The organism is Planomonospora corallina, from assembly GCF_042650625.1.
Taxonomy (GTDB): domain Bacteria; phylum Actinomycetota; class Actinomycetes; order Streptosporangiales; family Streptosporangiaceae; genus Planomonospora_B; species Planomonospora_B corallina.
In genome coordinates this window covers 908,629-1,010,975 of sequence record NZ_JBHSBM010000017.1, presented here as the reverse complement: position 1 = coordinate 1,010,975, position 102,347 = coordinate 908,629, and the positions used below count along the sequence as shown (strand labels likewise).

Below are 102,347 nucleotides of genomic sequence, written 5' to 3'. Positions count from 1 at the left end.
CGGCGGCGGTCAGGCCGCCGCGGGCTCGGCGACCTTCGCCGGGGTGAGGGCGATCGCCAGGACCTCCCGCACGTCGCTCACCGGGTGGATGGTGAGCTCGTCGCGGACGGCCTCGGGGACGTCGTCCAGGTCGGGCTCGTTGCGGGCCGGGATCAGCACCGTGGTGACGCCCGCCCGGTGGGCGGCCAGCAGCTTCTGCTTGACCCCGCCGATCGGCAGCACCCGGCCGGTGAGGGAGACCTCGCCGGTCATGGCCACGTCGGCGCGGACCTGGCGGCCCGAGAGCAGCGAGGCCAGGGCGGTGATCATGGTGATGCCCGCGGAGGGGCCGTCCTTGGGGACCGCGCCGGCCGGGAAGTGGATGTGCACCGAGCGGTCCTTGAGCGAGGAGACGGGCAGCTCCAGCTCCGCGCCGCGCGAGCGCAGGTAGGAGAGCGCGATCTGGGCCGACTCCTTCATCACGTCGCCGAGCTGGCCGGTCAGGGTCAGTCCGGTGCCGCCGGTCTCCGGGTCGGCCAGGGACGCCTCCACGTACAGCACGTCGCCTCCCGCGCCGGTGACCGCCAGGCCGGTGGCCACGCCCGGCACCGCCGTACGCTGGCTGGACTCCGGCAGCGAGGACTCCGGCACGTGGCGCGGCCGGCCGAGGTAGGCGACCAGGTCGTCCGCCGTCACCGCCACCGGCGGCTCCGTCTCACCGAGCGCCGCCTTCGCGGCGATCTTGCGCAGGATCCGGGCGATCGAGCGGTCCAGGGAGCGGACCCCGGCCTCCCGGGTGTACTCGCCCGCGATGCGGCGCAGCGCGTCGTCGCCGACCGTGACGTCCTCGGCGGTCAGCCCGGCCTTCTCCAGCTGGCGCACCAGCAGGTGGTCGCGGGCGATGGCGACCTTCTCGTCCTCGGTGTAGCCGTCGAGCGTGACGACCTCCATGCGGTCCAGCAGCGGGCCGGGGATCGCCTCCAGCACGTTGGCGGTCGCCAGGAAGAGCACGTCGGACAGGTCGAGCTCGACCTCCAGGTAGTGGTCGCGGAAGGTGTGGTTCTGCGCGGGGTCGAGCACCTCCAGCAGCGCGGCGGTCGGGTCGCCCCGGTAGTCGGCGCCGACCTTGTCGATCTCGTCGAGGAGCACGACGGGGTTCATCGAGCCCGCCTCGCGGATCGCCCGGACGATCCGGCCGGGCATCGCGCCGACGTAGGTGCGGCGGTGGCCCCGGATCTCGGCCTCGTCGCGCACGCCGCCGAGGGCGACGCGGACGAACTTCCGGCCCATCGCGCGGGCGACCGACTCGCCGAGGGAGGTCTTGCCGACCCCGGGAGGGCCTGCGAGGGCGAGCACGGCGCCGCTGCGCCGGCCGCCGACCACGCCGAGCCCCTTGGCCGCGCGGCGGCCCCGGACGGCGAGGTGCTCGATGATGCGGTCCTTGACGTCGTCGAGGCCGGTGTGGTCGGCGTCGAGGACCTCGCGGGCCGCGGCGATGTCGTAGGAGTCCTCGGTCCGGGTGTTCCACGGGATGTCGAGGACGGTGTCGAGCCAGGTGCGGATCCAGCCGGTCTCGGGAGACTGGTCGGAGGTCCGCTCCAGCTTGGCGACCTCCTTGAGCGCGGCCTCACGCACCTTCTCCGGCAGGTCGGCGGCCTCGACCCGGGCGCGGTAGTCCTCCTCCTCGGTCTCCGCGGAGTCCCCGTTGAGCTCGGCCAGTTCCTTGCGGACCGCGGCGAGCTGCTGGCGGAGCAGGAACTCGCGCTGCTGCTTCTCCATGCCCTCCTGGACGTCCTTGCGGATCGTCTCGGCCACGTCGAGCTCGGCCAGGTGCTCGCGGGACCACTCGATCAGCATCGCGAGCCGCTCGGCCGGGTCGGCGGTCTCGAGGATCTCGACCTTGCGCGCGGTGGTGAGCCAGGGCGCGTAGCCGGAGTTGTCGGCGAGGACCGACGGGTCGTCCATCTGGCTGAGCGCGTCGACCACCTGCCAGGCGCCCCGCTTCTGCAGGATCGTGGTGGCCAGCGCCTTGTACTCCTTGGCGAGCTCCTCGGCGCGCTCACCCGCCTCGACCGGCTCGATCCTGCCGGCCCGCACCCACAGCGCCGCGCCGGGGCCGGTGGTGCCGGCGCCCACGCGGATCCGGTCGACGCCGCGCACGACGGCCACGGGCTCGCCGCCGGGCAGCCTGCCCACCTGCTCCACGACCGCCCGGACGCCGACGGCGCCGTAGCGCCCGTCGATCCGCGGGACGAGCAGGACCTCGGGCGCGTCCTCGTCGAGGGCCCGGGCCGCGTCGATCGCGGCCCTGACCTCGTTCGCCGAGAGGTTCAGGGGGACCACCATGCCCGGCAGCACGACCTCGTCGTCGAGCGGAAGGACCGGGAGGTTCAAGCTCTCACTCATCTGCACTCCATGGGGTTGAGTTATACCGACTCAATTAACAGGAGCCTTCGAATGTTCCCGGACTTGAGCCTTTTCGCTGTGAGCGATCGTAATTCTGTAATCGTCCCTCTGGAGAGGGACGCGGCGGACCGTACTCCGGGGTGATGCGGGCTGATGATCAACGTCCCTAGACTGTCCGGATGACCTCCCCGCCCACCCCGCGGGACCGGGCCCGCGCCCCGCTGGCCCGGCTGGTGCGCGCGCTCGCCGGCGCGTTGTGGAGCGGCAGGGCCGGCCCGCCGCACCCCCGGTCCCGGTGGCTGGCCCCCCGGGTGCCGGGCTTCCTGGGTCTGCTCCCCTTCCGCACGATCGACCTGGTCCTGCTGGCCGACCTCGTGCTCGCCTTCATCCTGTTCAGCGCCGTGCAGTCGATACTGTGGAGCGACACGGCGCACCTGCCGGAGCCGCTGGGCTGGGGGGAGATCCAGTTCGCCGCCGCCTGCTCCGCGCTCCCGCTGGCGCTGCGCGACCGCCGGCCCCTGGCGGCCTGGCGGCTCGCGGCGGTGCTGACCCCCGCGGGTGTCCTGACCCGCCTGCAGGCCGTGGACACGCCCTACTCCGCCGACACCGTGATCTCGTACCTGCTGGTGGTCTACGCGGTCGCGGTCCGCTGCGAGCGGCACGTCACCATCGGCGTGTGGCTCGTCTCCGCCGCCGGTGTGTGGTTCGTCGAGGCGCAGACCGACCAGACCGGCGTGACCGCCGTCGGCATGGGCCTGGTGACCGCGACCGTCCTGCTCGGCTACAACGTCCGGGCCAGGCGCACGGCGGTCAGGCGCCTGGCCGAGGAGGAACGGCGCAGCGAGCGGGCACTGGCCGGGCAGGCCGTACTGGAGGAGCGGACCAGGATCGCCCGGGAGCTGCACGACATCGTGGCCCACCACATGTCGGTGATCGCCATCCAGGCGGAGGCCGTACCGCTGAAGGCGCGCGGGGACGCGCGGCTGCTGGAGGAGGGGCTGGTGGAGATCCGCGCGCTCTCCCTGACCGCCATGAACGAGATGCGGCGGGTGCTGGGCGTGCTGCGGGACGCCGAGGGGACGCGGGACACCGCGCCGCAGCCGGGGCTGGAGCGGCTGGAGGAGCTGATCGGCACCGCGCGCTCGGCCGGGCTCACCGTGAAACCCAAGCTCCTCGGCGACCTGACCGGGCTGCCCGAGGCGGTGAGCCTGTCGGCCTACCGGATCGTGCAGGAGTCACTGAGCAACGCCATGCGGCACGCGCCCGGCTCGGCCGTCACGGTGGAGATCACCCGATCCGGCGACGACCTGTGCCTCCACGTGGCGAACGGCGCCGGGAAGAAGCCCGCCGGACCCGGTTCCGATCCCGTTTCCGGACCCGGTCACGGTCACGGCCCCCGCCCCGCTTCCGGTCTCCGGCCCGGTCCCGCTTCCGCTTCCGCTTCCGCTTCCGCTTCCGGGAAGGCTCCCGCGCACGGGGGGCACGGCCTGATCGGGATGCGGGAGCGGGCGGCGATGCTCGGCGGGCGGCTCTGGGCCGGGCCGGTGGGGAACGGGTTCGCGGTCACCGCCATACTCCCGATCACACAGGACGAGCCGGCGGCCACGGCCTGACGGCCTCAACCCCCCAATGGAGGCGATCGGTGACGATCCGGGTGCTCATCGCGGACGACCAGGGCATGGTGCGGACGGGCTTCACCGTCTTCCTCGGCGCCCAGCCGGACATCGAGGTCGTCGGAGAGGCCGCCGACGGCCGCGAGGCCGTGGCGCGGACCGCGGAGCTCCGGCCCGACGTCGTGCTGATGGACGTGCGGATGCCCGTCATGGACGGCCTGGCGGCGACGCGGGAGATCCTCTCCCCCGGCGGACCCGGCGGGCACGCCCCGAAGATCCTCATCCTGACCACCTTCGACCTCGACGACTACGTCTACGAGGCGCTGCGGGCCGGAGCCAGCGGCTTCCTGCTCAAGGACGCCTCCGCCACGCAGTTGGCCGAGGCCGTCCGGGTGGTCGCGGCCGGGGAGGCGCTGCTGGCGCCGTCGGTGACCCGGCGGCTCATCACGGAGTTCGCCCGCGTCGGGCCGAACCGCCCGCGCGCCCGGCCGGACGGCATCACCGAGCGGGAGACCGAGGTGCTCGCCCTCATCGCCCGCGGCCTGTCCAACCAGGAGATCGCCGCCGAGCTCGTGCTCTCGGAGCAGACGGTCAAGACGCACGTGGGCCGGATCCTGGCCAAGCTCGGCCTGCGCGACCGCGCGCAGGCGATCGTGTACGCCTACGAGACCGGGGTGGTCCGCCCCGGCGAGTGACCCGCCCGCAGAGCCCCGCGTCCGGCACCCGGCGCTCCACCCGTCCCCGGCGCTCCACCCGTCCCCGGCGCTCCACCCGTCCCCGGCGCTCCACCCGTCCCCGGCGCTCCACCCGTCCCCGGCGTCGCGGACGGGCTCCGTTCTCCCGCGCACCCGGCACCGCCAGGGGAGGCCTCCGCTCCCGCGGCGCGCCCGTCACCGCCGTCCCCCTCCGGAGGGACCCTGAGGTGGCCTCCCCGAGGTGACGCGGGCGACAGATCACGATCCATAGCGTCCTGTCCTGTTCCCCCTGGACAGGAGGCCCGCATGTTCCGCTCCATGCTCGCCGTGAGCACCGTCGCCGCGCTCACCTACGTGATCGCGCCGCCGCCCGAGGGCGACCGGATCATCAAGGTCTACGGCGACCTGCGTACGGCCGAGCACGTGGCGGTGATCGTCCCCGGCGCCGACACCACCGCCGCCACCTTCGACGGCGGGCGGGCCAAGGCGCACAGCACGCCGGGAGGCGGGGCCCGGGCGCTGCTGGCGCAGGCGCGGAAGCTGGACTCCGGGGCGAAGCTGGCGGTGGTGGCCTGGCTCGGCTACGACAGCCCGGCGACCGTCAGCCTGCACGTGGCCACCCACACCGCCGCCGAGCGCGGCGCCCGGGCGCTGCGCCGCTACGTCGGCGAGACGCTCCGCGGCAGGCGGGTCACCCTGCTCTGCCACAGCTACGGATCGGTGGTGTGCGCCAAGGCCGTGCCCGGGGGGCAGGTGACCGACATGGCGGCGGTGGGCAGCCCCGGCCTCGGCGTGTCCTCGGCCGCAGAGCTGGGCGGCGCCGGCGCTGCACGGCACCCCGCGGGGGACGGTCCGGGCGCTGGCGCTCCCGGCGCTCGCGCCGCTCTGGTTCCTGGCCGTCTTCGCCGCGCTGACCGCCGCCACTCCCCTGCTGGCGCGGGCGCGCCCCGGCCTCGTGGCCGCCTCGGCGGTCGCGGTGGTGCCCGTCGTGGACGCGGTCAGGTTCGCACCCGGCGGTCCGGCCTGGCTGGGCTGGGTGAACCTCGCGGCCGGGTGGCTGGTGCCGTACGCGCTGGGGGTGGGCCGGGCGGGCGGCATGCTCGCCTCGCGGCGGGCCGCGGCGGCGCTGCTGGCCGGCGGCGCGGCCGGGGCGGTGGTCCTGGTGGCCGCCTTCGGGTATCCGGCGAGCATGGTCGGGGTGACGGGGGCCAGGGTCTCGAACCTCAGCCCGCCCACGCTCGCCGCCGTCTGCTTCGGTCTCGCCCAGGTGGGGCTGGCCCTGCTGGTGCGCGGGCCGCTGGAGCGGCTGATGCGCCGGCCCCTCCTGTTGGGCGGTGGTGGCGCTGGTCAACCTCGCGGCGATGACCGTCTTCCTCTGGCACCAGACCGTGCTGGCCGCGGCCGCCCTGGCCGCCCTCCGCTCCGGGCCGGTGCCCGGGTTGCTCACCCCGCCGATGGACGCGGCTTGGATGGCGCAGCGCCTGGCCTGGCTCCCGGTCCTCGCCGCGCTGCTGCTCCTGGTCCGGCTCGCCGGATCCGTACGACGGACCGCTCCCGGGACAGCGGCCCCCACCGAAGCTCCCACAGCGGCCCTCACTGTGGTCCCCCCGGCGGCCCTCACTGTGGTCCCCCGGCGGAAGGGCCGGTGAACGGAGCGGCGGGAGGACCGGCGGAAAGCTGCGGGACCGCCCCGGCCCCGCAGCGCCCGTTCTTTGATGACAAGGTGTCGTCATCACCTTGACGTGCCGCCGGATCGTTTGTGACACTCCGTCATGAAAATACTCTCAGACACGGAGTGATCATGAGCGAGGCGCCGTTCTCCGAAGTGCTCAGGAACGCCACCTGGGCCGACCATTCCTCCGCCGAGGACGACGCCTACCTCAAGGCCCTGATGGCGGGCCGGCTCAGCCGCGAGGCCTACGGCGAGCTGGTGGCCCAGCACTACTTCGCCTACACCGCGCTCGACGGCGTCGCGCGCGCGCTCGCCGGCGACCCGGTCGCCGGCCCGTTCGTCGTCCCCGAGCTCTACCGCGAGGAGGCGCTCGTCCGCGACCTGGAGACGGTCTACGGCCCCGGCTGGGCCGACCGGATCACGCCCTCCGCGCCGACCCGGACCCTCGTCGCCCGGATCGAGCAGGCCGCCGGCTGGCCTGGCGGCTACGTCGCCCACCACTACACCCGCTACCTGGGCGACCTGTCCGGCGGGCAGTTCATCCGGATGGAGCTGGAGAAGATCTACGGCTACGGACCCGGCGGCGGCGTCGACTTCTACCGCTTCGACCGGATCGGCAGCCTGCCCCGGTTCAAGAACGCCTACCGCGCCCGGCTGGACGCCCTGCCCGTGGACGACGCCGAGAAGCAGCGCATCATCCGGGAGGCCAAGCTCGCCTACCAGCTCAACACCGAGGTCCTGACCGACCTCGGCCGGGTGGCGCGGGCCGAGCTCGCGGCCTGACCGCACGGCCTGACCGCGCGCCCCGGCCACCGGCCCGGCCGTGTGCCACCATGGGTCCATGCCCCGCATCTCGGCCGCGACGATCGGCGAGCACCGCGCCCAGACTCGGGACCGCATCCTCCGGGCGGTCTCACGGCTCTCCCGCGACCAGGGCATCGACGCCATCTCGATGACCGACGTGGCGGGCGAGGCGGGGATCACCCGGACCGTCCTGTACAACTACTTCCCCGACAAGGCCGCGCTGCTGCTGGCCTTCACCGAGCGGGTGACGCACTACTTCATCGAGGCCTACGAGCGGGAGCTGCCCGGGGACGCCTCCCCCGCCGAGCGGCTGCGGGTCTTCGTCCGGCTCCAGCTCGACGGGCTGCTCGCTCACCCCCATCCCGGGCCCGCCGACCTGTCGGCGGCCCTGGGCCCCGACGCCTACCAGCGCCTGGCCGAGCACGTCGCGCCGATGCAGCGCATCCTGACCGGCATCATCGACAGCGGCGTGGCCTCCGGCGACTTCCGGGCTCCGGACGTGACCGCCACCGCCAGGCTCATCCTCGCCGTCATCGGCGCCGAGCGGCTCCCGCTGCTCGGCGGCGCGGTGACGGTGGAGGAGGCCGAGGAGCTCGTCTCCGGGTTCGTGCTCCGGGCGCTGGATGCCCGGCCGGACACGAATCCAGCGGATCGCCCGAATAATTCGGATTCGCAATAGACGCCTGAAATGTGTTTCGCGCGCCGGTGACGCGAGAAATACGGCGGCGACCGTTGAACAATCATCGCCATCCTTTGAGCAATCGTGGCGTTCGCTCACTGAAACGGGACCTCCGATACGGAATGCTTGTTCGCGGTCACCGGCGGCCGGTCGGACGCGGCCTTCCGCTGTGGCCTGCAGTTCCCCATTCCGTTCCCATGGAGGAAGAACACCATGATCCGTCGTATTCTCGCCGGTGCGGCCATCGCAGGTCTCGCGGGCGTCGGCGCCCTCGCCCTGGTCGGCACCGCCTCCGCGGGCGACTACGGCCGCGACTACGGCCACGCCCCGTCCTTCACCTACGTCAACAGCGGAAACCACAACGAGGTCCTGAACGACCTGCTGGACGTCGCGCTCCTCGGCATCATCGAGAACTGACCTCCGCAGAGGCGATGACGCGCCCGGCCGCCCGGCCGGCGCCGCCGCCCGGAGATGATTCACTCTGGATATTCCTGCTATCGGAAACAATCACGATGTGAATCGTCCGGAAACCGGGACTCCGCCTTCCTGCTGAGGCACCGCCCCTGTCCAGGGGAGACTTCTGGAAGTCGCTCGGCATGAGACGGCTCCACGGCCACGGCCGTGGAGCCGTTTTTCTTTTCCGTGCCCCGATTGTTCCACCACCCTCCCCGGCGGATTCTTCCGGTGCGGACCCGGTCTCCGGCCGGTTTGTGATTACCGGGTGGGCGGAGGAGGTAAAACGACGGCGACCGCCAAAAAAGCATCACCGGGCCTTGGTCTGACACGGTGGGAATTCACCCGGAACGGCGTCCTCGATGAAGCGATGCTTGTTCACGGCGCCGGACGGCCGGCCGGATGTGACCGGCCGTCCGGAGTCGCCGACCATCTCCGTTCCATTTCCATGGAGGAAGAACCTATGATCCGTCGCATTCTCGCCGGTGCGGTCGTCGCGGGCGTCGCGACCCTGGCCACCGCCGGACCGGCCCTGGCCGGTGACCGTGGCTACGGCGGCTACGGCGACTTCACCTACATCGACAAGAGCAACCACAACGAGGTCCTGAACGACCTCCTCGACCTCGCCATCCTCGGCATCATCGACAACTGATCCGGGAGGCGGCGCACCCTGCCTCTCACGGCACGCGCCGCCGAAGGCCATCCGTCCCGGTCGTTCCCACCGGCCGGAAACGACCGGGACGCCCATCGCTGAAAACGAGGGGCCACCCTCCGGCGGAGACGCCATCCCTCTTCGGGGAAACTTCTGTAGAACGCTGGTGAAAGCGGTTCCGCGGCCCTCTCCAGGGCCGCGGAACCGCTTTTCCTTTTCATCGCCTCTCACCGTCCTCACCGCCTCCTCACCGTCTTCTGCCGCTTCTCGCCCCCGGTCGGCCGCCCCACCCGAACGGGCAGGGCCGAAGCGTTCTCATGTCGTGAGACCGGGTGGCCGAAGACCCTCTGCGGCGGTGCGTCGGCGTCAGCGTAGGAGGCATCCCGGCCCGCGAACGGTTACGGGCCCGGAGATCCCGTGATCGATGCCCGGAGGCGATCAGCTCGCGACGGTGACCACGATCTTGCCGATCTGGGCGTTCGACTCCAGGTAGTGGTGGGCCTCGACGATGTCGCCCAGGTCGAAGGTACGGTCCACCACGGGCCGGAAGGCGCCCGAGCGCAGCCCGGAGGTCACGAAGGCGACCGCCCGGCGCAGCCGTTCGGGCCGCCTGGCCGTCTCCAGCATCGTGTACGTGCGCATGTTCAGCGCAGGCATGCCGAGCTCGAATCCCGGGTAAGGAGTCGCCTCGCCGCTCAGTGCGCCGTACAGCATCAGCATGCCGTCCTCGGCGACCACCTTGGCCAGGTCTCGCACGCCGGGTCCGGCGACGGCGTCGAAGACGTACTCCGCGCCCCGCCCGCCGGTCGCCGTGAGCACCCGCTCGACCACGTCCTCCGACTCGCTGACGATCACTTCTGCGGCGCCCTCCTTCAGCAGCGCCTCCTTCTTGGCTGCGGTGCGGGTGACCGCGATCGGCGTGGCGCCGATCCGTTCGGCGACGTGGATGGCGGCCAGGCCGACACTGCTGGAGGCCGCGTTCAGCACGACCGTGTCCCCGGGGCGCATTCCGCCGACCTCCACGAGCCCGCCGTAGGCCGTGATGTACGGCATCCACACCGCCGCGCCCTCGACCGCGCCGAGTCCTCCGGGGCGCCGTGCCAGTGCCGCCGCGGGCACGATCGCCCGCTCGGCGTAGACGCCGTAGTCGTTCTGCGAGAACGCCGGCACGGTGCTGATCGCATCCCCGGGCCGGAACCCGGCCACGCCCTCGCCCACCGCCTCGACCACACCGGCCGCCTCCGTGCCCAGCCGGGCCGGGAACCGCCTGACCGGCTCGATGTAGTGCCCGGTGCGGAACAGCACCTCGGCCCGGTTCAGGCCGATCGCGTCCACCCGGATCCGCACCTCGCCCGGGCCCGGCTCGCCGACTTCGACGTCCTCCAGCCGCATCACCTCGGGCCCGCCGAGTTCGTGGAACAGCACCGCCCTGGTCATCGCCTCGTCCTCCGCGCCTCGGTGAATGATGATCCACTCAAGCATGAAAGTACGATGACGGTCAAACTTCGATGGCTATCGTACTATGGGGTCATGGAGGCCGACCGCATCCCCCGCCACCCCGACGTACGGACGATCACGCTGCAGCGGGTCCTCGAGGCCATCGTCGATCCGGTACGGCGGAGCATCATCACGCAGTTGTGCGACGCCTCCGGTGACATCGCCTGCGGCGGATTCGACCTGCCCGTGAGCAAGTCCACGGCCACCCACCACTTCCGGACCCTGCGCGAGGCAGGTCTCATCCGGCAGTACTACGCCGGCACCTCACGGATGAACGCCCTGAGACGCGAGGAGATCGACGAGGTCTTCCCCGGCCTCCTCGACGCCGTCGTCGCAGCCGACCGCGGACCCTCGCGAAACGGCGGATCCCCCTGAAGCCACGGGGCGTCGCCCGTGCGGCCGCCTCCCGCCGGACGGCAGGCGAGAGCGGACCGGCGGGACCGCACAGGCAACGGTGTGCCCCTGATCGGGGAGACACCCGTGGCGGGTGCCCTGGCCCTGCGGGGCACGGAGCGGGGGTGCTTGCGCGCCCGGCCCCCACCTCGGTAGCGTTGCGCTTCCTGATCGACCGTCTTGAGGAGGTGAGACCCATCAACGCCAGTTCAGGCAGGGTGCTCCCGCCTCACGGTCCCACGGCCCGTCCGGCCTAGGAAGGCCGCGGAGAGCACCCCGGACACCCCGGAAGGCTCTCTCGTGACTTCTCCGCTCCCCGTCTCCCCCTCCGCCGTCGTCGCCAGGCTCCGGGCCGCAGGCTGCGTCTTCGCCGAGGACGAGGCGGATCTGATCATCTCCACGGCGCGCACCGCCGCCGACCTCGCCGCCATGGTGGACCGGCGGGCCGCCGGCCTGCCCCTGGAGCACGTCCTCGGCTGGGCCGAGTTCTGCGGCCTGCGGGTGGCCGTGGAGCCCGGGGTCTTCGTGCCCCGCCGCCGCACCGAGTTCCTCGCCCGCCAGGCCGCGGCCCTCGCCCTGCGGGCCGCCGGCGCCGCGCCCGGTCTCCCCGGTCCCGTTTCTGCACTCGCCGGCGCCGCTCCCGGGCTCCCCGGCCCCGCTCCGGGCTCCCCTCGCGGGGCCTCCCCCCGGCCGCCGGCCGTCGTCGTCGACCTGTGCTGCGGCTCGGGGGCGGTGGGCGCCGCGCTGGCCGCCGCCCTGGACCGGGCGGAGTCCCAGCTCCCGGAGCGGGCCGGGCCCCGGGACCGGACCGGCTTCCCCGCGTCCGGCGCCTCCCCGGCACGGATCGAGCTGCACGCGGTCGACATCGACCCCGCCGCGGTACGGTGCGCCCGCCGCAACCTCGCCGCGGCCGGAGGCCTGGTGTACGAGGGCGATCTCTACGCGCCGCTCCCCGCCGCGCTGCGGGGACGCGTCGGCCTGCTGGTCGCCAGCACGCCGTACGTGCCCAGCGAGGAGATCGGGCTGCTGCCCGCGGAGGCCCGCGTGCACGAGCCGCGGCTGGCGCTCGACGGCGGCGCCGACGGCCTCGACGTCGTGCGCCGGGTGGCCGCCGAGGCACCGGGCTGGCTGGCGCCGGGCGGCTCCCTGCTGGTCGAGACGGGCAGGCACCAGGCGGAGCGGGCCGCCGGAATCCTCGCCCGGAGCGGCCTCGTCCCGGAGGTGGCCGTCTCCGACGAGCTGGACGCCACCGTCGTCATCGGCACCGCAGCGCCGTCCGGCCCGGGCCTCCCCCGGCCCTGAGGCCGCTCGCGGGACGGGCCTCGGCACCGCACGGGTCACCGCCCCGGGACGCCGCCGCACGCCCACGCGGCCCGTCCCGGGGGCACCCCGGCCGGTGTTGACAATGATGATCTTCAAGTTGATGGTGAACGTACAGGTTCCGGCGAGAGGCGGGCTGGTGCGGACGTCCCGGTGGATCATGTCGGTGCTTCTCCTGCTGGGCGGCCTGGCCGCCGCACCGCCCGCGGCGGCGGCGGCGACACCACCGATCTCCTGGCGGCCGTGCCCGCAGGACCAGGCGGTCGAGTGCGGGTCGCTGAGCGTGCCGGTGGGCTGGGCGGATCCCCACGGGCCGCGGATCGAGATCGCGGTGGCCCGGCGGAAGGCGGCGGATCCGGCCCGCCGCGTCGGCTCGCTGGTGTTCAACCTCGGCGGTCCGGGCATCAGCGGCGTGCGGGCGACCCTCGACGCCGCGGAGATCTTCTCCGCCGATCTGCTGGAGCGCTTCGACCTCGTCGGTTTCGACCCTCGCGGTGTCCCCGGCAGCACACCGGTGCTCTGCCCGGCGGGTGTCTCCAACATGCCGGACAACCCGGCCACCGCCGAGGAGTACGACCGGATGCGGGCCCGGCTCAACGCCTACGACAAGGAGTGCCGCCGGCTCTCCGGACCGGTGTTCGACCACGCCGACACCCTGAGCGCGGCCCGGGACGTCGACGCCCTCCGCGCCGCCCTGGGCGAGCGGACGATCTCCCTGTACACCCTGTCGTACGGCACACTCCTCGGCCAGCAGTACGCCGAGCTCTTCCCCCACCGGCTGCGCGCGCTGGTGCTGGAGGGGAACCTGGACCACTCCCTCCGCCGCCCCGCGGACTTCCTGACGGCCAGGGCCCGCACGTCGGAGAGGGCGCTGCGGATGTTCGCGGACTGGTGCCGCGGACCGGGCTCCGGCTGCGCCCTCGGCGGGCAGGACCCGGCCGAGGTGCTCGACGGGCTGATGGCGAGGGCCGAGCGCGGCGAGCTCCCCGACCCGGACTTCCCCGGCTTCCCCATGACACCGGAGTGGCTGGCGGGCAGGGTCGAGTTCCACGTGGCGGACCAGTCGCTCTGGCCCCGGTCCGACGACTACCTCATCACCCTGCGGGACCAGGCCGCGCCGCGCGCAGGACGGGAGGCGTCGCCTTCCGAGCCCCCCGAGGCCTGGGAGGACCCGTACGCCGCGATCTTCTGCGCGGACTTCCGCTGGCCGGTCCGCGACTTCGGCGAGCTGGCACGGCTCCGCGAGGCCGTGCGGAAGGCGGCCCCCACCGTGCGGTGGACCTTCACCGGCTGGAGGGACGTCGCGGGCTGCCAGGGACGCGACATCGCCACCCGCAACCCGCAGCGGCCCTACCGCTTCCGGCACGACACTCCGCCGGTCCTGCTGGTCAACAGCCGCCACGACGTCGCCACGCCCTACGAGTTCGCGGCGGCGGTGTCCCGGCGGATCCACCGGAGCGTGCTGCTCGCCTACGAGGGCGTCGGCCACTGGACCTACCACGCCAGCCCCTGCGCCCGCGGCACGATCGACCGCTATCTGCTGACCCTGGCCCTGCCCCGGCCCGGCGCGAGCTGCCCCGCCATGCCGGTCACGCCCGCGGCCGCCTCCCCGGTCCCCGCGACCGGGTGACGTAACCTGGACCTCTCCCCCTTTCTCGAGCGCGAAGGGGATGTGCATGACCGAGGTGCAGGGCTCCCTGCGGTGCGGGACGTGCGGGGAGACGAACCTGAGGATCCTGCGTTTCACGCCCGCCGACGCGGACGCTCCGGGCGGGGGCGCCCCGCCGCACGTCTACTACCACTGCTTCGACTGCGGGAGCGAGGGTGAGACCCCCGTGGAGGCGGGCTGGACCCCGCCACCGGACACACCCCAGGGACCTCCGCTGGGCTGACGGCCTCTCCTGCGCGGGCTCCGGGACTCCGGAGCCCGGCCTCCCGGCCGGGCCCGCCGGGTCCGCACCCCACCGGCCGGGTGATCCCGGGGCCTCTCCGCGCGGGCGCCGCCACCGCCCGCTCAGATCAGAAGACGAACTTCTGGCTCCGCACGCTGTTGTCGAAGTTGGACAGCAGCAGCTCCGGCTCGCCCACCGTCCGGATGTCCGGCAGCCGGTCGAACAGCTCGCGGAACATCGTCCGGATCTCCTGGCGGGCGAGGTTCGCGCCCAGGCAGAAGTGCGGGCCCGGGCCGCCGAAGCCGACGTGCCCCTTGGCGTCGCGGGTGATGTCGAACCGGTCGGCGTCGGGGAAGACCGTCTCGTCCCGGTTGGCCGAGCCGTAGAAGAGCACCACCTTGTCGCCGGGCTTCAGGTGCAGGCCGCGCAGGTCGTAGTCCTCGGTGACGGTGCGGCGGAACTGCATGATGGGCGAGACGTAGCGGACCATCTCCTCGATCGCGCCGCCGATGCGCCCGTCGAAGTCCTCGCACAGCAGTCGCCGCTGCTCGGGGTTGTCGGTGAGCAGCTTGATGCCGTGCGCCATGGTGTTGCGGGCGGTCTCGTTGCCGGCGACGAGCAGCAGCGCGAAGAACGAGCCGAGCTCGCGATCGGTCAGCTTCTCCCCGTCCACGTTGGCGGTGACGAGCGCCGAGACCAGGTCGCCGCGGGGCTCCTTCGCCCGCTCCCGGCCCAGGTCGATCACCATCCGCTGCAGGGCGAGCAGGGCGAGCATGTTGCTCGCCGCCATCTGCACGGTCCGGCCCAGGCTGGGCCGGACGCCGGTGTAGGCGGTGGAGATGTCCACGTGCCGGTGGACCCGCTCGCGCAGCTCGTCCGGGACGCCCATCATGTCGCAGATGACGTGGATCGGCAGCCGGGCGGCCACCTGCGTGACGAAGTCGCCGCCGGGCCCCGCCGCCACCACGTCGTCGACGATCCGGGCGCAGGCCTTCTCGATGTCGCCCTGGAGGTTGGAGAGCATCTTCGGGCTGAACGCGCGCGAGACGATCCGGCGCAACCGGGCGTGGCGGGGGTCGTCCATGTTGACCATGGACTCGCCGAACACGTGCTTGACCCAGCCCGGCGGCTCGGGGCTGCTGGCGGCGGGCTCGCTGGAGAAGACCTTGGGGTTGCGGCTGGCCTCCACCACGTCGGCGTGCCGGACCAGGGCGTAGAAGCCCTTGCCGGAGCGGAGCAGCGGCACCCGTTTCTCGGTGAAGAACACCGGTCGGTCCAGCTCCCTCAGCCTCGCGAACGCCTCGTGCCGCTCCTTGGGAGGACGGCGCCAGAACTCCAGATCAGCCAGGTCGATGTCCATCCGCTCATAGTGGCACGCGCTCTACCGGTACCGGCCGCATATCGTTCACGTGGCGGTCGGGCGGCTGTGCGAATCGGTGGAGAACATCCCGGTTATGAGAGCAATGCTCCTCACCGCCACCGCCACCGCCACCGCCGCTGTGGCCTCCGCCGTGCTCACCCCCGCCGTACTCACCGCCGGCCCGCCCTCCGCCTCCGTCCCGGCCTCCGCCTCCGGCGCTCCCGGCACCGTGCCCGCCTCCATGCGTGCTCCCGTGCGGGCGTCTGCGCGGGCCTGCTCCGGCACGCCCTCTGACTTCGACGGCGACGGCCGTGCCGACCTCGCGGTGGCCGCGCCGTACGCGGCGGTGGGCGGGCGCCCGAGGGCGGGCTCGGTCACCGTCCTGTACGGCCTGCGCACCGAGCGGCTGCTCACCCAGGACGATCCCGGCGTGCCCGGCGAGGCCGAGACCGGGGACGCGTTCGGGTCGGCGCTGGCGGCCGGGGACTTCGACGGCGACCGCTGCGCGGACCTGGCCGTGGGCGTCTCGGAGGAGGACCGGCCGGGGCCGGGCGCGGACGGGCGCGGGGTGGTGCAGATCTTCCACGGCTCGCCCGGCGGTCTGCGCCCCGGCGAGGTGATCGACGCCCGGGACGTGGGGCGGCGGCGCGGACCCGACCGGTTCGGCGCGGCGCTGACCGCCGGGGACCTGGACGGGGACGGCGACGACGAGCTGGTGGTCGGGATCCCCGGGCTGGGCGGGGGCGCGGTCGGGGTGTACGGGCTCGGCGGGCGCGGGCCGTACGCGCTCACCCAGCGCAGCGGCTGGGTCGGCCAGGAGGAGGAGACGACCGACCAGTTCGGCGCGGTGCTCACCGCCGGCGACTTCGACGGCGACGGCCGGGACGAGATCGCGGCCGGCGCGCCCGGTGACACGGTCACCCGCAAGGGGCAGGGCTCGGTCACCGTGCTGGACGTCCGGCGGCGCAGGGCGCTGCGGCTCACCCAGGACAGTCCGGGGATCACCGGACGCGCCGAGGCCTGGGACGGTTTCGGCGCCGCGCTGGCGACCGGGGACTTCAACGCCGACGGCCGCGACGACCTGGCGGTCGGGGCGCCGGGCGAGGGACTGACGGACGGCCAGCGGGCGATGGACTACGGGGACGGAACCGTGGTCACGGTCCACGGCTCGCCCCGCGGGCTGCGGGGCGCGGCCGCGGAGGCCTGGTCGCAGCGGGGGCTGAAGGGCACGCCGCGCTACTTCGACCGGTTCGGCGCGGCGCTGGCCGCCGGGGACCTCAACGGGGACGGCGACGACGAGCTGGTGGTCGGGATCCCGGGCGAGAACGCCGTCCAGGTGCTCGCCGGGACCCGCTCCGGCGGCCTGACGAAGCGGAACGACCTGCTCATCAGGGGAGGCGCTGCGGGAGACGTCAAGGAAGACGTCAAGGAAGACGTCGAGGAAGACGCCGCGGGGACCACTGGAGGGGACACCGAGGAGGCCGCCGAGGGAGCCATTGAGGGGAGCGCTGAGGGGAGCGCTGAGGGGAGCGCTGAGGGAAGCGCTGAAGGTGCCGCCGGAGGGAACGGGGGCGGCTTCGGCTCGGCGCTGGCCGTCCTGCCCGGACGGCGCCTGGTGGTGGCCGCGCCGGGCGCGGACAGGCTCGTGCTGCTGCGCGGGAGCGTGCGCGAGGGAGCCTACCCGGGTGTGCGCCCGGCGACGGCGCGGACTCTCACCGCCGGCGCCGGGCTCTCGCTGTTCGGTTACGCGCTCACCGGGCGCTCGGGGTGAGACGCACCGGCGCGGAGCCCTCCGGGCCTTGCCCGGGCAGGCCCGGCCGGCGGCGGCTCGGCACCGGTCCGCGCCTCAGCGGGGGTCGAGCGACCTCGCGCCGGCCGGGACGGTGAAGCGGGCGCCGCTGCGCGCGGGGGCGCCGCGGCGGCTGATGTACTCCAGGACGCGGAAGTCGGCCTGGAGCTCCTGACCGGTGAGCCGGCAGACGAGGTAGCCGCGCCGCTGGTCGATGTAGGCGATGTGCGGGTTCTCCGCGACCAGTTCGGCGGTCCGGTTCTCGTCCCGGTAGCCGTCGCCGTCGCTGGAGACCGAGGAGGTGACCAGCTCCACCGCCACCCGTTCGGCGTCCGGGTCGTCGAAGTCGAGCGTGAGATCGGCCGCGTGGTGCATGTGCGCGTCGCCGGTCAGCACGACCGGGTTGGCCGCGCCGGAGTCGCGCAGGCCGGTCAGCAGGCGGGCGCGCTCGGCGGCGTAGCCGTCCCAGGAGTCCAGGTTGACCTCGCTGCCGGGGCCCGCCCGGTGGTCGCGCTGCGCCATGAGGACCTGCTGGCCGATGAAGTCCCAGCGGGCGGTCGAGGCGGCGAGGCCGTCGAGCAGCCAGCGCCGCTGGCCGGGGCCGAGCAGGGTGCGCTCCGGCGCGAGGCGGTCGTCGCAGCCCGCGCGGAGGCCGTCCTCGCACGCCTGGTCGTCGCGGAACTGCCGGGTGTCGAGCAGGTGGAAGCGGGCCAGCGGCCCCCAGTCCAGGCGCCGGTGCAGGCGCATCGACGCGCCGCCGGGCACGCTCGCGCGCCGCAGCGGCATGTTCTCGTAGTAGGCGGCGAAGGCGGCGGCGCGGCGCCGCGCGAACGCCGGGGCGCCGGTGCTGGAGACGCCGGCGGCCCAGTTGTTCTCGATCTCGTGGTCGTCGAAGGCGACCAGCCAGGGCGCGGCCGCGTGCGCGGCCCGCAGGTCGGGGTCGCTCTTGTACTGCGCGTGCCGGAGCCGGTAGTCGGCCAGGGTCTCGCACGTGCCGGGCGTGTGCTTCCGCACGCCGCCGCCTCCGGCCGCGGTGTAGCCCTGCGGGCCGTACTCGTACATGTAGTCGCCGAGGTGGACGACGAGCTCGGGCTCGGCCTCGGCGAGCCTGCGGTAGGCGGTGTAGTAGCCGTGCTCGTAGTGCGCGCAGGCGGCGACGGCGAAGGTGAGCGCGGCCGCCGGGGAGTCCGCGGAGGGGGCGGTCCGGCTGCGGCCGGCCTCCGACAGGTGACGGCCGGCGCGGAAGCGGTAGAAGTACTCCCGGCCGGGGTCCAGGCCCTCGAGCTCGACGTGCACGCTGTGGGCCCGTTCCCACCGCGCGGTCGCGGAGCCGGAGCGCACGACCCGGGTGAACCGCTCGTCGTCCGCGACCTGCCAGCGCACGTCCACGTCCCGGCGCGGCATGCCGCCGCGGCCGTCGGGGGCGAGCGGGTCGGGGGCGAGGCGGGTCCACAGCACGAACCCGTCGTGCGCCGGGTCGCCGGAGGCGACCCCCAGGGTGAACGGGTCGGCCACCGCGCCGCGGGAGCGCGCCCGGGCGGCCGGGGCGGATACGGCGCCGGCGAGCAGCAGCCCGCCGGCACCCGCGGCCGCAGTGGACATGACGGTGGACATGACGGTGGACATGAACGCTCTGCGTGACGGCTTCGGCTCCACGCCTCCAGTGCAACCGCCCCGCCTGACCCCGCCGTGGCCGGCGCGTCAAGGCCGCGTCACGGCAGAGTGAACAGCCGCCGCACGGCGGTTCCCGCCGCCGCGTGGGAGCAGGCCACCCGGCCCGCCACCGGGCCGGAGCACTCCGCCCGGTCCGCCGCCGGGCGGGGGCGGGGCGGGTCAGGTGAGGTACGGCCTCAGCTGCTCGCCCAGGGCGCCGCAGCCCAGGTACTTCTCCACGGTGTGGAAGTCGAGCCGGTCGAGGTCCACCAGGCGTTCGTGGTCGACCCCGGTGAAGCAGGACGCCAGGCCCGGCGGGATGGCCGCGATGTCGTGCCGGTCGGCGATGTTGACCCAGCGCCGCACCTGGGGCGGGCGGGCGCCGCGGCCGTTCACCGGGGCCGGCAGCAGGTGGTCGAAGACCACGTTCCGCATGCCGAGAGGGCTGCCGAGGGTGACCAGCAGCTCCACCTCCAGCTCCGGGCAGGCCCAGAGCGTCTCGTAGGCCACCACGCTGCCGAGGGAGTGCGCGATCACCACCCGGGGGCGGTGGCGCCGGATCACCTCGGCCACGGCCTCCCGCGCCCCGGCTCTGGCCTCGCCCCCGGCGGCGAGGTAGGCCGCCACCTCGGGGGCGAAGAGCGCGGCGAAACGGGCGGTCTGCTCCGGCAGGCGCTCCAGCAGCCGGCCCGCGAGCCAGTGCAGCGCGCCGGTCAGCCCCTCCCCCACCGCGTCGAGCTGGGTCGTCCAGTCGACGAGGACCCGCTGCGTCCCGGCGTCCATGCGCTCCACCGCGCGGGCCCCGCCGCCGTCCCCGCCGTCGTCCTTGGTCTCGCCGAGCAGGTGCGCGTAGTAGGCGATCTCGGTGATATAGCGCTGCCCGGTGTGCGGCGCGCCGCCGGACAGGCCGTGGTGCAGGTAGCGGTCCCACTTCGCGCGCATCGCGGCCTGCGCTCCGGCCACCGAGTTCCCCGCCTCGCGGTAGTACCGGTACTTCCCGATTCCGTGCACGCCCACGATCGCGCCCATGCGCCCCTCGCCTCCCCCACCGGTGACATGTACGGCATGCCGAACGTCACTGTGGCGGAAGGAGCCGGACGCCACAAGCCCGCGGTTCTCCGCTTTGCCCGATACAACAGGGCGAACGGGGCATAAATCGGTTGATCTGCGGGTACGCCGTCCCGTTACCCTGGGACGCGCCCCCTCCCGAAGGATCGAAGGAGTCGTCCGCCATGCCCGGCCCGCTGCGGATCAGCGGCTCGATCTCCATCCCGGAGACCGAGCTCAGCTGGCGTTTCTCCCGTTCCTCGGGACCCGGCGGCCAGGGGGTCAACACCACCGACAGCCGCGCCGAGCTCAGCTTCGACCTGGCCGCCACCGAGGCGCTCCCCGAGCCGCTGAGGGCCCGCGCGCTGGAGCGGCTGGCCTCCCGGCTGACCGGCGGCGTCCTCACCATCGCCGCCTCGGAGTTCCGGTCCCAGCTGCGCAACCGCGAGGCGGCCGAGATACGCCTGGCGCAGCTGCTGCGCGAGGCCCTCGCCCCGCCCCCGAAGAAGCGCCGCCCCACCAAGCCGAGCAGGGGTGCCGTCGAGCGCCGCATCACCGCCAAGAAGCACCGCTCCGACCTCAAGCGGCTCCGCCGCGAGATCTGAGCCCCGCCCGGTGCGCCGCGTGCCCGGGCGCCCGGGTCCGCGCCGCCCCGGTGGAGCCCGGACCGCGCCGATGCGGGACAATCCGAGGATGCCGCCCGTACCCAGCGTCCGCGCCCTCCTCCTCGACGGCGACCGGATCGTGCTGTTCCGGCGCACCGTACCCGGCAGGGAGCTGTACTGGAGCGCCCCCGGCGGCCACGTCGAGCCCGGGGACGGCTGTCTGGAGGACACCCTCCACCGCGAGCTCCTGGAGGAGCTCGGGGCCACCGTCTCGGCCGTCACCCCGCTCACCACGCTGCGCTGCCCCCACGCCGAGGGCGTCAAGCTCCAGCACGTGTACGGCTGCCGCCTGGTGTCCATGGACCCCGCCCTGCGCTGCGGCCCGGAGTTCACCGAGCCCGGCCGCGGCGTCTACGAGGTGGTGCGGCTCCCCCTCGACCCCGACCAGATCGCCGCCATCAACCTCGTCCCCGCGGAGCTGGGCGCCTATCTCACCGACGCCGTCACCCGGCTGCCCGACCTGATCAGCTGACCGGGTCCCCTCCGCCCCCCCGCGGGCCCGCGGAGCCGCCCGAGGGCGGGACGGGCAGGGTGATGCGCACGGTGGTGCCCTTGCCCAGCTCGCTGTCGATGCGGATGCTGCCGCCGTGCAGCTGGACGATCTTGTCGACGACGGGCAGGCCCATCCCGGTCCCGCCGATGCCGCGCTCCTCGGCCTGCGGGGTCCGGTAGAAGTCGTCGAAGACCTTCTCCGTGTCCTGGGGCGGGATGCCGATGCCGGTGTCGCGGACCCAGATGCGGCGGGCGGGGTCGGCGCTCACGGCGACCTCGATCGCGCCGCCGTCCGGCGTGAACTTCATCGCGTTGTTCAGCAGGTGGCCCAGGGCGTGCTGGAGCCGCCGGGGGTCGGCCCAGGCCGTCACCCCCTCCGGGGCGTGCAGCCGCAGCGTGTGCTTCCTGCGCCGGGCCTCGGCGGCGGCGTCGTCGACCGCGCGGCGGACGAGCGCGGTCAGGTCGACCAGCTCGGGGGTGAAGACGGCGGTGCGGGCGTTGAGGCTGGCCACCAGGAGCAGCTCGTCGATCAGGCCCAGGATGTGGTTGCTGTTGCGCTCGATCACCCGCAGGAAGCGCTGCTGGGTGGCGGAGTCCAGGCCGCCCTCCCGGAGCACCTGCAGATAGCCGCGGATCGAGGTCAGCGGGGTGCGCAGCTCGTGGTTGACGGTGCTCAGGAAGTGCGACTTCAGCTCCTGCACCTCCTGCAGGCCGTGGATGACCCGGTCGGCCCCGCGGGCGTAGTGGTACATCCCCAGCAGCGCGACGGCGCTGCCGGCCAGGCTGCGCAGGGCCTCGCGCTGCCCGTCGGAGAGCTCGCGCGGCCGGTGGTCCATCACGCAGACCACGCCCAGGGTGTGGCCCCTGCCGTCGATCATCGGCACGCCCGCGTAGAAGCGCACCCCCGGCTCCCCGGTCACCACGGGATCCTCCCGGAAGCGCTCGTCGGCGGAGGCGTCGGGGACCTCCAGCAGCGCGCGCCCCTGGACGGTGCAGGGGAAGAACGACAGCGCCCGCTCGTCCAGGGTCAGCGCCCCGTCGCCGGCGCGCCCGGTGAGCCGCCGCTCGCCGACCCCCATCAGGCCGACCAGCCCGATCGGGGCCTCGCAGATCCGCGCCGCCGACTCGGCGAGGGCCGAGAAGTCCGGCTCCGCGAGCGTGCCGCCCGCCCCCAGGTCCTCCGCCTCCGCGCGGACGCCGCCCGGTCCCATCTCCTCCGCCCGCGCGCGGACGCCGCCCAGCGCCTCCTGCCGCTCCGGACTCTGCGGCTCCTCCGCCCAGGCGCGGGTGTCGCCCGGCGCCCTGCCGCGCTCGGGTCTGCGCGGCTCCTCCTGGCGGTCCGGCCCTCGCGGGCGCTCCGCCCGGCCGGAGGGCTCCCGCGCTCCCGGCGTCACGGCCCCGCTCCATGCGCGCACGCCGCTCCGGGGGCGGGCACGGGCGGGCGGGCCGTCCCGGCCCGGGGCGGGATTCCGGTACGCGGACGGGCGCGGCCGGCTCCGCCGTACCGGATGGTCATGCCTCCTCACCCGCTCCGGGCACCCGCAGGGCGATCAGGGCGAGGTCGTCCACCCGGCCGGGCGGCGGCACCCGCTCCAGGATCCGGTCGCAGAACTCCTCCACGGGCCGGCGTGCCAGGGCGGCGGCGTGGCGGCGGAGCCGTTCCAGCGCGGCGTCCAGGTCGTCTCCGGGGGCGTGGACGAGGCCGTTGGTGTACAGCAGCACGGTGCTGTGCTCCGGGAGCGGCTCGACCGCGTCGTGGCGGTCCCCGATGTCGTGCCACTCCACCCCGAGCATCAGGTTCTGCCCCGCCTCGAGATAGTGGGCGTCGCCGTCCTCGGTGACCAGCAGCGGCGGCGGGTTCCCGGCGCTGGCCCAGTGCAGCTGCCACGGCCCCTCCGGGGGCCCCTCGATCCGGGCCAGGACCATGGTGGCCAGCACGGGGTCGCCGACGGCGAGCAGCGCGTGCTCCAGCCGGTCGGTGATCAGGCTGGGCGGCTCCACCCGGTCCCAGGCCACCGAGCGCAGCATGTTGCGGATCTGGGCCATTCCGGCGGCGGCCTTCAGGTCGTGGCCGAGCACGTCGCCGACGACGAGCGCGGTGACGCCGTCGGCCAGGATCAGGGCGTCGTACCAGTCGCCGCCGACCTCGGAGCCCTCCGGGGCGGGCCGGTAGCGGGCCGCCAGCCGGAGCCGGCCTCCCTCCGGGAGCGGGGAGAGCAGGTGGCGCTGCATGGTCTCGGCGATCTCGCGCCGCTGGCCGGCCAGGCGGAGGCCGTCCACCGCCAGGCCGGCGCGCCGCCCGAGGTCGTCGATCAGCGCCAGCTCCGCGGCGTCGAAGGGGCGGGCCGGGTCGGTGCGCGCCACGGTGAGGGCGCCCAGCACCCGGCGGGCGGTGCGCAGCGGCGTGATGATCACCGATGTGGCGCCGAAGACGGAGAACAGCTCGCTCTGCGCCCGGGCCAGCGGCGCGTCGGCGGGGGCCGCGAGGTCGTCGGGGCCGAGCAGCAGGGCCTCGCCGCCCCGCAGGACCCGCGCCAGCGGCGCGCCGGAGTCCTCGGTGACCGGCGGGAGCGGCCCCTCCCAGACGGGGTCGCCCGCGTGCCCCTCCGGAGGGACCACCAGGGCCCGGCGGACGTCGTCGAGCCCGGAGCACAGGTCCACCACCGCCCACTCGGCCAGCCTCGGCACGATCAGCCGCCCCAGCCGGCGCAGCGCCTCGTCCGCCTCCGGGACCTGGGCCAGTACGGCGCCGGCCTCGCCCACCACCGCCAGCCGTCCGGTGAGCCGCTCCAGCGCGGCCAGCTGGTCGGCCTGACGCCCGGCGGCGGCCAGGCGCTCGGAGGCGTCCGTGAAGAGCACCGCGGCGGCGCGGAGCCGCCCGTTCTGCCGGACCGGCGAGGCCATCCAGGAGACCGGGAGCAGGCCGCCGTTGCCGCGCAGGAAGGCGGGGCACTCGCCGTGGGCGGTGTGGCCGCGCTCGAACGCCTGCCAGATCCGGCACGCCGAGCGGGGGATCACTCCGCCGTCGGCCGCGCGGTGCAGCAGGTCGTGGGCGTCGGCGCCGAGCAGCGCCTCCACCGGACGGTCCAGCAGTTCGGCGGCGCGGGGGTTGACCGCGCTGATGCGCCCGGCGGAGTCGGTGAGGTAGAGCCCCGCGCCCAGGTCGGTGAAGACCGCCTGCAGCAGCGCGGCGCCGGGGAGCGCCCCTGGCGGTGCCGCGCCGGGCGCCGCCTCGGAGAACGGCCCGCCGCCACCTGCGGCCTCGTCCACGGGGCAGGCCTTCTCGGTCATCGCCGTCGCACCCCTCTGCGTGTCGCCGCGGGCGGAAGGGCCCCGCCGGCTCGCCGCCGGGGCGGCCGGTCCCGTGCCGGCCGCGGTCACCGGACGGCGTGCCGCCTCCGGTCCGGCGGCCGCCCCCGATCCTCCGGCCCGTCCTTCCGGGCCGTCGCCTTCGCGGAACTCAGGGCCATCATCACCGGCAGAGGGGGGTGCCTCACCCGGGTGGACCGGATTTGGGGCAGTTCGTGACCGCCCCTGACCGGGCCGTGACCTCCCCACCCGGCGCCGCGGAGCGGCGGGGCGGTCACTGGACGGTGCGCCAGGACTGCTCCTCGACCAGTTCCCGGCTCCGCCAGCCGTACATGGTGCGGACCATCCGGTGGCGGTACCAGCCGCCGCCCCGGACGAGCCCGGTGGCGTCGGCGGCGAGCATCTCCCTGGAGGGGGCGAGGGTGTCGGTGAAGGGGGCCGCGACCACGGCCTCGTCGCCCTCGAAGCGGATGGTCGCCGTCCCGATCACGTGGTGGCGTCCGGGCCACTGCGACAGCACCTCGGCCAGCCAGGCGCGGGCCTCGTCCCGGGTGCCCCTGATCCCGCCGGCCGCCGTGTAGTCGATCACCGCGTCCGCGGTGAAGACCAGGTCCAGGCGCTGCCAGTCTCCGGTGTCGACGGCGCGGGCGTAGCGGGCGAGCAGGTCACCGATCTCCAGCCGGTCCGCGACCTCTTGTTGCCTCATGCCCCTTATCCAACCAAACGCTTGCTATAGGCGCGAGGGTCTCCCGCCGCCCGCCCGTTCCCCGGATCCGGCGAGCGCACGGCACCGGCCCGGCCGGGCGCCTCCCGCCGGCCCGGGCGGACTCGCCCGGACCGGCGGCGGGTTCACCGGCCCCGCTCCTTTACATCGTAGATTCATTCAGTGGCCCGGGACGCTGTGGTTCACTTTGCGGGTGAGCGAGAGCGACGACCTGACCGGCGCGCTGGGCCGGATCGCCGCCCGGTACGGCGACGCGCCGCCCGTGGTGCTGCCCACCCGCCCCGACGTGACGGTCGTGCGGGCGGGCTCCGTGGTGGTCAAGGCGCACGTCCCCGAGGTGGGGCGGCAGGAGCTGGAGGCCCGGATGCGGGCCGTGGCCGGCCCGGCGCTCCGCGGGATCCTGCTCGAGCCGGTGACCGGGCAGGTCATGACCGCCGGAGACCGGCTGGTCACCGTCTGGCCGGCCGGGGAGCCGGTGGACCCCGACGATCCGGACGCGGCGCCCTGGGAGGAGGGGGCTCGGCTGCTGGCCAGGCTGCACGCCGTACCGGCGGAGGCGCTCCCGGCGCTGCCGCCCGCGGGCGGGCCCGCGCGGGTCGGCAGGACGGTCGCCCGGCTGGACGGCGGCTCGGCGGCCGAGCGGGTCGTGCGCCGCGCCTTCGAATGCCTGCCCGGCCTGCCGCCCCGGCCCCCGGCCCCCTCCGGTGCGGGCTCCCCCGCGAACGCCTCTCCCGGGTCTCTCGCGGGCGCCTCTCCGGAGGCCTCAGGGGCGCCCTCCGGGGCGGCGCCCCCGCGGGACGCCCCTCCCCCGGCGCCCGTGACCGGGCCGTGCTCGCTGGCGCACGGCGACTGGCACCTGGGGCAGATGGTCCGGCTCCGCGGCGAGTGGATCCTCATCGACGCCGACGACCTGGGCGTCGGCGATCCGGCGTGGGACCTGGCCCGGCCTGCGGCCTGGTTCGCGGCCGGGCTGCTGGACCCGGTGGTCTGGCACCGCTTCCTGGCGGCCTACCGCGCCGCGGGCGGGTGTGCCGTGGGAGCCGCCGGCGACCCGTGGGAGCGGCTGGACCTCCCCGCGCAGGCGATGACCGTGCAGCTGGCGGCCGCGGCGGTGGCGGCGGCGAAGCGGGAGGGGCGGGCGCTGGACGAGGTGGAGCAGGTGCTGGTCGACTCCTGCCAGAGGATTGTCCAGTTCCGGAACGCCTGCCATATTGTGGCAACGCAGTAGGTTGTCGGTAACGACGACCCGATGCCGAAGCAAGGAGACCGACCACATGCAGTGTCCGAAGTGTCGGGGCAACATGCGCACGTACGAGCGCAATGGTGTCCACATCGACCAGTGCGACGGTTGTCGCGGGATCTTCCTGGACTACGGCGAGCTCGAGACGCTGACCCGCATGGAGAGCCAGTGGGCCCAGCAGCACTCCGCTCCGCCGCCCCCGCCGCCCCCGCCGCCCGCTCACGGCGCGCCCGGCTGGGGAGCCCCCGCCCCGCACTACGGCGGCCACTACGGCCACCACCGCCGCAGCTGGGTCGGCATGCTCTTCTCCACCTGATCGGCGGCCTGCCGCCTCAAGGGGGGAGCCGACCACGAGACCCACGAGACCGCGGTCCCGCACGGGGACCGCGGTCTTCGCGTCTCCGGCGGCGGACCCGCGCGCCCGGGACCGGAGCCCGGCCCGGGGCGGGCGCCCCGCCGCCGGACCGGAACGGCTCCGGCGGACCGGCCCGGGCCCGGCGCCTCAGCCGGGGAACTTGTCCGGGTCGACCGGCTTGGAGCGGACGTTCCCGCCCTTGACCGCGTGCAGGGTGAGCGTCCAGTTGTCCCAGCGGATGTAGCCCCCGGAGCGGGTGGTCCTGAAGCGCACGCTCTTGCCGAACTCGGTGAAGGCGCACGAGCGGCTGAAGGCCCGGGCGCCGGAGTCCCAGTCGCTGCCCGTGGTGTAGAAGATCCTGTACTTGCCGTCGCGGATGCCGGGGACGGTGGCCCTGGACTTCTTGCGCACGTAGAAGACGACGGCCTTCTTCTTGCCGCGCACCAGGAAGACGACGGCGTCGCTCGTGCCGCCGTTGTGCACCTTCACCGAGCCCCGCCCGGTCCGGCTCTCGGACTGGATGATCCTCCCGTTGCCCAGGCGGCGGGTCTTCTGCTTGGCCGCCTTCACCGAGACGACGTCGGCCGGGTAGCCGGCCAGCCCCGCGGCGGCCTCCTTCATGTCGGGCAGGTCACCGGAACGGTCCAGCCTGGTCAGCACGGCCGGGCCCGTGCACACCTCCTGGGCCCGCACGTCCTGGCCGGCGCCGTCGAAGGCGGCGCCGAACATGCGCAGCGCGTCGAGGTAGGTCGAGTGCTGGAGCGTCACCTCGGCCGGGGGCGTCAGCGCCTCCAGCCGGGCCACGGCCTGGCGCACCGCGGACGCGGTCCGGTCGACGCGCTTGCCGAGGCCCTTGTAGCCGTCGGCGTCGGCCAGCTTGCGCAGCGCATCCCGGACCGGGCCGCGCGCCTGCTGCAGCTCGGCCCGGTACTGCTCGGCCGTCAGGCCCGCCGGAGCGGGCGTGGCGTCCGCCGCGCCGCCGGGCGTGCCGGAGCCTCCGCCCATCGCGCCCACCACCCCGCTCGCGGTGGCCTGGCCGCCGGTGGGCCGGGTGGCGGGGACGGCGGTGCAGGCGGTGAGGGTGAGGGCGGCGGCCGTGGCGAGCGCGGCGCCGGACAACAGGCGGGGGGCAGCCGGGGAGATCCTCATCTGCCCCACTATCGCCCGATCGATCTACCTCCGTCAAACCTCCACTCCGGCCGGCGGCCCGGCCTGCTCCGACAGCCTCCCCTCCCGGTCGAGGACCAGCCACCGGGTGATGCCGAGCGTGCGGAGGAACGGCAGGTCGTGGCTGACCACGACCAGCGCCCCCCGGTAGGCCTCCAGCGCCCGGCCGAGCTGCCGGACGCTGGACAGGTCCAGGTTGTTGGTGGGCTCGTCCAGCAGCAGGAGCCGCGGCGGCGGCTCGGCGGAGAGCAGCGCCGCGAGCACGGCGCGGAACCGCTCCCCTCCGGAGAGCGTCCCGGCGGGCCGGTCGGCCCGCGCGCCGCGCAGCAGGAACCGGGCCAGCCGGGCCCGGATCGCGTTCGGCGTCGCCGAGGGCGCGAACCGGCGGACGTTCTCCACCACGCTGAGCGCGTCGTCGAGCACGTCCAGCCGCTGCGGCAGGTACCGCACGCCGGGCACGCCCAGCGTGACGGAGCCCTCCTCCGGCTCCAGCTCGCCGACGAGCGTGCGCAGGAGCGTGGTCTTGCCCGATCCGTTGGGGCCGAGCAGCGCGATGCGCTCCGGGCCGCGCACGGCCAGCTCCTCCACCGCGCCCCCGCTCGCGGTCCGCAGGCCGGTGGCGGTCAGCACGGTCTTGCCCGCGGGCACGGCCGTCTCCGGCAGCTCGATGCGGATCACCGGGTCGTCCCGGACCGCCGCGGCGGCCTCGCCGAGCCGCTCGCGCGCCTCGGCGAGCCTGCCGGCGTGCAGGTTGCGGTGCTTGCCCGCCGCGACCTGCGCCTGGCGCTTCCGCTCGTTCATGATGATCTTCGGCTCGCGTTTCTGCTCGTTCATCTTGTCGCCGTAGCGGACCCGGCGGGCCAGTTTGACCTGGGCCTCCTCCCACTCGCGTTTCTGCCTGCGCACATCGGCCTCGGCCACGCGGACCATGCGCTCGGCCGCCTCCTGCTCGGCGGCGAGCATCTCCTCGTAGGCCGTCAGGTTGCCGCCGTACAGGCGGACCGCGCCGCCGCCGAGGTCGGCCACGGTGTCCACCAGCTCCAGCAGGGCCCGGTCGTGGCTGACCACCACGAGCACGCCGCCGTACGACTCCACCGCGGCGTACAGTCTGCGCCGCGCGTCCAGGTCGAGGTTGTTGGTGGGCTCGTCCAGCAGCAGCACGTCGGGGCGGCGCAGCAGCAGGGCGGCCAGGGCGGTCAGCACGGCCTCCCCGCCGGAGAGCGTCGCCGTCGGCCGGTCGAGGCCGACGTGACCCAGGCCGAGCCGGTCGAGCTCGGCGCGGGCGCGCTCCTCGACGTCCCAGTCGTCGCCGATCGCGGCGAAGTGCTCCGCCAGCTCGTGCTCGGCGGCCTCCCCCCGCTCCAGGGCCAGCAACGCCCGCCGTTTGGCGGTGATGCCGAGCAGGTCGGAGACGCTGCGGGCGGCGTCCAGCAGGAGGTTCTGCGGCAGGTAGCCGACCTCGCCGGTGACGCCGACCGACCCGGACGCCGGGACGAGCTCGCCGGCGACGAGCCTGAGCAGGGTGGATTTGCCCGAGCCGTTGACGCCGATCAGCCCGGTACGGCCGGCGGGGAGGGCGGCGTCGAGCCCGTCGAGCACGACCGTGCCGTCCGGCCAGGCGAACGAGAGACGGTCGCAGACGATGGAGGATGACGTGGGGAATGACATGGGGCGGCTCCCGGTGAGGTGTCGTGGTCTTCTTCGCTGACACGGGAGACACCGCGGGCGCGCACGCCCCGCAGGGGGGAACCCAGGAAAGAAGCCGCCGCCGGAGACGGGGAGCATTCCGCTGAGGTCGAAGCGCGCCGGGCCGGTGAACGGCTCTCGCAAGCGCGGTGTCCGAAACCTCAGAACTCCACCGGACTCCCCCAGGGACGACGACAGGACGCCATCGACGGTACGTCGGCGCTCCGGACGCGTCAATTCTTTTTTCCGCCCGTCTTCTCCGCCCGCCCGGCGCGCCGGTGTCCGCCCGGCGCGCGTCCACCCGGCATGCACGCGTCCGCCCGGCGCGCGTCCGCCCGGCGGGTCAATCGACGGGGCGCAGGACCAGCAGCGAGCGGGGGCGCTTGGTGAAGCGCACCTCGCCCGCGGCGGTGAACACCTCCCCGTCGCAGGCGATGCGCAGACGGCCGGAGGGCGAGGAGATCCGCAGGGTGTCGGCCTGCCACTGCCGGTAGTGGCGGGAGAGCTTGAACCGGCCGGTCAGGACGCTGATCAGGGCGCGCACCCGGGGCAGCCGGTCGGCCGCGGTCAGGATCCGCACGTCCAGCAGGCCGTCCTCCAGCCGCTCGCGGCGGGTGGGCGCGGCGCCGCGCACCTCGTAGCGGCAGTTGCCCACGAACACCAGCCAGGCGCGGCGCGGCACGCCGTCCACGACGAGGTCGACGGGGCGCGCGTCATCTCGCCCGAGCACCTCGGCCATCGCCCACAGCAGCGCGGGCCACTTGCCGATCCGGCCCCGCCGCCGCTCCCGTCCGGCCAGCACCTCCGGGTAGACGCCCAGGCTCGCGGAGTCGACGAAGGTCCGCCCGGCGGCCTCGCCGACGTCGACGCTCACCAGGTCGCCGGAGCGGTAGGCGGCGACGGCCTCGTCAGCGGTCAGCACGCCCAGCGCGCGGGCGAAGTCACCGGGCGGGCCGGAGGGCACGACCAGCAGCGGGGTGGCGGTCCGCGCCACCTGCCCGGCGGCCCTGCTCACCAGTGCGTCGTCTCCGGCCACGGCGAGCACCTTGGCCCGCGAGGCGGCCTGGCGCACCACCTCGCCGAGGTCGTCGCCGGGGCCCGGCTCGCGGATCTCCGCCCGGGGCAGCGCGGCGCGCAGCACGTCCGCCGTCCTCGTCCCCGCCTCCGCGGCACCCGCCCCTCTCCCCGGGCCCGCCCCCTCGTCGACCACGGCGACCACGCCCTCGCCCTCCGGGTCGAGCGGGACGGGAGGGGCGGTGACGGCGGCCCGGGCCCGGCCCGCCTCGGCGGCCTCCGGCCACAGGCGCAGGGTGATCGCTCCGGCGGCCACGCCGACCGCCGCCCCGGCCAGCACGTCCCCCGGGTAGTGCACGCCGGTGTAGACGCGGGAGAAGCACACCCCCGCCGCGAGCAGCCCGACGGGCACGGCGACGGCCCGGGGCGCCTCCATGGCCACGGCGGCGGCGAACGCGGCGGCCGAGGCGGAGTGCCCGGAGGGGAACGACGCCGAGAGCGGCATCTTGACCAGCCGCGCCAGCGGGAGCCCTTCGGCGGACGGCCGGGACCGGCGGAACGCCTGCTTGCCCACCAGGTTGACCAGGGGGCTGGCCAGGCTGACCGCGAGCAGCCCCCGGGTGGCGGCCCGGCGCAGCGGCCGCCGCCCGCTGACCGCGAGCGCGCCGGCGATCCCCGCCCAGAGCAGGGAGTTGTCCGCCGCGCGCGACAGCGCGGGGACCACACGCTCGAGACCGGGCAGCCGCGCGCCCGCCACGGCGGCGAACAACCGCCGGTCCATCCTGCCCAGCCGCTCCGCCAGCCGCATCCGTCCACGTCCTTTCGAATGACGAGCAAATGAACAGGAACGTAATTCTGTCGACCATCCCCCTATCCCCCGCGCACCCCTTTTATTCACCGCAGATAATCCCCAAAAAAGGGGCTTTTCCTGAAATGAGGTGTGATGAAGCGGCCGATCGGCATCGCTCTGGCAGTGCTGCTCGCCGCCGTGGTCGCGGTGGCCGTCCACCTCGGCGACGGCGGCGGCGGGCCCGTCGTGGTGCGGGGGGTCATCGGCTCCGAGAAGGAGCCCTTCTTCAACGATCCCCGGGTGCGCGCGGCGTTCGAGGAGCACGGGCTGCGGGTGGAGGTGGAGACCGCCGGTTCCCGGCAGATCGCCACCGGATTCGAGCTGGACGGCTACGCCTTCGCGTTCCCCTCCAGCCTCCCCGCGGCGGACAGGATCGCCAGGGACCGGAAGGTCACCCGGGTCTTCTCCCCCTTCCATTCGCCCATGGCGGTGGCCACCTTCGAGCCGATCGTCCGCGTCCTGGCCGGCGCCGGGCTGGTGCGCGACTCCGGCCAGGGCCACCAGATCTTCGACGTCGCCGCCTATCTCGACCTGGTCGCCGAGGGCGCCCGCTGGGACCGCCTGCCCGGCAACACCGCCTACCCGGCGCGCAAGCGGGTGCTGCTGACCACCACCGACGTGCGGACCTCCAACTCCGCCGCCATGTACCTGGCGATGACCAGCTACGTCGCGGGCGGCAACGACGTCGTCGACTCCGCCGCGCAGGTGCCCGGGCTGGCCGAGAAGCTGGCGCCGCTCTTCCTCGACCAGGGGTATTCACAGGCCTCCAGCGAGGCGCCGTTCCAGGACTACCTGGTCATGGGATCCGGCAAGACGCCGATGGTCGTGATCTACGAGGCGCAGTACCTGTCCCGGCTGTTCTCCGGCGACGGGTCGATCACCTCCGACATGCGGCTGCTCTACCCGGCACCGACCGTGCTCAGCAAGCACACGCTGGTGCCGCTCACCGCGCAGGGGGAGCGGGTCGGGCGGCTGCTGACCGAGGATCCCGGGCTGCGCGCCCTCGCCGCGCGGCACGGGTTCCGCACCGCCGACCCCGGGGCCTTCACCGACCTGGCCGCCCGCCACCGGGCGCCGGTCGCGCGGAACCTGGTGGACGTGGTCGAGCCGCCCGCCTACGAGCACCTGGACCAGCTCATCACCGGCATCGAGCGGCTCTACGCCGGCGGTGCCGCCCCCCGGACCGAAGGAGGGTCCTGAAACCGTGACAGACAGCACCGGCGGCACCGCGGGCACGGCCGGGGACGGCCTGACGCCCACCCCGCCCGCGACCGCGGGCGGTCTCACGCTCACTCCCCCCGCGGCCGCGGGCGGCCCGACGCTCACGCCGCCCGCCCCGGTGGGGGCCGTACCGGCGCAGCAGGCCGCGACCATGCTGCCGCTTCCCGAGGAGCGCCGGGCCGAGCTGACCGCCAGGGCACGGGACTTCGCGGCGGAGCTGGCCGCGCTGGACCCCCGGGTGCCGGACTTCACCCGCAGGGTGAACGACATCTCCTCGATGGGCGACGGCGAGATCCGCTCCGCCTCCCAGGTGGCCGGGCGCATGCTCAAGCGCCCGGTGGCGGCCCTGTCGGCCGCCGAGGGCGAGGGCGCGGACGCCCAGGGGCGGGTGGCGGGGCGGCTGGTGGAGCTGCGCCGCACCGTGGTGGACCTCGACCCGAAGCAGGCGGCGAGCGGGCCGCGCAGACTGCTGGGCCTGATCCCCTTCGGTGACCGGCTCCGCGACTACTTCGCCAGGTACTCCTCCGCGCAGAAGCACCTCGACGACATCGTCCGGGCGCTGAAGTCCGGCCAGGACGAGCTGCTCAAGGACAACGCCGCGATCGAGGGCGAGAAGGCGAACCTGTGGGAGGCGATGACCCGGCTGCAGGAGTACGCGGTGCTGGCCTCCGCGCTCGACGCCACCCTGGAGGAGCACCTGCTCCAGCTGGAGGCGACCGACCCGGAGCGGGCGACCGCGCTCCGCTCGGACGCGCTGTTCGCCGTACGGCAGAAGCACCAGGACATCCTCACCCAGCTGGCCGTCTCCGTGCAGGGCTATCTGGCCCTGGACCTGGTCCGCAAGAACAACCAGGAGCTCATCAAGGGCGTGGACCGGGCGACCACCACGACGATCGCCGCGCTGCGCACCGCGGTGGTCGTGGCGCAGGCCCTGGCGAACCAGAAACTGGTGCTGGACCAGATCACCGCGCTCAACTCCGTGACCGGCGACCTGATCCTGGCCACCGGCGAGATGCTCCGCACCCAGGCGGGCGCGATCCAGAACCAGGCCGCCGCCGCCACCGTGGACATGGACACGCTCCGCAGGGCGTTCGACGACGTCTACGCCACCATGGACATGATCGACGCCTTCCGCGCGCAGGCCGTGCGGAACATGGCCGTCACCGTGGAGAGCCTGACCACCGAACTGGAGCACGCCAGGACCTACGTCGAGCGGGCGGCCGTGCGGGCGGAGGCGGACCGGTGAGCGCGGTGCGCGGCGGCGCGCAGGGAGTCTGGAGGGCGCTGCGGCGGGCGGCCGCCGCGGCGGTGGCGGCGGCGCTGTCGCTCGGCGCGGCGGCGTGCGGCTCCGGCGCCGAGCACCAGGACGGGCCCGACGTGCTGCGCATCCTGGCCGGCAGCGAGGTGGCGGACATGGAGCCGCTGCTGGAGCGGTCCGGGGTGAAGGTCAGGTTCACCTACACCGGCACCCTGGACGGGGCCGAGCAGGTGGCGTCCGGCGGCGCCGACGGCCGCTACGACGCCGTCTGGTTCTCCTCCAACCGCTACCTGTCGCTGATCGACGGCGCGCGGGCCCGGCTGTCCACCGAGACCCGGACCATGGTCTCCCCGGTGCTGCTCGGCCTGCGCACCGCCAAGGCCGCCGAACTCGGCTGGGCGGACGGCAGGGCCACCTGGGAGGAGATCGCCACCGCCGCCGCCGGCGGGCGCTTCACCTTCGGCATGACCAACCCGGCCTCGTCCAACTCGGGCTTCTCCGCGCTGGTCGGCGTGGCCGCCGGGCTCTCGGGCGCCGACGGGGCGCTGACCGCCGAGCAGGTCGCCTCGGTGACGCCCCGGCTGAAGGAGTTCTTCACCGCCCAGAGGCTCACCTCGGGCTCCTCCGGCTGGCTGGCCGAGGCCTACGCGCGAGGCGGCGGGGTGGACGGCCTCGTCAACTACGAGTCGGTGCTGCTGGGCATGACGGGCCTGACCCTCGTCCGCCCGTCCGACGGCGTGGTCACCGCGGACTACCCGCTGACCCTGCTGGCCTCGGCCCCGGCGGAGAAGAAGGAGCTGTACGGCAGGCTGGCCGCCTGGCTGCGCACGCCGGGCACGCAGCGGGAGATCATGGCCGTCACCCACCGGCGGCCGGCCGTGCCCGAGGTGCAGCCCGGCCCGGAGTTCGGCGCGGAGCCCCTGCTGGAGCTGCCGTTCCCCAACCGCCGCGCCACCGCCGACGGGCTGATCACCGCCTACCTCGACGAGCTGCGGGTCCCGGCGCACGCGTTCTTCGTGCTGGACACCTCCGGCTCGATGGAGGGCGGGCGGATCGACGCCCTCCGCGAGGCCCTGGTCACGCTGACCGGTGCCGACCGCTCGGCCTCCGGGACGTTCTCCCGGTTCCGCAGCCGCGAGACCGTGACCATGATCCCGTTCAGCGGGGAGGTGGGCGCCGAGCGCACCTTCGTCCTGCCGGAGAGCGGCCCGGAACCGGTGCTCGCGCAGATCAGGCAGTACGCCGAGGACCTGCGGGCGCGCGGCGGCACCGCGATCTACAACGGGCTGCGGGCCGCCTACGCGCAGAGCACCGCGGGCGACGCCGGCCACTACGTCTCTGTCGTGCTGATGACCGACGGGGAGAACACCGACGGCACCTCCTTCGAGGACTTCGAGTCCCTGTACCGGATGATCCCGCAGGGACGGCGGCCGCGGACCTTCGTGGTGCTGTTCGGCGAGAGCGACGTGGCGGAGATGAAGCGCGTCGCGGAGCTGACCGGAGGCGCCGTCTTCGACGCCCGCGACGGCTCCCTCGCCGAGGTCTTCAAGGAGATCCGTGGCTACCAGTGACCGGCACCGCCGCGGACCGGGCCGCACCGGCGCCGGCGGCAGGGTGCTGGGCTATCTCGGTTCCACCCGGAACATCACCGGCTGCGTGCTCGCCCTGACCGGCCTGGCCGCGCACTTCCTCGGGCTGGCGGGCACGCTCTGGCCGCTGGTGGTCGCCGGCCTGTACGGCGCCGGCGCGCTGCTGGCCCCGCCCGAGCCGGCCCGCGCGGCCGTCTCCCTCGCCGGGGCCGGACCCGGCGCGCTCCGCACCGAACTGGACGCGCTGCGGCGCCGGGTGGCCGGGTCCGGCCTTCCGGCCGACGTGGCGGCCAGGGTGGAGGGCCTGACCGGACTGCTGGAGGGGATGCTGGGGCGGGCGGAGGCGCTGGCCGCCTCCCCCGACCACCTGCACGTCGTCTCCCAGACGATCCGCGACTACCTCCCGGCGAGCCTGGACGCCTACGCCGCCCTGCCCCGCTCCTACGCGATGGAGCGCCGGGACGGCGACGGGCGCAGCCCGCACGAGGAGCTCCTGGACCAGCTCGACCTGCTGGACGGCGGGCTCCGCGAGATCGCGCGGGCCGTGCACCGGGGCGACGAACAGGCCCTGCGCGACCAGGGCCGCTTCCTGCGCGACCGGTTCGGCCGCTCGGAGCTGGATCTCTAACTCCGGCCCGCGCGGCACGGCCTCCGCCCTCCCCCCGCGGGCGCGGCGTCCCTCCCCCGGGCGGGGCAGGGGTTTGCCTCCCCGCTGCGGGGATAGGTGCCGTCCTCGTCCGAGAGAACACGACGACCGAGGAGGGACGACCGTGGGCACCGAAGACAAGATCTCCAACAAGGCCGAGGAACTCAAGGGCCGGGCCAAGGAGAACGTGGGCTACGCCACCGGCGACGAGGAGCTGCGCGCCGAGGGCCGGGCCGACCAGGCCGAGGGCAACATCAAGCAGGCGGGCGAGAAGGTCAAGGACGCCGGGAAGAAGATCAAGGACGCTTTCACGCGCTGACGGACCGGCGTTCGCCTGACGGCACGGCGGGGGCCTGCGGGCCCCCGCCGTTCCCGTGCGCCCCCGCCCGCCACCAGGCGACGATCCACGCCGCCTCCACGGCCGCGTCGAGCAGGTAGACCGGCCGGATGCGCCGGCGCGCCACGTAGACCACGTCGATCACCGCCAGGGTCGCCGCGGTCGCGACGCCCACCCGCCGCGCGTGCACGCGCCCCTCGGCCGTCGCGGCGCCCCGCAACTGCGACCAGCCGATCCCGGCCAGCAGCCCGCCCACCGTGCGGACCAGCCAGTCGTCCTCCTTGGGGCCGGAGACCTTCTCGAAGCTCGGCAGGTGGACCAGCGGCCACACCCCCGACAGCACGTTGAAGGCGCCGTGCCACAGCGCCAGCCGGGCCGCGCCGGACCTCTTTCCCGAACCTTCTCCCATGCGTGGCCGGTGCCCGGGGTCCCAGCGGGCAAACACCCGCCATGCAGGGGCGGCACCCGGTCCGGGTTTCGCCACCGGCACGCGGGTAGCCCAGCGGTACACCGAAGGGAGAACGACATGACCGAGCGCCAGACGGTGCCCGAGATGATGAAGGAGAACGACGTCGTCGACCTGCTCATCCGGCAGCACGCGATGATCAGGGACATGTTCGACGAGGTCGAGAAGGCCACCGCCAGCGAGCGGGAGGAGGCCTTCCGGCGCCTGGTCCGGATGCTGGCCGTGCACGAGACGGCCGAGGAGGAGATCGTGCACCCGTACGCCCGGCGCAAGCTGGAGGGCGGGGACGCGGTGGTCGACGACCGTCTGGCCGAGGAGCACGAGGCCAAGAAACTCCTGATGGCCATGGACAAGGCCGGAGTCGAGGACTCCCGGTTCATGACGAACCTGGCGGTGCTGCGGGCCTCCGTGATGGCCCACGCGCGCAGCGAGGAGCGCTACGAGTTCACCCAGCTGCGCGCCCGCACCAGCGAGACCGAGCGGCGCGCCATGGCCGCCGGGCTGAAGGCCGCCGAGGCGATGGCCCCCACCCACCCCCACCCGGGTGTCGAGTCGGCGACCAAGAACATCCTGGTGGGCACGCCGGTGGCGATGATGGACCGGATCCGCGACGTGATCCGCAACGCGATGAAGGAGGACTGAGCGCGCCGCCTCACCGCGGCCGCCGGTGTGCCTCCCGCGGGAAGCGTACGGCCCGCACCCCGGCGAGGGGTGCGGGCCGTACGCCGTACCGGGCCGGAGACCGGTCCCGGACGGCGGGCCGCGTCAGCGGATCTGGCGGAGGCTGGCCACCGGGTGGTCGCCCTCCATCTGGTGGCGGTACTCCCGGCCGGACTTGGCGCGGTTCTCGTCGATGACGAGCTCGCTCGGCGGCTTCTCCCCGTTGTGCACGGCCGCCTGCAGCTTCTCGAACCGCTCGTGCATGTCCTGCACGTAGCCGGTGCCGATGGTGGTGTAGTCGATCTGCGTGGCCAGCAGCTCGCGCAGGTAGGCCTTGTTCGGCTCGAAGGTCACCGGGGCCGGCAGGTGCGGGGCCAGGACCTCCTCCGGCTCGCGGCCGTCGTGCCGCTTGAACAGCTCGGCGGCCAGGCGCAGGTGCTCCAGCTCCATGTTGAGGTGGAGCTCCCAGATCGCCTTCACCTTCGGGTCGGACTCGGTCTCCATGAACGAGTGGTACAGGTAGCACTCGTTGTACTCGTGGTTGAGCAGCATCTCCCACCACGTCTCCCCCGGGTCGACCAGCGACTCGTAGTGGGTGACGTGCTCCTCCTCGATCATCCCGATCTCCTGGTAGAGCTGGCGGGCGATCGGCTCCATGTACGTCGGGCCGACGTTCATGTAGAAGTTCATGGTCTGCTGCTCGGCCGCCATGATCGTCAGCGCGTGCATCTTGGAGATCGGCTCGACCGTGCTCCGGTCGTACGGCTCGCGCACGTTGTCGATCGGGTGCCGGTGGTGCAGGTAGGTCGGCCGGCCCGGCATGACCTCGGTCAGCCCGTCGACGATCCTCTCGGCCTTGCGGTGCTCGATCATCTCGAACAGGTTGGCGTACCGGTACAGGTGGTCGAAGTCCTCCAGCACGCCGAACTGGTAGGCCTGCTTGAGGTAGGGGTCCGGCTCCATCCGCGCGACCCACGCCGTCAGGTCCACCGCGACCTGCTCGTAGGCGAGCGTGGTCTCCAGCACCGAGGCCAGGCCTGGCAGCAGCCAGTTGACGGCCTTCTGCTGCTGCGCCTCGATGTAGCGGACCTCGGCCAGCTGGTGCTTGACCGCCATGTCGGGGCAGTGCCGGGCCATGTGGTGGCTGAAGAAGACCGCCTCGGTCTCGATGCCGTTCATCGTGATGATCCGGCACCGGGTGTAGGGGTCGGAGTGGTCGGGGTCGATCGGCATGACGTTCAGCTCACGCCAGTTGCGCAGCTGCCGGTCCAGCGGGATCCCCCGCTCCTGCAACGGATTGAAGGTCATTCGCCTCTCCTCGTTCGGTGGCTGTAGGCGTGGATCGGCTGCCCTACCCTCTGGTCTCGCGGAGCAACCCGGCCTCATCCGCCACCTTCCCCGGCCCGTCCCTCCTCCCTGCTCGGCGCGGGGAAAATCATCGTCAACCGGCGGGCCCGGCCCGGATCCCGAGGCGCGCGACCGGACGCCGCCCGCGCTCCGCGGGACCCGGCCCGGCTCGCTCCTCGCCGGTCCCGCCGGGCCCCGGGTCACTCCTCGTCGGTCCCCCCGGGCGCCGGGTCGCTCAGGTCGTGGCCGCGGGCGGTCAGCTCGGCCTGGATCGCGTCGCAGACCGTCTCCACCACCGTGACCCGGGCCAGCCGCTTGTCGTCGGCGGCGACGACGTGCCAGGGCGCGGCGGGGTGGTCGGTGCGCTCCAGCATCTCCTCGACCGCGATCTCGTACTGCGCCCGCTTGTCCCGGTTGCGCCAGTCCTCGGCGGTGAGCTTCCAGGCGCGCAGCGGGTCGTCCGCCCGGGACTGGAAGCGGCGCAGCTGCTCCTCCTCCGAGACGTGCATCCAGAACTTGACGATGATCATGCCCTCGGCGGCGAGGGTCCGCTCGAACTCCACGATCTCGCCGTAGGCGCGGGACCACTGCTCCTCCGTGGCGAAGCCCTCCACCCGCTCCACCAGCACCCGCCCGTACCAGGAGCGGTCGAGCACCGCCATGCCGCCCCAGCCCGGCAGGACCTTCCAGAAGCGCCACAGGAAATGGTGCCTGTGCTCGTCGGGGGTCGGGGCGGAGAACTGGGCGACCCGGACGTGCCGGGGGTCGAGCGGCCGGACGAGGCGCTTGATCGCACCGCCCTTGCCGGAGGCGTCCCAGCCCTCGAACACCACGCAGAGCGGAGGGCCGACGCGCTTGTCGCCGATCTGCCCGCCCAGCATGAGGCGGAGCCGGAGCAGCCGGTACAGCCCGGCCTCGAGCCGTTCGGCCGCCTCCTTCTTCGGCAGCCTGCGGGACAGGTCGATCTCAGCCAGTCGGTTCATTCGTTCGTCTCCAACCCGGGGGTCCCGGCCCTCGGGCCGGGTGCTCACACCGACCAGCCTCGCACGGATCACCGCACGGTGATCCGGAAGGTCGCCTCGCCGGAGTAGCGGCGGCTCTGCTCGTCGGCGGGGACGCGGCCGACCGGGCAGCGCCAGCAGTTGGAGATCGTGACCGAGGCCGTGCCGGGGCGCTTGGCATTGAACACGTAGTAGCGGGTGCCGCCCCCGCCGGTGGTGCCGGGCTCGCCCCCGTGCTCGTACTCGTCGCCGATGTACGACAGCAGCGCCACGTCGGGCAGCTCCTCCAGCTTCCAGCTGTCACCGACGGAGGCGTTCTCGGCCACCGCGAGGGAGAACCGCTCGCCGGGGGCGACCTCGACGGGGACCGTGGCGCCGACCCGCCCCTCGGCGACCTTCCCGTAGTCGCCGACGGCCCTGCCGCCGCCGCAGCCCCCGACCAGTGTCACCAGCACCGTCAGCACCGCGGCGGCGGCCGTCGTTCGAAACGTCACGCGGGCCAGGGTACCGAGCCGGACCGTGCCCGGCCCGGCGCGGTACGCCTCCCGGCCCCGCCGGGCTCAGCTCAGCCTGCTCCGGTACACCTCGCGGGCCCGCCCGTACAGGGCCAGGTGGTCGTCGAGCTGCCCGGGGGCGTCGAACCTGCCCTCCCGGCGGACCATCGCCTCCAGGCGGTCGAGCCACTCCAGGCACCAGCGGACGTCTTCGGGGCGGGCCACGGAGCGGCCGCCCGAGTCGAGATGGACGGGGCTGGTGTGCGCGTGCACCCCGGTGGGGTGGAAGCTGCGCTCGTGCGGCCCGCCGGAGGCGACCGCGACCACGTAGGTCGGCCCGTCCACGACCAGCTCGGCCGTGACCTCCAGGACGGGGGCGGCCCCGCCGCCGGTCGTGACGGCCGCCGCCACGCCCGGTCCGGCGGTGGCCGCGCCGTCGGCGGCGCCCGCGGCGACGACCCCGCCGGCGGTGCGGATCTCCAGCCGCTCCACCTCCGGCCCGACGGCCCTGGCCGTCACCGTCACCCGGGCACCGGGCGGCAGGTCCAGCGTGTCACCGGGTCCGTGCCCGTCGACCGACAGCTCCAGCCAGGGGCCGGTGGTGGCGAAGGTGCGGCCCCGCCGGATCGCCTCGGCGAACGACGCCGCCGACAGCGGCCCGTCCAGCCGCGCGTAGACCCGCTCCCAGCCGGGCGGGCTGGACTGGTTGCCGCGGCGGGCGAAGGAGAGCATGGAGTCGGTCCCGGCGGTGACCGCGAGCCGGTTCCCCGCCCCGATCAGGCGCCGGTAGACCAGGGCGGCCCCCAGGACCGACGAGTGGTTGAGCACGTCGAGGCTGTCGACCAGGCCGAGCGCCGCGTCCGCGACGATCTCCCGGGCCGAGCAGTTGCGCCGCCGGAGCAGGGCCGCCTCGGGACCGTCGTCCTCGCCGATCGGCGCGTGGAACGGATGGCTGTAGCCGGTGACCGCGCCCAGGCCGCGCAGCTCCTCGCAGGCGGCGATGTTGGGCGGCCAGTCGGCCGTGCCGAGGAAGCCCGTGTGGAAGCGGGAGGGCGGCGCGGCGGGGGCGAAGGCGTAGAAGTGACCGAGCAGGTCGTTGCGGTACTCGACGCCGATCCGCGCCAGGTGGGTCGCGTCCGACCAGGGCAGGTCCTCGCCCGCCCAGTGCTCCAGCGCCTCGGCGTCGTAGACCCGCGCCGAGGAGACGTTCCCGGCGACCAGGTTGAGCACGTGCAGGTCCTCGCCGTGCTGCATGGCCGCGGCCAGGGCGGGGGTGCCGACCATGTCCCCGGCCCAGTTGAGGTGGACGTGCATGTCCCCGCCGTACCAGCCGCGGGCCGCGGCGTCGTAGAGCCGCTCCGGGACCAGCTCGACCAGCGTCTCCTGTCCCGGCACGGGCGTGACGGCCGCCTCGGCCGTGCCGTACTCCATGCCGCGGCCCACCCGCACGGTGAGCGGCTCGGCCGGGACGTCCAGGAGCAGGTCGTCGCCGTGGAAGTAGGGCCGCACGTGGGCGTCGCGCCGGTGCGGGGCGCCGGGCGGGTACCATCCCTGGCCGTGCTCGCCGTACACGCTCCACCGGCACGGCACGCCGGCGCGCACCCGCAGGCGGGCGGCGGGCACGCGGCGGGTCAGCGGGGACAGGTCGATCCGCCGCCCGTCCGCGACGACCTCGCTGCCGGAGGTGATCGGGACCAGCGCGGCGCCGCGCGGCCCGATCTCGTACGGCCGGCCGTCCACGAGCACGGTCGCGGGCTCGTCACGGGCGGAGTCCACCAGCAGCGTCGTGCGCAGCGGCCGGTCGTCGAGCACGGCCAGCGTCCTGGCCTCCAGTACGGCCTCCAGTACGGCCTCCGGTGCTGCTTCCGGTGCTGCTTCCGGTGCTGCCTCCTGCGCGCCGGAGCCGCCGGACAGGCGGAGCGCGGCGAGGTTCTCCAGCACCTCGCCCGCCAGGACGTCGCGGACCACGTCCGCCATGTCGAGCTCGCACAGGTGCTCCTCGAGCCGTCCGGGGTCCGCGCCGGGATGGCGCTCGGCGACCTTCCGGTGGCAGACGCCCCAGAAGTCACGCGGGCCCATCAGGTAGGCGTCGGTGACCATCGACTTCACGTAGAAGATCTGGTCCTCACCCCAGGTGACCCCGTGCTCGGCCAGCAGCGCCCGGTAGCCGTCCAGGGCCTTCGCCACCGCCGGGGGGAGATCCAAATCGTCGCACATGCGTCCTCCTCGGGCCGGATCGCCTTGATCATCGCGATCGTGGCACGGCGGGTGCGGAGCGTGAAGGGCACGCCGTACCGGCGAATGGCTTTTCTCCCTCCCGGGGTGGAGATATGTGACTACTGGATGGGCTCCAGCCTCCCCGGGCCGGCGACCCGGTCGGGGCCGAGGCGGACCTTCATCGCGTGCTCCACCAGGGTGATCAGGACCTCCTTGCCGGACTGCCGCCTGCGTGCGTCCCCGAGCACGATCGGGACGTCCTCGGGGAGGGTCAGGCCGAGCCGTACCTCGTCCAGGTCGTAGCGGCGGGCGCCGTCGAAGCAGTTGACCGCGACGACGAAGGGCGTCTCGCGCCGCTCGAAGTAGTCCAGGGCGGGGAAGCAGTCGGCCAGCCGGCGTGTGTCCGCCAGCACGACCGCGCCCAGCGCGCCCAGCGCCAGCTCGTCCCAGAGGAACCAGAACCGCTCCTGCCCAGGGGTGCCGAACAGGTAGAGCCGGTAGGCGTCCCCAATCGTGATGCGGCCGAAGTCCATCGCGACGGTCGTGGTGCCCTTGCTCTCCACGCCGGACAGGTCGTCGACGCCCACCCCCCGGTCGGTCAGCGTCTCCTCGGTGCGCAGCGGCTCGATCTCGGAGACCGCGCCCACCAGGGTGGTCTTGCCCGCGCCGAATCCGCCCGCGACCAGGATCTTGATCGCCTTGGGGAGCACCGCCCGCCCGGCGTCGCGGCTAGAGCGCACGGAGTCCATCGAGCACCGCCCTGTAGAGCCTCTCGTCGTTCATGTCCGTCTCCGTCTGGGGTTCTTGCAGGGCGATGTATCCCTGGTCGAGCAGGTCGCTGAGCAGGACGCGGACGGTGCCCGCCGGCAGGTTGACGTGCGCGGCCAGCTCGGCCACCGACTGCGGGTACATGCACAGCCGCAGGATCTCCAGGCACTCGGGGCCCAGGCCGGCGTCGCCCGGCACGGCGGGGCGGACGGTCACCGCCAGGGTGATGAGGTCGAACCGGCCGCGGACCGGCTCGGTCCTGCCCCGGGTGAGGACGTAGGGCCGGACGATCGGCCCCGCGTCGGCGTCGACCCACTGCACGTCGGGATGGTCGCCGTGGCCGCCCATCAGGCGCCGCCGTCGCCGGAGGAGGCCGTCGCGCGGGCCGGCGAGGTGAGGTACTGCCCGACCCGGGTGACGAGCATGGCCATCTCGTAGGCGACGAGGCCGACGTCGGCCTCGTGCGTGCAGAGGACGGCCAGGCAGGCGCCCTGCCCCGCGGCGGAGACGATCAGGTACGCCGAGCTCATCTCGATGATGGTCTGGCGCACCGTGCCGCCGCCCACCCGTTCGCTGACGCCCCTGCCGAGGCTCTGGATCGCCGAGCCCACCGCGGCCAGGTGCTCGGCGTCGGCGGGGCCGAGCCCCGCGGAGGCGGCCATGAGCAGGCCGTCGGTGGAGAAGACGATGCCCTTCTCCGCTTCGGTCACCCGTGTGACCAGGTCGTCGAGCAACCAGGCCAGATCGGTGACGGATCCTGTTCCCTGCACCACTTGTCGTCCTCTCTCTGCCGTTCGGACCTGCGGCCTCCGGCGTCCCGCCGGAAGCGGGGCCGGCCTGTGCGCGTCGTGGCCGCCGCGGGGATCGTGCGGCCGCACGGGGATCACGTGGCCGCGTGGGGATCACGCGGACGCCGCGGGATCACACGGACGGCCGGGCGTCGTCCGCGGGCTCGCCGCCCCGGGCGAGCAGCTGCGCGGCGTCGGAGCGGCCCCGGCGGGTGCCCGCCTGGAAGGAGGAGAAGGCCGCGCGGATCTCCTCGGGGGAGCGCTCGTCGTCCTGTGCCGGCTGCGGCGCCGCGAGCGGCTCCTCCTCGCGCAGCGGCACGGCGAGGTGGGTCTGCGGGACCCGGCGGGGCAGACCGCCAGGGGTGTGGCTGGTGTCGGGCGGCGGCGGGACGGACGGCCGCGCGGGGACCGTGCCGGGCGCGGAGGCCTCCCGCCCGTCGAGGCGCCCTTCGGGGGACCGGTCGTGGGGCCGGTCGAGGGGGCCGTGTCCCGCCCGCGCCCCGCCGGTGGTGTCCATGGCGTTCTCCTTCAGCTCTGCCGTGCCGTTCCCCGTCCCGGCAGGCCCCGCCGTGCCGGGGAACGGCTCCGCCACGGCAGGAGGGGCCGTGTCCCATCCGCGTCCCGCCGGAGCGGAGACGGTGCCGATCCCCAGCGGGTCCGCCTCCCACGAGGGCGGGACGGCGGGCGCCCCGCGCCGGCCGGCGGCCCGGTCGGCGGTCCGCTCGCCGGTCCGGCCGGCGCTCAAGTCGACGGCCCGCTCGATGGTCCGCTCGATGGTCTCCGTGCGGGCCGCGGGGACGGACTCCGCCGAAGCCGCAGGGAGGCTCCCGGTGCGCGCCGCGGGCACGCTCACCGGCTCGGGGTTCCCCGATCCGCTCCGGTGGACGATGAGCTCCTGCGGGACCAGCACCACGACGGTCGTGCCGCCGTACGGCGAGGCCTTGAAGGTCACCCGGATGCCGTGCCGCTCGGCCAGCCGGCTGACCACGTACAGTCCCAGCCGGGCGTTGCCGGCCAGTTTGAGCTCGGGCGGGTTGGCGATGCGCCCGTTGGCCTCGGCGATGTCCTGCTCGCTCATGCCCAGGCCCCGGTCCTCGATCTCGACGGCGTAGCCGTGGGCCACGGCGTGGCCGCTGACCTTCACCGTCGTGTAGGGCGGGGAGAAGGAGGCGGCGTTCTCGACCAGCTCGGCCACCAGGTGGATGACGTCGCCCACGGCCCGCCCGTCCAGCGACGCCTCGCCCATCGGGAGCACGTCGACCCGGGTGTAGTCCTCGATCTCCGCCAGGGCGCCGCGCACCACGTCGAGCATCGGGACCGACTCGCGCCAGGCCCGGCCGGGGGCGGCCCCCGCCAGTACGAGGAGGTTCTCCGCGTAGCGCCGCATGCGGGTCGCCAGGTGGTCCAGCCGGAACAGGTCGCGCAGCTCCTGCGGGTCCTGCTCGCGCCGCTCCATGGAGTCCAGCACGCTCAGCTGGCGGTGGACCAGTCCCTGCGTGCGGCGGGCGAGGTTGCGCAGGATGTCGGCGATGTCGCGGCGGAGCTGGGCCTGCTCCACCGCGACCTTGATCGCGGTCCGCTGGACGGCGTTGAACGCCTGGCCGACCTGCCCGATCTGGTCCTCGCCGAACTTCAGCGGCGGGGCCTCGACGGCGACGTCCACCTCCTCACCGTGGCCGATGCGCTCGACCACGCCGGGCAGGCGCCGGTCGGCCAGCTCCCGGGCCGCGTCCCGGAGCTTCTCCAGCTGCTGGACCAGGGCGCGGGCCGTGGTGATGGACAGGACGACCGAGGCGATGACGGCGACGAGTCCCAGGCCGCCGGCCAGCACGAGCCGGACGACCACGCCGGCGACGACCGGGGTGGAGCGCTCGATCAGGTTGGCGCCGCCCGTGATCGCGAGGTTCCAGAGCCCCGCCTGCACGTGCTTGGAGGCGGCGGTCCACTGCTCCAGGTCGACCTGGCCGGACCGCTCGCCCTGCCCGTCCCGGGCCAGCGTGTCCTCCATCGCCCGCAGCCGGGCGAACTGCCCGCTGTCGGCGAGCTCGCGGTAGGTGCCCCGGTCGACCGAGGGCAGCTCGGCCGCCACCTGGTCGAGGAGGAAGCGCTGCGTGCCGACGGTCCGGGTGAACAGGACGCGCTCGGCGTCGGTGAAACCGCCCGCGGCCAGGCCGCCCGCCGCCATGGCGTCCGTCCGGGCGGTCAGCTCCACGACCCGGTTGAGCTGGATGAACGTGCGGACGTCCTTGGCGATCTCCTCGTCGTCCAGGGAGGAGAGCGCGTCGTAGGTGAAGTGGGCGGCGTCGATGATCTCGGTGAACCCCGAGGCGGCCCGGGTCCGGTCCGCGCGGCCGGCGTCGGCCGCCTCGCGCACGGCGGCCAGCCCGTCCAGCCGCCGCATGAGCAGGGCGAGCCGCCGCTCCGCCTCGTCGCTCATCGCCAGCTCCACGGCGGTGGAGGAGCTGGACTCGCGGATGTGCGCCGCGGCCGCGTCGGTGCGTCCGCGCTGGGCCGCGAGCGCCTCGCGCTCCCGGCTGCTCCCGCCGGAGCCGGCCAGCGCGAGCAGGGTGAGCCGCCGCTCGGCCTGGAGCTCGGTCAGGAGCGCGTGCCCCGGCTCGGCCACGCCGGTGTTGAGCGTGGTCACGCCCAGCATGTTGAGGCCGTCGCGGATCGTCACCCAGGCGGTGAACGCCCACAGTGCGGCGAGGGACACCAGCAGCGCCATGATTTTGGTCCGCAGACGCGCATTGCTCAAGCGCATAGCCCCACCCTGGTGAACCGTCGGAAACGAGAAGAATTCACATTGGATTCCGCGATGAGGGCGGGCCGGACGTTCTCCCAGCACACGGCCGGTACGGCGGTGTGCCCCTCACGCACCGCCGAACAGTAGCACGCGGACATTTTCCCCTATGGCCGCATTCGCCACATGAAGCGATTTGTCTATTTTCAGGCAATCTGTCGGTGGTATATATCCACTACGGGAGAGAAAAGATTTATATCCGGAGGCGTTATTCCCCCGGACAGAAAAGATCACGGAGCGAGAAGGATCACCGGCGGCAGAGGGGGCGGCCCCCTGGAGACGCGCCTCTGGAGGAACGCCTCGAGGAGTCCGCCGCGGGAAGCCGGGGAGGAAGCCCGGCCGCCCGGGAGCAGGCCGCCCGGACGCGGGGCGCCCGGACGCGGCCGGCGGTCAGTCGCCCCGGGTGAAGGCCTCGAGGATGCGCTCGGCGGCCAGCGCCGGGGTGAGGGTGCCGTCGAGGACGGCGCGCTCGGCCTCGGCTGCGACGGCCGTCACCGCGGGGTGCTCGCGCAGCCTCCGCAGGAGGCGGTCGGTGACCATGGCCCAGGTCCAGTCGACCTGCTGGCGCCGGCGCCGTTCGGCGAGCTCGCCGGAGACCTCCAGGGCGTCCCGGTGCGCGACGATCCGCCGCCAGAGATCCTCGAGTCCCGCGCCGGTCAGCCCGCTGCAGGTCAGCACCGGGACCGCGCGCTCGGAGCGGAGCAGCCGCAGCGCCCCGGCCAGCTCCCGGGCCGCCTTGCGGGCGTCCTGCTCGTGCGGGCCGTCGGCCTTGTTGATCGCGATCACGTCGGCGAGCTCCAGCACGCCCTTCTTGATGCCCTGGAGCTGGTCGCCGGTCCGGGCGAGCGCGAGCAGCAGGAAGGTGTCCACCATGTCGGCGACGGCGGTCTCCGACTGCCCCACGCCCACGGTCTCCACCAGCACCACGTCGTAGCCGGCGGCCTCGACGACGACCATGGCCTCGCGGGTCGCCCGGGCCACCCCGCCCAGGGTCCCGGCCGTGGGCGAGGGCCGGATGAAGGCGTTCTCGTCGGCGGACAGGCGGGCCATCCGCGTCTTGTCGCCGAGCACGCTCCCGCCCGTCCGGGTGGACGACGGGTCGACGGCGAGCACCGCCACCCGGTGGCCCAGCCCGGTCAGGTGGGTGCCGAGCGCGTCGATGAAGGTGGACTTGCCGACCCCGGGCACGCCGGAGACGCCGATCCTGCGGGCCTTGCCCGCCAGCGGGGCCAGCTCGGCCAGGAGCCGCTGCGCCAGCTCGCGATGGTCGGCCCGGGTGGACTCCACGAGGGTGACGGCCCGGCCGATCCAGCGGCGCGAGCCGGACCGCACCCCGTGGAGGTAGTCCTCAAGACGCATGGCCGAGCCGGGCCGACAGGTCCTTCAGCAGCGTCAGGGCCGCGTCGGCGATGACGGTGCCCGGCGGGAAGATCGCGGCGGCCCCGGCGGCGCGCAGCTCCTCGAAGTCGCCGGGCGGGATGACGCCGCCGACGACGACCATGATGTCGTCGGCGTCGAGGCCGGCCAGGGCCTTCTTCAGCGCGGGCACCAGGGTCAGGTGCCCGGCCGCCAGCGAGGAGACGCCGACCACGTGCACGTCGGCCTCGACTGCCTGGCGGGCGACCTCCTCCGGCGTCTGGAAGAGCGGGCCGACGTCCACGTCGAAGCCGAGGTCGGCGAAGGCGGTGGCGATCACCTTCTGCCCCCGGTCGTGGCCGTCCTGGCCCATCTTGGCGACCAGGATGCGCGGGCGGCGGCCCTCGGCCTTCTCGAACGCCGCGCACGCCTCGCGCACGTCCGCCACGCCCGAGCCGACCTCGTCCCGGTAGACGCCGGAGATCGTGCGGATCTGCCCGGCGTGCCGGCCGAAGACCTTCTCCAGCGCGTCGGAGATCTCCCCGACCGTGGCCTTGGCCCGCGCCGCCGCCACGGCCAGCTCCAGCAGGTTGGCGCCGCCCGCCGCGCCCGCCGTGAGCGCGGCGAGCGCGTCCTCCACCGCCCGCGGGTCGCGCTCGGCGCGCAGCCGGCGCAGCTTGTCCAGCTGCCGCTCCCGCACCGCGGTGTTGTCGACCTTGAGCACCTCGATCGGCTCGTCGGCGTCCGGGCGGTACTTGTTGACGCCGATGACGGGCTGGCGGCCGGAGTCGATGCGCGCCTGGGTGCGGGCGGCGGCCTCCTCGATGCGGAGCTTGGGCAGCCCGGCGTCGATCGCCTTCGCCATGCCGCCCGCCGCCTCGACCTCCTGGATGTGCCCCCAGGCCCGCCTCGCGAGGTCGTGGGTGAGCCGCTCGACGTAGTAGGAGCCGCCCCACGGGTCGATCACCCGGCAGGTGCCCGACTCCTGCTGGAGCAGCAGCTGGGTGTTGCGGGCGATGCGGGCGGAGAAGTCGGTGGGCAGGGCCAGCGCCTCGTCCAGCGCGTTGGTGTGCAGCGACTGGGTGTGGCCCTGGGTGGCGGCCATCGCCTCCACACAGGTCCGCACGACGTTGTTGAACACGTCCTGCGCGGTCAGCGACCAGCCGGAGGTCTGCGAGTGGGTGCGCAGGGACAGCGACTTGGGGTTCTTCGCGCCGAAGCCGCCCACCAGCTTCGCCCAGAGCAGCCGGGCCGCGCGGAGCTTGGCCACCTCCATGAAGAAGTTCATGCCGATGCACCAGAAGAACGACAGGCGCGGCGCGAACCGGTCCACGTCCAGCCCGGCCGCCACGCCCGCGCGCAGGTACTCCACGCCGTCGGCGAGGGTGTAGGCCAGCTCCAGGTCGCAGGTGGCCCCGGCCTCCTGGATGTGGTAGCCGGAGATCGAGATGGAGTTGAACTTCGGCATCTTCTCGCTGGTGTAGGCGAAGATGTCGGAGATGATCCGCATCGACGGCCCCGGCGGGTAGATGTAGGTGTTGCGGACCATGAACTCCTTGAGGATGTCGTTCTGGATGGTCCCGGCCAGCTGCTCGGGCGCCACCCCCTGCTCCTCGGCGGCCACGATGTACAGCGCCAGCACCGGCAGCACCGCGCCGTTCATGGTCATCGACACGCTCATCCTGTCGAGCGGGATCCCGTCGAACAGCTGCCGCATGTCGTAGATCGAGTCGATCGCCACGCCCGCCATGCCGACGTCGCCGGCCACCCGCGGGTGGTCGGAGTCGTAGCCGCGGTGGGTGGCCAGGTCGAAGGCGACCGACAGGCCCTTCTGCCCGGCGGCCAGGTTGCGCCGGTAGAACGCGTTGGACTCCTCGGCGGTGGAGAACCCGGCGTACTGCCGGATGGTCCACGGCTGGTTGACGTACATCGTCGGGTACGGCCCGCGCAGGAACGGCGCGGCCCCCGGGTAGGTCGAGAGGAAGTCCAGGCCCTCGGTGTCGGCGGCCGTGTAGAGCGGCTTGACCGCGATGCCCTCCGGGGTCTCCCACACCAGCTCGGCGGGCTCCTGCCCGGTCGAGCGCCGTACGGCCTCGGCCCAGGCCGCCCCGTCCGGCGCCCCGCCCTGTGCCCCGCCCTGTGCCGCGGTCCCGCCCGCCAGGCCGACCTGCGAGAAGTCGGGAATCATCGGGTCACCCCCAGGTCGTCGGAGGCGGCCGGGCCGTGCGGCCGGGGCACCCCCAGGTCGTCGAAGGTCGTGCGCAGCACGGCGAGGGCGTCGCAGCCGGCGTACAGGCGGCCGTCCACTCCCGCGTGCTCGCCTCTGCCCGCCAGCCAGATCCGTACCGCCCCGGCCCCGGCCAGCGCGGCGGCGACGGCCTCGGCGTGCTCGCCGTACAGCTTGTCGCTGGAGCACAGGCAGGCGACCCGGGCGCCGCTCGCGGTGAAGGCGGCGGCGATCCCGGCGGGGTCGGTCAGCGGCCCGGAGGCGACGGTGGCGATGCCGCCCGCCGCGAAGAGGTTGGCCGCGAACGTGGCGCGGGCGGTGTGCGCGGCCACCGGCCCGATCGTGGCCAGGAAGACGCTCGGCCGCTCCGGCCGCGCGTCGGCCGCCTCGCGCAGCGCCTCGAACTCGCCGGCGTAGTGCACGACCGGCAGGCCGCTCCCCCGGCCGGCCTCCTGCGCGGCCCTGTGATCGGCCCTGTGGTCAGCACTGTGATCGGCGCTGTGATCGGCCCTGTGGTCAGCACTGTGATCGGCGCTGTGATCGGCCCTGTGGCCTGCGGGGGCGGCGGGGGCGGCGGGCCGGGGCGCGCGCGCCGGGAGCCGCTCGGCCAGGTCCGGGAACTCGCTGACGCCGGTGACCGGGAACCTGCGGCGGGCGACGTCGGCCGCGCGCCGCTCCCTCGTCGCGGCCAGGCGTCCGGAGACCAGGCCCGAGGCCAGTGCCTCCGCCATGCCGCCGGCGCGCTCGATCTCCTGGAACCAGGCCCAGGCCCGCTCGGCCAGGTCGTCGGTGAGCCGCTCGGCGTAGAAGGAGCCGCCGGCCGGGTCCGTCACCCGGGCGACGTGCGCCTCCTCGACCAGGAGCGCGTGGGTGTTGCGCGCGATGCGGCGGGCGAAGGCGTCGGGCAGCCCCAGGCGGGCGTCGAACGGCTGCACGGTCACCGCGTCCGCGCCGCCGGCCCCGGCGGCGAAGCAGGCGACGGTGGTGCGCAGCATGTTCACCCACGGGTCGCGGGCGGTCATCATCGCCGAGGACGTCACCGCGTGCTGCACCTGCGCGGCCGCGGGCCGGCCCGGGTCGGCCGGGTCGGCCGGGTCGGCCGCGCCGTCGAGGGCGCCGCCGGGGGCTCCGTCGGGGGCGCCGCCGGGAGCGGGCACCCCGCACACCTCGGCGACGCGCGCCCACAGCCGCCGGGCGGCGCGGAGCTTGGCGATGGTGAGGAACTGGTCGGCGGTGGCGGCGTAGCGGAACTCCAGCTGCCCGAAGGCCTGGGCCGCGTCCAGCCCGCCGCCGGTCAGCAGGCGCAGGTAGGCGACGCCGGTCGCGATCGAGCAGCCCAGCTCCTCGGCGTCGCTGCCGCCCGCGTCGTGGTACGGCGTGGCGTCCACCACGAGCGCCCGCAGCCCGGGGAAGTCCGCGGCGCACCGGCGGGCCAGCTCCACGGCGTCGCGCCCGGCGGCCTCCTCCACCGCCGCGCCCGCGCCCCGCGCCCGCAGGCCGAGGGGGTCCGCGCCGAGGTTCCCGGTGAGCGCGCCCGCCGGCGCGCCGGCCTCCGCCTCCCGCGCCGCGGCGAGCGCGAACAGCGCCTCGGCGGCCTCGCGGGTCCGCTCCCCCGCCTCCAGCGTGACCGAGATCAGCTCCAGGTGGACCTTCTCGAGCGCCCCGGCCAGGTCCTCGGGGGCCAGGGCGAGCCAGAGGGAGGTGACGCCGTTCTCCAGGTCGGCCAGGACGGCCTCGGGGTCGGGCGTCTCGTGCCGCTGGCGGACGTCCCAGCCGCCGCGGAGCGGGCGGGACCCGCGCACGTAGGGGGCCAGTCCGGGCAGGCCGGGGTCACCGGGCAGGTCGGAGGCGTCGTACAGCGGCGCGATGGTCACGCCGTCGTAGGTGGTCGTGGCCAGCGCCTCCTCCGGGGAGGAGGCCTCCACTCCCGACTTGCGCAGGACCCCGAGCGCCAGTTCCCGCCACCCGTCGCGGGTGGTCGGCGGGAAGTCCGCGGCCAGTCGGAGCTCACCAGGTGGGACGGTCATGAAGGGGATGGTAAGCCGTCGCTTGCTCAGATCCCCGCCCGGGTCCCGTTCAGCGGCCGGCGTGGCGGGACCGCGCCGGGTCCCGCCGGGATCCCCGTACGGCCGCCGCGCGCCCGCCGCCGTGCGGGTCAGGCCCCGCGCGGCGGCGGGCGCAGCAGCCGCAGGTAGCCCCGGGAGAAGAGGATCAGGACGTCCACGGCCTCCTCCAGGTCGGGGTAGCGCCCCTCGAGGTGGCCCAGGGCCATCGCGTTGGTCAGCGCCCCGACCCCGTCGGCGACCATCTCCAGACGGCGGCGGTCGCCCTCACCGGCGGCCGGGAAGCCCATGGCCGTCAGGTCGGCGACGAAGTGCTCCCGGTAGGCGGCCGCGGCCCGCAGCGCGTACTCGCGCAGCGGGGACGACGGGTCGTGCCGGGCGCGCAGGCTGATCCGGAACAGCTCGGGGTGGCGGCAGATCGCCTCCAGCGGGAGGCGGAAGGCGTCGCGGAGCCGTTCCCTGTCGTCGGGGGCCTCGCGTGAGCGCAGGCGCGCCTCGCGCATCGCCTCGCGCAGCCGTTCGGCCGCCTGCTCGCCGAGCGCCCGCAGCAGGTCCTGCCGGTCCTTGAAGTGCACGTAGAAGCTCGACTGGGCGATGCCCGCCGCGCGGGCGACCTTACCGGTGGTCAGCCCGGCCTCCCCCTCCGCGTCGAGGATGGCGAAGCCCGCCCGCATCAGGCGGCGCCGGGTGAGGTCCTTGGCCTCGCTGCGGCTCAGCGGTGCGCCGGCCGCCGGCTCCTCTCCTCGCACCCGTCGTCTCCTCGCGTCGTCGAACGCCCCGGGTGGCCGCCGGTCCCGCCGGTCACCCTGTCCGCGGTGTCCCTCCCCGGCGGCGGGGCCGCCGATTCACCCGGGGGTCTTGTGCGATTTTTCACCGATAGTACTATCGGTGAAATTGCTCTCGGGGGGCTGACCGGGAGGAGGACGCGTGCGGCGTCTGAGGATCGTGACGGTGTCGCTGGCCCTGCTGGCCGCGGCCGCCTGCAGCGGGCAGCGCCCGCAGGAGGGGGCCGGCGCCCCGCCGGGAGGGAGCCCACCGGCCTCCGGCGCGTCACCGGTGGCCGGCGGCAGGCTCGTCTACGCGCTCAGCGCCGACACGGCCGGTTTCAACCCCGTGACCGACTCCTTCGGCTCGCAGGGCTACAGCATGGCCACGACGATCATCGAGCCGCTCGTCGCCGTGGACGCCCAGGGGCGGTGGAAGCCCTACCTGGCCGAGTCGGTGACCCCCAACGCGAACGCCGACGAGTGGACCATCACGGTGCGCGAGGGCGTCTCCTTCTCCAACGGGGAGAAGCTCGACGGCGAGGTCGTCAGGGCCAACCTGGAGGCGCAGAAGGCCTCCCCCCTCACCAGCGCGGTCTTCGCCCCGGTCGGCTCCTTCGAGCTCGCCGGCCCGATGACGGTGAAGGTCAAGCTGCGCGGCCCCTGGGTCGCCTTCCCCTACTACCTGGCCTCGCAGGTCGGCATGGTCGTCCCGAAGGCCTCGCTCGCCGACCCGGAGGGCGCCGGGCGCCGGCCGGTGGGGACGGGGCCGTTCCTGTTCAAGGAGTACCAGCCCGGCAACCGCATGGTGGTGACGAAGAACCCGGCCTACTGGCGCAAGGGCCTGCCGTACCTCGACGAGATCGAGTTCCGGATCCTGCCCGACAGCCAGACCCGGGCGCAGACCCTCGAGGCGGGCGGCGTCGACGCCATGGCCACCACCCGCGACGACGACATCACCAAGTTCGGCGCGCTCGGCGGCGCCTACACCGTGCACCGCGCCTCCGGCATGGCCGTCCCCGAGTACGTCTTCATCCTGAACACCGCCGTCGCCCCCCTCGACGACCTGCGGGTCCGCCGCGCCCTCGTGCACGCCCTCGACCGGCAGGCCTTCTCCGCCACCCTGCGCGCCGGGCTGACCGAGGTGGCCGACGGCCCCTGGTCGAAGGACTCCCCGTGGTACGCCCCCGGCGGCGACTACCCGGCCCACGACCCGGCCAGGGCGGCCGCGCTGATCAAGGAGGTCGAGGCGGAGAAGGGCCCGGTCGCCATCACGCTGCACACCACCCCCGACCCCAACAGCCTGCAGGGCGTCGAGCTCGCCCAGGACATGTGGCGCAAGGCCGGCGTGGACGTCACCGTCAAGCAGGCCGACCAGGCCGACATGGTCACCAGCGCCGTCACCGGGCGCTTCAACGCCATGCTCTCGGTGAGCTTCAGCGCCCAGGACCCGGACGGCGAGTACATCTGGCTCCACCAGAACTACGCCCGCCCGGTCGGCGAGATCTCCATCAACACCTCCCGGATCAAGGACCTCGAGCTCAGCGCCGCCCTCGACAGCGGCCGGAGCAACCCGCAGCCGGAGGTGCGCAAGCAGGCGTACGCCACCGTGCAGAAGCGCCTGCGCGAGCTGGTGCCGTACATCTTCGTCGACCACCTCAGCACCGGGGCGGTCATCGCCCGCGCCGGGGTCCGCGGCATCGGCGAGCACACCCTGCCCGACGGCTCCCCCGGCCTGCCGCTGACCGGCCAGCCGACCCCCCACCACCCGTTCGGCTCGGTCTGGCTCAGCCGCTCATGACCGTGCTCTGGCGGACGGCCCGGCTCCTGCTGGTGCTGCTCGTCGTCACCTTCCTGTCGTACGCCCTGCTCAGCCTGCTGCCCGGCGACCCCGTCGGGCAGATCCTGGGCGGGGCGGCGACCGAGGAGGCACGCGAGCGGCTCCGCGCCGAGCTCGGCCTCGACGACCCGCTGCTCGTCCGGTACGGCGCCTGGCTCGGCGCCCTGCTCACCGGCGACTTCGGCACCTCCTACATCACCGGGATCCCCGTCCTGGAGTCCCTGGCCGACCGGCTCCCGGTCACCCTGGAACTGCTGCTCGCCGCGCAGGCGATCGCGCTCGGCGTCGCCGTCCCGGTGGCGGTCGCCGCGGCCCGCCGGCCGGGCGGGCCGCTGGACCACGCGCTGGCGGCGGTCAGCTTCGGGCTGCTCTCCACCCCCGTGTTCGTGCTCGGCGTGCTGCTGATCCTCGTGTTCGCGATCCGGCTGAAGCTGCTCCCCGCGACCGGCTGGACCTCGATCACCACCGACCTCGGCTGGAACCTCACCTCGGTGCTGATGCCGGCGGTCGCGATCGCGCTGCCGGAGACGGCCGTCTACTCCCGGCTGCTCCGCACGGACCTGATCTCCACCCTCGCCGAGGACCACATCACGCTGGCCCGCGCCCGCGGCCTGGCCCCGCGCCGCATCCTCTGGCGGCACGCGCTGCGCCCCTCGGCGATCTCCCTGGTCACCGCCGTCGGCCTCAACCTCGGGGCGATGATCGGCGGCGCGGTGATCGTCGAGACGCTCTTCGGGCTGCCCGGCGTGGGCCGGTTCATCGTGGACTCGATCTTCGCTCGCGACTATCTGGCAGTGCAGGGAGGCGTGGTGCTGATCTCGGTCGGCTACGTGCTCGTCAACGCCGCCGTGGACCTCGTCTACACCGCGGTCGACCCCAGGATCCGGCGTGCGTAGGCGGCCGGGGTGGGGCCTGGCGCTCGCGGCCGGCTGGCTGGCGCTGGTGCTGGCCGCCGCGCTGACCGCGGATCTGCTCCCGCTCCCCCGCTACGACGAGACCCTCGCCGGGCCGCCGCAGTCGGGCCCGGGCCCGGAGCACCCGTTCGGCACCGACGCGCTCGGCCGCGACCTGCTGAGCCGGGTCGTGCACGGCGCCCGCGTCTCGCTCGGCGTCGGCGTCGGCGCGGTCGCGCTGGGCCTGCTGATCGGCGCCCCCCTCGGGGTGCTGGCCGGCTACCGCAGAAGGCTGACGGACACGCTCATCATGGGGGCCAACGACATCGCGCTGGCCTTTCCCTCGCTGGTGTTCGCGCTGGCCGTGGTGGCGTTCACCGGCGCGAGCCTGGTCAACGTGCTCGTCGTGCTGGGCCTGCTCGGCGTCCCGGCCTGGGTCCGGCTCCTGCGGGGCACGACCATGGTCTTCGCCGAGCGGGAGTTCGTCACCGCCGCCCGGGCCCTGGGCGCCCGCGACCGCAGCGTGCTCTGGCGCGAGGTCGTGCCCAACGTGGCGCTGCCCGCCGCCTCCTACGCCTTCATCGGCATGGCCGTCGCCATCGTCGCCGAGGGCGGCCTGGCCTTCCTCGGCCTGTCCGTCCAGGCCCCCACCCCCACCTGGGGCGGTCTGATCAACGAGGGCCGGCCGGTCCTGGAGACCGCGCCGCACGTGGTCCTCTTCCCCTCGCTGGTCATGTTCCTGACCGTGCTCTCCGCCAACCTCGTCGGCGACCGCCTGCGCGCGCTCACCGACGTCCGGCCCAGCGGCCTGACCCCGGAACGCCCCCGCAGGGCCCGCCGGGGCCGCCGGGGCCGCCGGGACGCCGGAGGTCCCAAGGGCGCCGCCCTCCCGCCCGAGACCGCAGACCCCGAGGGCACCCCCCTCCCGCCCGAGGCCGGGCCGCACCGGATGGATCCCGGCGCGCTGCTCCAGGTCGCCGGCCTGCGCACGTACCTGCCCACCCCGCGCGGCACCGTCCGGGCCGTCGACGGCGTCTCCTTCACCCTGCGGCGCGGCCGGACCCTGGCCGTCGTCGGCGAGTCCGGCTCCGGCAAGTCCATGCTGATCCGCTCCATCCTGGGCCTGGTGCCCGGCGGCGGGGCGTCGCGCGCCGGCCGGGTCCATCTGGACGGGAACGACATCACCGGCCTGGACGGCGAGGAGATGCGCCGGATCCTCGGCACCCGGTTCGGCGCCGTCTTCCAGGACCCGATGACGGCGCTCAACCCGGTCCGCCGGATCGGCGTCCAGGTCTGCGAGCCGCTCCGCGTCCACCTCGGCATGGGCCGCAGGGCCGCCTGGGCACGCGGCACGGAACTGCTCGCCTCGGTCGGCGTCCCCGAGCCCGCGCGGGTGATGCGCCGCTACCCGCACCAGCTCTCCGGCGGGATGCGGCAGCGGGTGACGATCGCGATGGCGCTGGCGTGCGGGCCGGACGTGCTCTTCGCCGACGAGCCGACCACCGCGCTCGACGTCACCGTCCAGGACCAGGTGCTCCGGCTGATCCGGCGGCTGCGCGAGGACAACGACATGGCCGTGGTGCTGGTCAGCCACGACCTGTCCGTCGTGGCCGAGCACGCCGACGAGGTCATCGTCATGTACGCGGGCAAGGTCGTCGAGCGGGGGCCGGCCACCGCGCTGTTCGAGCGGACCCGCATGCCGTACACGGAGGCGCTGCTGGCGGCGGTGCCGAAACTGACCGACCCCGCCCACCACCCGCTCCGCGTGATCGCGGGACGCCCGCCGGACCTGGCCGACCCGCCGCCGGGCTGCTCGTTCCAGCCGCGCTGCCCCTACGCCCGGCCGCGGTGCGCGGCCGGGGAGCCGCCGCTCCTCGCCGCCGAGACGCCCGGCCACCTGTACGCCTGCTGGTACCCGCGCGGGACCGAGGCGCAGGCCCCCGAGACCGCCGGCACCACCGGCACCACCGAAGGAGCAGACAGCCGTGGCAGGTAGCGGAACCGCCCATCTCCGCCCCGCCGGGGACGTGGTGCTCCGGGTGGAGGACCTCGTCGTGGACTTCCCCGCCGGAGGCGGGCACCGCGTGCACGCCGTCTCCGGCGTCAGCTTCGACGTGGCCCGCGGGGAGACCCTGGGCATCGTCGGCGAGTCCGGCTGCGGCAAGTCCACCACCGCGCGGGCGCTCATGCAGCTCCCCCCGCCGCGCGCCGGCTCGGTACGGCTGGACGGGGTGGAGCTGACCGCCCTGCGCGGGGAGGCGCTCCGCGCGACCCGCAGACGACTCCAGATGATCTTCCAGGACCCGGTCTCGTCGCTGAACCCGCGCCGCCGGATCCGCGACATCGTCGCCGAGGGCCCCCGCGTGTGGGGCGCCGGCGCCGACCGGGTCGACGAGATGATCGAGGCCGTCGGGCTCGACCCCGTCACCGCCGCCGAGCGCCGGCCGCACGAGTTCTCCGGCGGCCAGTGCCAGCGCGTCTCCATCGCGCGGGCGCTGGTGCTCGAGCCCGAGGTGCTGATCTGCGACGAACCGGTCTCCGCGCTGGACGTCTCCGTGCAGGCGCAGATCCTCACCCTGCTGGAGCGGCTCAAGGAGCGCTACCGGCTGACCCTGGTGTTCATCGCCCACGACCTGGCCGTCGTCAAGAACGTCAGCGACCGCGTCCTGGTGATGTACCTGGGCAAGACCTGCGAGCTCGCCGGCGGCGACACGCTGGTGGAGCGGCCCGCCCACCCCTACACCCGGGCGCTGCTGGCCTCCATCCCGCGCGGCGGGCTCGGCCTGCCCCCCGCCGACCGGCTGATCCGCGGCGAGCCGCCGTCACCGGTGACCCCGCCCAGCGGATGCCGGTTCCGCACCCGCTGCCCCAAGGCCGGGCCGGAGTGCGCGGCCGCCGAGCCGGTCATGCGCCGGATCGGCGAGGACCACTGGGTGGCCTGCCACCGCCCGGAGGGCGCGGACTGAGCCCGGACCCGTCCGGGGAGCGGCCGCCGACCCGGTCGGCACGGTCGCCGGTCGCCGGTCGGCGGTCGGCGGTCGGCGGTCCGGGGTGCCCGGGACCGTGCGGGCGGCAGCGCGGCCGGGCCGGTCAGGTGACCGGTTCCTCCCAGGCGGCGTTCCAGGTGGCGCGGTCCACCGCCCCGGTGACGGGCAGGTCCTTCTCCTGCTGGAACGCGCGCGCCACGTCCCGGGAGGCCGGCCCGTACAGGCCGTCGGCGTCGATGCCCCAGCCGCGCCCGCGCATCTGCCGCTGCCAGGTGCGCACGTCCTCGCCCTTCATGACCGGCGGGTACTTCAGCGTCCGGCCCGGGAACGACGGGTGCGGCCCGGGCGGGCCCGGCTCGGCCGGGTCCGGGGCTCCGCCCGGGCGGGGGGCGCCGCGCCGCACCCAGGCGTAGAGCGGCTCCCCGGGGCAGGAGGTCGCGTAGCCGTCGCGGTGGCCCTTGATCTCCCGGCCCGCGCCGCCGCGCTCCCGGAGGTACTCGATCGCGTCGAGGATGCCGTGCAGGAGGCCGTCGGTGGGCCGGACCAGGCCGGAGGAGCCGACCAGGCCGAGCACGGCGTAGTGGCCGCCGTTGAGCCCGGACCCGTTCGCCGCCGGCAGCCGCCCCGGCCCCCGCCCCTCGAACACCTTCCGGTGCGGACAGGTTACCAACGAGTAACCTATGTCCATCCAGCCGTTCCCGTCCATGTGGCTGTTCTGGATGGCTCTCACCAGGGCCACGCAGCGCGCGTGGTCGTCGACGATCCCGGGATCGACCCGGCCGCCCGTGTAGTGGACCTTCACTCCTGAGGTGGAGCTGATCCGCGTGTACGAACCGCGCGGCTGGCGAGCACCCCACTCACGCCGGGTCACAAGGTCGATGGGCACGGAAATCTCTCCAGGGGGATCGAGTGTCGGAGGATGACCGGAGCGTAACGGGAGACGCGCCGCGGTATGGGGCACTTCACCGAACAGTCCGTCACCGGACCGCTCCCGTACGTCTCCGGACGGCGAGGCCGCGCCCCCTCTTTCCCCTCCGGACCCGCCCAAACATCCGCGTACTCCGCCGACCCTGCCCATACCTGATCGGCATCGCTAGCCTTGCCCCCATGACCGCGACCCCCCTGACGCCCGACGACCCGGCCGGCCTCGGCGCGTACCGCCTGGCCGGACGGCTCGGCGAGGGCGGCCAGGGCGTCGTCTACCTCGCGCACACGCCCGGCGGGGAGCCCGTGGCGGTCAAGCTGCTCTTCCGCGGCGACGCCGAGTCCCGGGCCCGGCTGGCCCGGGAGCTGTCGGCGCTGGAGAGCGTCGCCCCCTTCTGCACGGCGCGGGTGCTGGACGCCTCGGTGGACGGACCCCGGCCGTACGTGGTGAGCGAGTTCGTGGACGGCCCCTCCCTGGACCAGCGCGTCAAGCGGGACGGCCCGCTGCGCGGCGGCGAGCTGGAGCGCCTGGTGGTCGGCACCGCCACCGCGCTGGCGGCGATCCACGCGGCCGGGGTGGTGCACCGCGACTTCAAGCCCGCCAACGTGCTGCTCGGCCCGGACGGGCCCCGGGTGGTCGACTTCGGCATCGCCCGGGAGGAGGGCGCCGCCACCCACACCTCCGGCCTGATCGGCACCCCCGCCTACCTGTCCCCTGAGCAGATCGCCGGTTCCCCCGCCTCGCCCGCCTCCGACGTGTTCGCCTGGGCGGCGACCATGGTCTACGCGGCGGCCGGGCGGTCCCCGTTCGGGGCCGACACCGTGCCCGCCGTGCTGCACCGGATCCTGAACCTCCACCCCGACCTGTCGGCCCTGCCCGCCCGGTACGGCGCGCTGGTCGCCTCCTGCCTGGACAAGGACCCCGCCCGCCGGCCCACCTCCCGGGCGCTGATGGTCGGCCTGGTCGACCCCGGCCGCGAGGACCGGCCGGAGCCCTCCGTCCCGTCCGGCTCCGGCCCGGAGCGGACCGCGCCCGGCCGGCGGTCCGCCCTGGCCACCCGGGAGAGGCGGGGACGGCCCCGGGGGCTGGTGGCCGGCTCGGTCCTGGCCGCGGCGTCCGCGCTGGTGGCGGCGGGAGCCGTCGCCTGGCTCACGCTCGGCGACCGCCCCGGGTCCACCGGGTCGAGCGCCCCGCCCACGGCGGCCGGGACCGGCCCGCGGGCCACCGGATCCGGCTCCCCCGGGCCCGCCGGGACCTCCGCGCCCACCGGATCCCCGTATCCGGAGCCCACGGAGACGGCCGCGTCGCCGGAGCCCGCGGGGACGGCCTCCTCCCCGCCCTCCGGAGCAGGCGCGACGATCCCCGCCTCCTTCGCCGGGAAGTGGGCCGGCGACGGCATCACCTCGACCAACCCGCTCTCCCCGAAGACGAGGATCGAGATCGAGCTGGTGGCCGGAGCCCGCGACGCGGCGTGGGCCGAGCCGGCCAGCGGCTGCGAGGGCCGGATCACCCTGAAGACCGCCGAGGAGGACGCCCTGACCTTCGATCTGCCCGGCGGCACCGGCTGCGTCCCGGGGACCGTCTGGCTCGTCCGGAAGGGCGAGCAGCTCGCCTACACCTGGAAGGACGTCCCCGGCTTCGGTCTCATCACCCAGACCGGCGACCTGTCCAGGGCCTCCTGACCCGGGCTCCCGAGACCGGGGGCTCCGCACGGGCGCCGGCCCCGCGGGAAGGCCTCGCGCCGCGCCGTACGGCGCCCGGGTCGGGGACCGTACGGCGCCGGCCCGGCGGGCGGAAACCGGAAAACCCATCGACCTCCGGGGGCGCAGACGGGATCATTACCGGCATGTCCGTGTTGAAGGAGGTCCGTTTCGCACCCGAGCAGCCCGCCTCCGAGCTGCCGATGAACATCTGGCTCGACGACGGCGACACCGCGGTGGACGTCATCGACGCCCTCGCGCTCTCCCCGTTCGCCACCGGCGCCCAGCCCTGGGCGCGCACCGCGACCCTGGAGCGCGTGCGCGCGGGCGCGCCGCTCATGCCCTCCGGCGGGACCCTCGTCCGGGCCGCCCGGGAGGAGGACGGCCGCGACTCGCGCCTGGTGACCGGCGAGGGCTGGACGCTGCGGGTGATCCGCTACAAGAGCCGGGCCGCCACGGTCAGCGTGACCGCGGTCAGCGAGGAGCTCGCCCGCTCGGTGGTCGAGGAGACCATCAAGGACGCGGCGGAGCCCGTCCCGGAGAGCGAGCACGTGGAGATGGGCTTCTGGTGGCACGGCGGGCACGGCAGCCGCCGCTCCGGCAGGCCGATCACCACCTCGCGCTGGCCCGACGTCCGCGGCAACTACGCCCGGGCGCTGCACGAGCCGCTGTCCCGGCTGATGTCCCTCACCCCGGACGACGTGCACGGCAGGCTGCTCCTGCTGCACGGCCCGCCCGGCACCGGCAAGACCACGCTGCTGCGCACGCTCGCCCACGAGTGGCGGTCGTGGTGCCAGGTCGACTGCGTGCTGGACCCGGAGAGGCTGTTCAGCTCGCCCGGCTACCTGATGGAGGTCGCGGTCGGCTCGGAGTCCGACGAGAGCGGCGAGAAGTGGCGGCTCCTGGTCCTGGAGGACTGCGACGAGCTGATCAGGAACGGCGCCAAGGAGGCGACCGGGCAGGGCCTGTCCCGCCTGCTCAACCTCACCGACGGCCTCCTGGGCCAGGGCCGGGACGTGCTGGTGGCCATCACCACCAACGAGGACCTGGCCCGCCTCCATCCGGCCGTGGTCCGTCCCGGCCGGTGCCTGGCCCAGCTGGAGGTGGGCGCGCTGCCGTACGAGGAGGCGGCGGCCTGGCTCGGCGGCGCCGAGGGCGTGCCCGCGACGGGCGCCACCCTCGCCGAGCTGTTCGCCCTGCGCGACGGCGTGGCGCGCCGCGCCGCCCAGGACGCCTCCACCGGCCTCTACCTCTGATCAGCGAACCGCGCCGGATTCCGCGGAGCCCGTGATGCGCTCCACGGGACCCGGCGCGGCCACCCATCATCCCGTGCGGTCCGAGATAACCGTCCGGAGAAGAACTGTCACCGTTCGGCATCGATGCCGGTCGGCGGGAGGCGTCCGGCTGAAGATGGGGACATGACGCTTCGGTCCGCGTCCCGGCGGGCGGGTTCTCCGACCGCGGTCCCGCCCGCTGCGCATCCTCGGTCACGGCACGTCCCCAGCATGAGCGCCACCGGGATTCAGCCCGCCAGAGTGCTCACGAACGTCATAACGGCGAGAAGCAGGGTGAGGGTCCCCCCGAAGGCGACACCGCCCCTCAGAATCGCCGAGGTCCCGGTCATGCCCCCCATCTTGGACAGCAGGCCGGTGACGACGCCCACAAGCGTTGCCAGGAGCACCGCCGAGGTGAGCAGAACGAGCAGGACGCTGAGGGTGATGGTGGTGAGCATCATGTCTCCCTTGACCAGGTTCGGTGACGCTGACGGATCACGACGCCGGACTTTCCGACGGCATCTGCCGCGAGTGAACGACCGGCGCCCGACCAGGTCCACCTCGGTCGTCACGGGACCGGATGAATCCGCTGGTGGACGGCCCGGAAGCGGACCGGTGACCGGATCCGCGCCGGAAACACGCCGGAAATCAGGAGGAGCGGGGCATGGGGCGACCTGAAAGACCCGATCGCGCGCGTCGCAATGCGATCGTCTCCGATCGTCTGGAAGAACTCTGGAAGGCCTCCGCCGCCGGCTACAGAGCCCGCACCGGCGGCAAACTGACGCAGTTCCACGCCGCGCGGGAAGCAAGCCTTCTGGACAGGAACAGGCGGCCCGCCAACCGACGCGTCAGCGCCTGGATACGGGGAGACGAACTCCCGGAGGCTCCCCAGCTCCTCTCGCTGGTCCGAACCCTCATCCGCCTGGGCGATCTGCGGAAGAGCGTGGACGAGCTCCATCCGGGGCATCGCATCCAGGGGCGCTTGTACGAGGATCACTGGAAAATATGGCTGCGCAGAGCCCAGGGCATCAGAGACGTACAGGGTTCCCGTCCCAGGACTGCGGCCGCCGGCCGCATGGACGGCGCAGGTGTCGGCACCCCCCTCGTCCTCGACAGGCTTCCGCCGCAGCTCGCTGCAGAGATCTTCGTGGGCCGGAACGGCCGTCTCCGCGGCACCTGCGGCGTTCTCCACCCGGACAGGGACTTCAGGGGAGCGCTCCTCGTCGTCGGTGCCGCCGGGGTGGGGAAAACGGCTTTCGCCGTTCAGGTCGCCCGACGGTGCGTCGAGTCGAGGTGGTTTCCGGGTGGGCTCCTCTTCCTGAACCTGCAGGGGTACGACGCTGAACGACGCGTCGACACCGACGCCGCCTTGGCGGGGATCCTCCCCGCGATGGGGACCTCCCCCCGGCACATACCGCGTACCCCTGAGGCGAAGCTGAGGCTTTACCACCAGGAGGCGGAACGTGTGGAAGCCGAACGCGGCAGGATGCTGATCTTCGCCGACAACATCGCGGATCCCCGGCAACTGGCGGAGTTGATGCCACCCGCACCCCATGTTCTGCTGGCCACGAGCAGACAGGCGCACGCGGACGCGCACGGAGTCCGGTTGGTTCGGTTGGACGCCCTGAACACCGAGACGTCCACCACTCTGATCACCTCCGCGGTGAGGCACACGATCGGCCACCTCCCCCGTCAGGCCGGAAACCGGGTCAAGCTCGCTGAACTGGCTCGGCTCTGTGACCGCCTGCCCCTGGCTCTTCGCATCATGTCCGCCCTGATAGCGGCCGAGCCCTCGGCGACCATCGACTCCTTGATCGACCGTATGGCCGACATGCGGCTGCGCAGCCACCGGACGAGGTTCGGCGACACCGCGGTGGACCGGTCTCTGAGCTTGTCCTATGAACATCTGGACCCCGAGCAGCAGAGGACGTTCCGCCTCGTGTCCTCACATCCGGGGCGTCACATCAGTGTGGCGTCCTGCGCGGCGCTGCTCGACCGTCCGCTCCACCGTGCCGAGGATCTGATCGGTGAACTCCGGAGAGCGCATTTACTGATCATGGGGGCCGGTCCCGCCTGGATACGCATGCATGATCTCGTCCGTTCCTTCGGTCTCTCCCTCGCTTCGGATCCCGAGTACGCGCAGGAACACGATGAGGCGACGGACCGCGTCCTCTCCTACTACGAGGAACTCGCGTCCTCGGTCACGGAGTCGCTGGGCGGAGAGGCTCTCCCGGACGATGAGACGCTCGTCGAGCGTAGAGCACACCTCCTCTCAGAGATGGACCGGGAACGGACTTCGGCGGTCGGTGTCATCCAGCTGGCCGCCCGTCTAGGCCGGCACAGGGAGGCGTGCCGCCTGTCCCTGTTGATGGCTCCCTACTTCAAGGAGCGGCTCCGCCACTCGGACTGGGTGAGGACCGCGGAGACCGCGAAGGAGGCGAGCACCTGTGTGGACGACCGGACCAGGGGCCTGACCGCATTGAATCTGGGCGAGGCGATGTGGGCCGCAAGGGATTTCCGGCAATCGGTGGCCCACCATCGGCGGGCGCTTGAGATCCTCGGCGAAACGGGCGGAGCCGCCGAGAGGGCCATGGCCGGCATCGGGCTCGGCAGTGCCCTGTGGCGTCTGGGACACCTCTGTGAAGCGGAGCAGCACCTGATCTCCGCGGAAGAACTCGCGCGGGAGAGCGATGCCGGCATCCGAGCACGAGCGCTGGCCGCCCTGGGGAATGTATGGGCGGATTCAGGCCGTCTGGAAGACGCCATCCGATGTCAGCGGGAAGCGGCGAACGCCCATGATCTGCTTCGGCAGAGAGCCGACGGCGCTCTGGCCAGGGTCAATCTGGCCTCCTCCCTGTGGCGAGCGGGGGACCATGATCTCGCCCTCAAGGAGCTCAAGAGAGGAGCGGGGGATCTGGAACGCTGGGGCGATCTTTTCTCCTACGCTCTTGCCACCACCAGCCTCGCCAACGCGCACGCTTGCGTCGGCATGATCGACGAGGCGCTGCGACTCCACCGAGAGGCACGTGCGATGTTCAGACGCCTCGGCGATCAGTACGGGGTCGGTCGTGCGTCATGGAACCTGGGTAAAGTCATGGAACTCCATGGCGACGCAGAAGCCGCACGGTCGGAAATGGAGATCGCAGAGCAACTGCTGAGCCGATATGAGCATCAGCACGGCCACACGGTCAGCATCATCCGTCTGGATGGCGGCGGTCACCCCGCTGACGGACATTCCCACTGAGCGACCGGTCACGAGCCTTCACCATCGTCCCGCCGTCTCCCGGCAAGAACTGTCGGTTCCGGTCGGCCCGGCGCTCCATGGCCATCGCCCTCGGGACGACGGCGGTCACGGCCTGGTACGCCTTCGTCGAGCCGGGGGCGGGCGGGGTCCCGCGGGGGCGATGCCCGGGGCGGTCAGCCGACGCGGGCCAGACGGACCCTCGGCAGCTCGGCCCGCTCCAGGACGAGTTCGAACCAGACCTCGGTGGACTCCGCGTGGCGGACCAGTCCCCACCGGTGGGCCAGCGCCTCCAGCAGCGGCAGGCCCCGCCCTCCGGTGGCCTCGTCCGAGGCACGGCAGACGCAGGGCGCCGAGGCCGAGCCCTCGTCCCGCACCCGCACCCGCACGCCCCCGGCCGTGCGGGAGATCCCCACGACGAACGCCCCGCCCCGGCCCGAGCGGGAGTGCACCACCGCGTTGGTGACGATCTCGCTGGTCAGCAGGACGCAGTCGTCGTGCAGGGGGTGGTCGCGCCCCAGGGTCTCCGAGACCAGGCGGCGGGCCCTCATCACCTGCTCAGGGGAGCCCGCCAGGCGGATCGCCCGCTCCCCGTCGTGGCCTCCGCCGAATCCGCCGAATCCGCCGAATCCTCTGTCGTACTCCGACAAGTCCATACGGCCCTCCCGATGCTGTCCGCGACTCTGGGAAGACGCGGAGCCCGGCAGGACCGTATGTCGTGGAAAAGTAGGAATGACCTGGCTTACCGGATAGTCAGCCCGGACTTGCCGAGGCGGCTTTCTCCTGCGTGCGCGCACCTGCCACCACGTGCGCGCTCCCACGTCACCGGAATCTCCGGAGGAAGCCGGTCGCCTGGAGGAAGCCGGTCGTCCGGGGGAAGCCGGTCCTCCGGTGCCGTCCGGCCGGTGACCGCCTTCCTCCTCCGCGGAGCCGGAAGGCCGGCCGGAGCGGGAGAAGCGCTGCGCGATAGTCTGGCGATCATGGGGGGTTGGGAGATCCGGCCGGCTTCGGCGGCGGACGTCGAGGCGGTGGCCGGGTTGCGGGCCGTGGTGCTGCGGGCGGATCTGGAGCGGCTCGGGCGGTACGACGAGCAGCGGGTGCGGCAGCGGCTGCGGGACGGGTTCGCTCCGGCGCACACCTGGGTGATCGAGGTGGGCGGCGCGTTCGCGGGCTGCGTGGCGCTGCGGCCGGCCGAGGACGCCCACTGGCTGGAGCACTTCTACCTGGTTCCCCACCTGCAGGGCGGCGGCATCGGCGGGGCCGTGCTGCGGAGGCTGCTGGAGCGGTGCGACCGCGAGGGCATCGTGGTCCGGCTGAACGTGCTCCAGGGCAGTCCGGCCCGGCGGCTGTACGAGCGGCACGGCTTCGCGCTCGAGGCGGAGGATCCGGTGGACGTGTTCATGGTGCGCGCGCCCGCCTCGCCGTAGGAAGCCCGCCCGGAGGGCGGGCTTCCGGCTCCGGTGGGCGGGGTCAGACCCGGTGCCAGCGCGCCTCGAAGAAGCAGTAGACCGCGAACAGCAGCAGGCCCAGCGCGACGATCCCCAGCAGCCACGGGCCCGCCGGGGTCTCGGCCAGCGAGCGGAGCGTCGCGTCGATGCCCTTGGCCCGGTCCGGGTCGTAGGTGACCGCCGCCTGGAGGACGAAGACGCCCGCGACCGCGGCGATCACCCCGCGGGCCAGGTAGCCGGCGGTGCCGAGCCGCTCGGCGAGCTCCCTCGCCTTGGGCGGCATCTCACCGGTCCGCAGGTCCTTCAGGAACCTCTTCTTCCATCCCTTGTGCAGCCAGTAGGCGCCCAGGGCGATCAGGCCCAGCCCGGCCAGGCCGACGAGGAACTGGCCGCCGGGCGCCTCCATCAGCTTCGCGGTGAGGTCCTTGGAATGCTCGTCGGTGGAGCCCCCGGCGTCGCCGCGGAGCAGGAGCCCGAGGATCGCGGCCGTGACCAGCGTGTAGACCACGGTGCGCGCGGCCGACTCCACCCGTTCCTTGGTCCGCCCGCGGCCGATCACCGCCTCCGAGAGCTGCCAGAGGGCCAGTGCGGCGAAACCGACGGCCATCAACCAGAGCAGCACGGTGCCGAAGGGCTGCTCCCGGATCATCTCGATCGCGCCGGTCTTGTCGGCCTCCCGGCCTCCGCTGCCGCCGCCGAAGGCGATCTGCAGCGCCAGGAAGCCGATCAAGCCGTAGAGGACGCCCCGGCAGGCCAAGCCCAGGCGGGCCAGCCTGTCCAGCGCCTGACTGTTCGCCGCTCTGCGCGCGGCGCCTTCCACCTGTAGGCCGTTCATAACAGTGCGCTCTTACCGCACAAAGGGGCGGTAAACCTTCCCGCAAGGCGGGTGTGACGGCACGTCAGCCGGGCAGCGTGTCCAGGCGGCGCAGGATGACCCCCTCGCGCAGCGCCCAGGGGCAGACCTCCAGCTCCGCCACACCGAACAGGTCCATGGCCGCGTCGGCGACGATCGCCCCGGCCGGCAGCTGGCGGGCCCGCCCCGCCGACACCCCCGGCAGCTCCATGCGCTCGCGCGCGTCCATCTCGGCCAGCCTCCCGGCCCACCCGACCAGGGCGTCGTGGCGGAGCACGCGGCGCACGCGCTCCTCCTCGGAGGAGGGCGCGGCCCCGGCGATCCGCGCCAGCTGCCTGAACGTCTTGGACGTCGCCACCGCGTGGTCGGCCCGGCCGTACCGGGCGACGTCGCCCACGGAGCGGGCGATCTCCGTCCGCACGTACCGGCGCAGCGCCCGCACCTCCTCGGCGGGCGGCGGGTCGGCGGTGAACCGGTCACGGGTCAGCCGCCCGGCGCCCAGCGGGAGCGAGACCGCCACGTCCGGCTGCTCGTCGATCCCCGAGGCGATCTCCAGCGACCCTCCGCCGATGTCCAGCACCAGCAGCCGCCCGGACGACCAGCCGAACCACCGCCGCACGGCCAGGAAGGTCAGCCGGGCCTCGTCCTGCCCGGAGAGCACCTGGATGTCCACCTGCGTGTCGGCCTTGATCCCCTCCAGCACCTCCTCGCCGTTGACGGCCTCCCGGACCGCCGAGGTGGCGAACGCCATGAGGTCCTCGACGCCCTTGTCCTCGGCGATCCGCAGGGCCTGGCCGACGAACTCGCGCAGCAGGGCGGCCCCGGTCCCGGAGAGCCGGTCCCCGCCCTCGGTGCGCTCGACGTGCTCGGCCAGCCGGAGCTCCACCTTGTGGGAGTAGGCGGGCAGCGGACGGGCTCCCCGATGGGCGTCCATCACCAGCAGGTGCACCGTATTGGAACCGACATCCAGAACGCCCAGTCGCATGGGGATGAAATTACTACTATTTGGGACTTCGTCCGTCCTGGGCGATGCGCTCCGTCCTGGCCCGGCCCGCCGGTGAACCTGACCCGACTCGCCCCCGGACCGGACCCGGCCCGCCCGCGGACCGGACCCGGCCCGCCCGTGGACCGGACCCGGCCGGGAGGATCCCGCGGGCGCCGGCTTGAACCCCGGAGCGGGACCGGCGCTACTCACCGGCCGATGGACGCACGAACCGAGGAGACCATGCCGCCGCGCCACGACCGTACGGCCGGGCGGGCCGAGCAGGACGCGCGGGCCCTGGCGAGGATCGCCGGCGGCGACGCCGGAGCGCTGGCCGAGCTGTACGAGCGCTACGCCGGGCCGCTGTTCGCGTTCCTCTACCGGCTCGCCGGCGACCGCGGCACGGCCGAGGAGATCCTCCAGGACACGCTGCTGGCCGTCTGGCGCTCGGCGCCCTCCTACCAGGGCCGGTCCGCCGTGAGCACGTGGTTGTTCGGCGTCGCCCGCCGGCAGGCGCACAACCGGCTGCGCGGCGCCCCTCCCCCGCTCGCGGCCGAGCCGGGCGACGGCGCCGCCCCCGCACCCGGCCCGGAGGACCTGGCCGTGGGCGGCGACCGCGTGCACCGGGCGCTGGCCCGGCTGCCGCTCGCGCAGCGCGAGGTCGTCGTGCTCGCCGTCCTCGGCGATCTGGCCCACCAGGAGATCGCCGAGGTGCTGGACATCCCGGTGGGCACGGTCAAGAGCCGGCTCCACCACGCCCGCGTGACCCTGAGGGGGTGCCTGGATGAACGACTGGCCTGAGCTGGACGGGATGGGCGAGGACCTGCCGCCGCCTCCCCCGGCGCCGGAGGCCGTGCGCGCCGCCCTGCACGCCTCCGCGCTCGACGGCGGCCTCGCGGATCCGGGGCTGCACGCCGTACCGGCGCCGCGCCGGGCGTGGGGGCTGCTGCTGATGGAGGCCCGGCTGCTGCATCCCGCGATCTGGTGCACCTCGTTCCTGGTCATGGCCGTGTGCGTGGTCCTCGTCCCGGCCACGGGCCACCCGGACGGCTCGCAGGTGCTGCTGGCCCTGGCCGCCCCCCTGGTCGCCGGGGCGGGCGTCGCGGGCCTGTACGGTCCCGAGCGGGACGCCGCCTTCGAGGTGGTCGCCACCACGCCGACCTCGCCCCGCGTCGTCCTGCTGGCCCGCGCCACGCTCGTGTTCGCCTACGACCTGGCGCTGGCGCTGCTCGCCTCGGCCGTGCTCGCCCTGGCCGGAGGGGCGCCCGCCGGACTGACCGTCCTGGTCGCGTCGTGGCTGGGCCCGATGGCGCTGCTGGCCGCGCTCAGCCTGCTGCTGTCGGTGCGCTGGAACGCCGGGATCGCGGTGGCGGTCTCGCTCGCGCTGTGGAGCCTGCCCGCCCTGGCGGCCGCCGACCTGGCCGTGCCGGACCGGTTCCGCTCGCACGTGCACGAGCTGTGGGGCAGCGGCCCGCTCACCCTGGGGGCGGCGGCCGTGCTCGCCGCGGCCGCCCTGCTGCTCGCCGGCACGGGTGAACCGATCGGGCGCGGGCGCGCTACCCACCGGTCATGAAACCTGTCGACCTGTGGAGGCACGAGCTGCGCCGGGCGGGGCCCGCCGCGCTGCTGGGCCCCGCCGTGCTCGCCCTCCTCCTCGGGCTGCTCGCCGTCTTCGGCGAGCGGCTCGGCTCCCGGGAGGGGACCACCGCGGCCTTCCTGCTGGGCGGGGTGGAGGCGGGCGTGCCGCTGCTGGCCGGGGTGACGGCCGCCTGGCTGCCCCGCCGCGACCCCGTCACCGAGCTGCGGCTGACCCTGCCGGGCGGCCACCGCGCCGCCGTGCTGCGCCGGCTGGCCCTGACGACCGGCTGGACGGCCCTGTGCGCCCTGGTGCTCTCCTCGCTGCTCATGGCCGCCGGCTGGTGGGACCACCTGCCGTACGGCCGGCCGGCCGGCCAGCTCGTCTGGCTCGCCCCGGCGCTCTGGCTGACCGCGCTGGGGCTGCTCGCCGCGGCCGCGCTCCGGGACACCGGGGCGGCCACCACGGTGGTGACCGCCGTCTGGGCGGCGGAGCTGCTCTTCCCCTCCCTGCTGGACGACCCGGTCCTGCGCGCGTTCCACCTGTTCGCCACCGTGCACGGGGCCGACGCCGCCGACTGGCCGGTCAACCGCCTGGTGCTGCTGTCCACCGCGCTGCCGCTCGCCGCGGCGGCCTGGCTCCTGCTCGGCGACGCCGAGCGTGTGCTCCGAGATGAGGTCCGATGACCGCGACGCTGAGATACGAGTTCCGGATGCAGCTGCGCCGCCCGGCGCTGTGGATCGCCCACGTCCTGCTCTTCGCGGTGCTCGTCGTCCTCGACGACGGCTACTGGACGCTGGACCTGGGCCGCGCCGGCGCCCACGACCCGAGGGAGGCCATGATCACGGCGGCCGAGGTGGTCTTCGTCCTGCTGCCGCTCGCCTACGCGTGCCTGCTCACCGACCGGCTCGCCCGCGACCGGCGGCTCGGCGTCGCCGCGCTGCTGGACTCCGCCCCGGCAAGCCGTACCGGCCGCCTGGTGGGCAAGTACCTGGGTGTCTGCGCGGCCACCGCCGTGCCGATCGCGCTCGCCTACTTCGGCCGGGCCGCCGGCTACGCGGTCACCGAGGGGGAGCCCGCCGCGCTCGGCTGGGCCGTGCTGATCTTCCTGGCCGCCGGCGTGCCGTGCCTGCTCTTCCTCGGCGCGCTGACGTTCGCCGGGCAGCTGCTGGTGCCGTCGCTGCTGCTGCAGGTGTTGCTGGCCGCCTACTGGTTCTGGGGGAACCTCATCCCGGCCTCCATGATGCCGACCCTGTCCCGCACGGTCTTGGCCGCGAAGGGCGACTACGCCTGGTACGGGTTCTTCGCCGCCGACCCGTCCGGGCACGCCGCGCGGGGGAACGCCGCCTTCGACGTGCTCCGCCCGGCCGCCTCCCCCGCCACCGCCCTCCTGTGGACGGCCCTGATGATCGCCTTCACCGCCGCCCTGCTCCTCGCCGTCCGCCTGCACTCCTCACGGAACGAGTCCTGACATGCGCATCGAGATCTCCGGCCTGACCAAGACCTACCGCGGCGGGGTACGCGCCCTGGACGGCCTCGACCTGGACGTGCCGACCGGCATGTACGGCCTGCTCGGCTCCAACGGGGCGGGCAAGACCACGCTGATGCGCATCCTGGCCGGGCTGCTGAAGCCGACCTCCGGCACGGTCCTCGTCGGCGGCCACGACGTCACGGCCCCCGGCGGCCGCCTGGCCGTGCAGCGGACGCTCGGCTACCTCCCACAGGACCTCGGGGTCTACCCGGACCTGACCGCGCGGCGGTTCCTGGACTACATCGCCCTGCTGAAGGGGCTCGACTCCCGCTCCGCGCGGCGCCGCAGGATCGGCGAGCTGCTGGAGACGGTCGCGCTCACCGAGGACGCCGACCGCAGGCTCGGCGGCTTCTCCGGCGGCATGCTGCGGCGGGTCGGCATCGCCCAGGCACTGCTCGCCGACCCGCGCCTGCTCATCGTGGACGAGCCGACGACGGGGCTGGACCCCGAGGAGCGGATCCGGTTCCGCACCCTGCTCTCCCGGCTCGCCGGGGACCGGACGGTCCTGCTCAGCACGCACATCGTCGAGGACGTGGCGCAGACCTGCCGGAGCATCGCGGTGCTGGCCGAGGGCCGGGCGGTGTTCCGGGGCGGCGTCGAGGAGCTCGTCTCCCGCGCCCGCGGGCAGGTGTGGACGGTCACCACCCCCGGTCCCGCGCCGTCGGCGGGCAGGATCGTCTCCGCCGTCCCGGACGGCGCGGGCATGCGCTACCGGGTCGTCGCGGCCGTCCCTCCGGACCCGTCCGCCCGGCCGGCCGAGCCGTCCCTGGAGGACGGCTACCTCGCGCTCATGGGCGCCGGGCGGCCCGCCGCCGTCTGACCGCGCGGCGGCCGGGTGCGGCCCCCGCCGGGAGCCGGGGGCCGCACCGGGCCGGTCCGCCGCGCGCACGGCCCCGCGGACCGGGCCGCTCCCGGGCGCCGCGCCGTCACACCGGGCGGGGCGGCGGGATCTCGTCCAGGTGCCGTTCGACCCAGCCGCGCAGCGCGCGCAGCGGCTCGGCGACGCCGCGGCCCAGCTCCGTCAGCTCGTACTCCACGTGCGCCGGGACGGCCGGGTAGACCGTGCGGTCCACGAACCCGGCCTCCTCCAGCCGGCGCAGGGTCTGGGTGAGGACCTTGGGGCTGACGCCCTCCAGGCGGCGCTGCAGCGCGCCGAAGCGCTGCGGCCCCTCCTCCAGCGCGCCGATCGCCAGCGCGGTCCACTTGGTGGCCAGCAGGTCGAGCACCCCCCGGCAGGGGCACTGCGCGGCGTAGACGTCGTGCTTGTCGTGCCGGCCGGTCGTGCACGTCATGACCATGGGCGTGTCCCTCCCATAGGATCTCAATGCTTTCCAATAGATAGTAGGAGCCCTTGCGGGTTACCAGGGCCTCGGAGATAGCGTCCCGGCATCACCGCAAGCGACTCCTCGAGGAGGAAGCACCATGGCGCACATGCGTGCCGTCAGCCAGGACACCTTCGGCGGTCCGGAGGTCCTGCGCACCGTGGAACTGCCGCGGCCCGAGCCGCTGCCCACCGAGGTCCTGGTCCGCGTCGTGGCGGCGGGGGTCAACCCCGTCGACGTCAAGACCCGCGGGGGCGGGGGCATGGCCGGCGTCCTGGGCGAGCCGCCCTTCGTGCTCGGCTGGGACGTCTCCGGCGTGGTGGAGGAGGTCGGGTTCGGCGTGCACACGCTGACCCCGGGCGACGAGGTGTACGGCATGCCGTGGTTCCCCCGCCCGGCCGGCGCCTACGCCGGGTACGTGACCGCCCCGTCCCGGCAGTTCGCCCGCAAGCCCCGCTCGCTGAGCCACGAGGAGGCCGCCGCCGTGCCGCTCGCCGCGCTCACCGCGTGGCAGGCCCTGGTGGACGCGGCCGGGGTCCGCTCCGGGCAGCGGGTACTGGTGCACGCCGCGGCGGGCGGCGTCGGGCACTTCGCGGTCCAGTTCGCCAAGCACCTCGGCGCGTACGTGATCGGCACCGCCCGGGGCGGCAAGCACGAGTGGCTGCGCGGGCTCGGCGCCGACGAGGTGATCGACTACACCTCGGTCCGCTTCGAGCAGGCGGTCAAGGACGTGGACGTGGTCGTCGACCTGGTCGGCGACGAGCACGACGCCACCAGCACCCGCTCCTTGGAGGTGCTGAGCCCCGGCGGGCTCCTGCTCGCCATCCCCTCCGGCGTCTCCCCCGACCTGCTCCGGCGGGCCGAGGACCGCGGCCTGCGGGCGAGTGCCTTCCTCGTCGAGCCGGACGGCCACGCGCTCGCCCGCATCGCGGAACTGGTCGACGGCGGCCACGTCCGGGTCGAGGTGGAGGAGGTGTTCCCGCTGGAGCAGGCGGGCGCCGCGCACGAGCGCCTCGCCGGAGGCAGGGCCCGGGGCAAGCTCGTGCTCCGCGTCGGCTGAGCGCGGGGCGGGCCCGTGCTCCGGATCGGCTGAGCGCGGGGCGGGCGGGGCAACCGGACGGCACCCGTTCCGCATCCCGCCCCGCCACCCCCCGCGGGCTTGATGGAGAAGGACAGCCCGGCCGACGGCCGAACGCCCGCCGGGCCCGAGAACCGCAGCTCGGGCACGGAGGCGTCCCGCTCCCGACGAAGGGTCCTCTCCATGATCTCCCTTGCCCGCCTCAGCACCCGTTCCCGTGTCCTGGCCGCCGCCCTGGGGGCGGGCGTCACCGCCGGCGCGGCCCTGACCGCCGGCGCCCTGCTCCCCGGCCCGGAGGCCTCCGCCGGCACCGCCGCGGCGAAGAAGGCGCCCGGCGTGACGGCGCAGGACCTGCTGGAGATCGCCGAGAGCCAGATCGGCGTCACCGAGAACGCCTCCGGCGGCGGCACCAAGTTCCAGAGCTGGTACGTGTCCTCGCAGCGGGCGCGGGAGACCGTCGAGCGCGACGGCGGCAACGTCGAGGCCTACGCCGACGCCCCCTGGTGCGCGATGTTCGTCTCCTGGGTGGGCGAGCAGGCCGGCATCCGGCCCACCGTGGGCTGGGACGCCTACACCGTCACCTACGCGAAGTGGTTCGAGGCGAACGGCAGGTGGGGCTCCGAGGCCACCCCCGGCGCGGTCGTCTTCTTCGACTGGAAGCGCGGCGACAGCCTGTACGGGATCGACCACGTCGGCCTGGTCAAGAAGGACAACGGCGACGGCACCATCACCACGATCGAGGGCAACACCGGCAACGGCAAGGTCGAGCAGCGGGTCCGGCCCAAGGCCGAGGTCGTCGGCTACGGCTACCCGCGGTACGCGGCCTGAGCCGGCGGGGCGGGCGCCGTACGGCGCTCCCCGCCCGGCCGGGACCCCGCGCCCCGGCGGGGAACGACCGGGGTACGGCGGTGCGGCAGCCCGCCGCGGGAGACCTCACAGAGGGAGGGGATCCGCATGGACCCGACGATCCGCCGGTTCGAGCGCACCGACGCCGCATGGGCCCGCGGCCTGCTGACCGCCGATTTCGGTTCACCGGTCGTGGTGTCGCGGGGGGTGGCCCATGACGCGACCGCGCTGCCCGGCTTCGTGGCGGAGGTGGGCGGGGTCGCCGTCGGGCTGGCCACCTACCGCCTCGCCGGGAACGAGTGCGAGGTGGTCACGATCAGCGGGCACGGCGTCGGCGCGGAGCTGCTGGCCGCCGTGGTGGAGCAGGCCCGGCGGTCGGAGTGCCACCGCGCCTGGCTGGTCACGACCAACGACGACCTCCGCGCCCTCCGGTTCTACCAGCGGCAGGGCTGGGACCTCGTGGCGCTGCACCGGGACGCGGTCACCGCGGCGCGGAGGATCAAGCCCGGCATCCCCGAACACGGCGAGGACGGCATCCCCATCCGGCACGAGCTGGAGCTGGAACTCATGCTGGAAGGCTGAGCGGACGGCGGTGGAGCGGGAGCGGACGCCGCCCTCCTCCGCTCCTCTATCACTCTCAGTGATGATCAGGACGGCCTCCACCGGGAAGTGCAGTACATCACAGCTGATTCGTATCATCCGAGGACAATGCGGGACCCGCACCTGATTACGGACGGTTGCGTCAGGAACCTTGGTGACCGGCTGATAGCCTCTCGGCCGATCGGGAGGTGAACGATGGCGTTCAGTGGATTGGCCGTGCCCAGCGAGGCGGAGCAGATCATCGGTGCGGATGAGCTCTTCTTCTCGACGACCGACCGGAACGGGCTGATCCGCAGCGGCAACTCGGTCTTCGTCCGGGTCTCCGGCTTCTCCCTCGACGAGCTCACCGGCGCCCCGCACAACATCGTGCGCCACCCCGACATGCCGGCCGGAGTGTTCCGGCTGGTGTGGGAACGCCTGCTCGCCGGGCGCCCGGCCGGGGCCTACATCCGGAACCTGGCCAAGGACGGCAGCGGCTACTGGGTCTTCGCGACCATGACGCCCTGCGCGGAGGGCTTCCTGTCGGTCCGGGTGGCGCCGCGCTCCGACCTGTTCGGCGCCGTCGAGAAGGTGTACCGGCAGGTGGCCGAGGCGGAGGCCGAGGCGGCCGGGCGCGACGGGACGGACCGGCGCGAGGTGGCGCGGGTCGGCATGGAACGGCTCGAACACGCGCTGCGCGAGCTCGGCTTCGGCTCGCACGACGAGTTCCTGAGCACGGCGCTGACCGCCGAGGTCGCCACCCGGGGCCGGCTGGCCTCCTCGACCTATGCCCGCCCCGGAGCGCAGGGGCCGATCGCCGAGGTGCTGGCCGGCGCCGGGGAGCTGGAGACGCTCCTGACCGGCCTGGTGAAGCGGCTGGAGGGCTACCGGACTCTCAGCGAGCGCCTCGTGCGGTCGTCCGCGCAGGTGCTCGAGGTCGCCCGCCGGCTCGACCACGCGGTCGCCACCGCCCAGACCGCCTCCGCGATGGTCGCCGAGACCGCACCGGTGCTGCACAACGTCGCCCGGGTGATGGCCGAGCCGGCCCGCACCGCGGTGAACGCGCTCGAGCGGCTGGTCCCCCGGCTCGCCGCGCTCCGCTCGGACGTCGCGGACCTGCGGTTCCGGGTCGCGCTGTCCGCCCTGCACAACGACATGGTCGCCGCGTTCGCCGCCGAGGTCGTGGACGGCGCCGCGCCGCCGGCCTCGCTGCGCGAGGTGCCGCTGCTCTGCGACGCCGTCCAGGAGAGCGTGCTGGAGACGGCCGCCACGGCGCAGCGGGTGAACCAGGCGCTGCACGACGTCGTCTCCGAGGTCACCGAGGCGGGGGAGCTGCTGGAGAGGTTCCGGCTGTTCCTCGGGCAGTGGCGGATCCTCGTCATGCGCCACCGGGCCGAGGACGCGCTCGGCGACCTGGTGGACTCGATCGACGACGAGTTCGCCGCCGGCTGGGACAGCATGGACATGCTGCGCGGGCTGGGCTGGGAGTTCAAGAACGCGGCCGTGCCGCTCGGCGTCGAGACGCTGGCGGCGCACGTCGCCCGGATCCGCGCCGCCGCCACCGCCTCCCGCGACGCCTCCTGAGCCGCGCTCAGGCTGCGGCGGCCGGGTCCGCCGGCGGCGGCGCCAGCACGACCCGGTTACGGCCTGCGCGTTTGGCCTCGTACAGGGCCTCGTCCGCGGCGTGCAGCAGTTCCTCGGATTTGCAGACGCCGGTCAGGGCGGCCACACCGGCGCTGAAAGTCACCGGCAGGGTGTGCCCGCCGGCGGGCACGGGCCCGGCCGCCACCTCGCGGCGGACGGCGTCGACGCGCTCCCAGGCCTGCTCGCCGGCGGCGCCGGGCAGCACCACGACGAACTCCTCGCCGCCGTAACGGGCCAGCACGTCCCCCGGCCCGACGTGTCCGCCGACGAGTTCGGCGAAACGCGCCAGCACCTGGTCCCCGGCGCCGTGGCCGTAGCGGTCGTTGATCCGTTTGAAGTGGTCGACGTCGAGCAGGGCGACGCTCAGCGGACGGTCCTCGGCGATGGCAAGGCGCATCTCGCGCCGCAGGGCCTCCATCAGATACCGGCGGTTGTGCAGGCCGGTCAGCGCGTCGCGCACCGCCTGCTCGGCCAGGTCCGCGCGCAGGGCCTCGATGACGGCGAGTTGCCCGCGCAGCCGCTCGTTGGCGTGCTGCAGGGCCCGGCGCTGGTCGTTGAAGGCGGTGACGTCCCGGGCCACGAACACCCACCCCGCGGCCTCGCCGAGGCGGTCGCGCAGCACGCTGACCCGCACGTCCAGGTCGACCGTCCCACCGCGCGCGTCGGTAAGGGCGTAGCCGGTCTCCACCCCGTCGGCGAGCACCGGCACCCTGCCGAGGACGTCGGTGCTCATGATCCCGGTCAGACGCTCCGGGAGGTCCGGCGCGATCCGGCGGATCAGGCGCTCGGCCGCGGGGTTGAGGTCGAGGACGCGGCCGGAGGCGTCGACCGTCATGACCATGTCGCCGAGCATGTCGAAGACGCGGGTCCGCTCCACCGGCACCAGCTCGTGCAGCGAGTTCCGGACCAGGGCCCAGTAGGTCAGGACCGCGGAGGCGCAGTATCCGAGCGGGAGCATCCCCATGGCCGGTCCCGTGCCCATCATCCCCGCGGACGACAGGATGATGGGGACCCCGGCCAGCATCGAGAGGAACTGGCCCAGCAGGATGGCCCTGTACAGGCGGCGCTGGGGACGCGGACCGCGCAGCCACCCGTGGGCCAGGCGGACCGCGGCGACGGAGTACAGGGCGAAGCCGTAGACGGTGTGCGCCGAGAGCACCGGGCCGAATCCCAGCGAGAGCACTCCGGGGAGTCCCCGGGGGTCGGCTGATCCGACCGAGGTGACGACCAGGTGGTGCCAGGGGTCGGTCGCCAGCGCGACCAGGAAGAGCGCGGGCTCGGCCGCCAGCCACAGCGCCGTCCCGCGTGACAACCGCCAGGTGCGGTCGGCCACCGCCAGCGACAGGCAGAAGAACGCCGCGACCATGACGGAGATCGCGATGAGGACCACGGCGCCCGCCGGCCGGAGCAGCCGGAGGTCGTCGACCAGGTAGCCCAGCACGGCCACGGCCGACCAGGTCGCGCTGCTCGCCGAGATGACCGCGACCGCGCCGACCGCGGGTGTCACGTGCCGGCGCCGCCAGCCCGCGACCGCCACGACGGAGTCCACCATCGCCGCCAGCGCGAAGAACAGCGCGGAAACGGCGCTCTCCATCGTCTCCTCCTGTCTCCGCCGAAGCGCGGGATGCGCTCGACACGGCGCGGTGCGCATGTCGGCCCCCTATCGGCACGGCGACGGGCCGAGCTGAGCTTTCCCGGCGACCGGATCACCGGCGGGGCTCTGAAGACACCTGGAGGACCGGCGAGCGGCCGGACGTGGCGGGCCCGCTCCCGCAGGGCGCCGGCCGGTCGCCTCGGGGGGGCTCGCCGGAGGCGCGGTCTCCGGCGGGAGGCCGGAGACCGCGCGAGGAGGCCGTCTCTCCCCAGAAAGACCTCCACCGGCCAACAACCTAGGGCATCCATCGCTCCCTGTAAAGCGTGTACTTGGTTCACCATTTATCGTTTTGTTTCAAGCCGATTCGCTTTCCATGGTGCATCCCCGCCTGCGACCGGCCCCGCCCGGGAGAACGGGCCGCAGGCCGTCAGTAGTCCCCCTCCGCGACCTGGACCACGGTGAGCCCGAGGGAGCGCCACATCGCCACGACCCGCGCCCGGTCCTCGATCACCGCGGCGACCTCCCGGCCGGCGAAGTGCTCCCGGTAGACCTCGGCCTTCCAGACGGTGTCGGGGCGGCGGTCGCCGTCCGGCCGCAGCCAGAGCCCTTCGGCCCGGTCGAGGTACCCGACATGGGCCCGCAGCCAGCGCTCGGTGGTACGGCGGGTCCGCTCGGGCCGCCCGGACACGTACGCGACCGTGTGGCCGGCGAGGACGAGTGCCCGGACGATCGCCACGACGGGCGGGTTCGGCAGGTCCTCCCCGACGCGGCGCCAGTCGTAGGGGCCACGCTCACCCCGCAGGGCGAGCGTGCCGTCGATGTCCACGATCCACACGGCGCCCACGAGGCCGTTCCCGGAAGCCATCGCGCTCCTCCTCCCCCGTATGGTCCCGCGCCCGGCAGATCACCGTACGCCTCCCACCGGCCGACGGGCACCGCCGTGCGGCCCGGCAGCCCACACCGTCCCGCCGGTCACCGGCGGGACGCCCACCGAGGAACCGTTGACCGACGAATCGGAGCGACAAACCTCCCATATGCCCGCTACAGTCACACGTCGAGGGGCGGCTCCTGGACGTGCTTCCTTCTCTCGTCTTCGAAACGATCCGTAGCGCCTCCGCTCTCCGCCCCTCCTCGGTTCTTCCTGCGCGGGAGAGTACTCCTGCGCGGGAGAGTACGGAGGGGGAGATGGTGGACCGGCTCTCACGCATACTGCTCCGGCAGCACCTCGTCGCCCCCGGCCTGCTCGCCGGAGCACCGGTGCCCCCGCTCACCGGGACGGCGCCGTACGACCGCCGGCCGCGGAAGAAGAAGCGGACCGGTGCGGGAGGCGTCACGGTCAGGCCCGGCACGGCCGGCGGCCTGATCGCGCTGGAGGCCGACCTCCTCCATCTCGGCCACCTGCTCTCCGCCCCGCTCCGCCACCGCCTGGGTGAGCTGGACGAGACCGGGCTCGCCAACGCGGGCCGCCACCTGGTGCAGGCGATCCTCGCCGAGCGCGGCGGCCACGTCGGCCACGTGCCGCTGTTCCGGAACTTCCCGGAGAGCGTCCCGGCCGACACCGCCGAGTTCTACGTGCGGCGCGTGTTCGCCCTTCTCCTCCAGGAACCCGCGCAGCCGTGCGTGCTGTGCGGCGGGACCGGCGCCGTCCATCCCGTCTCCCCCTGCGCGCACCTGGTCTGCCGCACGTGCTGGGACGGTGCGGACTTCAGCGCCTGCCCGATCTGCCACCGCCGCATCGACCCTGACGACCCGTTCCTGCGGCCCGCCGACGATCCGGTCGCCGAGTCCGCCGCTCGCGACAGGGCGATCCCGGCACGCCCCGTCCTGCTCTCGCTCTGCGACGATCCGGCCGGCAGCGCCCGCGACCTGCTCCAGACCCTGCTGACCCGCCAGACCCCGCTCCGTCCCGAGGACCTCACCGCGGTCATCGATCTGACCGGGGACTTCTGGCCGGACTCCGCGGGCTGGCTGCCCGAGCGCATCCCGGTCCGCGAGACCCGCGCCGCCGTCCTCGCCACGGCCGTCCGCCGCGGCACGCCGGAGGAGCTGCCCGGCCTGCTGGACCGGCACACCGACAGCGCCACCGACGTGCTGCGCCTGCTGCACCTGCTGATGGGCGGCGACGCCGGCCTGCGCGTACGCCCGCCCCGCCGCTCGTCCCCGCCCCGGCCGCTCCGGCAGGCACTGCTGTCCCGGCTCGACCGGATGTCCCTGTCGCGGGTGCTCGACGACCTGCACCGCCACCCTGAGGCGTGGAAGCACATGGCCGAGGTGCTGCATCCCTTCGAGCGGTACAGGCGGTACCCGGACGCGGCGCTCGCCTTCGCCGTACTGCGCGGCACCCGGCTGGACACCGGCACGCCCTTCGCCGAGGAGCTGCTGGAACGCGCCGCGGCCCATCCCGGCGCGCTCCGCTTCGACGGGGTACGGCTGCGCCCGCTGACGTTCGCGGGGCAGGTCGAGGCGGCGCTGCGCGACGGCGACCACAGTCGCGCACTGGACCTGCTCGTCCGGCGGCCCGGCGAACTGACCCGGCGGCTCGCGCACCTGGCCCGTTCCGCCCCCGCGTCCTCCAGCGCCTCCGCCGCCGGCCCCTCCGCCTCGACTCAGACCGGGCACACGCCCTCCGGCACCCCCGCCGCCTTGAGCCAGGCCGGGCACACGCCCTCCGGCGCCGGTGCCGCCTCGGACCTGGCCGCCGCCCTGACCCGGGCCGCGCCCGCGGTCTCCCCCGGTGTGCTGATCTCCGCGCTCGGCCGGCTCCGCACCCCGCCCGGCGGCACCCCCATGTTCATGCCCCGCGGCGGATCGGCCCGGATCTGGACCCAACCCGACGCCCTCCCCCCGGTCCCGCCGGACACGGCCGCCGCACTCTCCGCGGTGATCACCGCCGAGATGCTGCGCCGGGCCTCGGCGCTGCCGCCGGTGGAGCTGGCGGTGCTGGACGAGGAGCTCGCCGACCTGACCGCGCCGGCCGCGGAGCGCTCGGCCTCCTCCGCCCTGGTACGGCTGCCGCGCGGCAGCGTCCGGCCGCTCCCGTCCGGTGACCGGATCCGGCTGTTCCTGCACTGGGCCCAGCCCGAGGAGGAGCGGGTGGACCTGGACCTGTCGGTGGCGCTCTTCGACACGCGCTGGCGCTTCGTCGACCTGTGCGACTACACCCACCTGCGGATCGGCGACGGCGCCGCCGTGCACTCCGGCGACCTGACCTCCGCCCCCGAGCCGCTGGGCGCCTCGGAATTCGTCGACCTGCACGTCTCCCGGCTGCACGCGCTCGGCGGACGCTACGCGGTGCCGATCGTCTTCAGCTTCAACGACGTGCCGTTCGACCGGCTCGTCCGCGGCTTCGCCGGGTTCATGGACGCCTCCGGCTCCGGGGGGACCGTCTTCGACCCGCTCGCCGTACGGCAGCGCTTCGACCTGTCCGGCCCCGCCAAGATCCTGGTGCCGCTCGTGGCGGACCTGTGGTCGCGCACGATGCGCTGGGCCGACCTCAACCTGTCCGCGTTCAGGGCCTTCCACAACGTCGACGGCTACCAGGGGCGGCTCGCGCGGCTCGGCTCGGCGCTGGAGGACGTGTTCGGTCTCGGCGAGCACGTCACCCTGTGGGAGGTCGCCTGCTGGCACGCCGCGGCCCGCGCGCCGGAGGTGCTCGTACGGCACCGCGACGGGGGCGTCGGCCGCTACGTGCGCGGCGCGACCGAGGAGATCGGCGCGTTCGCCGCCCGCCTCACGGCGCTCACCGCACCGGACCACGGCCCGGCCGTACCCGGTGGGACCCCCGGTCCGGTGCCCGGCACCGCATCCGGCGGGATGTCCGGGACGGCATCCGGGACCGTGCCCGGTGCGGCGGGGTTCGCCGCGCTCGCCGACGGCGGCGGCCTCACCCCGGCGGACGGGGCGCAGGTGTACGCGCTCCGTCCCGGGCCGCTGGATCCGGCCGAGGTCCGGCTGCTCGACGCCGCCGACCTGGTCGGCGCCCTCGGGTCGCAGGACCGGTGACCCAGGAGGCCTGTCGGACGGGAACAAGTGTCGTGGCCGACGCCGCGCCCTCCCTGAGGGAAATACGAAAAAGGTCTGCTGGTCTGGGCTTTCGACCCATCCAACAGACCTTTCCGATCTGTCGGGACGACAGGATTTGAACCTGCGACCCCTTGACCCCCAGTCAAGTGCGCTACCAAGCTGCGCTACGTCCCGGTTTGTCCTTCGGCCCTTGTGGGCCGTCCCTCTCGGGCGGACGTCATAACCTTAGCGCAGATCGGGAGAGGATGTGCACGCCGAGGCGGCCGCCGGGCGACTTTGATCATCTTGAAGGGTGGGTGCGCGTGGGGCGCAAGGCGCTGATCGACCAGGAGGAGCTGCGGCGGCTGGCCGGGCAGGGGCTCTCGAACGCGGAGCTGGCCGCCCGGTTCGGGGTGAGCGAGTCCGGGATCCTGCAGGCCAAACGGGCCGCGGGGCTGTCGAAGCCGATGCTCGACCACTCCCGGGCGATCCCGTGGAAGCTGAACCGCGCGCACTCGCAGTCCGGCCCGGCGACGAACCTGCGCAATCTGTCAGCGGTCGCCCAGGGGCGCGCGATCCCGCAGGAGAAGCTCAACACCGCGCTCCGCTGGGCCGAGCGGCTGGTCTCGTCCGGCCTGGACGTCGCCTACGACCCGGAGCACGGGTTCCGCGAGGTGCCGGCCGTCTCCGGGGAGTGGCTCGTCGAAAGGGTCCTCGCCGAGGCCTGCGGCACCCTCGCACCGGACCCCTCCGAAGAGTGACACCTCGGTGACCGCAACGGTTTCGAGGCGGTTCCCCGGGGCAGCGCACTCGGGCAGCAACCGCTGAGACAACCGACCGGAGGCGCAACATGTCCACCGAGAGCCTGATCTGGGTGGCCGTCGTCGTGGCCGCGGTGGTGGCGATCATCGCAGTCGGCTACGCCGTACTGCGGCAGCGACGCCGGCACCGGCTCCGCGACCGGTTCGGCCCCGAGTACGACCGCACCGTCCGCGAGCACGAGAGCCGGCGCGCGGCGGAGCAGGAGCTGATGGCCCGCCAGCAGCGGGTCGACTCGCTCGACATCCGTCCGCTCGGCGCCGAGGCGCGCCAGGCCTACGCCAGGAAGTGGCTGGAGGTCCAGGAGCGCTTCGTGGACGCGCCCGGGTTCGCGGTCACCGAGGCCGACCACCTGGTGACCTCGGTGATGGCCGACCGGGGCTATCCGACCGAGGACTTCGAGCAGCGGATCGCCGACCTGTCCGTGGCCCACGGCCGCACTCTCGACCACTACCGCAAGGCGCACGAGATCAGCAGCCGCGCCGCCCGCCAGTCCGCCTCCACCGAGGAGCTCCGGCAGGCCATGGTGCACTACCGCGCCCTGTTCAAGGAGCTGCTGGAGGCTCCGGAGTCCTCCGGCGGCGACGGCGCTCTGCGGCCCTCCGGTCAGAACGGTTCCCCCCGGCAGGCGCAGCCGCGCCCCGGGCAGGTCCGCGACGAGACGCGGACCGGCGTCGAGCGGGCCGGCTGAACGGTCCGCTCCAGGCCCGGCCGGCGGCCCGGTGGAGGAGCGCGCAGCCGCGATCCCCGGACACGGCCGGGGTCCCCCCGACCCCCCGTGACCCCCCGTGACCCCCCGTGACCCCCCAAGGACGGTGATTCGTGTGAACGACCGACCCGACCGAGATCCGGAGCGCCCGGCGTCCGGACCCCCCGCCGACCGCCTGGTCCACTCGGTCCGCCCGGGCCGTGACGGCCGCAGCGCCCCCGACGGCCGTGACGGCCGCGGGGACGGGCTCGGCGACACCGGGCCGATGGCGCCTCCCCGGCAGCGTGCCGGGCACGCCGGGCCCTCCGATCCTGTCTCCCATGACGACGCGCCCGCCGGGCGCCCCGGCGACCTGGCCGACACGGGACCGGCGCAGACCGACGCCGACCGCCCGGGGTCCGGGTCCGCCGCGGTCCCGGACCCCGCGCACACGGGTCCGGGCCACTCCGATCCAGGCCACTCCGACTCCGCCGAGCGGACCGGCGCCGGGCGGCGTGCGGGCGGGGAGGCGGACGCCGCCGCGCCGCGCGCCGGTGAGCACCTTGCGGACGGCGGCCGGGTGACCACCCCGGCTCCGGCCTCGGGCGGTACGGTTCCCGCCGCCGGAGCGCGCTCCCCCGCCCGGCTCTCGCTGCTCGACGCGGACCCCGAGGACGTGCGGCGGCGCTGGCAGCAGGTCCAGGTGGGCTTCGTGGACGACCCGCGCGGGGCGGTGGAGCGCGCCGACTCGCTCCTGGGCGAGATGACGGAGGCGATCCGCGCCGCGCTGGAGTCCCGTACCTCCGACCTGCGGAGCAGGTGGCGGGACGGGCGGGACGACGACACCGAGCGGCTCCGTACGGCGCTGCGCGACTACCGGTCGGTGCTGGAGCAGTTGCTGGAGTTGGCCGCCGTGCCCGCCGGGAACGGGGCCTCCCCGGGCGCGTCCTCCGGCGGGGCGCCCGCCGCGGAACCGCGTTCCGGGAGTCCTTCCCTGAATGCGGCCTCCGTGGGCGCGCCTTCCGGGAACGCGGCCTCGGCGGACACGCCTTCCGGGAACGCGGCCTCGGTGGGCGCGCCTTCCGGAAGCACGCCGGCGGGAAGGGAGTGACCGATGCTCGCGATCGCCGCCGCCGTCGTGTTCGGCCTCGGCCTCCTGCTCGACCTGCTCGGTGCCAGCCTGGGCGCGGGCATCACCGGCACGACCTTCCTCCTTCTGGGGCTGCTCCTCCTCGCTCTGCACCAGGCCGGGTTCGGCACGGCCGGGTGGCGGGGCGGAGGCTGGCGCCGCAGGAGATGAGCACGGGCGTCCGCACCCGGCGGGCCCGCGCCGGGGCGCGGGCCCGCCGGGCTCACCGGCGCTCGGCCGGGATGCGGGCCTCGGGCCGGGCCGCGAACTCGAACTCCTCCCGGGGGTGGGCCAGCGCGCCGAGCGAGGTGATCTCCCGGGGGAAGAACAGGGCGAGCGTCCAGTCGACCAGCACCCGGACCTTCCGGTTCAGCGTCGGCACCCGGGACAGGTGGTAGGTGCGGTGCATGAACCAGGCGGGGAAGCCGCGCACCTTGCGGCCGTAGAGCTGGGCCACGCCCTTGTGCAGCCCCAGGCTGGCCACCGAGCCCGCGTAGGCGTGCCGGTAGGCCCTGCGCTCGCTGCCGCGGAGCGTGGCCACCAGGTTGTCGGCCAGTCTGCGGGCCTGCCGTACGGCGTGCTGCGCGTTGGGCGCGCACGTCTGCCCGGGCTTGGTGAGGTCCGGCACGGCGGCGCAGTCGCCGGCGGTGAAGACGTTGGGGTTCCCCTCCACGGTCAGCTCGGCGGTCGCCCTGACCCGGCCCCGCTCGTCCAGGGGCAGGCCGCTGGCCGCGACCAGTGGATGGGGTTTGACCCCGGCGGTCCACACCAGGGTGGAGGAGTCGAAGACGCTGCCGTCGTCGAGGGCGATCCGGCGGTCCTCGGCGGACGTGACGCGGCTGTCGAGACGGACGTCGATGCCGCGGGCCCGGAGCTGCTCCAGCGTCCAGCGGCCCATCTCCGGGCCGACCTCGGGCAGGATCCGGCCGGTGGCCTCGACCAGGACCCAGCGCATGTCACCGGGGTGGATGTCCGGGAAGTAGCGGCAGGCGTCGCGGGCCATGTCCTCCAGCTCGGCCAGGGCCTCGACGCCAGCGTAGCCTCCACCGACGAAGACGAAGGTCAGCGCTCTGGAGCGGACCGCCGGATCGTCGGTGGAGGCGGCCACGTCGAGCTGGGCCAGGACGTGGTTGCGCAGGTGGATGGCCTCCTCCACGGTCTTGAACCCGATGCCGCACTCCGCCACGCCCGGGATGGGCAGCAGGCGCGAGACGGAGCCGGGCGCGAAGACCAGGAAGTCGTAGCCGAGGGTGCGCGGCGGCCCCTGGCCGGGCCGCACCTCCACGGTCCGGGCCCGCAGGTCGACGCCGACCGCCCAGCCGTTGACGACCTCGCACCTGTTCAGGACCGCGCGGAGCGGGACGACGACGTGCCGGGGCTCGATGTTGCCCGCCGCCGCCTCCGGAAGGAACGGCTGGTAGGTCATGTAGGAGTCGGAGTCGACGAGGGTGACGCGGGCCTCTCCGCGGCGGAGCCTGCGCTGCAGTCGCAGGGCGGTGTACATGCCGACGTAACCGCCGCCGACGATCAGGATGCGGGGAATCTGGCTCATGGCCCTGCCCCTACCCGGGAAAAGGGGTTCAGATCGTGAACGTCATGGTGACGGTGGTCCCGCCCGGGCCGGTCCGGAAGTCGATGCCGGAGCTGACCATCCGGGCCACCCAGAGCCCCATGCCGCTGGTGGCGTAGGGCCCGGGAGGGGTCTGGCCCGGGACGGCCTCGGGCGCCCACCGGCCCTCGTCGCGGATCTCCACGACGAGGGCGCCGTCCGCGGTCCACATCCGCAGCAGCGCCTTGGCGCTGGCGTGCCCGTGGGTGACGGCGTTGGTGGCCACCTCGTTCACGGCGACGAGGAAGTCGGGCAGGCGTTCCTCCGCCAGCCCGCCGCGTCGTGCGTGGACGGCGGCGAACTCGCGCACCGCCGGGAGGTCGGGGAGGCAGAACGCGAGCTCGGCCGGGCCCGTGCGGGGAGGGGCGGCGGGGGGCGAGGTGCCGTCGGGGGAAGGGGGGCCTGCGGCGGGGGACACGGGGGAAGGCGGAAGCCGGTCGTCGCCCGCCAGAGAGCGAGCCGGACGAACACCGTCCTCGTTCACCCGTGAACCGCCTCCCCTGCTCCGCGGCGCCGTGATCACGGACACCCGGAACCCATCGGATCGCACTCTATGCCACCTCGGTCCCCGCCGACTGAGCTGCCCCGTAACGAGGGTCATATTCAGGCCTCGGCGAGAAGCTCGGCGCGCAACTGGTCCAGCACCTTACGCAGAATGCGGGAGACGTGCATCTGGGAGATGCCGAATTCCGACGCGATCTCGGCCTGGGTCATGTTGCCGAAGAAGCGGAGGAGGAGGATGTTCTTCTCCCTGGGCGGCAGCTTGTCGATCAGGGGCTTGACGGCCTCCCGGTCCACCAGGACCGACAGGGTGTCGTCCTCGTCGGGGATGACGTCGCCCAGGGCCGCGGCGTCGTCGTCGGCGCCGAGCGGCGCGTCGAGGGAGAGCGCGCTGTAGGCGGCGGAGGCGTCCAGGGTGAGCAGGACGTCCTCCTCGCTGATCTTCATCTTCTCGGCGAGCTCGGCGACGGTGGGGGCGCGGCCGAACTCCTGGCTGAGGTCGGCCACCAGCCGGTTCAGCTCGGCCCTGCGCTCCTGGTAGACGCGGGGGACGCGGATGGCCCAGGTGCGGTCGCGGAAGTGCCGCTTCACCTCGCCGGTCATGGTGACGACGGCGTAGCCGCGGAAGGGGTGGCCGAGGGTCGGGTCATAGCCGTTGATGGCCTTCATCAGTCCCACGTAGGCGGCCTGGAGGAGGTCCTCGAGCGGCTCTCCGCGGTAGCGGTAGCGGCGGGCGATCTCCATGGCCAGCGGGCGGTGCATTTCGACGATGCGCTCACGCAGGCGCTCGGCGCGGTACTCAGAGATTTCAGGCGAGACCATCTCCGCGAGGAGCTCCTCGGCGGTCATGTCGTTGAGTTCGAGTGCCTGAACAGACATCGCTGCTCCCTGATATTACTGTCGGGCGGCACCGACACCAGCGGAGCAGTCTCCGGGCAGACGGCATCGCCTCGACCACGTTTCGAGGCGAGGCCCTCTGCTGGACCTCGGATCCAGTATTCCCCGGATGCCGGGAGTATTACTCCCCGCCAGGTAACAGTAAGGTTGCTATGCGAGCGGCGAGAAGGAGTCCGGGTGACGGTGTCGAACAACGGTGATGGATCTGCTGCCCTGACCTTGACGTCGGCGCCCGTCGGCGGGGTCAACGTGATCCGGGTGACGGGTCTGCTCGACGCCACCACCAGGGACCAGTTCGCCGACTACCTGGCGGCGGAGGCGGCCGAGCACGGCCCGGAGATGATCCTGGACCTGAGCGGCGTCACCTTCATGGACTCCCGCGCTCTCGGGCTCATCGTGCACCAGTGGCAGATCTGCACCCAGGCGGGCGGGCGGTTCGCCCTGACCGGGGTGGAGTACGCCAAGACCAAGGTGATGTGGATCACCGGACTGGCCCAGCGGCTCCCGCTCCACGACACGGTCGACGACGCGCTGGCGGCGTTCGGCGGGGCCGGCTGATCAGCCGCTCCGGCCCGCCCGGCGGTCCCGGGTGCGCTGGTGCTCGTCGACCAGGAGCCTGGCCAGGTCGGCGACCTTCACCTGGTGGTGCTGGGAGACCCGGCGCAGCTCGTCGAAGGCCTCCTCGGCCGTGCACCCGCTGGACTTCATGATGATGCCCTTGGCCTGGTCGATGACCGCGCGCCCGGCGAGCGCCTCCTGCATCTGCGCGGCGTCGGTGCGCACCTCGTCGTAGTCCCACATGTTGGCCAGGGCCACGTTCACCTGCTCGGAGAGCATCTCGGCCAGGGGGGTGACGTTGCGGGCGGCGAAGACGCCGGGGCGCACGCCGTACAGACCGAGGACCAGGACCGCCCGCTCGACGGTGATCGGTATCGCCAGGACCGAGCGCACGCCGCACCGGACGGCCATCGCGGTGTAGCCCGGCCAGCGGGGCTCGCGGAGCACGTCCTGCACGGCCACGTGGCCGCCGGTGGCGCGGGCCTCGGTCAGGGGTCCCTCCCCCAGAGCGCTCTCGCCGTCGACGAGCACGACGAGCTCGCTGTGCGAGGCGGAGACCACCAGCCGCTCCCGGAGCCACAGCTCGGCGGACCCGCCCGCACAGCCGGGCACGCCGCCCGCCAGAGTGGTGGTGAGACCGCGCAGCACGCTCTCGCTGGAGGTCTCCTCGCTCACCCTGCCGAGGGAGGCGAGATCCCGGGCGAGAACGGGGGCGATCATGTCCATGGCATGAGGTCCCTTCGCTGTTTCGATAACTTAACCACTATCCGACCGCGAAGCCGTTGGAGAAATCGGAGCCTCCGGCGCCTTCGTGACCGCGCATCGATAAGACCCACGGGGTGGCGTACCGTCTACGGCGGGACGTTCCCCACCCCGGCCGTCGACGAGGACGAGCAACTTGACCGAAGCCATTGGCCTTCCCGCCCTGGAGCAGGCGCTCGACGCGCTCACCGCCAGGGTCCTGTCCCTGCGCGAAGCCACGTCCAGCTACCCAGCGGACCCCCGCTCCACACTCGACGCGGCGCTCGCGGAGCTCGACACCGCCCGCGAGCTCCTGGACGCCGCGCTGCGCGAGCTGCGCAGGACCCCGCGGCGGTCGGGCGAGCGGGAGAACGGCTCGCAGCGGGAGCTGAAGCTGCTGCGGCAGGTGTTCAAGACGTTCCCGGTGCCGGTGGCCGTGCTGGACGGCTCGGGGGTGATCCGGCGGATCAGCGCGGAGACCTCCCGCATGCTGGGCAGCCCGGCCGGCTACCTGATCGGCCGGGCGTTCCCGCTCTTCGTCGACGTCTCCCGGCGGGCCGCGTTCCGCTCGCACCTGACCGCGGTGCAGCAGAGCGGGCAGACGGCGACCTTCCAGACCCGGCTGGCGCACCAGGGCCGCGCGCACACCGTGCAGCTGGCCCTGGTGCGGCTGACGATGCCCGGTGAGCCGCACGCGATGACGGGGGTCGTGATCCTCCCGCTGGAGGCCCAGGTCCCCGAGGCTCCGGCGGGGCCGGCCGACCGCTCGGACGCCGCGCTGATCCTGGCCGCCGCGCACCGCCAGGAGCTGCTGTCCCGGATGAGCCGGCTGCTGCTGGACGAGGAGAGCCTGCGCCAGCCGGTGACGGTGACCCGGGCCGCGCGGCTGCTGGCGGCCGAGGCCGCCGACTGGGTGATCGCCGACGTGGTCCAGGACGGCTCGCCCCGGCGGGCGTGCGTGTTCGGGCCGTCCGACCGGCCGGTGAGCGACCTGATCCGCCTGGTCGAGGGGCTGAACCCGCTGACCGCGCCGCTGGTCGCGCACGTGCTGACCGGCGGCTCCGGGGTCGTGCACGAGATGGTGGAGGACGAGGCGCTGCTGGGCGGCGCCGGCGACGGGCGGCCGCCGCTGCTGCGGGTGATGGGCGCCGCCTCGGTGATGTGCGTGCCGATCGGCGGCGAGGACGGCCCCGCGGGCGCCCTGACGCTCGTCCGGCTGCGCGACCGCGAGCCGTTCACCCTGGCCGACCTCGGCCTGATGCAGGAGATCGGCGTGCACGTGGGGCTCGCCCTGCGGGCGCGGCGCAGCTTCCGGGACCGGTCCGAGGCCGCCGACGCCCTGCGCACCAGCGTCGTGCCGCGCAGCCTGCCCGACATCCCCGGCTTCGAGGCGGCGGCGATCTACCACGCGGGCTCCAGCCCGGTCGGCGCCGAGTTCTACGACGTCTTCCCGGTCGCGGACGGCTGGGGGTTCGCGCTCGGCGGGGCGGCCGGCCGGGGCGAGGAGGCCGCCGCGGTCAGCGCCCTGGTCCGCAACGGGCTGCGCGTGCTCAGCGTCTGGGAGCCCGACCCGGGTCAGGCGCTGCGCAAGCTCAACCAGGCGCTGACCGTGCAGCACAGCGGCATGTTCGTGATGGCGCTGGCCGGGTTCGTCAAGGGCCGGCGGATCCGGCTGGCCAGCGCGGGCCATCATCCCGCGGCGCTGCTGCGGCCCGACGGCACGGTGCGCTTCAGCGCCGGGGGCGGGGTCCCGCTGGGCATCTCCCCCGAGGGGGAGACGTTCGACGAGGAGCTGACGCTGGCCAGCGGCCAGACGCTGCTGTTCTACTCCGACGGGCTGGTGGCCTCCCGCAACGAGGCGGGAGAGGCGTACGGCGAGATCCGGCTGGCCGACGTGCTGGCCCGGTGCGTCTCGCAGTCTCCGGCGGCCGTGGTCAAGACCGTGGAGGAGGACCGGCACGCCTTCTCCGGCGGGCGGGTCTGGGACGAGATCGTGATCCTCGCGCTGCGCGTGGTGTAGGCCGTCTCCCGTGTCCCGGCGGGCGCGCCCGCCGGGACGCCGCCCGCCGGATGCCGGAAATACGAGGTTTGCCGTCGAGCGTGATCGGGGTATGGTTTTTCTCATACAGATGAGTGCCTAAGACGCAGGCACCCCCTGAAGGATCTCTGGCTTTCCATGCCTGTCTCCTCCCAGAGGTGTGCCGTGAACATTGCATTTGTCTTCTCTGACGCTCTGTCCGCCTCCCAGGACCACTCCGACCTCTCGGCCCAGCGGGCCCAGATGCTGGCCATCGCCCGGGAGCTCGGCAAGGAGCACAAGGTCACCGTTTACACGCGCCGGGCCTCCGACTCCGGCAGGGCGCGTGTCCGGGTGGCCCACGGTGTCACCATGGAGCACCTGTCCTCCGGTCCGGCCCGTGACCTGTCCGAGGACGAGGTGCTGTCCCACCTGGCCGACTTCGGCGGGCGGCTGATGAGCCGCTGGGGCCAGGACCGGCCGGACGTCGTCCACGCCTGCTCCTGGACCGCCGGCCTGGCCGCCATCGCGGGGGCGGACGGTCTCGAGCTGCCCGTCGTGCTGAGCTCCGTCCACGGCGGCGGCGGTGACGCGCGGAAGGCCCGGCTGCAGCGCGCGATCAGCCGCCGGGCCGCCGCGGTGGTCGCCGGCTGCGGGGGCGAGGAGGCGGAGTTGATCCGGATGGGCGTGCCGCGCCGGGCCATCGCCGTGGTGCCCTGCGGAGTCGACGTCGAGAAGTTCCACCGGCAGGGGCCGGCCGCCTCGCGCGGCTCCCGCCCCCGGCTGCTGCACCTGGGGCCGATCTCCGAGAGCAAGGGGGTGCGGACGGCCATCCGGGCCCTGGAGGGGCTCCCGGACGCGGAGCTGCTCGTCGCCGGCGGCCCGGCCGCGGCGGACCTGGAGCACGACGCCGACGCGCACCGGGCGATGATGCTGGCCAAGGAGCTCGGCGTGGAGGACCGGGTCACCCTGCTCGGCCAGGTCCCGCACTCCTCGGTGCCGAAGCTGATCCGCAGCGCCGACGTCGTCGTCTCGCTGCCCCGCGAGGCGCCGGCGGGCGTCGTCGCGCTGGAGGCCATGGCCTGCGGCGTGCCGGTCGTCGCCTCCGCGGTGGGCGCGCACACCGACTCCGTGGTGGACGGGGTGACCGGCCTGCTGGTCGCGCCGGACCGTCCCGCCCAGACCGCCCGATGCGTCCGCGAGCTGCTCGCCGATCCCACCCGCCGGACGGCGCTGGGCTTCGCCGGGGCCGACCGCGTGCGCTCCCGCTACTCGTGGGAGCGGATCAGCCAGGAGCTCGCCCGGGTCTACGGGGACGTGCTGCCGGCCCGGGCGCGCACGCCGGAGCCCTCCGCCGCCTGACGGACCATCCCGCAGCCCGGTCCGGCGGAACCGTCCGCCGGGCCGGGCTGTTTGTTGGAAGATCTTGAATGGGTATACGGTTGACCGCATGATGATCCATCCATGGGACGCCGCCGCCGCCGGCGAGGCGCTGGAGTTCGTCCGGTCGAACCAGTTCGGCCACCTCATCGCGGCGGGCCGGGACCGCGACGTCCCGGTCGTGGTGCCGACCCAGTTCCTGCTCGCCGACGACCACACGGTCCTGCTCCACCTGGCCCGCCCGAACCCGGTCTGGCGCGCGATCGAGGAGAACCCGGCCGTGCTGCTGTCCGTCGCGGGCGACTGGTCCTACGTCGAGGGGGCGTGGAAGGTCCTGCCCGGCGAGGGCGACCCCCGCCTCGGCGTGCCCACCACCTACTACGCCGCGGTCCAGCTCCTCTGCCACGCCGAGGTCGTCACCGACGCCGACGGCAAGCTCGAGATCCTGCGGGCGCAGATCGCCGATCTGGAACCCGGGGGCGCGCTGGCCGACCCCGCCGAGCACGCCCGGCGCCTGTCCGGGATCCTGGGCCTGCGGCTGACGGTCCAGAAGGTCGACGGCAAGTTCAAGTACGGCGGCAACGTCGACGAGGCCCACCGGCGGCACGTCGCCGACCGGCTCGCCGAGCGCGGCGGCCCCGGTGACGCCGCCGCCCGCCGGCACCTGCTCCGCCGCCTGGACGGCTGATCCCGGGCCCGCTCCCGGACCCGTACGGCTCCCGGACCCGCGCGGCCGCGCTCAGGGCCGCAGCAGCCGGGCGGCCTTGAGGGAGAGGTGGACCAGGAGCCGGTCCTCGCCGTCGGCCAGGTCCCGGCCGGTGAGCCGCCCCGCCTTGCCCAGCCGGTAGTAGAGCGTCTGACGGTGCACGCCGAGCGCCGCGGCCGCCTCCTGCACGTGCCCGGCCCGGTCGAGGTAGCCCTCCACGCTCCTGGCCAGCTCGGGGTCGGCCGCCAGGGGCGCGGTCTCCCCGGCCAGCGCGCGCAGCTCCGCCGGGGCCAGGCGGACCAGCGTCCGGTAGACGCCCAGGCGGGACCAGGCCGCGACCGGGGCGAGGCCCGGCACCCGCTCGGCGACCCGGAGCGCGTCGACCGCCTCCCCCCAGCTCCGCCAGGCCTGCTCCCGCTCACCGCGCGCGTCCCCGATCCCGGCCGCGGTGCCGTACATGGCGCAGACCCGGGCGGCCGTCTCCCGCGCCTGGGCGGCGGGGACGAGCAGCGCGGCCAGCGGCCCGCCCGGGCCCGGGTGGCCGGGGTCGGCGAGCACGTCGCGCGGGAGCGTCCAGAGGGCGGCGACCCGGTCGGCCGCGCCGCGCACGGCCACCGCCGCCACCGGGCCGGCCGGGCCGGTCCACTCCAGCGCCGCCAGCGCCTGGGCGCGCTCCTGCGCGTTCGCCGAGAACAGCTCGCGCAGGTGCGCGCCCAGGTCCCGGCGGCTGCGGGCCTCCTGGGCGAGCGTGCGGGCCGCCTGCCCGACCAGTCCCGCCACGGAGGCGATCCGCTCGTCGGTGAGCGTGCCGTCGTCGAGCAGCCACAGGTAGCCGTAGGTCACCTCGTGGTGCCGCAGTGGGACGCAGACCCGGGCGAGCACCCCCAGCTCGGCGTCGGCGGGGATGCGGACCGGGCCGCGCGCCGTCGCGATGCCGTACCCCTCGAAGTAGGCGCGGACCTCGTCGGAGGCGCGGCGGCGGAGGATGGACTCCTGGCGCACGGTGTCGATGTCGCCGCTCTGCGCGGCGTAGGCCAGCAGCTTCAGCGAGCGGTCCTCCAGCGTGGCGGCGGCGCCCAGCCGGGCGGCGATCTCGTCGACGGTCTCCTGAAGCACCCCGCCATTGTCGTACATCTGTATGAAACACGTGGCCGGCGATCGTGGCAGTTGCACATTCGACCGGCCTGAGCTGGGGTTTTAGGCTGGAAGACATGCTCGGTTCACTGCTCCTCGCCGGATCGCGGCTGCCGTTCGTACGGCAGGCCGTCTCCGGCATCCCGCTGACCCGCAAGGTCGTCGACCGCTTCGTCGCGGGCGAGACCGTCCACGACGCGGTCGGCGCCATCCGCCGGCTGACCGATGCGGGCCTGACCGTCACCGTCGACCATCTGGGCGAGGAGACCCTGGACGCCGGGGCCGCCGCGGCCACGGCGCGGGCCTACGCCGTCCTGCTCGGCGCGCTGCGCGAACTGGACCTCGGCGACCGGGCCGAGGTGTCGGTGAAGCTCTCCGCGGTGGGGCAGGCGCTCGGCGCCGACGGCCACAAGATCGCCCTGGAGAACGCCCGGCGGATCTGCGAGGCCGCACGCGCCGCGGGGGCGGGCGTGACCCTCGACATGGAGGACCACACCACGGTCGACTCCACGCTCGGCGTGCTGCGGGCGCTGCGCGAGGACTTCCCCGGCACCGGGGTCGCGATCCAGGCCGCCCTGCAGCGCAGCGAGGGCGACTGCCGCGACCTGTCGGGCGCCGGCTCCCGGGTCCGCCTGGTCAAGGGCGCCTACGCCGAGCCCGCCTCGGTCGCGCACCGCAGGAAGGCCGACGTCGACAAGGCCTACGTGCGGTGCCTGCGCATCCTCATGTCGGGCCGCGGCTATCCCATGGTCGCCACGCACGACGACCGGATGATCTCGATCACCGAGACCCTCGCCGACCGCTTCCGCCGCTCCCGCGGCGACTACGAGTACCAGATGCTGTACGGCATCCGCGCCGACAAGCAGCAGGCCCTGGCCGGCGCCGGGCACACCGTCCGGGTCTACGTGCCCTACGGCGACGACTGGTACGGCTACTTCATGCGCCGGCTCGCCGAACGCCCCGCCAACATCGCCTTCTTTCTGCGTGCCCTGGGAGGAAAGTAGCAATGGACGCCATCTCCACCGTCCCCGTCCCCGCCAACGAGCCGGTGTACGGCTACGCGCCCGGCAGCGCCGAGCGGACCGCGCTCGCCGAGCGCATCAAGGAGCTGGCCGCCGCCCAGCCCGAGCTGACCATGACGATCGGCGGCGAGCGGCGCATGGCCGGCGGCGCCCCGATCGACGTGGTGCAGCCGCACGCCCACGCCGCCGTGCTGGGCCGCACGGCCGAGGCCACCGCCGCCGACGTGCGGGCCGCGATCGACGCCGCGCTGGCCGCGGCCCCCGCCTGGCGGGCGACGCCGTTCGACGAGCGGGCGGCGGTCTTCCTGCGCGCCGCCGAGCTGCTGGCGGGCCCGTGGCGGCAGACGCTCAACGGCGCCACCGTCCTCGGCCAGTCCAAGTCCGCGCAGCAGGCGGAGATCGACTCGGCCTGCGAGCTGATCGACTTCCTCCGGTTCAACGTGGCCTACGCCCGGCAGCTCCACACCGAGCAGCCGGCCTCCTCCCCGGGCGTGTGGAACCGCATGGAGTACCGCCCGCTGGAGGGCTTCGTCCTGGCGATCACGCCGTTCAACTTCACCGCCATCGCCGGCAACCTGCCCACCTCGGCCGCGCTGATGGGCAACGTGGTGGTCTGGAAGCCCTCCCCCACCCAGCAGTTCGCCGCGCACTTCACCATGCGGCTGCTGGAGGAGGCCGGGCTCCCGCCGGGCGTCATCAACCTGGTGACCGGCAACGGGCAGGCCGTCTCGGAGGTCGCGCTGGCCCACCCGGAGCTGGCGGGCATCCACTTCACCGGCTCCACCGCGACCTTCCAGCACCTGTGGTCCACGGTCGGGGCGAACATCGCCTCCTACCGGAGCTACCCCCGCCTGGTCGGCGAGACCGGCGGCAAGGACTTCATCCTGGCCCACCCCTCGGCCGACCCCGCCGTCCTGCTCACCGCGCTGGTCCGGGGCGCCTTCGAGTACCAGGGGCAGAAGTGCTCGGCCGCCTCCCGCGCCTACGTGCCGCGCTCGATCTGGACGGCGATCCGCGACGACCTCGTCGCCACCGCCGAGTCGCTCACGGTGGGCGACGTGGCCGCCGACCTGTCGGCGTTCATGGGCGCGGTCATCGACGCCCGCGCCTTCGCCAAGCACAGGGCGGCGATCGACCGGGCGCGCTCGCTCGACTCGATCGACGTGCTGACCGGCTCCTACGACGACTCGACCGGCTACTTCGTGAAGCCGACGGTCCTGGAGTGCGCCGACCCGACCGACGAGATCTTCGTCAAGGAGTACTTCGGGCCGATCCTCGGCGTGCACGTCTACGACGACGCCGACTTCGACTCGGTGCTGGACCAGATGGAGAGCGCCTCGCCGTACGCGCTGACCGGCTCGCTCATGGCCCGGGACCGCTACGCGATCACCGCCGCCTCGGAGAAGCTGCGCTTCGCGGCGGGCAACTTCTACGTCAACGACAAGCCCACCGGCGCGGTCGTCGGCCAGCAGCCCTTCGGCGGCGCCCGCTCCTCCGGCACCAACGACAAGGCCGGATCGATCTTCAACCTGATCCGCTGGGTGAACGCCCGCACGATCAAGGAGACCTTCGTCCCGCCGGTCGACCACCGCTACCCGCACATGGGCTGAGTGCCTGCGGGCCGCCGCCTCGGCCCCGCCGCGTCCGCCCGGCCGGACGCGGTCCGCGGCCGAGGCGGCGGACGCCGCGGGTCCGCCCCTAGGTAAGGGTCCCGGGGGTCAGCCGGTCGAGCGCCGCCCGGCAGACGGCGCAGCCGTCGGGGTCCACGTCCGCGGGCCGGTGCCCGCACTCCAGCGCGGGCCCCTCCGCCGGATCCAGGTGCGCCGTCTGCGTCCGCGGGTCCCACGTCAGCGCACCGAGCTCTTCCAGGGCGAGCAGCCCGGCGACGGCGTCGGCGACCGGCACGCCGTTCCCGGTGGCGACCTGCCGCAGCGACACCACCACGGTTGACCGCCCGCCGGTCGTCATCTGGTAGGGCAGCGCGGACACGACGTCGGCGAACTGCGACTCGTCCGGGTGCCGCTCCCGCAGCTCCTGCCACACCCGCCACGGCGCCTGCGTGAACTCGTGCCGCTCGATGGGAGGATGCGCGGCGGCCCGGCGACGGCGGGCCTTGTCGGCGGCGGCCTTTCGGAGACGGCTCTTGGGCATCTCTCTCCTGTGGTTCGGCTGGTCGGGGGTGCCGGGCTCAGGTGCGGCGCCGGCGGAACGGGACCACGCCGGACGCCGGTCCGCCGGACGGCGGCCGGTGACTCGCCGGCTCCACCAGCATGCCGGGAAGGGGCGGCTGCGCGCAGGCTTTCCGGCCAGAACGGGTCCGGGCACGGGGGGGAATCCCGGCCGGGAACCCGCTCCCGGGCTTCGGGCGGCGTTCACGGCGACGGATCTCCCCCACCGGGCCGGTCACGGATTCAGACGGCGGCGTCGGCGCCGGTATCCATGAGGCCGCCGGCTGTTTTTTCACGCGGGGGCCCGGTGCCAGACTGTCGATCATGAGCAGTGGGCAGTCTCCTGTCGTGATCCGGCCCTATCGGGACGAGGACCGCGACGCCGTCGTCGCACTGGCGCCGCGCCTGACCGAGGGGGTCGCGGCCTGGCGGGACGCCGATGCCGTGGCCGACGCCGTACGCGGCTGGGTCACCGGTTCCCTGGAGCAGGCCGGCGGCGACGGTCACGGGGTGTTCGTGGCGGTCCGCGAGGGCCGCGTCGCCGGTTTCGTCACCGTGTCCGCCCGCCGGCACTTCACCGGCCAGGTGGACGCCTACATCGGCGAGCTCGTCGTCTCCGCCGAGGCGGAGGGCACGGGTGTCGGGCGTGCCCTGGCCGGCGCGGCCGAGTCCTGGGCGCGTGACCGCGGTCTGGCGCGCGTCACCCTGGAGACCGGCGCCGCCAACGCCCGTGCCCGGGGCTTCTACCGGGCGCTGGGATACGCGGAGGAGGAGGTACGGCTGAGCAGGCCGGTATCGTAGCCCGTCGCCGTTCCCTCGGAGGTGGTTCCATAACCCTGGCGGGCCGTCCTGACCGCGCTGAGCCGCATGCCGCGCCCTCGCCCGGCGGCACGCCACCGGCCGCGGCGGGAGACTCGCTCGCGACCGGCCAGCGCTCCCTGGGGGACCCGGCGATCACGTATCCGCTGTGGCCGCCAATGACCACCGGGTGCCCGCGCACCAGCACGGCCGAGATCGCCTATCCGGTCGAGGTCGACTACGCCCACGACGAGGTGCCGGACGGCCTGTTCGCCGGGGAGCCCGCGCGGAGCGCCGGACTGGACCGGTGGACGCCCCTGCTGCCGCCGCTGGACGCCCCCACCTTGGGCGAGGGCGGGACCCCGCTGATCGAGATCGGCGACGGTGCCTACCTCAAGGACGAGTCCCGCAACCCCACGTGGAGCCACAAGGACCGGCTGAACCGGTGCACGGTCAGCGCCGCGGTGCGGATGGACGCTCCGGGAGTGGTGGTGGCCTCCTCCGGCAACCACGGCGCGTCCGCGGCGGCCTTCGCCGCCCGGGCGGGGCTGCGCTGCATCGTGCTGACCTCGCCGGACGCGCCCCCGGCCGTCCGGTCGTTCGTGGACTCCTACGGCGCGGTGGTGCTGCCCCTGCCGCAGGAGTCGCGGTGGCCGCTGATGCGGCAGATCACCGACCGGCTGGGCTACCACCCCGTCAGCAACCTCACGGTCACGCACACCGGGCACGCCTTCGGGCCCGAGGGCTACAAGACCATCGCCTACGAGATCTTCACCGAGATCGGCGTCCCGGCGGCCGTGTTCACCCCCACCGGCTACGGCGAACTGCTCTTCGGCGTCTGGAAGGGCTTCGCCGAGCTGCGGCGCCTCGGTCTCGCCTGCTCCGTCGGCGGGCACCGCGGCCTGGTGGCGATCCCGGAGAGCGGCGGTGAGGCCCTGCCGGTGAGCGACGAGGAGATGGCCGCGGCCCAGGCCGAGCTGTCCCGCCAGGGCGTGTGGGCAGAGCTGTCCGCCGCCGCGGGCCTGGCCGGACTGCGACGCCACGGCGCCGTCGACGGGCCGGTGGTCTGCGTCTCGACCTCCAGCGGCTTCAAGGACCTCACGGTCGGATCGCACCGCGCCGAACCGATCGATCCCACCTGGGAGGCGGTGAGCCGCCGCCTGCGCGCGGCCGGGATCACCGCCTGATCATCGGCGACATCGTCCGGGCGTCCCCGGCCTATCACCGGAGGAACGACGGCGTCCGGGTTCGGAGCCCACACGCCGTCCGCTCCCCGGCCGGGGGCGACGCCGTCGGCGGGACATCGCGGGAGGTCTACACCGGCGGAGGCGGGTAGCGGTGGATCTCCGCCCGGTGGCCGGTCGAACCGGCGAACTTGGCGTCGTCGGTGAGCAGCGGCACGCCCAGCAGCTCGGCGAGGGCCACGTACATGGCGTCGTAGGCGGTGAGGTTGTTCCGCAGTTCCAGCACCCGCCGCTGCAGAGGCAGCATGGGATGGCGCGTGATCTTGAGCTGGGCGTAGCGCTCCAGCATTACACGGGCACGCTCCTCGGAGATGCGCACCTCCGGCTTGCTGGTGATCACATGCCCGCGCACCACCGACGCGATCTCGACATCGATCAGCGCCGGAGCGTGCAGCCGGCGGGCCAGCCGCTGCCGGAGCAGGTCGTCGCCCTTCACGTTGGCCAGCAGACGGAAGACGATCGAGGCGTCGACGACCAGGCTCACCGGCGGCCCTCGCGCAGGGTCTCGCGGACGAAGTCGGGATCGTACGGCACCGGCTCGTCGGTGGCGATCTTGGCCATCACCTCGTCCAGCGTCGGAGTTGCCGCCTCCTCGTTCAGCAGGTCGCGCACGTACGCCGTCAGCGACTTGCCCTCGCGCTCGGCCCGCGCCTTCAGCGTGCGCTCGGTCTCCTCGGGAACGTCCCGGATCTGCATGATTCCCATACATGCATCATAGCATGCACAATGCATGCATAAATGGATGACCGAGCGACGGCACATTTCGGACGGCAGCCCGGGCGGGGGTCACGGTCGTCAGCATGTGTTGACGCCGCGCCATCGTCAGCATATGTTGACGGTGTGTCCGTGAACGCCGATCTCGAACAGGCCGTGCACGGCGCCGACCCGGACGCGGCGCTGCGCGCCGTGGCCCGCCTGCGCCGGCTGGTGGAGCAGCTGGAGGCCGAGCACGTGGCGGCGGCGCGCCGGGCGGGCTGGTCCTGGCGGGACATCGCCCTGCGGCTCGGCGTCACCAAGCAGACCGTCCACCGCAAACACCACCGTGTCCAGGAGGGCTGATGTTCCGAGGCGACCACCCCGAGCTGCGCCGCACGCTGGGCCGGGCCCTGGAGCTGGCCCGCGCTCTCGGCCATCCCCGTGCGGGCAGCGAGCACCTGCTGCTCGCCCTCGCCGCGGGCGGCGGCGCCGTCGCCGCCGTGCTGGCCGGGCAGCT

General features: G+C 74.1%; 94 protein-coding genes, 1 tRNA gene and 2 pseudogenes. 56 read left to right on the top strand and 41 right to left on the bottom strand.

Annotated elements, in window-relative coordinates; genetic code table 11:
* Positions 1–9: 9 nt before the first annotated feature.
* Positions 10–2,385: an endopeptidase La gene (gene lon, locus ACFOWE_RS17780; protein WP_377289051.1), complete on the bottom strand. Its 2,376-nt coding sequence runs from the start codon at positions 2,383–2,385 to the stop codon at positions 10–12.
* Between the two features lie 179 nt (positions 2,386–2,564).
* On the opposite strand from lon, the gene ACFOWE_RS17775 reads away from it, so the two are divergent.
* From ACFOWE_RS17775 to ACFOWE_RS17740, 8 genes are all read left to right on the top strand, one after another.
* Entirely contained in the window at positions 2,565–3,998 is a 1,434-nt protein-coding gene (locus ACFOWE_RS17775; protein ID WP_377289049.1) for a sensor histidine kinase, read from the top strand.
* Between the two features lie 29 nt (positions 3,999–4,027).
* Positions 4,028–4,693 carry a response regulator gene (locus tag ACFOWE_RS17770; RefSeq protein WP_377289047.1) on the top strand — a complete coding sequence of 222 codons (666 nt, stop codon included), beginning with the start codon at positions 4,028–4,030 and terminating at the stop codon, positions 4,691–4,693.
* Between the two features lie 306 nt (positions 4,694–4,999).
* Positions 5,000–6,058, top strand: coding sequence for an alpha/beta hydrolase (locus ACFOWE_RS17765; RefSeq protein WP_377289045.1), 1,059 nt, complete (start codon positions 5,000–5,002; stop codon positions 6,056–6,058).
* Positions 6,028–6,342, top strand: a complete 315-nt coding sequence (locus tag ACFOWE_RS17760; protein ID WP_377289043.1) for a hypothetical protein — start codon at positions 6,028–6,030, stop codon at positions 6,340–6,342. The genes ACFOWE_RS17765 and ACFOWE_RS17760 overlap by 31 nt, the downstream gene beginning before the upstream one ends.
* A 152-nt stretch (positions 6,343–6,494) precedes the next feature.
* Positions 6,495–7,148 (top strand): biliverdin-producing heme oxygenase, encoded by a 654-nt coding sequence (locus ACFOWE_RS17755; RefSeq protein WP_377289041.1) that lies wholly within the window; start codon positions 6,495–6,497, stop codon positions 7,146–7,148.
* Positions 7,149–7,206: 58 nt separating this feature from the next.
* The gene (locus ACFOWE_RS17750; RefSeq protein WP_377289039.1) at positions 7,207–7,848 is read left to right on the top strand and encodes a TetR/AcrR family transcriptional regulator; all 642 of its coding nucleotides are present in this window, start codon (positions 7,207–7,209) and stop codon (positions 7,846–7,848) included.
* Positions 7,849–8,061: 213 nt separating this feature from the next.
* Entirely contained in the window at positions 8,062–8,265 is a 204-nt protein-coding gene (locus tag ACFOWE_RS17745) for a hypothetical protein (RefSeq protein ID WP_377289037.1), read from the top strand.
* A gap of 499 nt (positions 8,266–8,764) precedes the next feature.
* Positions 8,765–8,953 (top strand): hypothetical protein, encoded by a 189-nt coding sequence (locus tag ACFOWE_RS17740; RefSeq protein ID WP_377289035.1) that lies wholly within the window; start codon positions 8,765–8,767, stop codon positions 8,951–8,953.
* A 438-nt stretch (positions 8,954–9,391) separates the two neighbouring features.
* Here ACFOWE_RS17740 and ACFOWE_RS17735 read toward each other — a convergent pair whose 3' ends face one another.
* Positions 9,392–10,435, bottom strand: coding sequence for a zinc-dependent alcohol dehydrogenase family protein (locus ACFOWE_RS17735; RefSeq protein ID WP_377289033.1), 1,044 nt, complete (start codon positions 10,433–10,435; stop codon positions 9,392–9,394).
* Between the two features lie 48 nt (positions 10,436–10,483).
* On the opposite strand from ACFOWE_RS17735, the gene ACFOWE_RS17730 reads away from it, so the two are divergent.
* The 4 genes from ACFOWE_RS17730 (at position 10,484) to ACFOWE_RS17715 (ending at position 14,055) form a co-directional block, all read left to right on the top strand.
* Positions 10,484–10,825 (top strand): ArsR/SmtB family transcription factor, encoded by a 342-nt coding sequence (locus ACFOWE_RS17730; protein WP_377289031.1) that lies wholly within the window; start codon positions 10,484–10,486, stop codon positions 10,823–10,825.
* 318 nt (positions 10,826–11,143) lie between these two features.
* Positions 11,144–12,145 (top strand): putative protein N(5)-glutamine methyltransferase, encoded by a 1,002-nt coding sequence (locus tag ACFOWE_RS17725; RefSeq protein WP_377289029.1) that lies wholly within the window; start codon positions 11,144–11,146, stop codon positions 12,143–12,145.
* Positions 12,146–12,266: 121 nt separating this feature from the next.
* Positions 12,267–13,793 carry an alpha/beta hydrolase gene (locus ACFOWE_RS17720; RefSeq protein WP_377289027.1) on the top strand — a complete coding sequence of 509 codons (1,527 nt, stop codon included), beginning with the start codon at positions 12,267–12,269 and terminating at the stop codon, positions 13,791–13,793.
* 46 nt (positions 13,794–13,839) lie between these two features.
* Positions 13,840–14,055: a hypothetical protein gene (locus tag ACFOWE_RS17715; protein ID WP_377289025.1), complete on the top strand. Its 216-nt coding sequence runs from the start codon at positions 13,840–13,842 to the stop codon at positions 14,053–14,055.
* 127 nt (positions 14,056–14,182) lie between these two features.
* On the opposite strand, the gene ACFOWE_RS17710 is transcribed toward ACFOWE_RS17715, so the two are convergent.
* Positions 14,183–15,415 carry a cytochrome P450 gene (locus tag ACFOWE_RS17710; protein WP_377289023.1) on the bottom strand — a complete coding sequence of 411 codons (1,233 nt, stop codon included), beginning with the start codon at positions 15,413–15,415 and terminating at the stop codon, positions 14,183–14,185.
* 94 nt (positions 15,416–15,509) lie between these two features.
* On the opposite strand from ACFOWE_RS17710, the gene ACFOWE_RS17705 reads away from it, so the two are divergent.
* Complete coding sequence (locus ACFOWE_RS17705) at positions 15,510–17,186, top strand: FG-GAP and VCBS repeat-containing protein (RefSeq protein WP_377289021.1); 1,677 nt, start codon at positions 15,510–15,512, stop codon at positions 17,184–17,186.
* Between the two features lie 75 nt (positions 17,187–17,261).
* On the opposite strand, the gene ACFOWE_RS17700 is transcribed toward ACFOWE_RS17705, so the two are convergent.
* Complete coding sequence (locus tag ACFOWE_RS17700; RefSeq protein ID WP_377289019.1) at positions 17,262–18,830, bottom strand: alkaline phosphatase D family protein; 1,569 nt, start codon at positions 18,828–18,830, stop codon at positions 17,262–17,264.
* A gap of 207 nt (positions 18,831–19,037) precedes the next feature.
* Positions 19,038–19,886 carry a hypothetical protein gene (locus ACFOWE_RS17695; RefSeq protein WP_377289017.1) on the bottom strand — a complete coding sequence of 283 codons (849 nt, stop codon included), beginning with the start codon at positions 19,884–19,886 and terminating at the stop codon, positions 19,038–19,040.
* Between the two features lie 203 nt (positions 19,887–20,089).
* Between ACFOWE_RS17695 and arfB the strand changes: the two genes are divergently transcribed.
* Entirely contained in the window at positions 20,090–20,509 is a 420-nt protein-coding gene (arfB, locus tag ACFOWE_RS17690; RefSeq protein ID WP_377289015.1) for an alternative ribosome rescue aminoacyl-tRNA hydrolase ArfB, read from the top strand.
* 88 nt (positions 20,510–20,597) lie between these two features.
* Positions 20,598–21,041, top strand: coding sequence for an NUDIX hydrolase (locus ACFOWE_RS17685; protein ID WP_377289013.1), 444 nt, complete (start codon positions 20,598–20,600; stop codon positions 21,039–21,041).
* On the opposite strand, the gene ACFOWE_RS17680 is transcribed toward ACFOWE_RS17685, so the two are convergent.
* The 3 genes from ACFOWE_RS17680 to ACFOWE_RS17670 form a co-directional block, all read right to left on the bottom strand.
* The gene (locus ACFOWE_RS17680; protein WP_377289011.1) at positions 21,034–22,455 is read right to left on the bottom strand and encodes a GAF domain-containing sensor histidine kinase; all 1,422 of its coding nucleotides are present in this window, start codon (positions 22,453–22,455) and stop codon (positions 21,034–21,036) included. The genes ACFOWE_RS17685 and ACFOWE_RS17680 overlap by 8 nt on opposite strands.
* 118 nt (positions 22,456–22,573) lie before the next feature.
* Complete coding sequence (locus tag ACFOWE_RS17675) at positions 22,574–24,352, bottom strand: SpoIIE family protein phosphatase (protein WP_377289009.1); 1,779 nt, start codon at positions 24,350–24,352, stop codon at positions 22,574–22,576.
* Positions 24,353–24,644: 292 nt separating this feature from the next.
* Positions 24,645–25,076: a nuclear transport factor 2 family protein gene (locus tag ACFOWE_RS17670; protein WP_377289007.1), complete on the bottom strand. Its 432-nt coding sequence runs from the start codon at positions 25,074–25,076 to the stop codon at positions 24,645–24,647.
* Positions 25,077–25,287: 211 nt separating this feature from the next.
* Here ACFOWE_RS17670 and ACFOWE_RS17665 point away from each other — a divergent pair, with 211 nt between their 5' ends.
* The 3 genes and pseudogenes from ACFOWE_RS17665 (at position 25,288) to ACFOWE_RS17655 (ending at position 26,650) form a co-directional block, all read left to right on the top strand.
* Complete coding sequence (locus tag ACFOWE_RS17665) at positions 25,288–26,322, top strand: phosphotransferase family protein (RefSeq protein WP_377289005.1); 1,035 nt, start codon at positions 25,288–25,290, stop codon at positions 26,320–26,322.
* A gap of 46 nt (positions 26,323–26,368) precedes the next feature.
* A pseudogene (locus ACFOWE_RS17660) lies at positions 26,369–26,476 on the top strand (TFIIB-type zinc ribbon-containing protein); the annotation flags it as partial.
* Between the two features lie 15 nt (positions 26,477–26,491).
* Entirely contained in the window at positions 26,492–26,650 is a 159-nt protein-coding gene (locus tag ACFOWE_RS17655) for a hypothetical protein (RefSeq protein ID WP_377289183.1), read from the top strand.
* A 186-nt stretch (positions 26,651–26,836) separates the two neighbouring features.
* Here the strand turns inward: ACFOWE_RS17655 and ACFOWE_RS17650 are convergent, their stop codons facing one another.
* From ACFOWE_RS17650 to ACFOWE_RS17640, 3 genes are all read right to left on the bottom strand, one after another.
* Positions 26,837–27,838, bottom strand: a complete 1,002-nt coding sequence (locus ACFOWE_RS17650; RefSeq protein WP_377289003.1) for a hypothetical protein — start codon at positions 27,836–27,838, stop codon at positions 26,837–26,839.
* A 33-nt stretch (positions 27,839–27,871) separates the two neighbouring features.
* Entirely contained in the window at positions 27,872–29,524 is a 1,653-nt protein-coding gene (locus ACFOWE_RS17645) for an ABC-F family ATP-binding cassette domain-containing protein (RefSeq protein WP_377289002.1), read from the bottom strand.
* A 361-nt stretch (positions 29,525–29,885) separates the two neighbouring features.
* Positions 29,886–31,364: a bifunctional phosphatase PAP2/diacylglycerol kinase family protein gene (locus ACFOWE_RS17640; protein ID WP_377289001.1), complete on the bottom strand. Its 1,479-nt coding sequence runs from the start codon at positions 31,362–31,364 to the stop codon at positions 29,886–29,888.
* Between the two features lie 135 nt (positions 31,365–31,499).
* Between ACFOWE_RS17640 and ACFOWE_RS17635 the strand changes: the two genes are divergently transcribed.
* The 5 genes from ACFOWE_RS17635 to ACFOWE_RS17615 all read left to right on the top strand — a co-directional run bounded on the left by ACFOWE_RS17635 (position 31,500) and on the right by ACFOWE_RS17615 (position 36,439).
* On the top strand, positions 31,500–32,606 hold the full coding sequence (locus tag ACFOWE_RS17635) for a hypothetical protein (RefSeq protein ID WP_377288999.1): 1,107 nt from the start codon (positions 31,500–31,502) through the stop codon (positions 32,604–32,606).
* Positions 32,607–32,610: 4 nt separating this feature from the next.
* The gene (locus ACFOWE_RS17630; protein WP_377288997.1) at positions 32,611–33,873 is read left to right on the top strand and encodes a toxic anion resistance protein; all 1,263 of its coding nucleotides are present in this window, start codon (positions 32,611–32,613) and stop codon (positions 33,871–33,873) included.
* On the top strand, positions 33,870–35,456 hold the full coding sequence (locus tag ACFOWE_RS17625; protein WP_377288995.1) for a VWA domain-containing protein: 1,587 nt from the start codon (positions 33,870–33,872) through the stop codon (positions 35,454–35,456). Before ACFOWE_RS17630 ends, ACFOWE_RS17625 begins: the two co-directional genes overlap by 4 nt.
* A complete protein-coding gene (locus tag ACFOWE_RS17620; RefSeq protein WP_377288994.1) occupies positions 35,443–36,102 on the top strand; it encodes a hypothetical protein in 660 nt (219 codons plus the stop codon). The genes ACFOWE_RS17625 and ACFOWE_RS17620 overlap by 14 nt, the downstream gene beginning before the upstream one ends.
* A gap of 142 nt (positions 36,103–36,244) precedes the next feature.
* The gene (locus ACFOWE_RS17615; RefSeq protein ID WP_377288992.1) at positions 36,245–36,439 is read left to right on the top strand and encodes a CsbD family protein; all 195 of its coding nucleotides are present in this window, start codon (positions 36,245–36,247) and stop codon (positions 36,437–36,439) included.
* On the opposite strand, the gene ACFOWE_RS17610 is transcribed toward ACFOWE_RS17615, so the two are convergent.
* Positions 36,429–36,866 (bottom strand): hypothetical protein, encoded by a 438-nt coding sequence (locus ACFOWE_RS17610; protein ID WP_377288990.1) that lies wholly within the window; start codon positions 36,864–36,866, stop codon positions 36,429–36,431. The genes ACFOWE_RS17615 and ACFOWE_RS17610 overlap by 11 nt on opposite strands.
* 117 nt (positions 36,867–36,983) lie before the next feature.
* Between ACFOWE_RS17610 and ACFOWE_RS17605 the strand changes: the two genes are divergently transcribed.
* Entirely contained in the window at positions 36,984–37,565 is a 582-nt protein-coding gene (locus ACFOWE_RS17605; protein WP_377288988.1) for a hemerythrin domain-containing protein, read from the top strand.
* A 123-nt stretch (positions 37,566–37,688) separates the two neighbouring features.
* Here ACFOWE_RS17605 and ACFOWE_RS17600 read toward each other — a convergent pair whose 3' ends face one another.
* From ACFOWE_RS17600 to ACFOWE_RS17545, 12 genes are all read right to left on the bottom strand, one after another.
* Complete coding sequence (locus tag ACFOWE_RS17600) at positions 37,689–38,891, bottom strand: hypothetical protein (RefSeq protein ID WP_377288986.1); 1,203 nt, start codon at positions 38,889–38,891, stop codon at positions 37,689–37,691.
* 239 nt (positions 38,892–39,130) lie between these two features.
* Positions 39,131–39,913, bottom strand: a complete 783-nt coding sequence (locus ACFOWE_RS17595) for a polyphosphate kinase 2 family protein (RefSeq protein ID WP_377288984.1) — start codon at positions 39,911–39,913, stop codon at positions 39,131–39,133.
* A gap of 68 nt (positions 39,914–39,981) precedes the next feature.
* Positions 39,982–40,425: a protease inhibitor I42 family protein gene (locus ACFOWE_RS17590; RefSeq protein ID WP_377288982.1), complete on the bottom strand. Its 444-nt coding sequence runs from the start codon at positions 40,423–40,425 to the stop codon at positions 39,982–39,984.
* Positions 40,426–40,491: 66 nt separating this feature from the next.
* The gene (locus ACFOWE_RS17585; RefSeq protein WP_377288980.1) at positions 40,492–42,642 is read right to left on the bottom strand and encodes a CehA/McbA family metallohydrolase; all 2,151 of its coding nucleotides are present in this window, start codon (positions 42,640–42,642) and stop codon (positions 40,492–40,494) included.
* A gap of 119 nt (positions 42,643–42,761) precedes the next feature.
* Entirely contained in the window at positions 42,762–43,391 is a 630-nt protein-coding gene (locus ACFOWE_RS17580; protein WP_377288978.1) for a GTP-binding protein, read from the bottom strand.
* Positions 43,372–43,731 carry a DUF742 domain-containing protein gene (locus ACFOWE_RS17575; protein ID WP_377288976.1) on the bottom strand — a complete coding sequence of 120 codons (360 nt, stop codon included), beginning with the start codon at positions 43,729–43,731 and terminating at the stop codon, positions 43,372–43,374. The genes ACFOWE_RS17580 and ACFOWE_RS17575 overlap by 20 nt, the downstream gene beginning before the upstream one ends.
* Before the next feature lie 26 nt (positions 43,732–43,757).
* Positions 43,758–44,183, bottom strand: a complete 426-nt coding sequence (locus ACFOWE_RS17570; RefSeq protein ID WP_377288974.1) for a roadblock/LC7 domain-containing protein — start codon at positions 44,181–44,183, stop codon at positions 43,758–43,760.
* A gap of 148 nt (positions 44,184–44,331) precedes the next feature.
* Positions 44,332–46,953, bottom strand: a complete 2,622-nt coding sequence (locus ACFOWE_RS17565) for a sensor histidine kinase (RefSeq protein WP_377288972.1) — start codon at positions 46,951–46,953, stop codon at positions 44,332–44,334.
* A gap of 435 nt (positions 46,954–47,388) precedes the next feature.
* Positions 47,389–48,357 (bottom strand): methylmalonyl Co-A mutase-associated GTPase MeaB, encoded by a 969-nt coding sequence (gene meaB / locus ACFOWE_RS17560; protein ID WP_377288970.1) that lies wholly within the window; start codon positions 48,355–48,357, stop codon positions 47,389–47,391.
* Positions 48,347–50,542, bottom strand: a complete 2,196-nt coding sequence (gene scpA, locus ACFOWE_RS17555) for a methylmalonyl-CoA mutase (protein ID WP_377288968.1) — start codon at positions 50,540–50,542, stop codon at positions 48,347–48,349. Before scpA ends, meaB begins: the two co-directional genes overlap by 11 nt.
* On the bottom strand, positions 50,539–52,608 hold the full coding sequence (locus tag ACFOWE_RS17550; protein ID WP_377288966.1) for a methylmalonyl-CoA mutase subunit beta: 2,070 nt from the start codon (positions 52,606–52,608) through the stop codon (positions 50,539–50,541). Before ACFOWE_RS17550 ends, scpA begins: the two co-directional genes overlap by 4 nt.
* A gap of 128 nt (positions 52,609–52,736) precedes the next feature.
* The gene (locus tag ACFOWE_RS17545; protein ID WP_377288964.1) at positions 52,737–53,393 is read right to left on the bottom strand and encodes a TetR family transcriptional regulator; all 657 of its coding nucleotides are present in this window, start codon (positions 53,391–53,393) and stop codon (positions 52,737–52,739) included.
* A 178-nt stretch (positions 53,394–53,571) separates the two neighbouring features.
* On the opposite strand from ACFOWE_RS17545, the gene ACFOWE_RS17540 reads away from it, so the two are divergent.
* From ACFOWE_RS17540 to ACFOWE_RS17525, 4 genes are read left to right on the top strand one after another with little or no spacing between them, the layout of a single operon-like run.
* Positions 53,572–55,209, top strand: coding sequence for an ABC transporter substrate-binding protein (locus ACFOWE_RS17540; RefSeq protein WP_377288963.1), 1,638 nt, complete (start codon positions 53,572–53,574; stop codon positions 55,207–55,209).
* Positions 55,206–56,144, top strand: coding sequence for an ABC transporter permease (locus ACFOWE_RS17535; RefSeq protein WP_377288961.1), 939 nt, complete (start codon positions 55,206–55,208; stop codon positions 56,142–56,144). Before ACFOWE_RS17540 ends, ACFOWE_RS17535 begins: the two co-directional genes overlap by 4 nt.
* Complete coding sequence (locus ACFOWE_RS17530) at positions 56,137–58,137, top strand: dipeptide/oligopeptide/nickel ABC transporter permease/ATP-binding protein (protein ID WP_377288959.1); 2,001 nt, start codon at positions 56,137–56,139, stop codon at positions 58,135–58,137. Before ACFOWE_RS17535 ends, ACFOWE_RS17530 begins: the two co-directional genes overlap by 8 nt.
* The gene (locus ACFOWE_RS17525) at positions 58,127–59,107 is read left to right on the top strand and encodes an ABC transporter ATP-binding protein (RefSeq protein ID WP_377288957.1); all 981 of its coding nucleotides are present in this window, start codon (positions 58,127–58,129) and stop codon (positions 59,105–59,107) included. Before ACFOWE_RS17530 ends, ACFOWE_RS17525 begins: the two co-directional genes overlap by 11 nt.
* Positions 59,108–59,231: 124 nt before the next feature.
* Here ACFOWE_RS17525 and ACFOWE_RS17520 read toward each other — a convergent pair whose 3' ends face one another.
* Positions 59,232–60,014 carry a peptidoglycan recognition protein family protein gene (locus ACFOWE_RS17520; protein WP_377288955.1) on the bottom strand — a complete coding sequence of 261 codons (783 nt, stop codon included), beginning with the start codon at positions 60,012–60,014 and terminating at the stop codon, positions 59,232–59,234.
* Positions 60,015–60,235: 221 nt separating this feature from the next.
* Between ACFOWE_RS17520 and ACFOWE_RS17515 the strand changes: the two genes are divergently transcribed.
* Both ACFOWE_RS17515 and ACFOWE_RS17510 read left to right on the top strand, forming a co-directional pair.
* Entirely contained in the window at positions 60,236–61,735 is a 1,500-nt protein-coding gene (locus tag ACFOWE_RS17515; protein ID WP_377288953.1) for a serine/threonine-protein kinase, read from the top strand.
* A 164-nt stretch (positions 61,736–61,899) separates the two neighbouring features.
* Positions 61,900–63,009 carry a DUF5925 domain-containing protein gene (locus ACFOWE_RS17510; RefSeq protein WP_377288951.1) on the top strand — a complete coding sequence of 370 codons (1,110 nt, stop codon included), beginning with the start codon at positions 61,900–61,902 and terminating at the stop codon, positions 63,007–63,009.
* Between the two features lie 266 nt (positions 63,010–63,275).
* Here ACFOWE_RS17510 and ACFOWE_RS17505 read toward each other — a convergent pair whose 3' ends face one another.
* Positions 63,276–63,488 (bottom strand): hypothetical protein, encoded by a 213-nt coding sequence (locus ACFOWE_RS17505; protein WP_377288949.1) that lies wholly within the window; start codon positions 63,486–63,488, stop codon positions 63,276–63,278.
* A 203-nt stretch (positions 63,489–63,691) separates the two neighbouring features.
* Between ACFOWE_RS17505 and ACFOWE_RS17500 the strand changes: the two genes are divergently transcribed.
* The gene (locus ACFOWE_RS17500; RefSeq protein ID WP_377288947.1) at positions 63,692–66,271 is read left to right on the top strand and encodes a hypothetical protein; all 2,580 of its coding nucleotides are present in this window, start codon (positions 63,692–63,694) and stop codon (positions 66,269–66,271) included.
* Positions 66,272–66,444: 173 nt separating this feature from the next.
* Here ACFOWE_RS17500 and ACFOWE_RS17495 read toward each other — a convergent pair whose 3' ends face one another.
* Positions 66,445–66,924 carry an ATP-binding protein gene (locus tag ACFOWE_RS17495; protein WP_377288945.1) on the bottom strand — a complete coding sequence of 160 codons (480 nt, stop codon included), beginning with the start codon at positions 66,922–66,924 and terminating at the stop codon, positions 66,445–66,447.
* A gap of 324 nt (positions 66,925–67,248) precedes the next feature.
* On the opposite strand from ACFOWE_RS17495, the gene ACFOWE_RS17490 reads away from it, so the two are divergent.
* A complete protein-coding gene (locus ACFOWE_RS17490) occupies positions 67,249–67,695 on the top strand; it encodes a GNAT family N-acetyltransferase (RefSeq protein ID WP_377288943.1) in 447 nt (148 codons plus the stop codon).
* A gap of 43 nt (positions 67,696–67,738) precedes the next feature.
* On the opposite strand, the gene ACFOWE_RS17485 is transcribed toward ACFOWE_RS17490, so the two are convergent.
* Together ACFOWE_RS17485 and ACFOWE_RS17480 are read right to left on the bottom strand one after the other, a co-directional pair.
* On the bottom strand, positions 67,739–68,551 hold the full coding sequence (locus ACFOWE_RS17485) for a DUF1206 domain-containing protein (RefSeq protein ID WP_377288941.1): 813 nt from the start codon (positions 68,549–68,551) through the stop codon (positions 67,739–67,741).
* 64 nt (positions 68,552–68,615) lie between these two features.
* Positions 68,616–69,554, bottom strand: a complete 939-nt coding sequence (locus ACFOWE_RS17480) for a Ppx/GppA phosphatase family protein (protein ID WP_377288939.1) — start codon at positions 69,552–69,554, stop codon at positions 68,616–68,618.
* Between the two features lie 216 nt (positions 69,555–69,770).
* Between ACFOWE_RS17480 and ACFOWE_RS17475 the strand changes: the two genes are divergently transcribed.
* Genes ACFOWE_RS17475 through ACFOWE_RS17455 form a run of 5 tightly spaced genes read left to right on the top strand, consistent with a single transcriptional unit; the run spans position 69,771 to position 73,478 of the window.
* Positions 69,771–70,352, top strand: a complete 582-nt coding sequence (locus ACFOWE_RS17475; RefSeq protein ID WP_377288937.1) for an RNA polymerase sigma factor — start codon at positions 69,771–69,773, stop codon at positions 70,350–70,352.
* Entirely contained in the window at positions 70,336–71,124 is a 789-nt protein-coding gene (locus ACFOWE_RS17470) for a hypothetical protein (RefSeq protein WP_377288935.1), read from the top strand. Before ACFOWE_RS17475 ends, ACFOWE_RS17470 begins: the two co-directional genes overlap by 17 nt.
* Positions 71,121–71,813 (top strand): hypothetical protein, encoded by a 693-nt coding sequence (locus ACFOWE_RS17465; RefSeq protein ID WP_377288933.1) that lies wholly within the window; start codon positions 71,121–71,123, stop codon positions 71,811–71,813. Before ACFOWE_RS17470 ends, ACFOWE_RS17465 begins: the two co-directional genes overlap by 4 nt.
* Complete coding sequence (locus ACFOWE_RS17460; RefSeq protein ID WP_377288931.1) at positions 71,810–72,598, top strand: hypothetical protein; 789 nt, start codon at positions 71,810–71,812, stop codon at positions 72,596–72,598. Before ACFOWE_RS17465 ends, ACFOWE_RS17460 begins: the two co-directional genes overlap by 4 nt.
* Before the next feature lies 1 nt (position 72,599).
* A complete protein-coding gene (locus tag ACFOWE_RS17455; RefSeq protein ID WP_377288929.1) occupies positions 72,600–73,478 on the top strand; it encodes an ABC transporter ATP-binding protein in 879 nt (292 codons plus the stop codon).
* Positions 73,479–73,584: 106 nt separating this feature from the next.
* On the opposite strand, the gene ACFOWE_RS17450 is transcribed toward ACFOWE_RS17455, so the two are convergent.
* Positions 73,585–73,956: a winged helix-turn-helix transcriptional regulator gene (locus ACFOWE_RS17450; protein ID WP_377288927.1), complete on the bottom strand. Its 372-nt coding sequence runs from the start codon at positions 73,954–73,956 to the stop codon at positions 73,585–73,587.
* 124 nt (positions 73,957–74,080) lie between these two features.
* Here ACFOWE_RS17450 and ACFOWE_RS17445 point away from each other — a divergent pair, with 124 nt between their 5' ends.
* From ACFOWE_RS17445 to ACFOWE_RS17430, 4 genes are all read left to right on the top strand, one after another.
* A complete protein-coding gene (locus tag ACFOWE_RS17445) occupies positions 74,081–75,040 on the top strand; it encodes an NADP-dependent oxidoreductase (protein WP_377288925.1) in 960 nt (319 codons plus the stop codon).
* Positions 75,041–75,241: 201 nt separating this feature from the next.
* Entirely contained in the window at positions 75,242–75,886 is a 645-nt protein-coding gene (locus tag ACFOWE_RS17440; RefSeq protein ID WP_377288923.1) for a CHAP domain-containing protein, read from the top strand.
* A gap of 126 nt (positions 75,887–76,012) precedes the next feature.
* Positions 76,013–76,486, top strand: coding sequence for a GNAT family N-acetyltransferase (locus ACFOWE_RS17435; RefSeq protein WP_377288921.1), 474 nt, complete (start codon positions 76,013–76,015; stop codon positions 76,484–76,486).
* Between the two features lie 213 nt (positions 76,487–76,699).
* Positions 76,700–78,067, top strand: a complete 1,368-nt coding sequence (locus ACFOWE_RS17430) for a PAS domain-containing protein (RefSeq protein WP_377288919.1) — start codon at positions 76,700–76,702, stop codon at positions 78,065–78,067.
* A 7-nt stretch (positions 78,068–78,074) separates the two neighbouring features.
* Here ACFOWE_RS17430 and ACFOWE_RS17425 read toward each other — a convergent pair whose 3' ends face one another.
* Positions 78,075–79,721, bottom strand: coding sequence for a diguanylate cyclase (locus ACFOWE_RS17425; RefSeq protein ID WP_377288917.1), 1,647 nt, complete (start codon positions 79,719–79,721; stop codon positions 78,075–78,077).
* A 427-nt stretch (positions 79,722–80,148) separates the two neighbouring features.
* Positions 80,149–80,586: a phosphatase domain-containing protein gene (locus ACFOWE_RS17420; protein ID WP_377288915.1), complete on the bottom strand. Its 438-nt coding sequence runs from the start codon at positions 80,584–80,586 to the stop codon at positions 80,149–80,151.
* Between the two features lie 320 nt (positions 80,587–80,906).
* Between ACFOWE_RS17420 and ACFOWE_RS17415 the strand changes: the two genes are divergently transcribed.
* Positions 80,907–83,723 (top strand): RING finger family 4 domain-containing protein, encoded by a 2,817-nt coding sequence (locus tag ACFOWE_RS17415; protein WP_377288913.1) that lies wholly within the window; start codon positions 80,907–80,909, stop codon positions 83,721–83,723.
* A gap of 121 nt (positions 83,724–83,844) precedes the next feature.
* Here the strand turns inward: ACFOWE_RS17415 and ACFOWE_RS17410 are convergent.
* A tRNA-Pro gene (locus tag ACFOWE_RS17410) sits at positions 83,845–83,918 on the bottom strand.
* A 128-nt stretch (positions 83,919–84,046) separates the two neighbouring features.
* On the opposite strand from ACFOWE_RS17410, the gene ACFOWE_RS17405 reads away from it, so the two are divergent.
* From ACFOWE_RS17405 to ACFOWE_RS17390, 4 genes are all read left to right on the top strand, one after another.
* Positions 84,047–84,484 carry a hypothetical protein gene (locus ACFOWE_RS17405; RefSeq protein ID WP_377288911.1) on the top strand — a complete coding sequence of 146 codons (438 nt, stop codon included), beginning with the start codon at positions 84,047–84,049 and terminating at the stop codon, positions 84,482–84,484.
* Positions 84,485–84,573: 89 nt separating this feature from the next.
* Positions 84,574–85,233 (top strand): hypothetical protein, encoded by a 660-nt coding sequence (locus ACFOWE_RS17400; RefSeq protein WP_377288909.1) that lies wholly within the window; start codon positions 84,574–84,576, stop codon positions 85,231–85,233.
* 133 nt (positions 85,234–85,366) lie between these two features.
* Complete coding sequence (locus ACFOWE_RS17395; RefSeq protein WP_377288907.1) at positions 85,367–86,341, top strand: hypothetical protein; 975 nt, start codon at positions 85,367–85,369, stop codon at positions 86,339–86,341.
* A gap of 3 nt (positions 86,342–86,344) precedes the next feature.
* Positions 86,345–86,530: a hypothetical protein gene (locus ACFOWE_RS17390; RefSeq protein WP_377288905.1), complete on the top strand. Its 186-nt coding sequence runs from the start codon at positions 86,345–86,347 to the stop codon at positions 86,528–86,530.
* A 52-nt stretch (positions 86,531–86,582) separates the two neighbouring features.
* On the opposite strand, the gene ACFOWE_RS17385 is transcribed toward ACFOWE_RS17390, so the two are convergent.
* From ACFOWE_RS17385 to ACFOWE_RS17375, 3 genes are all read right to left on the bottom strand, one after another.
* Positions 86,583–87,911: an NAD(P)/FAD-dependent oxidoreductase gene (locus ACFOWE_RS17385; RefSeq protein WP_377288903.1), complete on the bottom strand. Its 1,329-nt coding sequence runs from the start codon at positions 87,909–87,911 to the stop codon at positions 86,583–86,585.
* A gap of 28 nt (positions 87,912–87,939) precedes the next feature.
* On the bottom strand, positions 87,940–88,386 hold the full coding sequence (locus ACFOWE_RS17380) for an ATP-binding protein (protein ID WP_377288901.1): 447 nt from the start codon (positions 88,384–88,386) through the stop codon (positions 87,940–87,942).
* Between the two features lie 185 nt (positions 88,387–88,571).
* Entirely contained in the window at positions 88,572–89,348 is a 777-nt protein-coding gene (locus ACFOWE_RS17375; protein WP_377288899.1) for a SigB/SigF/SigG family RNA polymerase sigma factor, read from the bottom strand.
* Between the two features lie 195 nt (positions 89,349–89,543).
* Here ACFOWE_RS17375 and ACFOWE_RS17370 point away from each other — a divergent pair, with 195 nt between their 5' ends.
* A complete protein-coding gene (locus ACFOWE_RS17370; protein WP_377288897.1) occupies positions 89,544–89,924 on the top strand; it encodes an STAS domain-containing protein in 381 nt (126 codons plus the stop codon).
* Here the strand turns inward: ACFOWE_RS17370 and ACFOWE_RS17365 are convergent, their stop codons facing one another.
* The gene (locus ACFOWE_RS17365) at positions 89,925–90,644 is read right to left on the bottom strand and encodes an ANTAR domain-containing response regulator (protein ID WP_377288895.1); all 720 of its coding nucleotides are present in this window, start codon (positions 90,642–90,644) and stop codon (positions 89,925–89,927) included.
* 178 nt (positions 90,645–90,822) lie between these two features.
* Between ACFOWE_RS17365 and ACFOWE_RS17360 the strand changes: the two genes are divergently transcribed.
* The 3 genes from ACFOWE_RS17360 to ACFOWE_RS17350 all read left to right on the top strand — a co-directional run bounded on the left by ACFOWE_RS17360 (position 90,823) and on the right by ACFOWE_RS17350 (position 94,750).
* Positions 90,823–92,685, top strand: coding sequence for a SpoIIE family protein phosphatase (locus ACFOWE_RS17360; protein ID WP_377288893.1), 1,863 nt, complete (start codon positions 90,823–90,825; stop codon positions 92,683–92,685).
* Between the two features lie 183 nt (positions 92,686–92,868).
* Positions 92,869–94,044, top strand: a complete 1,176-nt coding sequence (locus ACFOWE_RS17355) for a glycosyltransferase (protein WP_377288891.1) — start codon at positions 92,869–92,871, stop codon at positions 94,042–94,044.
* Between the two features lie 88 nt (positions 94,045–94,132).
* The gene (locus tag ACFOWE_RS17350; RefSeq protein WP_377288889.1) at positions 94,133–94,750 is read left to right on the top strand and encodes an FMN-binding negative transcriptional regulator; all 618 of its coding nucleotides are present in this window, start codon (positions 94,133–94,135) and stop codon (positions 94,748–94,750) included.
* 51 nt (positions 94,751–94,801) lie between these two features.
* Here ACFOWE_RS17350 and ACFOWE_RS17345 read toward each other — a convergent pair whose 3' ends face one another.
* The gene (locus tag ACFOWE_RS17345) at positions 94,802–95,884 is read right to left on the bottom strand and encodes a PucR family transcriptional regulator (protein ID WP_377288887.1); all 1,083 of its coding nucleotides are present in this window, start codon (positions 95,882–95,884) and stop codon (positions 94,802–94,804) included.
* A gap of 95 nt (positions 95,885–95,979) precedes the next feature.
* Between ACFOWE_RS17345 and ACFOWE_RS17340 the strand changes: the two genes are divergently transcribed.
* A complete protein-coding gene (locus ACFOWE_RS17340) occupies positions 95,980–96,906 on the top strand; it encodes a proline dehydrogenase family protein (RefSeq protein ID WP_377288885.1) in 927 nt (308 codons plus the stop codon).
* A 2-nt stretch (positions 96,907–96,908) separates the two neighbouring features.
* Positions 96,909–98,534, top strand: coding sequence for an L-glutamate gamma-semialdehyde dehydrogenase (pruA, locus tag ACFOWE_RS17335; protein ID WP_377288883.1), 1,626 nt, complete (start codon positions 96,909–96,911; stop codon positions 98,532–98,534).
* Between the two features lie 88 nt (positions 98,535–98,622).
* On the opposite strand, the gene ACFOWE_RS17330 is transcribed toward pruA, so the two are convergent.
* Positions 98,623–99,075, bottom strand: coding sequence for a hypothetical protein (locus tag ACFOWE_RS17330; protein ID WP_377288881.1), 453 nt, complete (start codon positions 99,073–99,075; stop codon positions 98,623–98,625).
* A 341-nt stretch (positions 99,076–99,416) separates the two neighbouring features.
* Between ACFOWE_RS17330 and ACFOWE_RS17325 the strand changes: the two genes are divergently transcribed.
* Both ACFOWE_RS17325 and ACFOWE_RS17320 read left to right on the top strand, forming a co-directional pair.
* Positions 99,417–99,893, top strand: coding sequence for a GNAT family N-acetyltransferase (locus ACFOWE_RS17325; protein WP_377288879.1), 477 nt, complete (start codon positions 99,417–99,419; stop codon positions 99,891–99,893).
* Between the two features lie 176 nt (positions 99,894–100,069).
* The gene (locus ACFOWE_RS17320) at positions 100,070–101,077 is read left to right on the top strand and encodes a threonine synthase (RefSeq protein ID WP_377288877.1); all 1,008 of its coding nucleotides are present in this window, start codon (positions 100,070–100,072) and stop codon (positions 101,075–101,077) included.
* 127 nt (positions 101,078–101,204) lie between these two features.
* Here the strand turns inward: ACFOWE_RS17320 and ACFOWE_RS17315 are convergent, their stop codons facing one another.
* Together ACFOWE_RS17315 and ACFOWE_RS17310 are read right to left on the bottom strand one after the other, a co-directional pair.
* A complete protein-coding gene (locus ACFOWE_RS17315) occupies positions 101,205–101,618 on the bottom strand; it encodes a type II toxin-antitoxin system VapC family toxin (RefSeq protein ID WP_377288875.1) in 414 nt (137 codons plus the stop codon).
* Complete coding sequence (locus ACFOWE_RS17310) at positions 101,615–101,839, bottom strand: FitA-like ribbon-helix-helix domain-containing protein (RefSeq protein ID WP_377288873.1); 225 nt, start codon at positions 101,837–101,839, stop codon at positions 101,615–101,617. Before ACFOWE_RS17310 ends, ACFOWE_RS17315 begins: the two co-directional genes overlap by 4 nt.
* Positions 101,840–101,974: 135 nt before the next feature.
* On the opposite strand from ACFOWE_RS17310, the gene ACFOWE_RS17305 reads away from it, so the two are divergent.
* Positions 101,975–102,193: a helix-turn-helix domain-containing protein gene (locus ACFOWE_RS17305; protein ID WP_377288871.1), complete on the top strand. Its 219-nt coding sequence runs from the start codon at positions 101,975–101,977 to the stop codon at positions 102,191–102,193.
* Positions 102,193–102,330 (top strand): annotated as a pseudogene (locus tag ACFOWE_RS17300) (Clp protease N-terminal domain-containing protein); the annotation flags it as partial. The gene ACFOWE_RS17305 and the pseudogene ACFOWE_RS17300, both read left to right, overlap by 1 nt.
* Between the last annotated feature and the right edge of the window lie 17 nt (positions 102,331–102,347).

What these genes read in the sequence shown, in the direction of transcription:
- lon (WP_377289051.1), bottom strand. Translation starts at nt 2,385, where the DNA reads ATGAGTGAGAGCTTGAACCTCCCGGTCCTTCCGCTCGACGACGAGGTC.
- ACFOWE_RS17775 (WP_377289049.1), top strand. Translation starts at nt 2,565, where the DNA reads ATGACCTCCCCGCCCACCCCGCGGGACCGGGCCCGCGCCCCGCTGGCC.
- ACFOWE_RS17765 (WP_377289045.1), top strand. Translation starts at nt 5,000, where the DNA reads ATGTTCCGCTCCATGCTCGCCGTGAGCACCGTCGCCGCGCTCACCTAC.
- ACFOWE_RS17755 (WP_377289041.1), top strand. Translation starts at nt 6,495, where the DNA reads ATGAGCGAGGCGCCGTTCTCCGAAGTGCTCAGGAACGCCACCTGGGCC.
- ACFOWE_RS17750 (WP_377289039.1), top strand. Translation starts at nt 7,207, where the DNA reads ATGCCCCGCATCTCGGCCGCGACGATCGGCGAGCACCGCGCCCAGACT.
- ACFOWE_RS17745 (WP_377289037.1), top strand. Translation starts at nt 8,062, where the DNA reads ATGATCCGTCGTATTCTCGCCGGTGCGGCCATCGCAGGTCTCGCGGGC.
- ACFOWE_RS17740 (WP_377289035.1), top strand. Translation starts at nt 8,765, where the DNA reads ATGATCCGTCGCATTCTCGCCGGTGCGGTCGTCGCGGGCGTCGCGACC.
- ACFOWE_RS17735 (WP_377289033.1), bottom strand. Translation starts at nt 10,435, where the DNA reads ATGCTTGAGTGGATCATCATTCACCGAGGCGCGGAGGACGAGGCGATG.
- ACFOWE_RS17730 (WP_377289031.1), top strand. Translation starts at nt 10,484, where the DNA reads ATGGAGGCCGACCGCATCCCCCGCCACCCCGACGTACGGACGATCACG.
- ACFOWE_RS17720 (WP_377289027.1), top strand. Translation starts at nt 12,267, where the DNA reads ATGGTGAACGTACAGGTTCCGGCGAGAGGCGGGCTGGTGCGGACGTCC.
- ACFOWE_RS17715 (WP_377289025.1), top strand. Translation starts at nt 13,840, where the DNA reads ATGACCGAGGTGCAGGGCTCCCTGCGGTGCGGGACGTGCGGGGAGACG.
- ACFOWE_RS17710 (WP_377289023.1), bottom strand. Translation starts at nt 15,415, where the DNA reads ATGGACATCGACCTGGCTGATCTGGAGTTCTGGCGCCGTCCTCCCAAG.
- ACFOWE_RS17705 (WP_377289021.1), top strand. Translation starts at nt 15,510, where the DNA reads ATGAGAGCAATGCTCCTCACCGCCACCGCCACCGCCACCGCCGCTGTG.
- ACFOWE_RS17700 (WP_377289019.1), bottom strand. Translation starts at nt 18,830, where the DNA reads ATGTCCACCGTCATGTCCACCGTCATGTCCACTGCGGCCGCGGGTGCC.
- ACFOWE_RS17695 (WP_377289017.1), bottom strand. Translation starts at nt 19,886, where the DNA reads ATGGGCGCGATCGTGGGCGTGCACGGAATCGGGAAGTACCGGTACTAC.
- arfB (WP_377289015.1), top strand. Translation starts at nt 20,090, where the DNA reads ATGCCCGGCCCGCTGCGGATCAGCGGCTCGATCTCCATCCCGGAGACC.
- ACFOWE_RS17685 (WP_377289013.1), top strand. Translation starts at nt 20,598, where the DNA reads ATGCCGCCCGTACCCAGCGTCCGCGCCCTCCTCCTCGACGGCGACCGG.
- ACFOWE_RS17675 (WP_377289009.1), bottom strand. Translation starts at nt 24,352, where the DNA reads ATGACCGAGAAGGCCTGCCCCGTGGACGAGGCCGCAGGTGGCGGCGGG.
- ACFOWE_RS17670 (WP_377289007.1), bottom strand. Translation starts at nt 25,076, where the DNA reads ATGAGGCAACAAGAGGTCGCGGACCGGCTGGAGATCGGTGACCTGCTC.
- ACFOWE_RS17655 (WP_377289183.1), top strand. Translation starts at nt 26,492, where the DNA reads ATGGAGAGCCAGTGGGCCCAGCAGCACTCCGCTCCGCCGCCCCCGCCG.
- ACFOWE_RS17650 (WP_377289003.1), bottom strand. Translation starts at nt 27,838, where the DNA reads ATGAGGATCTCCCCGGCTGCCCCCCGCCTGTTGTCCGGCGCCGCGCTC.
- ACFOWE_RS17645 (WP_377289002.1), bottom strand. Translation starts at nt 29,524, where the DNA reads ATGTCATTCCCCACGTCATCCTCCATCGTCTGCGACCGTCTCTCGTTC.
- ACFOWE_RS17640 (WP_377289001.1), bottom strand. Translation starts at nt 31,364, where the DNA reads ATGCGGCTGGCGGAGCGGCTGGGCAGGATGGACCGGCGGTTGTTCGCC.
- ACFOWE_RS17635 (WP_377288999.1), top strand. Translation starts at nt 31,500, where the DNA reads ATGAAGCGGCCGATCGGCATCGCTCTGGCAGTGCTGCTCGCCGCCGTG.
- ACFOWE_RS17610 (WP_377288990.1), bottom strand. Translation starts at nt 36,866, where the DNA reads ATGGGAGAAGGTTCGGGAAAGAGGTCCGGCGCGGCCCGGCTGGCGCTG.
- ACFOWE_RS17605 (WP_377288988.1), top strand. Translation starts at nt 36,984, where the DNA reads ATGACCGAGCGCCAGACGGTGCCCGAGATGATGAAGGAGAACGACGTC.
- ACFOWE_RS17600 (WP_377288986.1), bottom strand. Translation starts at nt 38,891, where the DNA reads ATGACCTTCAATCCGTTGCAGGAGCGGGGGATCCCGCTGGACCGGCAG.
- ACFOWE_RS17595 (WP_377288984.1), bottom strand. Translation starts at nt 39,913, where the DNA reads ATGAACCGACTGGCTGAGATCGACCTGTCCCGCAGGCTGCCGAAGAAG.
- ACFOWE_RS17585 (WP_377288980.1), bottom strand. Translation starts at nt 42,642, where the DNA reads ATGTGCGACGATTTGGATCTCCCCCCGGCGGTGGCGAAGGCCCTGGAC.
- ACFOWE_RS17580 (WP_377288978.1), bottom strand. Translation starts at nt 43,391, where the DNA reads ATGGACTCCGTGCGCTCTAGCCGCGACGCCGGGCGGGCGGTGCTCCCC.
- meaB (WP_377288970.1), bottom strand. Translation starts at nt 48,357, where the DNA reads ATGCGTCTTGAGGACTACCTCCACGGGGTGCGGTCCGGCTCGCGCCGC.
- scpA (WP_377288968.1), bottom strand. Translation starts at nt 50,542, where the DNA reads ATGATTCCCGACTTCTCGCAGGTCGGCCTGGCGGGCGGGACCGCGGCA.
- ACFOWE_RS17550 (WP_377288966.1), bottom strand. Translation starts at nt 52,608, where the DNA reads ATGACCGTCCCACCTGGTGAGCTCCGACTGGCCGCGGACTTCCCGCCG.
- ACFOWE_RS17535 (WP_377288961.1), top strand. Translation starts at nt 55,206, where the DNA reads ATGACCGTGCTCTGGCGGACGGCCCGGCTCCTGCTGGTGCTGCTCGTC.
- ACFOWE_RS17515 (WP_377288953.1), top strand. Translation starts at nt 60,236, where the DNA reads ATGACCGCGACCCCCCTGACGCCCGACGACCCGGCCGGCCTCGGCGCG.
- ACFOWE_RS17510 (WP_377288951.1), top strand. Translation starts at nt 61,900, where the DNA reads ATGTCCGTGTTGAAGGAGGTCCGTTTCGCACCCGAGCAGCCCGCCTCC.
- ACFOWE_RS17505 (WP_377288949.1), bottom strand. Translation starts at nt 63,488, where the DNA reads ATGATGCTCACCACCATCACCCTCAGCGTCCTGCTCGTTCTGCTCACC.
- ACFOWE_RS17500 (WP_377288947.1), top strand. Translation starts at nt 63,692, where the DNA reads ATGGGGCGACCTGAAAGACCCGATCGCGCGCGTCGCAATGCGATCGTC.
- ACFOWE_RS17495 (WP_377288945.1), bottom strand. Translation starts at nt 66,924, where the DNA reads ATGGACTTGTCGGAGTACGACAGAGGATTCGGCGGATTCGGCGGATTC.
- ACFOWE_RS17490 (WP_377288943.1), top strand. Translation starts at nt 67,249, where the DNA reads ATGGGGGGTTGGGAGATCCGGCCGGCTTCGGCGGCGGACGTCGAGGCG.
- ACFOWE_RS17485 (WP_377288941.1), bottom strand. Translation starts at nt 68,551, where the DNA reads ATGAACGGCCTACAGGTGGAAGGCGCCGCGCGCAGAGCGGCGAACAGT.
- ACFOWE_RS17480 (WP_377288939.1), bottom strand. Translation starts at nt 69,554, where the DNA reads ATGCGACTGGGCGTTCTGGATGTCGGTTCCAATACGGTGCACCTGCTG.
- ACFOWE_RS17475 (WP_377288937.1), top strand. Translation starts at nt 69,771, where the DNA reads ATGGACGCACGAACCGAGGAGACCATGCCGCCGCGCCACGACCGTACG.
- ACFOWE_RS17470 (WP_377288935.1), top strand. Translation starts at nt 70,336, where the DNA reads ATGAACGACTGGCCTGAGCTGGACGGGATGGGCGAGGACCTGCCGCCG.
- ACFOWE_RS17465 (WP_377288933.1), top strand. Translation starts at nt 71,121, where the DNA reads ATGAAACCTGTCGACCTGTGGAGGCACGAGCTGCGCCGGGCGGGGCCC.
- ACFOWE_RS17460 (WP_377288931.1), top strand. Translation starts at nt 71,810, where the DNA reads ATGACCGCGACGCTGAGATACGAGTTCCGGATGCAGCTGCGCCGCCCG.
- ACFOWE_RS17455 (WP_377288929.1), top strand. Translation starts at nt 72,600, where the DNA reads ATGCGCATCGAGATCTCCGGCCTGACCAAGACCTACCGCGGCGGGGTA.
- ACFOWE_RS17450 (WP_377288927.1), bottom strand. Translation starts at nt 73,956, where the DNA reads ATGGTCATGACGTGCACGACCGGCCGGCACGACAAGCACGACGTCTAC.
- ACFOWE_RS17445 (WP_377288925.1), top strand. Translation starts at nt 74,081, where the DNA reads ATGGCGCACATGCGTGCCGTCAGCCAGGACACCTTCGGCGGTCCGGAG.
- ACFOWE_RS17440 (WP_377288923.1), top strand. Translation starts at nt 75,242, where the DNA reads ATGATCTCCCTTGCCCGCCTCAGCACCCGTTCCCGTGTCCTGGCCGCC.
- ACFOWE_RS17435 (WP_377288921.1), top strand. Translation starts at nt 76,013, where the DNA reads ATGGACCCGACGATCCGCCGGTTCGAGCGCACCGACGCCGCATGGGCC.
- ACFOWE_RS17430 (WP_377288919.1), top strand. Translation starts at nt 76,700, where the DNA reads ATGGCGTTCAGTGGATTGGCCGTGCCCAGCGAGGCGGAGCAGATCATC.
- ACFOWE_RS17425 (WP_377288917.1), bottom strand. Translation starts at nt 79,721, where the DNA reads ATGGAGAGCGCCGTTTCCGCGCTGTTCTTCGCGCTGGCGGCGATGGTG.
- ACFOWE_RS17420 (WP_377288915.1), bottom strand. Translation starts at nt 80,586, where the DNA reads ATGGCTTCCGGGAACGGCCTCGTGGGCGCCGTGTGGATCGTGGACATC.
- ACFOWE_RS17415 (WP_377288913.1), top strand. Translation starts at nt 80,907, where the DNA reads ATGGTGGACCGGCTCTCACGCATACTGCTCCGGCAGCACCTCGTCGCC.
- ACFOWE_RS17400 (WP_377288909.1), top strand. Translation starts at nt 84,574, where the DNA reads ATGTCCACCGAGAGCCTGATCTGGGTGGCCGTCGTCGTGGCCGCGGTG.
- ACFOWE_RS17390 (WP_377288905.1), top strand. Translation starts at nt 86,345, where the DNA reads ATGCTCGCGATCGCCGCCGCCGTCGTGTTCGGCCTCGGCCTCCTGCTC.
- ACFOWE_RS17385 (WP_377288903.1), bottom strand. Translation starts at nt 87,911, where the DNA reads ATGAGCCAGATTCCCCGCATCCTGATCGTCGGCGGCGGTTACGTCGGC.
- ACFOWE_RS17375 (WP_377288899.1), bottom strand. Translation starts at nt 89,348, where the DNA reads ATGTCTGTTCAGGCACTCGAACTCAACGACATGACCGCCGAGGAGCTC.
- ACFOWE_RS17365 (WP_377288895.1), bottom strand. Translation starts at nt 90,644, where the DNA reads ATGATCGCCCCCGTTCTCGCCCGGGATCTCGCCTCCCTCGGCAGGGTG.
- ACFOWE_RS17350 (WP_377288889.1), top strand. Translation starts at nt 94,133, where the DNA reads ATGATGATCCATCCATGGGACGCCGCCGCCGCCGGCGAGGCGCTGGAG.
- ACFOWE_RS17340 (WP_377288885.1), top strand. Translation starts at nt 95,980, where the DNA reads ATGCTCGGTTCACTGCTCCTCGCCGGATCGCGGCTGCCGTTCGTACGG.
- pruA (WP_377288883.1), top strand. Translation starts at nt 96,909, where the DNA reads ATGGACGCCATCTCCACCGTCCCCGTCCCCGCCAACGAGCCGGTGTAC.
- ACFOWE_RS17330 (WP_377288881.1), bottom strand. Translation starts at nt 99,075, where the DNA reads ATGCCCAAGAGCCGTCTCCGAAAGGCCGCCGCCGACAAGGCCCGCCGT.
- ACFOWE_RS17325 (WP_377288879.1), top strand. Translation starts at nt 99,417, where the DNA reads ATGAGCAGTGGGCAGTCTCCTGTCGTGATCCGGCCCTATCGGGACGAG.
- ACFOWE_RS17320 (WP_377288877.1), top strand. Translation starts at nt 100,070, where the DNA reads ATGACCACCGGGTGCCCGCGCACCAGCACGGCCGAGATCGCCTATCCG.
- ACFOWE_RS17310 (WP_377288873.1), bottom strand. Translation starts at nt 101,839, where the DNA reads ATGGGAATCATGCAGATCCGGGACGTTCCCGAGGAGACCGAGCGCACG.